The sequence below is a fragment of the Janthinobacterium glycogeni genome (genome assembly GCF_051380725.1).
Classification (GTDB): Bacteria; Pseudomonadota; Gammaproteobacteria; order Burkholderiales; family Burkholderiaceae_D; genus Janthinobacterium.
In genome coordinates this window covers 1-112,519 of sequence record NZ_JBNYXP010000007.1, presented here as the reverse complement: position 1 = coordinate 112,519, position 112,519 = coordinate 1, and the positions used below count along the sequence as shown (strand labels likewise).

Here is a 112,519-nt window from a genome sequence, read left to right as displayed (position 1 = left end):
TCCAGCGGCACGCGCAAGCCGGGCGCCGTCAGTTCAATGGCGATGTTGCCGGAATCGCGCGTAAAGCGCAGCCACACGTCGCGGGCGCCTGACGCCAGGTGCTGCTTGTCGCCGATGAACACCACGGGCGCCGCATAGCGCGTCACGCCGTCATGGAACAGCTCGGCCCAGGCTACGCTGTAGTCGAGCCAGACAAACGGCAAGCCGCCCTGATCGAGCAGGCGCGCCAAGGTCCACGGGGTGCCCGTCTGTTGCGCCAGCCAGGCGCAGGCTTCGGTTGCGGTGGCACGGTACGGCAGGGATAGGGAAGTCATGGCAATTCCGTCGGTCAAAGTGGAGCGCAGTGTAGCAGACGCCGCCATCCGCCCTTCGGCAGGCGCATCCGGCGCGCCATTCTTGCGCGATGTGCTAGGCTGGAAACAGCAGCACGCGCCACGGCCATTCCGGCCGCCTGGCGCACCACCGCGAGGGGATCATCATGCATTCCAGCACCAACGCCGCCACCACGCCCGCCCCGCCACCGGAGCGCGATTCGCCCACGCCGGCCAACGAAGGCCATGCCGAGGAAGCGCTCGATGAAGCGCTGAAGGAGAGCTTTCCGGCCAGCGACCCGATCGCCATTGCCGTGCCGAAAGCCCCGAACAAGACGCCAGCCTGACGGCCCCGCCCCGTTGCGGCGGCGGGCGCTGTCCGCAACCCGCATGAAAAAAGCCCGCCGGGCGCGCAAGCGCCGGACGGGCCCAGTCAAGCCGACACGCGTCTATTTAGTTTGGCGTGTCGCGGTACTGCTCGGGCGTCGTGTCGCCATCGGCGACTTCATACCACATCGCATTGAGCACGGCGAACGTCGCCGCCAGCGGAAGACCCAGTATCCAGGCGAAATACCACATAGTTAATTCCTTTCGTAAAGTCTTAGTAGGCGTGACCGCTGTCGTCCTTGATGGCATTTGCATCAACCTTGCCCCACAGCACTTTATACACCCACGTCGTGTACGCCACGATGAGGGGGATGAAGACGGCCGTGACGACCAGCATGATGAACAGCGTCATGTGGCTGGACGAGGAATCCCACACCGTCAGGCTGGCGCGCGGATCGATCGACGAGGGCAAAATGAACGGGAACATGGCCGCGCCCACGCTGAGGATGATGCCGGCGATGCTGGCAGCGCTGGCCAGCAAGGCGGGCACTTCGCGGCGCGCGCGCAGCAAGGCGAACGCCAGCAAGGGGCCCAGCAAGCCGGCCGCAGGGGCGATCCAGGTCCACGGGTGGGCGGCGAAGTTGAGGAACCAGGCGCCCACATGCACTTGCGCCGTTTTCAGCAGCGGGTTCGACGGGCCATCGACGACGACGGCGCTGGTGACGCGGTAGCCATCGACCCATAGCCACAGGGCAACACCGGCTGCCGCATACAGCACGACGGTCGCAATCGCGGCCACGCTGCCGTAGCGGCGCGAACGTTCCGCCACGGCCCCATCCGTTTTCACTTGCAGCCAGGTGGCGCCGTGCATCACCAGCATGGCCACCGAGACGAGGCCGCACAGCAAGGCGAACGGGTTGAGCAGCGCAAAGAAGCTGCCGTCATAGAAGATGTGCATGTCCGGCGAGAAACGGAACGGCACGCCTTGCAACACGTTGCCGATCGCCACACCGCAGATCAGGGCCGGCACGAAGCCGCCCACGAACAGGGCAGCATCCCAGCGCGCGCGCCAGCGCGGGTCTTCGCGCTTGCTGCGGAACTTGAAGGCCACGGGACGCACGATCAGCGCCACGAGGATGACGAACATGGCCAGGTAAAAGCCCGAGAACGAGACGGCGTACAGCTGCGGCCAGGCGGCGAAAATGGCGCCGCCGCCCAGGATCAGCCACACCTGGTTGCCTTCCCACACGGGACCGATGCTGTTGATGACGACACGGCGCTCGAGGTCCGTCTTGCCGGCGAAGGGCAGCAGCATGCCCGTGCCCAGGTCGAAGCCGTCCGTGATGGCAAAGCCCACCAGCAGGATGCCGATCAGCAGCCACCAGATCAGGCGCAGCGTTTCATACGAAATCATTTCATGCAAAATCATGGTCTGGCCCTCCTCAGGCGCGTTGAGTATGAATGGCTGCGGCCGCTGGCACGGGGGCCGGCGTCGTCTCTTCCGGCCCCTTGCGGATGGCCTTGAGCATGAGCTTCATTTCAATGATCAACAGCACGGTGTAGATGGCGGCAAAGCCGGCGATGGTAATCAGGAGAGTCGAAGCCCCCAGGTTGGAGACGGCCACGGCCGTTGGCAGCACGCCTTCGATGACCCACGGCTGGCGGCCCACTTCGGCCACGATCCAGCCCGCCTCGATGGCCACCCACGGCAGCGGGATGGCGAACACGGCCAGCTTCAGCAGCCAGCGGTGCTTGTCCAGGGTGCGGCGCGTCGACAGGATGAAGAACGTGCCAGTGAGCAAGATGAAGAACATGCCCAGGCCCACCATCACGCGGAAGGACCAGAACAGGGGCCCCACGGGCGGCACGGTATCGAGAGCGGCCTTGCGGATCTGCTCGGGCGTGGCCTGGCGCGGATCGTCGACATAGCGTTTCAGCAGCAGGGCATAGCCCATGGACTGGCCTTTCGATTCGAACACGTCCTTCGCCTCTTGCGGCACGGGGCTGCCCGGCGCCACGCTGCGGATGGTTTGCAGCGCGTCATACGCCTTGATGCCATCCTGGATCAGCAGCTCGCCGCGGTCGACCAGCTGCTCGATGCCGGGGATTTCCGTCGTCAGCGAACGCGTGCCGATCAGGCCCATCACCATCGGGATATGCACGGCGTAATGCGTCTCGCGTGCTGCCGCGTCGGGAAAGCCGATGGCCGTGAAGGCGGCCGGGGCCGGCTCCGTGGTCCACATGGCTTCGATCGCGGCCAGCTTCATCTTCTGGTGTTCGGACGACAGGTAGCCGCTTTCGTCACCGAGCACCACCACCGACAAGGTGGCGGCCAGACCGAACGAGGCGGCCACCGTCATCGAGCGCTTTGCCAGCTGCACGTGGCGGCCCTTCAGCAGATACCAGGCGGAAATCCCCAGCACGAAGACCGCCGCCGCCGTATAACCGGCCGACACCGTGTGCACGAATTTCGCCTGTGCCACGGGGTTCGTCAGCACGGCGCCGAAATCCGTCACTTCCATGCGCATGGTTTGCGGATTGAAGGCGGCGCCGACGGGATTTTGCATCCAGCCGTTGGCAATCAAAATCCACAGGGCCGAGAAGTTCGAGCCGATGGCCACCAGCCAGGTGGTGACCAGATGGCCCCGCTTCGACAGCTTGTCCCAGCCGAAGAAGAACAGGCCGACGAAGGTCGCTTCCAGGAAGAAGGCCATCAAGCCTTCGATGGCCAGCGGCGCGCCGAAAATGTCGCCCACATAATGGCTGTAGTAGCTCCAGTTCATGCCGAACTGAAATTCCATGACGACGCCCGTGGCCACGCCCATGGCGAAGTTGATGCCAAACAAGACACCCCAGAACTTGGTCATGTCGCGCCAGATGGGGCGGTTCGTCATCACATACACCGTCTCCATGATGGCGAGGAGCACTGACAGGCCTATCGTCAGCGGAACAAATATAAAGTGGTACAGAGCTGTCAGCGCGAACTGCAGTCTGGATAAAGCGACAATATCGAAGTCCATATGATTTCCTTGGTATTTCCCTACTGTGTGTAAACTTGCTGTCTATCTGATGTTGTTCGATTGGTTCCGCCGCCCTCGGGCTGGCGTGCGGCACCGCCTGTCTCCGTTCTTGTTAATCCCCGCGCAAGCCCGCGAGGGCCGCCTCGAAGGCGGGCGTGCCACGGCGCGCGTCGCCGACGATGCGGCCATCGCGCAGGCTGACCAGCCGGTCCGCCAGCGCCGCTTCGCGCCGCAAGTGGGTTGCGATCAGCAAGCTGCGCCCTGCGCTGCGCATCCCCAGGCGCCGCAGGACGTCGAGCGCGGTCTGCGGATTGAGCGCTTCCGTCGCCTCGTCCAGCAGCCACAAAGTCGATTCGTGCAGGAACAGCCGCGCCAGCGCCAATCTGCGCGCCTGCCCCCCGGACAAGCCCAGGCCGCCCTCGCCGAGCATGGTGTCGAGGCCGTCCGCGAAGGCACGCACCTCGTCGTCCAGGCCGGCTGCCTGCAGCGCCGCCCACAGCTGCGCATCGCTGGCGGACGGAGCGGCCAGGCGCAGGTTGTCGCGCAAGCTGTCCTGGAACAGTTCCGTCTTCTGCGTGAACAAACAGGCGCGGCCCGCGTGCACCGTGCCCGACAACGGCGCCAGCTCACGCGCGGCGATGGCCAGCAAGGTCGATTTGCCCGCGCCGCTGGGGCCGATCAAGGCCACGCGTTCGCCCTCGCCGACGTGCAGGGAAATGTCGTGCAGGATGGCGACATGGCTGCCCGCATGCGCGGCGCTGACGTGCTCCAGGCGCAAGCCCGGTGCGCTGTCAGCCGGCGGCACTGCGATCTCCTGAGCATCGAGGCGCGGCGCCAGACGGCGCATGGCCAGCAGCATGCGGCCCGCTTCCAGCGCGCCGCGGCGCAATCCCGCAAACGGTTCCACGGCCGTCAGGGCGATCAGCAGGGCCAGGGCCGCCAGCGGCACACTCATCGTTTGCTGTTCGACCAATGCGGCCACGGCCAGCAGTACCGCTGCCAGGGTCGCACTGCCCGCCACGCCATACGCGGCGCCGGCCGCCGTTTCCAGGCGCAGCAAGGCGACATCGGCTTGCGCCAGCGCGCGGTCGATCTGTCCCAGCGCGGCGCACTGGGCGTCGATGCGGCCCGCCATCACCAGGTCCGTCTGGCCCGCCACCAGGTCGATGGTGGCGGAGCGCAGTCTTTCGATGGCGCGCGAGCGCACGATGGCGGGACGGCGCGCGCGGCGCGCCAGAAGCCAGCCGATGCCGCCGCCGGCGGCCAGCAGCCATGCGGCCAGGCCCAGGCCCAGCTGCCACTGCATCACGCCCAGCGCCACGCCGGCCAGCATGGCCACGCACAGTGCCGTGAAGGCGGGCACCAGCAGGCGCAAGTACAGCGCTTCGAGCGCGTCGATATCGGCCGTCAGGCGGAACAGCAGCTTGGCGGGCTGGCGCAGCAGCCGGCTGGCCGCTTCCGGGCGCGACCAGCCGCGAAACAGTTGCACGCGGATGCCGGCCAGCGCGGCGAACGTGGCGTCGTGCGTGACGAGCCGCTCCGCGTAGCGCGAGCCCGTGCGGCCGATGGCCAGCAGGCGGATGCCGGCCGACGGGCCGAAGACGTCGAACACGATGGCGGTGGACGCGTGCAGGCCGGCGATCGACGTGGCCGTGATGAACCAGCCGGACAAGCCCAATAACGCCATGCCGGCCACCGCCGTCAGGGCCGCCAGCATGGCGCCCCCGATCAGCTTGCCGGGCTGGACCAGCAGCAATTGCCGCAGGACGGGGTTCGCTATGCGTGAAGTTTTCATGCGCGCAACTCCTGTTCCAGGGCGCCGGCATCGACCTGCACCGTGCGCTGCAGGCGGCCGGCCAGCACGGGGTCGTGCGTGGCGACAAGCATCGTCTTGCCCTTGGCCAACTCCAGCAAGGCGTCCGTGACGCGCGCCGCCGTTTCGCTGTCCAGGTGTGCCGTCGGTTCATCGACCAGCAGCAAATCCGCATGCGGATGCAGGGCCACGCGGGCCAGCGCCAGGCGCACGGCTTCGCCGCCGGACAAGCCGTGGCCGCCGTCGCTGAGCATGACGGCCGGCTGCGCCTGCGCCACGCCAGCCAGGTCGGCCAGGTGCAGCGCCTGCGTCACGTGCGCGGCGTTCGCGTCCACGCGGCCCAGGGTCACGTTCTGGCTGACGGACGCGGCAAACACGTGGGGGCGCTGCCCCATCCACGCCATGCGCTGGCGCACGGTATTGACGGTGCTGTCATTCAGGCGCACGCCGCCGATGCGGATATCGCCGCCGCTGGCGGGCAGCAAGCCGGCCAGCAGGGACAGCAAGGTGGTCTTGCCGGCGCCGCTGGCGCCCAGCAGGGCCACGTGTTCGCCGGCCCTCACCTTCAGGTCGAAGCGGTCGAACACGGCCGCTTCGCCGGGATGGGCAAAGCGCAGTTGATGGATGTCAATGGCGGGCGGCGCTGCCACCGCCATGGCGGCGGCGGACACGGCGGCCACTTCCACACCGGCGCCCGGCAAAGGCACGCCCTCGCCCGCCAGGTCGTGCAAGCCGGCCAGGCCCGCTTCGCCGGCCGCCTTGTCGTGCCAGACGGCGGCCAGCTCGCGCAGCGGCTCGAAGAACGCGGGCGCCAGCAGCAGGATGAACAAGCCCTGCCCCAGCGTCAGTTCCCGGCCCCAGGTGCCGAAATGGAGGCTGCCCAGCAAGGAAAAGCCGATGAAGGCGGCCACCATGGCCACGCCCAACGCGGAAAACAGCTCCAGCACGGCGGACGACAGGAAGGCGATGCGCAGCACCGCCATCGTGCGCCGGCGCACGGATTGCGACGAGGCGTCCAGCCGCGCGGCCGTGGCGTCGACGGCGTCGAGCGCGCGCAAGGTGGCCAGGCCGCGCAGGCGGTCCAGCAGGAAGGCGTTCATGCTGCCCATTTCCACCATCTGCGCGCGGCTGGCCGCCTGCGCGCCCATGCCCACGAGCGCCATAAAGACGGGAATCAGGGGCGCGGCGATGAGCAGGATCAGCGCGGCGATCCACGACAGCGGCGTCACGACGGCGAGAATCACGAGCGGCACGAGCATGACTTTCCAGCGCGCCGGCTTGTAGCGCACCAGGTAGGGCACGATGGCTTCGGCCTGCTCGGCGATGACGCTGGCCGCCTGGCCCGACTGCGCGCGCTGGCGGTCCAGCGGCGAACGGCGCGCCAGCGCCTGCGCCACTTGCGCGCGCAAGGTGGACAGGTGCGCACGCGCGGCCGCATACATGCGCCGCGCGCCCCACGCTTCGCAGCCGGCGCGCAGCACGCCCAGCAGCAGCACGCCAGCGGCCGGTAACAGAGCCGCGCGCCACGGTGCGCCATCGAGCATGGCTTGCACGGCCCAGGCCAGCAAGGCCGCTTGCGGCAGCCACAGCAAGGCGGCGCCGCCTGGCGCCAGACTGGCGGCACGGGGAAGAATAAAGCGGGGCAAGGACAGTGGCGAGGTCGTCATCTTATACTTTTTTAGTTTTCAGAATTTTCTGTAAATTCGATTTTTTGCATAATACTGCGAAACATGACATATATCAATTGACCCTGGCGGTTTGGCGTGAAAAAATTCAGATAATTATGAAAATTCAAAATATCCAAATGACGCCGCTGATCCTGACCTTCGTCAGCCATTTCGGCGAGATGGGCAGCCGCTGGGGCTTTAACCGCACGGTGGGGCAAGTGTACGCCTTGTTGTTTGTCGCGGAGCATCCCTTGCACGCGGACGAAATCGCGGAGCACCTGAGTTTTTCACGCTCGAACGTGAGCATCGGCCTGAAGGAATTGCAGGGCTGGGGCCTGATCCGCCAGTCGCGGATTCCCGGCGACCGGCGCGAGTATTTTTCCTCGCTGGGCGACGTGTGGCAAATCTTCCGCGTGGTGGCCGCCGAGCGCCGCCGCCGCGAAGTGGCCCCGACCCTGACGGTGCTGCGCGAAGCGCTGCTGGCGCCGGCCACGGAACCGGTGGACCAGTATGCGCAGGAGCGCATGCGCGAAATGTATGAACTGGTCGACCTGGCCAATACCTGGTTCGACGACTTGCAGCGCCTGTCGCCCGAATCGATGGCGCAGCTGATGAAAATGGGCGCCAAGGTGCAAAAGCTGCTCAATGCCAAGGATCGCCTGTTTGGCGTCAGCAATAACAGCGACTGAAGTCCCGCCTCCCCTCTCCTCCAAAGCCGAGAAGCCGCCAGCACCTGCTGGCGCGCCTTGTCAAGCCCTCCCCCGACATCCTGTTCACTATCGCTAGCACAGCCATACATAGCCGTATGCGATGTTGTCAAGCAAACCAATAGAATTATTAAAATTGTATTAGTTTAGATCAAGAGTAAGCTTTCATCTGCGTATCCGCTACGCGCAGGAAATAGCTAAAAAATGGGCAATGGGATGACTTCCCCGGCATGCAGGGACGCGTCCCAACACGATGAAGCGACTGTCTCAAGCACAAGGGGATTTTCATGAAAAGCGTAAAGATTATTGCCATCAAGGCATCCATGCTGGCCGCAGTGACCGTGCTGGCAAGTGCGGCGCAAGCCGCCACCTGGGTCGATGTAGGCCCGGCCAGCGGCTTCGTCATCGCCGGCAGCACCGTCACCTATTCGCCATCGCCGGCACTGCAGGTGAAATATTATGATGACAATCTGGTGCCGCAGAGCCCTTCGGACATTCAGGGCTATATCAATGGCGTCTTCGGCAGCAGCCTGGGCGCCGCCGTTTCGTATTGCGACAATGCCACCTCGGGCTGCACTGCCGGCACCACGGCAGGCCTGAGTGGCGGCATCAATTCCTATACGAGCGCGGCCGCCTATGACTACCTGGCCATCCACTTCGGCCAGGGCGAACTGGTATTCCACTGGGCCGCTCCGGTGGCTGCCGGCACCACCTTCACGGTGGCGGGCCTGCCCAAGGATCTGAGCAACTACAGGGCCTTCATTTCCGCCGTGCCGGAACCTGAAACCTATGCCATGCTGCTCGCCGGCCTGGGCCTGCTGGGCCTCCTGGCACGCCGCCGCCAGGGAAAGTAAGTGCCATCAGCGGCCGCGGTGCACCTGTGGCCGCTGCCGCCTTTGCCAACCGCATCTTTACGCCGCGCTTGCGGCGCCAGGCCTGCTTTTTACACCATCTTTAGACTTCCCTCGCTATGCTCGACGGCATCAACTGCTGATCGACGAGGGAAAACTCATGAATGAACAACCGTTTCAGCCACGCACGCGCAGCGTGATCCGCCGCCACCTGCCCGTACGGGAGCGGCTGCGCCTGGCCCGGCTGGCCAGCAAGAAAATGGTGTCGGTATTATCCGCTCTGCTGTGCGCGGCGCCGCTGCTGTATTTGCTGAGCGTGGTGCTGTTTGCGCAGCCGTGACACGGCAGACAGGCGAACGATGGAAGATGAAGAGTGATGGCATGCGACAGGCTGTCGCTTGCATGGCCAGCATGAGCTGGTCCGCCCAGAGGGAATCGAACCCCCATTCACGGTTTAGAAGACCGTTGTCCTATCCGTTGAACGATGGGCGGAAAGGTGCACCATTTTAGTCTATGCGCGCCAGCAATGCCAAGGCGTCGCACAATAGAAAACGGGCTGTCATTTCTGACAGCCCGCTTATGACTTTGGTCGGAGTACAAGGATTCGAACCTTGGACCCCCTGGTCCCAAACCAGGTGCGCTACCGGGCTGCGCCACACTCCGAAGACAAGATAATAACGCCCCCACCCAATTTCGTCAATTGCCATAGACGAATTAGATGGAAATAACTATCGCCGCTTGCCTTTACACCGCCACTTTATCCGCGATGCGGCGCGCCATTGACTCGGCCTTTTCTTTATCTTTCGCCTCCACCATCACGCGGATCAGCGGTTCGGTGCCCGAAGCGCGGATCAGCACGCGGCCCGTGTCGCCCAGTTCGGCCTCGACCAGTTCCTTCTCGGCCACCATGGCGGCATTTTTCTGCCAGTCGAAACCGGGCGCCACGCGCAGATTGATCAGGGTTTGCGGGAACAGCACCAGTTCGGCCAGGCATTGCTGCAGGCTCTGGCCGCTGCGCTTGAGCGCGGACAACACTTGCAGCGCGGAGACGATGCCGTCGCCCGTCGTGTGGCGGTCAAGGCACAGCAAATGGCCCGAGCCCTCGCCGCCCAGTATCCAGCCCTTTTCCTTCATCACTTCCAGCACGTAGCGGTCGCCCACCTTGGCGCGCGCAAAGCCGATGCCCTGCTGCTTGAACAGCACTTCCAGCGCCATATTCGTCATCAATGTGCCGACGGCGCCGGCCACGGGCCCCGTCGCCAGGCGGTCCTTGACCATGACGTACAACAACTCGTCGCCGTTGTACAAACGGCCCGTGGCGTCGCACATGATCAGGCGGTCGGCGTCGCCGTCGAGGGCGATGCCGAGATCGGCGCCGTGCTCGATGACGGCCTCGGCCATGGCCTTGGTTGCCGTGGCGCCGAAGCCCGCATTGATGTTGAAGCCGTCGGGCTTGTTGCCGATGGCGATGACTTCCGCGCCCAGCTCGTGGAAGACGTGCGGCGCGATATGGTAGGCGGCGCCATGCGCGCAATCGACGATGATCTTCAGGCCGCGCAAGTCCAGCTCGTTCGGGAAGGTGCTCTTGCAAAATTCGATGTAGCGGCCCTGGGCATCGTCCAGGCGCTTGGCGCGGCCCAGCTTGTCCGAGGGCACGCACGCCATGGGCTCGTCGATCGCCGCTTCGATTTCCAGTTCCACGCTGTCGGGCAGCTTGGTGCCCTGGCTGGAAAAGAACTTGATGCCATTGTCGTGATAGGGATTGTGCGAAGCGGAAATGACCACGCCGGCCGACAGGCGCAGGGCCCGCGTCAGGTAGGCGATCGCCGGCGTCGGCATGGGGCCGGCCAGCATCACGTCCACGCCGGCGGCCGACAGGCCCGCTTCCAGCGCCGCTTCCAGCATGTAGCCGGAAATGCGCGTGTCCTTGCCGATCAGCACGGTCGGGCGCGCCTTGCCGCCTTGCGACTTGGCCAGCACCTTGCCGGCCGCATAGCCGAGCCGCATGACGAAGTCGGGGGTGATCGGAGCCGTGCCCACCAGACCGCGGATGCCATCGGTGCCAAAATATTTACGCGTCATAGTATTTCTCTTTTTGTTGTTTATAATGAATCTTACAGGTTCAGTGCGCCATGCGCCAGACCTTCAGTGCATCGACGGTTTCAGCGACATCATGCACACGGATAATTTCCGCGCCTTGTGCTACCGCCGCAAGCGCACCGGCCACACTGCCGGCCAGGCGCTGCTCGACGGGGCGTCCCGTCACGGCGCCGATCATCGACTTGCGCGACAGGCCCGCCAGCACGGGCAGGCCCAGCTCGCTGCGCAGCTGGCGCGTGGCGCGCAGCAAGGCATAGTTCTGCTCCACCGTCTTGCCGAAGCCAAAGCCGGGATCGACGCACAGGCGCTCGCGGGCGATGCCGGCGGCCGTCATGATATCGATGCGCTCGCGCAGAAAGTCGATGACTTCGCGCACCACGTCCCCGTACTGCGGCTGGGCTTGCATGGTTTCTGGCACGTTTTGCATGTGCATGATGCACAGCGCGCAATCGCTGTCCCGCACGGCGTCGATGGCGCCTGGCGCGCGGAAACCGTTGATGTCGTTGATCATGTCGGCGCCCGCCAGGATAGCTTCGCGCATCACTTCAGGCTTGTACGTATCGACGGACAAGGGCTTGCCGCAGTCGCGCAAGGCGTACAGCACGGGCATGACGCGCTGCAACTCATCGAGCAGCGGCAGCGGCGGCGCGCCGGGGCGGCTTGATTCGCCGCCGATATCGATGATGTCGGCGCCGTCGGCAATCATCTGCTCGGCGCGCGACAGGGCAAATTCCAGGTGTTGATACTGACCCGCATCGGAAAACGAGTCGGGTGTGATGTTCAGGATGCCCATCACCAGCGCCTGCGCACCGGACAGGTTGAAGCCGAAACGGCCGAATTGCAAATAGTGTCGCATGTGAATCTTTGTAGTCGTCAGGGAAATCTGGCGCGGCAACGAAAAAGGGCAAGGATCGCTCCTTACCCTCGTTCTTGCCATACCCTTGCGTGCCGCCCGTCAGGGCGGCCCTTGTCAGGCTGGTGCCGTCACGTTTGGCGAAATGCCGCCCGTGCCGCTATCACCGCCCGCATTGCGGCGTGGCGGAATGACTTTCGGTGGACGCGGCTCCAGGCCGGCCATGATGTCATTGATTTGCTCTGCATCAATGGTTTCCCATTCCAGCAAGGCTTTGGTCATCATTTCGACCTTGTCGCGGTTGCCTTCCAGCAAGGTGCGCGCCAAAGCATACTGCTTGTCGAGAATGTTGCGGATTTCTGCATCGACCTTTTGCTGGGTCGCTTCCGAGATCGTCTTGGTGGCGCCACCGAAGAAACCTTCGTTTTCGCTGTCTTCGTAGACCATCACGCCCATGCTGTCGGACATGCCGAAGCGGGTCACCATGGAGCGGGCCAGCTTGGTGGCGCGCGAGAAGTCGTTCGATGCGCCCGTGGACATTTGTCCCACGAAGATCTCTTCGGCGATACGGCCGCCGAACAGGATGGAAATTTCTTCCAGCATCTTGTCCTTGTAGGCGGACAAGTTGTCGTGTTCCGGCAACTGCCAGGTCAGGCCCAGAGCCCAGCCGCGCGGCATGATCGTTACTTTATGCACGGGATCGGCCTTCGGCAGCAACTTGGCGACGACGGCGTGACCGGACTCATGGTAAGCCGTATTGCGGCGCTCTTCCTCGCGGATGATCATCGATTTACGCTCTGGACCCATGTAGATCTTGTCTTTCGCATCTTCGAAGTCAGCCATTTCCACCAGGCGCTTGCTGCGGCGTGCCGCGAACAGGGCTGCCTCGTTGACCAGATTGGCCAGGTCCGCGCCCGAGAAACCAGGGGTGCCGCGGGCCAGGATATCGGCTTTCACATCGGTACCGATAGGCACTTTGCGCATGTGCACGTTCAAGATCTGTTCGCGGCCGCGGATATCGGGCAAGCCGACGGACACCTGGCGGTCGAAACGGCCCGGACGCAGCAAGGCCTTGTCGAGCACGTCGGCGCGGTTGGTGGCGGCCACAACGATGACGCCGGAGTTCGCTTCAAAACCGTCCATCTCGACCAGCAACTGGTTCAGGGTCTGTTCGCGCTCGTCATTGCCGCCGCCCATGCCGGCGCCGCGGTGACGGCCGACAGCGTCGATCTCATCGATGAAGATGATGCAAGGCGAATGCTTTTTCGCGTTCTCGAACATGTCGCGCACGCGGGAGGCACCCACGCCGACGAACATTTCCACGAAGTCGGAACCGGAGATCGAGAAGAACGGCACCTTGGCTTCGCCGGCGATGGCGCGCGCCAGCAGGGTTTTACCCGTGCCCGGAGGGCCAACCATCAGCACGCCGCGGGGAATGCGGCCGCCCAGTTTCTGGAATTTGCTCGGATCCTTGAGGAAGTCGACCACTTCGTTGACTTCTTCTTTCGCTTCGTCGCAACCGGCGACATCGGCGAAGGTGACGGTGTTGCTGGCTTCATCCATCATGCGCGCCTTCGACTTGCCGAACGAGAATGCCCCGCCCTTGCCGCCGCCTTGCATCTGACGCATGAAAAAGACCCAGACGCCGATCAACAGCAGCATGGGGAACCAGGAAACAAAAATAGTTTGCAGGAAAGACGCTTCCTCAGGCGGACGCACATCGAAATGCACGCCATTGTCGCGCAAGTCGCCGATCAGGCCCTTGTCGAGGCTGGTGGCGGTGGTACGCACCTTGGTGTCGTCCATCAGCTTGGCGGTGATCGACGAACCTTCGATCACGACATCCTTGACGCGCTTGGCTTTGACTTCATCCAGCAAATCGGAATAAGCGATGGCCTTGCTGCCGCCTGTGGCGCCATGACTGTCGAATTGCTTGAACAGCATGAACAACAGCAGCAATACGACTACCCAGATGGCAGATTTGGAAAACATGTTATTCACGAAGACTCCTTGGATGCAGTGCGCATCTCTTTACCTATAGCTAGAAACACGATTTTACTCGCAATAAGCGGGCCGTGCCAAAGCCCGCCGATCCGTGCGCGCGAAAAAACCGCGTTCACGCAAAAAAATGCAGTATAAACAATTTAGGCTTTTATGCCATCAGACGCTACTGCACTTCTCGTTCCCATGTGCGGATTCCCTCTTAAATATCAAGGGCGGGATCATCTTCTTCTACGGCATTTTTCAGCGGATTCTTGATTCCACGGCCCATCAGGAAGATTTCCGACGATTTATCGCGGCTGGCCTTCGGCTTTTTCTGCACCACGACCTTGAATTCAGCGCGGAATTTCTCCACGATCTGGCTGAAACCCATGTCTTTAAAACATTTGACCAGCAATACGCCAGACGGCTTCAGGTGCAATTGCGAAAATTCGATGGCCAGGTCGATCAGATGCTCCATGCGCGCGGCGTCCGCCGTGGCAATGCCCGACAGGTTGGGCGCCATGTCCGACAGCACCAGATCGACCTTGCGGCCTTGCAACACCACTTCCAGTTGGCGCAGCACGCGCGCTTCGCGGAAGTCGCCCTGGATGAAGTGAAAATCGGCGATCGGCTCCATTTCCAGCATGTCCAGGCCAATCAGGGTACCATTGACCCCGCCGCCGTCCTTGCCGGCCAGCTTGCGCCGCGTGTACTGGGCCCAGCTGCCGGGAGTGCAACCAAGGTCGACAATCACCTGGCCAGGTTTGATCAGTTTCTCGTCTTCATCGATTTCTTTGAGCTTGTATGCTGCCCGGGCGCGGTAGCCCTCTTTTTGCGCCAACTTCACATAAGGATCATTTATGTGGTCGTGCAACCAGTTTTTGTTTAATTTCTTCTTTGCCATTCGCGTAGAATACTGCTTTTAAGGGAATTACTAAATATTATTATGCTAAAACTTACACCCGTAGAGCGCAGCGCACTGCGCGCCGAAGCACACGCGCTGAAGCCTATCGTCATCATTGGCGAAGCGGGCTTGACACCTGCTGTCCTCAAAGAGATCGACCTTGGCCTGGATTCGCACGGTCTGATTAAAGTCCGCGTGTTCGGCGACGACCGCGAAGCCCGCGTCGGAATGTACGATACGATTTGCGGCAATCTCGGCGCCGCCCCGGTACAACATATTGGCAAACTGCTGGTAATCTACCGTCCGAAAAAAGAAGTGGTTAAGGAGAAGGTCAGCGCCGGCAAAGGCATGCGCGAAGTGACCATCGTCAAGGCCAGCGCCAGCGGCACCAAGCGCCCGAGCGTGACGAAAGTCATGATCAAGGGCAATGAGCGCGTTACCGAAGGCGGTTCCATCAAGCGTGCCAAGCCACGTCAGAAAAGCGCCAAGAAAAGCGCACTGGGCAGCAAGTAAGCCTGCTCACCCGGCCACCGCAAGGCGGCCGGGCTTGAAACAAGAAGCGGAGCACGGGATCTTCCCTGCTCCGCTTTTTTATTGCCATTAAGGCATTGTCGGATTACGCGCTGCGCGCTAATCCGACCTACCAGCAGCACCGTAGGTCGGATTAGCGGGGCCGCAGGCCACGCGTAATCCGACAACGCGGCCAACGCTTACTGCTGTTTCCAGATCAGCACGCCTGCCAGCACACTCTGCACGGCAAAGATCAGGGTCGAGACGCCATGCAGCAGGCCGAAGCGGCTGCGCATGGCCTCGTCCATGATGCCCGACGGCGCTTGCGCCTTGAGTTCGGCCATCAGCGGCGAGATGCCGAAATGGCTGAGCAGCGCGCACACCAGCATGGACAGCACCAGCGCGCCCAGCAGGCGGCGGCGCTTGAGTTCCAGCGCACCGGGACTCCATTGCAGCAAGGCCAGCAGCACCAAGGCACAGGCGATGGACAGCCAGGCCTCGGCGCGGAACATGCTGCCGGCGATATTGCCTGCCAGCACGCGGTCGCTCAAGGTGCCGAACAGGGTGGGCGCCACGATGAAGCCGATGGTCCACAGGCTGCCCGCCCACAGGGTGGCAACGAGGAGGCGCACGCGGCTGAGCATCAGATGTACAGCACTTCCAGGATTTCGTATTCGCGCGGGCCGGACGGCGCCTGCACTTCCACCACGTCGCCGGCGTACTTGCCGATCAGCGCGCGGGCGATCGGGGACGTCACGGAAACCTTGTTCATTTTCAGGTCGGCTTCATCGAGGCCCACGATCTGGTACGTGACTTTCTGGCCCGATTCCAGGTCTTCCAGGTTCACGGTCGACGCAAACACCACGCGGCCTTCCGCATCGAGCGCGGTCGGGTCGATGATTTGCGCCGCGCCCAGCTTGCCTTCGAGTTCGGCGATGCGGCCTTCGACGAAGGCCTGGCGTTCCTTGGCGGCATCGTACTCGGCGTTTTCCGACAAATCTCCGTGCGAACGCGCTTCGGCGATCGCATCGATGACGATGCGGCGTTCCTTGGTCTTCAAATGATGCAGCTCTTCTTTCAGAAGTTCTGCGCCGTATTTGGTCAATGGGACTGAGGTCATGTTATCTCTACTATCTGCTAGTTATCGGCGCCGTTGTCCGTGTTTCATCACGGTTAACGGTCTTACCAAGTGAAAACCACAGAGGCCGCGCGCTGCTCTGCACGGAACTCTGTGGTTGATAAGCATGCAGTGTACCGCCTAACGGCGGCCACTGCAAATGACACGCGGACTATTCAGCTTGCTGCAGGGTCTTGTGCAGGCCTTGCAAATCGTACACACGCAACTCATCCAGATGGCGGATGCCTTCGACGGCCGCTTCCGCGCCGGCGATGGTGGTGTAGGTCGTCACGCGCGAGGCCAGGGCCGACGTGCGGATGGCCCGCGAATCGACGATGGCGCTGCGCTTTTCTTCCACGGTGTTAATCACCAGCACGATTTCATGGTTCTTGATCATGTCGACCACGTGCGGACGGCCTTCGATCACCTTGTTCACTGGCGTGACGGCGATGCCGGCGGCAGCGATCACGGCGGCGGTGCCCTTGGTGGCGACCACGGTGAAACCGGACTCGACCAGGTCGCGCGCGACTTGCACGGCGCGCGGCTTGTCCGACGCTTTCACGCTGATGAAGACCTTGCCCGATTTTGGCAGGTTCACGCCGGCGCCCAGTTGCGATTTCACAAACGCTTCGCCGAACGTCAGGCCCACGCCCATGACTTCGCCCGTCGATTTCATTTCAGGGCCCAGGATGGTGTCCACGCCAGGGAACTTGACGAACGGGAACACGGCTTCCTTGACGCTGAAGTATGGCGGCACGACTTCCTGCGTGATGCCTTGCGACGCCAGCGACTGGCCGACCATGCAGCGCGCGGCGATCTTCGCCAGTTGCAGGCCGGTGGCTTTCGAGACGAAAGGCACGGTGCGCGAGGCGCGTGGATTGACTTCCAGCACGAAGACGACGTCTTTCATCTGGCCATCGATCTCTTGCTTCTGGATCGCAAACTGCACGTTCATCAGGCCGACCACGTTCAAGCCCTTGGCCATCAACGCCGTCTGGCGTTTCAGTTCTTCAATGGTTTCCGGCGCCAACGAGTATGGTGGCAAGGAGCAAGCCGAGTCGCCCGAGTGCACGCCAGCCTGTTCGATGTGTTCCATCACGCCGCCGATGAAGGTCGTTTCGCCGTCGGAGATGCAATCGACGTCGCACTCGATGGCGTCGTTCAGGAAGCGGTCCAGCAGCACCGGCGAATCGTGCGACACCTTGACGGCTTCGCGCATGTAGCGCTCGAGGTCGCGTTGCTCGTGGACGATTTCCATGGCGCGCCCGCCCAGCACGTACGATGGACGCACGACCAGCGGGTAGCCGATTTCCTGCGCCAGCGCCAGGGCGTCGGCTTCCGTGCGCGCGGTGCGGTTAGGCGGCTGGCGCAGTTCCAGCTTGTGCAGCATCTGCTGGAAACGCTCGCGGTCTTCGGCCGCGTCGATCATGTCGGGCGAGGTGCCGATGATCGGTACGCCGTTCGCTTCCAGATCCAGCGCCAGCTTCAAAGGCGTCTGGCCGCCGTACTGCACGATCACGCCTACCGGTTTTTCGATGGCGACGATTTCCAGCACGTCTTCCAGGGTCAACGATTCGAAGTACAGGCGGTCCGAGGTATCGTAATCGGTCGAAACGGTTTCTGGGTTGCAATTGACCATGATGGTTTCGTAGCCGTCTTCGCGCATGGCGAGGGCCGCGTGGACGCAGCAATAGTCAAACTCGATACCCTGGCCGATACGGTTCGGGCCACCGCCCAGCACCATGATCTTTTTCTTGTCGGTCGGATTCGATTCGCACTCTTCGTCGTACGTGGAATACATGTACGCCGTGTCGGTCGAAAATTCCGCTGCGCAGGTGTCGACGCGCTTGTAGACGGGACGGATGTTCAGCGCATGGCGCTGCTGGCGCACGGCCGTGTCGGTCGTCTGCAGCAAAAAGCCCAGGCGGCGGTCCGAGAAGCCCTTCTGTTTCAACTTGTACAGGGTGTTCTTGTCCAGGTTTTCCAGCTTCTGCGTGTCCAGCCACAGTTCCAGGTCGACGATTTCCTTGATCTGGATCAAAAACCATGGGTCGATCTTGGTCAGGTTGTGCACTTCTTCCAAAGTGAAACCTTGCGCAAACGCATCGCCCACGTACCAGATGCGCTCAGGACCAGGCTCGCCCAGTTCTTCTTCGATTTTTTCGCGGTCCTTGGTCTTTTCGTTCATGCCGTCCACGCCCACTTCCAGGCCGCGCAAGGCTTTCTGGAACGATTCCTGGAAGGTACGGCCGATCGCCATCACTTCGCCGACGGATTTCATCTGCGTCGTCAGGTGGTGATCGGCGGTCGGGAATTTCTCGAACGTGAAACGGGGAATCTTCGTAACGACGTAATCGATCGACGGCTCGAACGAGGCAGGCGTGGCGCCGCCCGTGATTTCATTGCGCAGCTCGTCCAGGGTGAAACCGACGGCCAGCTTGGCGGCGATCTTGGCGATCGGGAAACCCGTCGCTTTCGAAGCCAGCGCCGACGAACGCGATACGCGCGGGTTCATCTCGATGACGATCATGCGGCCATCGACAGGGTTGATCGAGAATTGCACGTTCGAGCCACCGGTGTCGACGCCGATCTCGCGCAGCACTGCCAGGCTGGCATTGCGCATGATCTGGTATTCCTTGTCCGTCAAGGTTTGCGCCGGCGCGACCGTGATCGAGTCGCCCGTGTGCACGCCCATCGGATCGAGGTTTTCGATCGAGCAGATGATGATGCAGTTGTCCGCCTTGTCGCGCACCACTTCCATCTCGTACTCTTTCCAGCCCAGCAACGATTCTTCGATCAGCAGCTCTTTCGTCGGCGACGCTTCCAGGCCGCGCTTGCAGATGGTTTCGAATTCTTCTTCGTTGTAGGCGATGCCGCCGCCGGAACCGCCCATGGTGAACGATGGACGGATGATGGTCGGGAAGCCCAGCGTGCGCTGCACGGCCCACGATTCTTCCATCGAGTGCGCCACGCCGGAACGGGCCGAACCGAGGCCGATCTTGGTCATCGCGTCCTTGAACTTGGAACGGTCTTCGGCCTTGTCGATGGCTTCCGGCGACGCGCCGATCAGCTCGACGTTGTATTTCGCCAGCACGCCATTGTTGAACAGGTCCAGCGCGCAGTTCAGCGCCGTCTGGCCGCCCATCGTCGGCAGGATGGCGTCAGGACGCTCCTTGGCGATGATGCGTTCAACGACCGACCAGGTGATCGGTTCGATGTAGGTCACGTCGGCCATTTCCGGGTCGGTCATGATGGTCGCAGGATTGCTGTTGACCAGGATGACTTTGTAGCCCTCTTCGCGCAGGGCCTTGCACGCTTGCGCGCCGGAATAATCGAATTCGCAGGCCTGGCCGATCACGATCGGGCCAGCGCCAATAATCAGAATACTTTTGATATCTAAACGTTTAGGCATTTTTCTTTTTCTCCTCCGCAGCCATCAAGTTGATGAAGCGGTCAAACAGGTAAGCAACATCCATCGGGCCCGGCGACGCTTCAGGGTGGCCCTGGAAGCAGAAGGCCGGCTTGTCCGTGCGGGCAAAGCCCTGCAGGGAGCCGTCGAACAGCGATTCATGGGTCACGCGGCAATTCGCGGGCAAGGTTGCCGCGTCGACGGCGAAACCGTGGTTTTGCGAAGTGATCAAGACCTGTTTCGTTTCCAGGTCTTGCACCGGGTGGTTGGCGCCGTGGTGGCCGAACTTCATCTTCAGCGTCTTCGCGCCGGAAGCGATCGCCATGATCTGGTGACCGAGGCAGATGCCGAAGGTCGGGATGCCCTTCTCGATCAACTCTTTCGTCGCCGCGATGGCGTAGTCGCACGGTTCCGGGTCGCCGGGACCGTTCGACAGGAAGATGCCGTCCGGATTCAGTGCCAGGGCGTCGGCGGCCGTCGCTTGCGCGGGCAGCACGGTGACTTTGCAGCCGCGCGCCGTCAGCATGCGCAGGATGTTGCGCTTGACGCCGTAGTCGAAGGCGACCACGTGGTACTTCGCGTCCGCGTCCGCCAGCTGGCCGTAGCCTTCGCCCAGGGTCCATTCCGTTTCGCGGTACTCGTAGGCAGCCTTGCTCGAGACTACTTTGGCCAGGTCCATGCCGGCCAGGCCGGGGAAGGAGCGGGCCAGTTCCAGCGCTTGCGCGGCGGATGGTTCGTTGCCTTGCGTGCCGACGAGGATGGCGCCGCCCTGCGCACCTTTTTCACGCAGGATGCGCGTGAGCTTGCGTGTATCGATGCCGGCGATGGCGACGATATTTTCAGCTTTCAGGTAATCGGACAGGGAGAGCGTGGAACGGAAATTGGATGCCAGCAATGGCAGATCGCGGATGATGAGGCCGGCGGCGTGGACTTTGGAAGACTCGACGTCTTCGGGATTGACGCCCGTATTGCCGATATGCGGATAGGTCAGGGTGACCATCTGGCGGCAATAGCTTGGGTCGGTAAGGATTTCCTGATACCCGGTCATCGAGGTGTTGAAAACAACCTCGCCCGTGGTATGACCGGCGGCGCCGATCGAAAAACCTTTAAAGATCGTTCCATCAGCAAGCGCTAATATGGCTGGAACGGCAGGGCCAGAAAAAAATGGCGGCAAGGGCAACTCCTGATAAAGTTACCGTAGCTGCGCCACGTCAGACCGACCGCCTAGATACCCGAGCCAGATGCACTCAGGGTGTTTCAACGGTCATTTTGAATGAGGGGATGGGTAGTCGCTACGGTATATGTGTGATTGGCTAAACCTTTGAATTATAACCAAAAGGAAGCTTTTCCACAAGGAAGAAAATACAGAAGGCCAGGCATTTTTTTGCGCAGCAGCATAAATCCTGCGCCCCATGAAAAAAGCCGCCCGGCTTGCGCGGGGCGGCTGCTTCTGCAACTGCGGATAGTATTTAGGCCGTCAAAGCGGCAATACCCGCCTTCGCAATTTGCGCGTCCTCGGCGGACTTGACGCCCGAGACGCCGACGGCGCCCACATAGTGACCTTCGAACACGATGGGCACGCCGCCTTCGAGCAAGCCGTCGATTTCCGGCGCGCTCAGGAACGACACGCGGCCGCCATTGATCATCTCTTCATAGATGCGCGATTCGCGGCGGCCCAGTGCGGCCGTCTTGGCTTTCGATGGGGCGATGTGCGACGAGATCGGCGCCACGCCATCCATGCGCTGCAGCCACAGCAGGTGGCCGCCGTCGTCGACGATGGCGATGGTAACCGCCCAGTTATGCTTGACCGCTTCCGCTTCGGCGGCGGCAGCGATTTTCTTTACGTCGTCCAGGGTCAAAATCGGTTTCGATTGCATGGTGCATCCTTGTTATGTTGAAACAAAATTGTATACGAAATGAAATGCGCAGCATCGCCATCGCTTACTGCTCGCGCTTGGCTTTCAGCTTTTGCTTGAGCTGCGCCATGACGGCAAAGGTCGCCTGCTCGCCCGCCAGGATGGCCTGGTTGCGGCTGTTGAAATCGTTGCCCTTCATGGTGCCCAGGCTGGGCTGGATCACCACGTCCGCATCTTTCAATTCGAACTGGTTGATGCGCTGGCCCATGATGGCGAACGTCTGCATCAGCACCTCCATCGAACTGATGGCCTTTTGCGTATCCGTTTGCGACGAAATATTCACGGCGATGATGAAGTCGGCGCCCATGTCGCGCGCAAAGCGCACGGGCACAGGAGCGACGAGGCCGCCATCGACATAGGTATGGCCGGCGATCGTCACGGGCTGGAACACGCCGGGCACGGCCGACGAGGCGCGCACAGCCATGCCGGTATTGCCGCGCTGGAACAGGATCGGCTGCCCATTTTTGAGGTCGGTCGCCACCACGCCGAATGGAATCTTGAGTTTTTCCAGCGGCAAGCCGCCGACGGCCTTGTTGACATAGCTTTGCAGCGCCTCGCCTTTCAGCACACCGGACGACTTGCCGAACAGGGGCAAGGCCCAGTCGGAAATGGCCGCCTCGTCCATGTCGAACGCCATCTTTTGCAAGGTGAAGCCGGAGTTGCCCGCCGCATACATCGCGCCCACCACGCTGCCGGCGCTGGTGCCCGTGACGAGGTCGGCATGGATGCCCTGCGATTCGAGCGCCTTGATCACGCCGATATGCGCGAAACCGCGCGCCGCGCCGCCGCCCAGCGCCAGGCCGATCTTGATCTTGCGGGGCGTGACGACGATGGGCTCGGGTGGCGTCAATACCTGGATCGGTTTCGGGGAGGGAGTGTCGCAGCCGGCCAGCGCAAAGGCGGCCAGGGCAAGCAAGGTCAGGCGTTTAGGGAACATGGTGACAGAAGAGAACCGCACGCGGCAGTGGCAATAAAGGAGAGCCGATTGTAGCGCAAGCGGAGCCGCCCGCACTGAAGGCAGCCTTAAATGTTTATAAATGACAAGATTCTGAATCGTGTGCGCCACTGCGGCTGCTAGACTGGCACTTGGCTTACCGCATCATTAATGTTACTTTTAATGTAATCAATTGCACGCGCCAGCCTGGCGTCGCAAGCCAACCTATATTGATCGGCTTATGAAAACAGACCTGTTACGCCTCATCGCCCATCCATGCTTGTTCCTTACCGCCCTGCTGGGTGCGGCCGGCGCCAACGCCGTCGCGGCGACGCAGGGCCCAAATAACATCGCGGCGAAAATGGCGGGCTTTACCTGTACCGGGAACTTGCAGATGCCCATGGATCCGGGGGAGCACACGATAGCGCTCAGCTTTGACGCCCCCGACCAGCACGGGGCGCAAGGCACCATCATGGTTGACGAGCGCGGCAAGGCGAGCAACTTCTACGACTGCCGGCAAAGCGGCGACAACCTGGCGTGCACGTATGATGCGGGACCGGCCAGCGGCCCGCTGACCATGCGCTTTACCGGCAAATTGAAGGAGGTAAAGGGCGAGATCAATTCCCCGTTTGAAAACAGCGCCACCATGCACTTTTCCGCACGCTGCCAAAAATCGGCGCGGTAGCCGCCAACCCTCCGGCGTCGCAGCATCCGGTGTATTGCTCGCCCCTGCTCCTGGTCTGGCAAGCAGTCAACCTATCAACTCTTCTCACTCGCCGAATCACAGAACATGTCCGACGAATATCAATTTTCCGACAGTCGCGCCTTGAGCGACCCGTTTGCCCAACAGCTATCGCAGCAGCCGCCCGACGGCGCCCTCACCTGGCTGACTGCCGTGCTGACCACGCAGGCGCCCGCGCTGCGCTCGTCGAACGCCACCTTGCTGGCTTACACGGGCAATCCGGCCGCCCTCGCCTGGATCGACGCCAACGTCGGCTCGCCCGTGGCGGGAGCATGGGGCGTGGCCGCGGCGCTGCTGGACACGCCGTGGCCACGCATCGTGGACTGGCTGCAGCGCGGCGGCCCGCACCGGCTGATGGCGCTCGATGCCCTGTACGCCTATCGCAAGCCGGCCGTCAACATGTCGCCGCTGGAACAGATCGCCGCGCCCGTGCTGCCGCAAGCGCCTGCGCGCGCCGAACTCGACGCCGCGCTGGCCGCTTGCCTGGCGGCATCTTCCACGCCGCGCATCCAGGCTGCCGTCAACTCGATCCAGCAGCATGCGGACGACATCCTGCGCGGCGGCCCGCGCGGCGTGGCCGTGGCCGACTTGCCGCGCCTGTACCTGGACCCGGCACCGTTCAAGGATGCTTCCGCCATCCTGGAACGGCACGAAACCGTGGTCGCCGGCATGCGGCAAAACCTGCAGAACTTGCTCAAGGGAATAGTGTGAAGAGACTGGCCATCGTGACGATCGACTTGAGCGCAATCAATTCGCCACGCCAGTTGCACGCGGCCCTGGCCGCCGCGCTGGGTTTTCCTTCCTTCTACGGCATGAACTGGGATGCTTTCCACGATGCCATCACGGGCCTGGTGGACATGCCGCAACAACTGGAGCTGCGCGGCAGGCCCGCCTTCGCCGCGCGCCTGCCCGACGAAGCGGCCATGCTGCAGCGCAGCCTGGCGCGCCTGGCGCAGGATGCGTTGGATGCGCCGGACCAGGCGGCGCAGGTGCGTTACGTTTGACACAAGGTGTCGCCAGGAAACGCTTGACAGCCAACCACCACTTCCCTTACATTGCTTGCATGTCCTCCTTCAAACATTCCTCCCCTTCCCTGCTGTCGCTATCGCGACTACACCTAGCACGCGCATAAGTTTGCCGCATTGCTTCGCCTGGCCACACGCCGGCGTGTTTCAAAAACCCTGGAAGGTTTGATGATGTTTGCACCATCCCCATTCGTACACGTAATCCCCGCTGCGACCGCCCCTGCCGGCATCGTCGCTGCACTGCATCTGCTATCGCTACCGATCGCTTGCCTGGCCTAGTGTTGCGTGGCCGCCCGGCAAGCTTGCGCCACAACCATTGATTTCCCCCCTATCTTCAGGAGTACCCGATCATGATGTTGCAAAACCCAGCTTCCAAATACCGCGCCTTTCCTCCAGTTAAATTGACCGACCGTCAATGGCCGAACCAGATCATCAGCAAACCGCCTATCTGGATGAGCACCGATTTGCGCGACGGCAACCAGTCCTTGATCGAGCCGATGAGCGCGGAAAAGAAGCTGCGGTTCTTCGAGATGCTGATCGCCATCGGCCTGAAGGAAATCGAAGTGGGTTTCCCATCGGCATCGCAGACGGATTTCGATTTCGTGCGCAAGCTCGTCGATGAAGGCCGCATCCCGGACGACGTCACCATCATCGTGCTGACCCAGTCGCGCGAAGAATTGATACGCCGCACGGTGGAATCGGTCGTCGGCGCCAAGCGCGCCATCGTCCACCTGTACAACTCCGTGGCGCCCGTGTTCCGCAAGGTCGTATTCGGCATGTCGCGCGAAGAAATCACGAATATCGCCACCACCGGCACCACCCTCGTGAAGCAATTGGTGGCCCAGCATCCGCAAACGGAATGGGGTTTCGAATACACGCCGGAATCGTTTTCCACCACGGAACTCGATTTCTCCAAGCATATCTGCGACGCCGTCAGCGCCATCTGGAAGCCGACGCCGGCCAACAAGATGATCATCAACCTGCCATCGACCGTCGAATGCAGCACGCCCAACGTGTATGCGGACCAGATCGAATGGATGTCGCGCAAGCTGGCGCGCCGCGATTCCATCATCATCAGCGTGCACCCGCATAACGACCGCGGCACGGCCGTCGCCTCGGCCGAGCTGGCCGTGATGGCAGGCGCCGACCGCGTCGAAGGCTGCTTGTTCGGCAATGGCGAGCGCACGGGCAACGTCGACCTGGTGACTTTGGCGATGAATCTGTACACGCAGGGCGTGCACCCTGGTCTGGATTTCTCCGACATCGACAGCGTGCGCAAGTGCGTGGAAGAGTGCAACCAGCTGCCCGTCCACCCGCGCCACCCGTATGCGGGCGACCTGGTCTTCACGGCATTCTCCGGCTCGCACCAGGATGCGATCAAAAAAGGTTTCGCCAAGCAAGAAGCTGGCGCCATCTGGGAAGTGCCCTACCTGCCGATCGACCCGGCCGACCTGGGCCGCAGCTACGACGCCGTGATCCGCGTCAACAGCCAGTCGGGCAAGGGCGGCATGGCGTACTTGCTGGAACAGGAATACGGCCTGGTCTTGCCACGCCGCCTGCAGATCGAATTCTCGCGCGCCGTGCAAGCCGTGGCCGATGCCACGGGCCGCGAAATCGCCGCCCAGGATATCCATGAAATCTTCCAGCAGGAATACCTGGAGCAGACGGTGCCGTACGCCTACGCTTCGCACCGCATGGTGGAAGACACGAGCAGCGACGAATCCGTGCAGATCGACATCAGCCTGTCACACCGCCAGACGCCGCTGGCCCTGCAAGGCGGCGGCAACGGCCCCATCGACGCCTTCGTCAATGCGCTCGGTCTCGACATCAAGCTGATGGATTACCACGAGCACTCGATCGGCTCCGGCGCCAACGCGCAAGCGGCGTGCTACGTGGAATTGCGCCTCGATAACGGTCCTACCCTGTTCGGCGCCGCCATCGACAGCAACATCGTCACCGCCTCGTTCAAGGCCGTGCTGTCGGCCGTGAACCGCCGCATCGGCCAGACGGAAGCCGAAAAAACAACAGCGGCCGACGTCGCTGCCAGCGCTGCCTGAACACGGCTCAGGCATCCCTTATAGGGAGAAAAAGCGGTACGGCTTGATCGCCGTGCCGCTTTTTCATTTCCGTAGGGCAATTGTTGCTGCAAAAGAAGTATCACACGCCGTATAATCGTTTCATAATAAGACCACCGGGGACAGATCATTAGCTACCGAGGGAATCAGTATGAAATTGACGGATATGAAGATAGGCGCACGCCTGGGTGCCGGCTTTGGCGTGGTGCTGCTGCTGATGGCAGTGCTGGTGGGAACGGGCCTGTTCCGGCTGGACAAGATCGGCGCGCTCAGCGAGTCCATCATCGAGAAAGACTGGGCCAAGGCCGACGCCATCGCCACCATCCGCAGCACGACGCGTTCGAACGCGGCACTGGTGCTGGAGCTGTTCATCCATGAAGATCCGGCCCGCGCCAACGCCATCCATGGCGAAATCGATGCCAACAAGGCCACCATCACCGACGCGCTGGCCATCCTCGACCGCCTGATCGTGCTGCCTGAAGGCAAGGAACTGCTGGCCACCCTGAAGCAGCAGCGCAAGGCCTATGTCGTCTCGTTCAGCCAGGCCGACAAGCTGCTGGTGGCGGGACAGCGCACGGAAGCGGCCAAGCACGTGCGCGACGATACCCTGCCCGCCCTGAACCAGCTGCAAAAGACGGTGAACCGCCTGAATGAACTCCAGCGCGAGGTGGTCGTGCATGGCGGCCAGCAAATCCAGCAGAATATTTCTGCGGCGAATGTGCTGATGGCCAGCCTGGGCACGGCCGCCCTGCTGCTGGGCGTACTCTTTGCCTGGCGGGTCACGCGCTCGATCACCACGCCGATCGCGTATGCGCTGCGCGTGGCGCAAGCCGTGGCTGGAGGCGACTTGAGCAGCAAGATCGTGGCCGACGGCAAGGATGAAGCGGGCCAGCTGCTGCAGGCCTTGCGCGACATGAACACCAACCTGGCCACCCTGGTGGGGCAAGTGCGCGGCGGCACGGGCACGATTGCCGTGGCGTCGAGCCAGATCGCCAGCGGCAATGCCGACTTGTCGGCCCGCACGGAAGCGCAGGCCAGCGCGCTGGAAGAAACCGCCTCGTCGATGATCGAACTGACGGGCACCGTGCGCAGCAACAGCGACAATGCGCGCCAGGCCGACAGCCTGGCCCGCTCGGCGTCGGCCATCGCGCAGCGCGGCGGCTCGGCCATGGCGGAAGTGATCGGCACCATGGACGCCATCAATGCCTCGTCGCGCAAGATCGTCGACATCATCGCCGTCATCGACGGCATCGCCTTCCAGACGAATATCCTGGCCCTGAACGCGGCAGTGGAAGCGGCGCGCGCCGGCGAGCAAGGCCGCGGCTTTGCCGTCGTGGCATCCGAAGTGCGCAACCTGGCGCAACGCTCGGCGGCGGCGGCCAAGGAAATCAAGGAACTGATCGCCGACTCCGTCACGCGCGTCGGCCAGGGTGCGCAGCTGGTCAGCCAGGCGGGCGCCACGATGGATGAAGTGGTGGCCAGCGTGGGCCGGGTCAGCGCCATCGTCGGTGAAATCAGCGTCGCCAACCACGAGCAGAGCGAAGGCATCGAGCAGATCAATGCAGCCATCATGCAGATGGACCAGACGACGCAGCAGAATGCGGCCCTGGTCGAGGAAGCGGCCGCGGCTGCGGCTGCCATGCATGAGCAGGCGGGCGAACTGGAAACCCTCGTCAGCCAGTTCAAGCTGGACTCCATCGCCGGCGCCAAGGCACCGCCCCGCCCTGCGCCAACCTCCGCTCCGCGCTTGAACTAGTTCAGCTATTCCACCTGGCGCGCCAGGCGGATGCCGGAAAACTGCCAGCGCGCGCCGGCCGGAAAGAAATTGCGGTAGCTGGCGCGCGCATGGCCGGCCGGCGTGGCGCACGACGAGCCGCGCAGCACATACTGGTTCAGCATGAACTTGCCGTTGTATTCACCGAGCGCTCCCGGCGCCGTGCGGTAGCCCGGATACGGCGCGTAGCTGGTGCTGGTCCACTGCCAGCAGTGGCCAAACATCTGCCGCAATCCCGCTCCCGGCGCGCCGGCCTGTGGGTGCAGCCGGCCCACCTGCATGTCGACGCCCTGCGCCGCCACTTCCCACTCCGCTTCCGTCGGCAGGCGCGCGCCGGCCCAGTGCGCATACGCATCCGCTTCGAACAGCGACAAGTGCGTGGCTGGCGCCTGCGGGTCCAGCGTGCGCAAGCCGAATAAAGTGAATTCCTGCCAGTGGCCCGCCTCGTCGCACTGCCAATACAGCGGGCATGCCAGCTGTTGCGTGCGGACCCAGTCCCAGCCTTCGGCCAGCCACAGGTGGGCCGTGCGGTAACCGCCCGCCTCGATAAAGGCGAGAAATTCGCCATTCGTCACCAGCGCGCTGGCCAGTTCGAACGGCGCCACGTATTGCGGATGGCGCGGCAATTCATTGTCGAAACAAAAGCCGTCGCCCGCATGACCGATCTGCGCCAGGCCGCCCTCGAAGGCGAGCCAGGCCGTGGGCTGCGCGTGTTCCTGCGCTGGCGCAATCGCGCTGTCCGGCGCACTGTCCGGCGCACTGTCCAGTGCATTGTTCAGGTACGCGGGAAACAGGGCGCTCTGCGCCAGCAAGTGCTTGACGTCCGTCAACAGCAATTCCTGGTGCTGCTGCTCGTGTTCGAGCCCCAGTGCCAGCAGCATGGTCAGCCGCTCGCGCGCGTCGCGCGCCAGTTCTCCCGCCAGCAGGCGCGCGATGCGCGCATCGACGTTGGCCCTGTAAGCGCGCACCTGCGCCATGCCAGGCCGCGTCAGCAAGCCGCGCTGGGCGCGCGGATGCTTCTCGCCCACGCCGTTGTAATACGAGTTGAACAGCACGCGGAAGGCCGGATGAAAGGGCGCGAACGCCGCCTCCATGCTTTCCAGGATAAACGTTTCGAAAAACCAGGTGGTATGCGCGAGGTGCCATTTCACGGGACTGGCGTCCGGCATCGATTGCGCGCCGCAGTCCTCGTCGGACAGGGGTTCGGCCAGCAGCAGAGAATGCTGGCGCACTTGATGGTAATGATCGATCAGCATGGTAGTTTTTTGTTTTGTGTTGGCATCTTGAACGCCTGACAAAACCGTAGCGAGCGGCAGTGATTTGTGGCCAAGAAGCGCAACCGTACTTTAGTACGGTGAGCATCGCAGGCCGCAAAGCGCGACGCGTAGTAGGTTTGGTCAGACGTTGTTAGTCCCGGATGACTCTGGCGTAAATCACGGCAAACCACTGCTGCGGGTCCGTCCAGACTTGCACGGTGGAAAAACCCGCCTGCTCCAGCAAGCCGACGAAGGCCGGGCGCGTATATTTATAGCTGTCTTCCGTATGAATGCGTTCGCCTTTCGCGAAACGGCGCTGGCCACCTTTCCAATGGACAACTTGTTCGCTGCGCGCTTCCAGGTGCATTTCGACGCGGTGCTCGTCGGCGTTGAAAAAGCCGTGGTGCTGCCACGCGCGCACGTCGAAGTCGGCGCCGATCAGGCCGTTCACATGGCGCAGCATGTTCAGGTTGAAGGCGGCCGTCACGCCCAGCGCATCGTCATAGGCCGCATCGAGGATGGCGTCCTCCTTGATCAGGTCGACGCCGATCAGCAGGCCGCCATCGCCGTCCGCATTCGCGCGCAGGCGGCGCAGAAAGGCGGTCGCTTGTTCAGGCGCGAAATTGCCGATCGATGAGCCGGGATAGAAGAACAGGCGCCGCGCCTCGCGCACGCTGTCGGGCAAGTCGAGGCGGCTGGAGAAATCCAGGCCCAGCCCCGTCATCTCGATATGCGGAAAGCGCTGCTGCAGCCGGTTCAACGATTCGCTGAGGAAATCGTAGGAAATATCCACGGCCACATATTGCGCCGGATGCAGCAGCGGAAACAGGCTGGCGGCCTTGGCGCAATTGCCCGCGCCCAGGTCGATCAGGGTGCTGCCCGGCCCTACGGCGTGCGCGATCTCGGCGCCGTGGCGCGCGAAGATGGCCGCTTCCGTGCGCGTCGGATAGTACTCGGGCAAGGCGCAGATGGCTTCGAACAGTTTCGAGCCCAGCGCGTCGTACAGGTACTTGGGCGAGGTCCAGGCGTCGCGCGCCAACAGGCCTGCGCTGATCTCGGCTATCGTGACAGGAGTGGCGCTGGCCGCGCAGGCGTTGCTGGCGGGATACAAATCGGACTGCTGTTGCGCGAGTGGCATGGTCATGGGCTGGCGTCGTCAATATCGGGTTCACGAAGGGCTTGCACGGTCAGCCACCGGCCGCGCCGCCCCTGCCGCAGCGGTTTGCGGGCGCCTTGCCGATGACTTTTTTCCATCATAGCGGAATCCGCGCAAGCCAGCCGTGCGGCAGGTAACTTAAGGTCGACGCGCGCCGCCTGCCGCAGACGCCACACAAAAGTGGTATTACCAAGCAAAAAGCATAAGCCTGTCGTATACTACACATTGCCGGCCAAACAATCCGCGCCCCTTTGCAGTTCCCAGGCCCCCCTCTCCCCCGCGTGCCTCCCTTTACGATAGCCGTTATTAATCAAGATCACCATGCTCGAATTGCGCCATCTGTCGAAGTCCTATGCCAACGCCCGTCCCGTGCTGGCCAATATTTCCTGCCGTTTCAGGGCGGGGGAATTCATCGCCATCATGGGCGATTCGGGCGTGGGCAAGTCGACCTTGCTGAACCTGATCGCCGGCCTCGATACGCCCGATGCGGGTGCCGAAGCGCACCCTATCCTGGTGGACGGCATTGCCATGTCCAGCCTCGATGACGCCGCCGCCACCCGGCTGCGTCGCGCCCGCATGGGCTTTATTTTCCAGGCTTTCCACGTCTTGCCGCACCTGACCCTGCTGCAAAACGTGGCCCTGCCGCTGCTGCTCAACGGACTGCCCCAGGAGCGTGCCGCCAGCATGCTCGAGGCCGTCGGCCTGGGCGGACGCGGCGGCGACTTTCCGCAGCAATTGTCCGGCGGCGAAATGCAGCGCGTGGCCATCGCCCGCGCGCTCGTGCACAAGCCGGCGCTGGTGCTGGCCGATGAACCCACCGGCAACCTCGACCCGGACACGGCGCACAGCATCCTGCAATTGTTGCGCGCCGAAGTCAAGGCCAACGGCAGTTGCGCGATCATGGTCACGCACTCGCTGGCCGCCGCCGAAATGGCGGACCGGACCATGATTCTGACGAAAAGCGGCTTACAAAATACAACAACCGTCAACCAAATTGATCAAACAATCAGTTAATTTAACTGACCATCTGTCACAAGTTTTGTTATCGTAGTATTATTGAAAACACTTGCCTGGTTATCAATGTTGTAGCACGAATGTTGTCACGTCACCCAGACAGCCGTACTGCGATGACGAACTATAGCCGGGACCATATAAAGTGGTCCCGTCCCTTGCATAACCTGAAGGAGGAGTAAATGAACGTTCGACAAAAGAAGCTGGAAATGATTGAAGCGATGAACCGGGCGCGTGCGCTCGAACCATCGAGTTTTGTGCCCAACAAGCTGCTCGATACCTTGATCGAGAAGTTGAACTTGAAAAATGATGCGGAACTGTGCCGCGTCCTGGAAGTTCAGCCTCCCATCATCAGCAAGATTCGGCACGGCAAACTGTCGGTCGGTGCAACGATTTTATTGCGCATGCATGAAAAATCGGACATCACCATCCGCGAACTGAAGGAACTGTCCGCCACGCCAGTCCATTGAACCACCCGCTGTTGTAATGCCATGCCAGGCACCCAGGTCCCCGGCGCCATGAACTTTTGCCATACAATTCGCGTAGTTCGCTCACCGCACCACATCCGAGCACGATAGCGAAGAGACCCAGCCCAAACCATGCTGACCGTTTCTCTGCCCTGCCGCTCCAGCCCTCCCAGCTTCTCCCCCCTGCATTTCCACACATACTTGATCTGACACAACACGCATAGTCCGCGCAGGCATCAAGGTCAGCTTTTAACCAACGATCCCAACCGCATGTCCAGCGATCCCCTTGCGCCGCCCGTGCTGCGCCTGACGCTCACGCGCGATCCCCTTGCCAGCGCCGGCGACTGTCCCGCCGCGCCCGGCTGGCATGGCGAAACCCATGTGCTGTCGAGCGCGCGCGGCATCGGCAGCTGCCGCACCGTACTCGATATCGGCCCGGCCGACGTGGTGCAGCTGCTGCTGTGCGACGGCAGTTCGCTGCTGGCAGGCAGCCTGGACCTGCCACGCTACCTGGGGCCGGCCACGCTGGCGCGCGACGGCGCGCCCGCCAGCATCGAAGTGGGGCTGGCCCTGCGCCCGCAGGCGGCGCGCCAGCCGCCCGGCGCCAGCCGCGACGGCCTGGGCGCCTGGATGCTGCGGGCCGTGCGCGTGTACCGCTGCGGCGCCGCCGCCATGACGGCGCTGGCGGCGGCGGGCGCCTTCCAGGACCGCCAGCTGGAACAGCGCCTGGGCCTGTACCGCTGCGGCATCGAGGCCGGCAGCATGACGGCCGTCGCCAGCCTGCCCTCCGGGCCGGAACCGGTGCTGCTGCTGTTGCACGGCACGGCCTCATCGACCCTGCGCAGCTTTGGCGGCCTGTGGCGCAACGGCCTGGCGCCGCAACTGGCGGCGCAATACGGCAACCGCATCTACGGCTATGAGCACCGCAGCCTCAGCGACAGCCCCATAGAGAACGCCCTGGCGCTCGTGCGCCTGTTGCCGCACGGCGCCGTGCTGCACCTGCTGACCCATTCGCGCGGCGGCCTGGTGGGCGAATTGCTGGCGCGCGCGCAGCGCATCGACAGCCGCGGCGCCGTCGACCTGGCCGGCGACGGCCTGCAGCGATTGAGCGAAAACACGGTGGGCGGCGAAGCGTTCAACAGCCACGATATCGAACACTTCACGGCGCAGGCGCGGCTGGGGGGACGCGGCGGCTACGACGCCGATGCGGCGCGCCTGCGCGAATTGAGCGTGGAACTGAAGACGCGCGCCATCCGCATCGCCCGTTTCGTGCGCGTGGCTTGCCCGTCGCGCGGCACCACCCTGATGTCGGGCCGTCTGGACCGCTGGGCCAGCGTGATGCTCAACCTGCTGCTGCACGACGGCGTTCCCGACGGCGCCATGGCCTTCCTGCTGGCCGTGGTGCAGCAGCGCTGCGACGCGCGCATCCTGCCGGGCCTGGAAGCGATGATGCCCGACTCGCCCCTGGTGGCGCTGCTCAATGCGCCCGACGTGCGCGTGGCCAGCCCGCTGCACGTGCTGGCCGGCGCGTGCAGCGGCGATGGCCTGCTGGGGTGGCTGGGCGACTGCCTCGGCGACCAGCTGCACGGCGGGCAGAACGACCTGGTGGTCAATTGCGCCTCGATGGCCGGCGGCGCCACGCGCAGCACGCCCGTGCGGCAACTGCTGCTGCAAGGACCGCACACGCACCACCTGAACTACTTCGAGCGCGCGCCATCGAGCCAGGCCGCCGTGCAGGCGCTCGCGGGCGACGAGACCGCCTACCAGCCCCTGCCCGGCATCGAGCACGGCCCGCTGGCGCGCGGCGGCGAAGTGCCGAAACGGCGCGCGCACGCGCCCATCGTGCTGCTGCTGCCCGACATCATGGGCAGCCACCTGCAAGTGGGCAGCAACCGCATCTGGTTCGACCCCGTGAACCTGGTCGAAGGGCGCATCGAACGCCTGGCCGTGGGCCAGCCGCACATCGTCAGCGCCGGCTGGATCGAGTCCTGCTATGAGCCGTTTGCCAGTTTTCTCGCGCAAAGCCAGGAGGTGCGGCCCTTTACCTATGACTGGCGCTTGTCGCTGCAGGAGTCGTGCAGCACCTTCCTGCCCGTGCTCGACATCGCCATGCGCGACGCGGAACAGCGCGGACAACCGCTGCGCATCGTTGCCCACGGCATGGGCGGACTGGTGGCGCGCCTGGCCCTGAAGGACCGCTGGCAGCGCTTCGGCGCCCTGCCCGGCAGCCGCCTGCTGCAGGTGGGCACGGCCAACCGCGGCACGCAGGCGATGGTGCAAGTGCTGCTGGGGCGCGACCGGCTGGTGCAGATGCTGGCGTGCTGGATCAGCTGGAAGCACACGCGGCGCCAGTTTCTCGGCTTCGTGCGCTCCTTTCCCGGCGTGCTCGACATGCTGCCGTGGCCGCAGGCGGGCGGCATCGATTATTTCGACGCAGAGACCTGGGCGCAGCTGGCCGCCGGCGACGCGCAAGCGGGCCTGCCCGGCGGCTGGCAGGCGCCCGAGGCCCAGGCGCTGGCCGCGGCCCGCGCCACCGTGGCCCTGCTGGAAGCGGCCCCGCTCGACGCCCGCCATTGCAGCTACCTGGCCGGCTGCGCCGACACGCCGGTGGCGCTACGCCTGCGCGACGGCGCCATCGAAACGGCCTGGTCGCCGGACGGCGATGGCCGCACGGCCTGGCAAGGCGCGGTGCCGGACGGCGTGACTGCCTGCTACCTGCCGGTGGCGCATGGCGACCTGCTGCTGCAAAAAGAAACCTACCCGGCCATCGCGCAGCTGCTCGACAGCGGCCAGGGCGCCGCCCTGCCCCGCCACCCGCCGCACGCGCCTGGCGGCGCTCCGCCCCGCTTCCATCCCTGCGTTCCCGACGCCACGCCGCTGTACCCGCAGCCGCAGGAACTGCTCGACGCCGCCATCGGCGCCGCCGGCCCCGCCAGCGCGCCGGAGAGCCGCGCGCCGCAGCTGAGCCTATCCGTCATCCACGGCAGCATGGCCTCGGCCGACGCGCCCGTCATGAGCGGCTGCTACGCGTCCGAATCGCTGCGCGGCAGCATGAGCTTTCTGGACCGCCTGCTGGCGGGCAAGCTCTAGGAAATCCATGCGCTCGGGCGCTTTCCGCAACGCCCCGACTCCGCCCTCGTGGTGCTGCAGCCCGATGCGGCGCGACGGCCCGGCGGCGCCATCGTCATCGGCCTGGGCGCGCTGGGCGAGCTGACGCCGGGCGAACTGGCGCGCGCCTTTGCCGGCGGCCTGCTCGAATACGCGTGCGTCTGCCTGCAGGTGCGCGCCGCCGGCCATGCGGCCGCGCCGCCGATGGGCGAGCACGGCTTGCGGGTGGCCAGCCTGCTGTCCGGTTCCGGCTATGGCGGCTTGAGCATCGCCCTGTGCACGCGGGCCCTGATCGATGGCGCGCGCAGCGCCAACCGGCGCCTCGAAGACGCGGGCATGGCGTGCCGCATCGGCCATATCGCCATCTACGAACAGTCGGAAGCGCGCGCCATCGCCGCCGCCGTGGCCATCGAACAGTTCATGGCCGAGGCGCGCTACCAGGGCAGCTTCACGTTCGAGCGGCGCATCCGCCACAGCCCCGGCGGCTACAGGCGCATCCTGCCCAGCCTGAGCGGCGACAACGGCTGGCGCCGCGTGCAGATCGTCGCCGCGGATCTCTCCGGCGCCCTGCGCTTCACGGTGCTGACGGACCGCGCCCACAACAGCGTCGACGAGGAGCCGAACCAGCGGCAAGCCGTCGATGGCCTGATCATGGACGCCACCGACAACACCACCGACCAGCCGGGCCTGTCGCGCGCGCTGTACGAACTGATGCTGCCCAATGGCCTGAAGGCGGCCATCCCCGAGATGCGCGGCCTGATCCTGGCCGTCGACCAGAGCGCCGCCATCTACCCGTGGGAACTCATGCGCGACGAGGCGGGCAGCGAGGAAAGCCCGCTGTCGACGCGCATCGGCATGGTGCGCCAGCTGGCCAGCCTGCGCGAGCAGCCGTCCGCCGTCAGCCCGCCCAGCAACAGCGTGCTGGTGATCGGCGACACCGATTCCGGCCTGCCCGAGCTGCCAGCCGCGCAGGCCGAGGCGCAGGACGTGGCGCGCATGTTCGGCGCGTACGGCTACCAGGTGCGCGAGCTGCTGCGCCCGCAGGCGCAGCGCGTGCTGGTACACCTGTTCGACGAGCGCTATTTCGCCATCCACCTGGCCGGCCATGGCGAAGTGGCCGGCCCCGGCATCGCCCATACGGGGCTGGTGCTGGGACCGAAGACGCGGCTGACGGCGGCGCAGGTGGGTAAATTGAAGCGCGTGCCGCAATTCGTCTTCATCAATTGCTGCCACTTGGGCGACATGCGCCCGGACGCCATCGCACCATGGTCGAAACTGGCCGCCAGCCTGGCCACGGCCTTCATTGAAATGGGCTCGCAAGCGGTGATCGCGGCAGGCTGGCGCATCGACGACCAGGCGGCCAGCATCTTCGCGCACAGCTTTTATCACGCCATGCTGAGCGGCGAATACTTCGGCGACGCCGTGCGCCTGGCGCGCGAGGCGGCGTACCTGCAGTTCCCGGCGTCGAACACCTGGGGCGCCTACCAGGCGTATGGCGACGACCGCTACCGCTTTCCGAACACCCAGAGCCGGCCCTGGCAAGCGCCCGATTACCACTACCACGGCCATTTGCTGGCCGACCTGGAAACCCTGCACGCGCGACTGGCGGGCGCCGATCCCGCGCGCCGCGCGGCCATCGAGGAAAAGCTGGGCAGCATCGAGGAAGCCGCGCGCGCGCGCTTCTTCGGCTGCGCCGACATCCGCGAAAACATGGCCGCCACACGGGCCGGCCTCGGCGGCCTGGAGAACACCCTGCGCGCCATCGAACACTACCGGGCGGCGCACAGCGCGGCCGACGGCAAGGTGGGCTTGCGCGCGCTCGCACACTGGGCTGAACTGGAGATACGCCAGGGCGCGGCCCTGTGCGGCCTCGATGCGGGCGCCGGCATCGAGGTGCCCGCCGTGCCCGATATGGCGCAGGGACGCCAGTTGCTACAGGATGGAAAACAGCATATCGACCTGCTGGTGGCGCTGGCGCCCACGGCACAGCGCCTGGCCCTGCTGGGACGCTACTGGGCCTTGCAGGCGCGCCTGGCCTGCCGCGCAGGAAACTCCGGCGCGCCGGCCCTGCGCGCCATGACGGATGCCTGCCTGGCCGCGCTGGAAGAAGCGCGGCGGCGCAGCGGCGCGGCCGACTGCGACCTGATTTTCCAGGTGCTGGGGGGCGCCCTGCTGCTGAAAGCCCATGGCGACGGCGGCGCCTGGGGCACGCTCGATGCGCAACTGGGCGACTTGCTGCACGACGCCATCGCCTATGCGCGCCAGCGCCACGCGGATGAACACCGCGCCATCGATGCCGGCGCCCCCGTGCGCGCCGCCCTGCTGGCGGCCCTGTGGCAGGCGCCGGCAGGCCAACCGTTCGACGCGCCCGCGCGCGCCGCCTTCCTGGCCCTGTACCACGACGCCGTGCGGCGCCACGGCAGCATCGGCGAACCCGAAACGATCACGGCGCCGCTGCGCTTCCTGCTCGAACTGCTGCCGTCCGACAGCCCGGAGACCGGCTTGCGCAGCGCCGTGCAGGCGCTGGCCAGCCAGCTGCAAGCCTCGCTGCCCGGCAGCAGCCCCGGCAATCCTAGCCTGGCACCACGCCATAATGGCGCGCATAGCGCTCGTCCAGATTCGCCAGCGGCATCATCATGAACATGTCGGCGCTTTCGAAATCAGGGTCCCACGCCGGTTCGCCGCAAATCCAGGCGCCCGAACGCAGATAGCCCTTGATCAGCGGCGGCACTTGCGGCTTGTGCGCCGCTTCCACCTGGTGGATGGGGAAAGGCAGGTGCGGCGTGACGCGGTACTCGCTTGGGGCCATGTGCTTTTCGGCCAGCGCCTGGTACACGGCGACGGCGTTATGGCCGCCATCGGCCAGGCTGATGCTGGCGCAGCCGACCAGGTAGTCGCAGCGCTCGCGGCGCATGTACTCGGCCAGGCCCGACCACAGCAGCATGATCACGCTGCCGCCCCGGTATTTCGGGTGGATGCAGGCGCGGCCCGCTTCGACCATGCGTCCGCGCAGGTTCTTCAGGCGGCTCAGGTCGAACTCGTTTTCCGAATACAGGCGGCCGATCTTCGCCGCCTTGGCCGCGCTCAGCACGCGGTAAGTGCCCACCACTTTCAGGGTGTCGGCGTCGCGCACGATCAGGTGATCGCAGTGCGCGTCGAATTCATCGCTGTCGAGGCCATCGGCGTTGGCCAGCGACGTCAATCCCATCGTCTCGATAAACACCTTGTAACGCAAACGCTGGACTTCACGCAATTCCGCCGCCGTGGTGGCCTGGCTCAGCACCAGTTGGACCGGACGGACCTTGGCTTCGTTTGATGCGATTATGTTTTGCATGGTTTCATCCCCTGTGATCAAGACGACTCCAGCGTACTTGCCTAATATGTCAGGAAAATGACAGCCGAATGTCATTTCCATGACTCAAGTCAATGTCATTCGGGGATCGTGCATAATTACCACACTCGCCCAGCCGAAAGAGCCCATGACAGACACCGACGCCGTCCATATCACGCCCTACACCAAGCCTGCCGCCGGCTGGGGCGCCTTGAAACACGTGGCCATCAGCCTGCGCCAGGAGCGGGTCGCGCCCGCGAATCTGAAGGCGCTGCTGGCGCAAAACCAGCCGGACGGTTTCGATTGCCCCGGCTGCGCCTGGCCCGACCGCAACCACGCATCCACGTTCGCCTTTTGCGAAAACGGCGCCAAGGCCGTCGCCGCCGAAGCGACCAGCCGCCGCGCCGGCCCGGAACTGTTTGCCAGCCACACCGTCACGCAGCTGCTGGAACAGTCGGACTACGCGCTCGAGCAGCACGGCCGTCTGACCGAACCGATGGTCTATGACGCCGCCAGCGACCGCTACGTGCCCATCGCCTGGGAAGACGCCTACGCCCTCGTGGGCCGCCACCTGCGCGCCCTGCCCGATGCTAACCAGGCCGCGTTTTATACGTCGGGACGCGCCAGCAACGAAGCGGCTTTTTTGTACCAGCTGATGGCGCGCCTGTACGGCACCAATAACTTCCCCGACTGCTCCAACATGTGCCACGAGGCGACCAGCCGCGGACTGCCTGCCACCGTGGGCATCGGCAAGGGCACGGTGACCCTGGACGACTTCGAACTGGCCGACACCATCCTCATCTTCGGCCAGAATCCCGCCACCAACCACCCGCGCATGCTGGGCGAGCTGCGCGAGTGCGCGCGCTGCGGCGGCAGCATCGTCTCCATCAATCCCCTGCGCGAACGGGGCTTGCAGCGCTTCATGGACCCGCAAAGCGCGCGGGAAATGGCGACCCTGGGCAGCACGCGCCTGGCCGGCCTGTTCGTCCAGCCCACCCTGGGCGGCGACTTCGCCCTGATCAAGGCCGTCGCCAAGCGCGTCGTCGAGCACGACGATGCGGCGCAGGCGGCAGGCAGGCCCGCCGTCATCGACCACGCTTTCATTCTTGAGCACTGCAACGGTTTCGACGCTTTCCGCGACGACTTGCGCGCAGAGGATTGGCAACTGCTCGTGGCGGAATCGGGCGTGGCGCGCGTGCAGATCGAGGCATTGACGGACATATTCATCAAAGGTCAGCGCATCATCGCCACCTGGGGCATGGGCCTGACGCAGCACAAGCACAGCGTGGCGGCCATCCGCATGCTGTCGAACCTGATGATGCTGCGCGGGCAGATCGGCAAGCCGGGCACGGGCTTGTGCCCCGTGCGCGGTCACTCCAACGTGCAGGGCGACCGCACGGTGGGCATCGAAGAAAAACCGACGAGCGCCTTCCTCGACCGCCTGGGCCAGGTGTATGGTTTTACTCCGCCGCGCGCACACGGCCACGACGTGGTGGCCACCATCGACGCCATGCGGCGCGGCGACGTCAAGGTGTTCGTCGCGCTGGGCGGCAATTTCGCGGCCGCCGCGCCCGATACGCCCGTCAGCTGCGCCGCGCTGCGCCAGTGCGCGCTGACGGTGCAGGTAGCCACCAAGCTCAATCGCAGCCACCTGGTCATCGGCAAGGAAGCCTTGCTGCTGCCCACGCTGGGGCGCACGGAGATCGACCTGCAGCACGGCGTGGCGCAGGGCGTAACGGTGGAAGACTCTATGAGCATGGTGCATATCTCGTACGGGCGCAATGCGCCCGCTTCGCCGCAGCTGCGCTCGGAAGTGGCCATCGTGGCCGGCATGGCCGAAGCGACGGTGGGCAACGCCCTGGTGGACTGGCGCGCGTACGCGGCCGACTATGCGCGCATCCGCGACGACATCGCGAAGGTATTTGACGACTTTTACGACTACAACGCCAGGGTGGCGCAGCCAGGCGGCTTTCACCTGACGGTGGCCTCGCGCGAACGCGTGTGGAAGACGGCCAGCGGCAAGGCCAGCTTCCTCGTCGCCCCGCTGGACCTGGACACGCCGCTGCACCGCGCCCGCGCGCGCCACGGCAAGCGCCTGATGGTATTGATGAGCACCCGCTCGCACGACCAGTACAACACCACCATCTACGGCATGGATGACCGCTATCGGGGCGTGTATGGCACGCGCAAGGTCGTCTTCGCCAATGCGGCCGATATCGCCATGCTGGGTTTTAAGGATGGCGACATGATCGATTTGATCCGCGCCTGGGACGATGGCGTCGCGCGCCGCGCCGACGGTTTCCGGCTGGTCGCCTACGACATCCCGCGCGGCTGCCTGGGCGCGTATTACCCGGAGACGAATGCGCTGGTGCCGCTGGCCAGCACGGCCGACGGTGCCGGCACGCCCACGTCGAAGTCAGTGCCCGTGCTGCTGGAACGCAGCGCAAGCTACACGGTGATGCCGGGCGTGTAGTCGACGTACGCATCCTGGCGGCAGAAACCCACCAGCTTCATGCCGGCCTGCGTGGCGATGGAAATGGCCAGCGAACTGGGTGCGGAAATCGTCGCCAGCAAGGGTATCTGCATGCGCGCCGCCTTGCGCGCCAGCTCGTAGCTGCCGCGGCTGGACAGGAAGACGAAGCCGCGCCGCATGTCGATAGCGTGCAGCGCCAGGTAGCCGATCAGCTTGTCGAGACCATTGTGCCGGCCGACATCCTCGAACACGTGGACGATATCGCCGTCGGGCGTGCACCATGCGGCCGCGTGCACGCCGCCCGTTTCACGCATCAGCGCCTGGTGCTCGCGCAAGCCGCTTGATGCGCGCGCCAGCGCGGCTGGCAGGTCGACGCGGATCAGGGATGGCGGCAGCGCCGCGGGCCGCAAATCGAGCATGTCGATGCTGTCGATGCCGCACACGCCGCAGCCCGTGCGGCCCGTCAGCTGGCGGCGCCGGTCCTTCAGGCGCACGAAATCCTCCTGCGCGATGCTCAAGGCCACTTCGGCGGAATCCGGTCGCAGCAACACTTCGCAGTCGAAGATGGCGGCAGCCGATGCCACCACGCCTTCCGTCAGCGCAAAGCCGTACGCGAACGCTTCCAGGTCGCGCGGGGTGGCCATCATGACGACGTGGGAAATGCCATTAAAGACCAGCGCGACGGGGATTTCCTCGGCGACGTGGTCGATGGCATCGGTGGACTGGCCCGCGCGATGGCGGACGATGGCGCGCTCGACGAAGCCGGCGCGTTCGATCTTTGTATCTTCTGACATGGCAACCATGGGGGAACTATCACAGGCCCCATGGTAAACCAGAACGGCCAGGCAGGGTGCGGCCCCTGCCCGCGCCATCAATCCTTCTTCGGACGGCCCGTTTTCAGCTGCGGCAAGCCGGCCAACACGTTTTGCAGCGTGGCCAGGTCGATCTGGCTGATCAGCGCCACGCCGATGCGCAGCAATTCGCTTTTCTTGATCTCGAAACCGGCCTTCAGGCAGGCTTTTTTCACCTGGCCCAGGACTTCGTATTCCGCTTCCGGCATGGTGAAGCTGTCGCGCACCAGTTTCGGCTTGCGGGCTTTTTCCTTGACGGCGGCGACCTTGGCGACCAGCGCTTTTTTCGCCGGCACAGGCTTAACGGCGGCCTTGGCCACCGGCTTGACGACCGCTTTCGCTGCCGGCTTGGCAACGGCCTTGGCGGCCGGCTTCGCGGCAGCCTTGGCCGCTGGCTTGGCAACGGCTTTTACCGCCGCCTTGGCGACCGGCTTGGCCACAACGGCCTTGGCCGCCGGCTTGGCGGCGGGCGCCTTGGCAGCGGCAGGCTTGACGGCGACAGGTTTCGCCGCTGCCGGCTTCGCAGCGGCCGGTTTGGCGGCCACTGGCTTGACGGCGGCTTTTGCCACCGGCTTGGCCGCAGCCTTCACTGCAGGCTTGGCCGCTGCCGCGTTGATCGAGGCGCTGGTCGGGAACATCGATACGGGGGCGCTGTCGGCCTTTTTCGCTGGGACGGTTTTGGTCATGGATTCTCCAATCTAGTAAATAATATAAACAATATATACTGTTTTTTGAAATCTTGCTTGCTGCACATCAAGTCATGCGCACGACATGACCTTCTAGGCGCTGGCGCGGATGGTGAAATCGACCCCGACCTCATCCCAGAATTCCTGCTCCTTCTCGATCCAGAACGACACGGTGGGATGGTGCGCCACCCAGCCGCGCTTGATGTCGAGTTCGATGCGGCTTTTCATGCGCAGGCGCAGTTCGCTGAAATCGGCCTCGATGCGCGCATGCATGAGCAGGATCGACAGGCGCAGCGCCAGCACGGCCTTGGCGAAATCGGGGTCGGACAGCACCTCGCCGATCTTGCGCAAGTTGCCCTTCTGCGCCAGGATCAGCCGGCTCATGGTCTTCTGTTCGCGCGTCGTAAAACCGGGCAAGTCCGCATTTTCCACGATATAGGATGCATGCTTGTGGTAGCCCGTCTGCGACACGGCCAGGCCCACCTCGTGCAGCAGGCTGCTCCAGCGCAGGCATTTCACCAGGGCGTCGGACGTGGGCTTGAGCTGCGCGTACATGGCCAGCGCCTGCTCGGCCACCCGGCCCGCGCGCTGCTGGTCGATATGGAATTTCTCCATGCAGCCCTGCACCGACTGTTCGCGCCGGTCGCGCTTGGTCGAACGCAGGTACAGGTCCCACATCACGCCCATGCGCAAGCCCGCCTCGATCGGCGTCATGGCGGGAATGGCCAGTTCACGGAACAGGCCGATCAAGATGGCCAGGCCGCCGACGATGGTGCTGGCGCGGTCGGGGCGCAAGCCGGGCATGTCGATGCGGCTGGTGTGACCGAGTTCGATGAAGCGGCGCGCCAGCGCATCGAGGCTGGCGCTCGTGAGCAAGCCGTCGCCGAGCTTGTTGCGGGCGATGATGTCGGCGATGGTGCGGATGGTACCGGAAGAGCCGTAGGCCGTCTTCCAGTGCTGCGGATGGTACGGCGGCGCGGCATCCTCGAAATGGCTGCGCGCCGACAGGATGGCCGCCTCGAACGACGGCGCGTCGATGCGCCCGCCGATGAAGAACGACAGGCTTTGCTTGACCGTGCCCAGGCTGAAGGATTCGACGCGTTCGATATCATTGCCGCGCCCCAGTATCAGTTCGGTCGAACCGCCGCCGATATCCATCACCAGCCGGCGTTCGCCGGGAATGGCCAGCGCATTGGCCACGCCCATGTAAATCAGGCGTCCCTCTTCCTCGCCCGAGATGATTTCGATCGGGTAGCCGATGGCTTGCTCGGCCAGCGGCAGGAAGACGGCGCCGTTGCGCGCCACGCGCATGGCCGACGTGGCCACCACGCGCACGGCTTCAAGCTCGAAACCGGAGAGGATGACGCGAAAGCGCTGCAGGCAGGCCAGCGCGCCCTGCATGGCCGCTTCGGTCAGGTCGCCATTGGCGTCCAGGCCGGCGGCCAGGCGTATCGGATCGCGCACGCTCTTGACCACGCGGATCGTGTCGCCATCATGCTTGCCGACGTGTAAACGAAAACTGTTGGACCCCAGGTCCACCGCTGCATACATACTGGCCTCTTGTCTTGTCATTGCTGTGCCAACTGAAAAAGTTGGCAAATTCAGTTGCTAAACTATATAAATCATTTAAACGATTTAAAAATCCTACCACACTACCCTCATCGTATGACAGCGGCGTGACAGGATTGTGACAAAACGGCAGCCGTGCGGCAACTTATGGGACGATGGTCGTGAAGAGATACACGGCGAAAATCACCAGGTGCACCGTGCCCTGCATGACCGTGGTGCGGCCGGTGCCCAGCGACAGGGTAGCGACCATCAGCGACAGCAACAACAGCACCGTCGACTTGATATCGAGTCCCAGCGTAATGGTCAGGCCCGTGGCCAGCGACACCACCACCACGGCGGGTATCGTCAGGCCGATGCTGGCCAGCGCGGAGCCGAGCGCCAGGTTCAAGCTCGTTTGCAGGCGATTCGCGCGCGCCGCGCGCACGGCGGCCAGGCCTTCGGGCAGCAGCACGATGGCGGCGATGACGATGCCGACCAGTGTTTTCGGCGCGCCCATCGCGGCAATGGCCGTCTCCAGCGCCGGCGCCAGCGACTTGGCCAGCAGCACCACGGCGCCCAGGCACACCAGCAGCGCACCGGCGCTGACCCAGGCGACGGTGGGCGTGGGCGGCGCCGCATGCACCTCTTCATCGCCGACGGCTTCCTTGGGCAGGAAGTAATCGCGGTGGCGCACCGTCTGCACCAGCACGAAGGTGCCGTACAGGACCAACGAGATGACGGCGATGAAAATGAGCTGGCTGGAATTGTAGTACGGGCCGGCGGCGCTCGACGTGTAGTTCGGCAGCACCAGCGTCAAAATCGCGATGGCCGCCAGGGTGGCCAGCGACGCGCTCACGCCCAGCAACCCGAAGGTCTGCTCGCGGTGGCGCCCGGCGCCCAGCAGCAGGCAGATGCCGACGATGCCGTTCAAAATGATCATGATGGCGGCAAACACGGTGTCGCGCGCCAGGCCCGTCGTTTCCGGTCCGCCGGCCAGCATCAGCGAGACGATCAGCGCCACCTCGATCAGGGTCACGGCCAGCGCCAGCACGAGGGTGCCATACGGTTCGCCGATGCGGTGCGCCACCACTTCCGCGTGGTACACGGCGGCCAGCACGCTGCCGATCAGGCCGGCGACCAGCAATATCTGGTAGGCGCCGCCGACATTGAAGGTGGAGCCGAAGAGGAAGAGCCAGCCGGCAAGCGGGGCGGCAAGCGGCCATACAGGCAGGGATTTGAGCATTTTCATTATGAGCCTGGCAAGAGTAAAAAAAAGAGGGGCGCGGTGCGGACGGCAAAGGACAGCCTGGCGTGCATGCCATAGCATAACTTGCCTAGCTTAAATGCAAGTTAGGGAATACACATGGTCGAATGACGGCGACCCCGCCTGACCGGCCGGACAATTCCCTTGGCGCAGTGCACCTGCTTGCTACCAGTAACTATAGTCCCTTTGGTAACATGCCGTTGCAATTTTCATGTCTTTTTGCTTGCTGCCGCCGTCATAATGCAGGGTCCGCCTTCCCGGCATCGACCAAGGACAAACCATGATTTCCATAAACAACACAGCCATGCGTGCGTTCATCCTCGCGGGCAGCCTGCTGAGCGCCGCCGCACACGCGGACACACCGCCAGCGCACACAGCGCAGGTCGACGCAAACTGGGCCACCGCGCCCGCGCCCGCCGCGCAGGCACGGTGGCAAGACAGCCTGCCGCCCGCGCCGCCCGTGGAACCACGCGAAGAAAAGATACTGCCCAAGAGCGAATGGCTGACCGTCGAGCCGATGAAGGCGCCTGACCATCGCTGCGATCCGGGCCTCGATGCCTTGTTCTTGCCCAAGGAATGCGGCAAGGAACCGAGCTGGCTGGGCTCGCGCAAGAAGTAAGCGGGCTTACACGTCCAGCGTACTGGCGCCTTGCGCCTCGACGACTCTGTTGCGGCCCGCCTGCTTGGCCGCCTGCAGCGCTTCGTCGGCGCGCTTGAACAGGCTGACGGTGCTGTCTTCGGCGCGGATGGTGGTCACGCCCAGGCTGGCCGTCAGCTGCAGCACGGCGCGCTCCGTCTTGACGGGCAGCGCTTCGACGGCGGCGCGGATGCGCTCGGCCACCATCAGCGCATCGGCCAGGGTCGTGCGCGGCAACTGGATGGCGAACTCGGCGCCGCCCAGGCGGCCCATCAGGTCGCTGTCGCGCAGCTGCTGGCGGCAGGTGTCGACGATGGTTTTGAGCACCGCATCGCCCACCGGATGGCCATAGCTGTCGTTGACTCTTTTGAAATGGTCGATATTGAGCACCACCAGCGCCGTCGGCAAGCCGGGCCGGCGCGCCAGCGCCATCCATGGCGCCAGCGCCTGGTAAAAGCCGCGCCGGTTCGGCACGCCCGTGGCCGCGTCGAGCACTTCCAGGCGCGCCAGCTCGCCGCCCAGTTTTTCGCGCGACAGCAGCAGATAGCCGAAGGCGTTCGTCAGCATCATCAGGTACAGGGCGCCGAAGCCGGCCAGCTGCATCAGCTCCGCATCGAAACCGGGAACGGCGGCGGCAAGCACGCCGCGCGCGGCGATCAGCAAGGACAGCACGCCCATGCTGACGACGAGGAAGCGGCGCAGCATACTCGCCTCGCGCCATTTCAGGCACAGGGCGGCCACGCCGGCGAGGAAAAAGCCGGCCACGATCAGCGAGCCGCCGGCGCTGCGCAGCAGCGGCGCCACGTCGAACAGGTAGCAGGCGGTAAACAGGGCCACCGACAGGCCCAGCGCCGGCAATACATAACGTCGCCAGCCGCCGCGCCCGGCCGCCTGCCACAGCGCGCCCGCATCGAGCGCCATGCCGGCAAACAGCAGGCTATTGCCGAGCAGGATGGAGAGGAAATCGGGCAGCACGCCGCGGAAATACAGCAGGCACCAGGCGATAGCCTGGCATTGTTTGGCCACCGCCCAGGTAGACATGCTGAGCGACTTCTTGCGCTCGTATTCGAAGAAGAACAGGGCTGCGCACAGGCTCAGGTTGCCGAGCGCCAGGGCCAGTACCAGGGTCTTGATATCCATGGGCTACGCCATCGCCGCGAAGCCGCGGCACGCTGTTTCAGATTTCGTGTTCGACATTGGTGCTGCCGTCGCCGATCTTGCTGGCCCAGGCCTGCACGAAATACTGCTTTTCCACGTCGCTGGGCGCCTCGTGCCAGAATACGATGAGGGTGCCCTTGTGATCGTGGATCTGCGCCACTTTTTCAATGAAGCCGACATTGGCGGCCTGGTCCGCAAGCGCCGCAGCGTAGCCGTACACGCGCGTCAGCCGCTCGATGCGGTCAGGCTCCGTAAAACTGTTCGTCGCCGTAATGATGGGGTGATCCAAAAACATGCTTGTCTCCATGGTGCCCGACTGCGCGGCCGTGCCGCCGCGCGCCGTATATCTGCATATACGCATGCTCGGCGCGGATTAATCGGGTATGCTCACGGGAGCTTATCAGATTTCTCTGAATGCAACAAAGCATCTTCCCCAGCCCACTCAGCGAAGTCGTCCCATGCCGCAACACAGAAGCACCACCCCACTTGCCCCGCAGGTGCATACCTGTGGCGACCGGCGCCGCCTGGAATTCCAGCCTGGCATGATCCAGAGCGAAATGCTGCTGTCGCGCCCCGACCATCTGCTGCTGCGCTATGCGCGCGCCATGATGTGCTTTACCCTGTTCGTGCCGCACCCGCGGCATATCCTGATGGTGGGACTCGGTGGCGGTTCGCTGCTGAAATTCTGCCACCGCCACCTGCCCGACACCCGCATCACTGTGCTGGAACTGCGCGCCGACGTGATCGCCCTGCGCGAGCAGTTCATGCTGCCGCCCGACGACGCGCGCCTGCGCATCATCGAGACGGATGCCGTCAGCTATATCCGCCAGCATCCGGGCTGCGCCGACGTGCTGCTGCTCGACGGTTACGACGAAACGGGCTTGCCGCCCGCCCTCGGCAGCGCGCGCTTCTATGCGGACTGCCTGCGCGCCCTGCTGCCCGGCGGCGTGCTGGCGGCCAACCTGTTCAGTTATGACGAGCACTACCCCGCCATGCTGGCGCGCCTGATGCTCACCTTCCGCGGCGCCGTCTGCCACTTCGACGGCATCGCCGGCAACAACCGCATCGTCTTCGCCGCCAAGCCTGAACACGGCCAAGGCGCCGACGGCCGCGCCGTGCGCGTCGTGCGCCTGGTGCGCTGGCGCCGGGTATGCGGCCTGGCTTTCCTGAACCGGCTGCTGCCGGCATGGCAACTGTGGCGTTTGCGCCGGCAATCAGGCGCGCGCTACAACTGATAGTCGTCCGCCACGACCGTAAATATTGTTGCTTATTAGCAGCGATCCGGTACAAAATTCGCATGATGGATGTGGTTTATGACAAACTACGGCCTGCGCGGGCCGGCAGGTGCTGCCGAGCAATTGTGTCCATGAAGTGAGATAGGAAAAACCATGCTGCGTGGCCGCCTGCCATTGTCGATTTCCGCCGCGGCCGCCCTGACCCTTGCCTGCGGCGTCAGCGTGACGGCCGTGCTGTTCGCCGCCATCAGCCAGCTCGAATACGACAAGATGAGCCTGAGCCTGCAGCAACGCGCCGGCGCCAGGGTGGCCGCCATCGAGCAGGGACTCGACGACGCGGTCGAGGTGCTGACCACGACGAACCAGCTGTTTGCCGCCGTCGTGCCCGTCACGCGCGAACAGTTCCACGACTTCACCACGCCGCTGCTGCAGCGCCACCCGTTCATCCAGGCCTTCAATTTCCACCGCATCGTGCCGCATGCCCAGCGCGCGGCATTCGAAGCCGAGCTGCGGCGCATCGTGCCCGACTACGCCATGACGGAAATGCGCGACGGCGTCATCGTGCCCGCGACGACGCGGGCCAGCTACATGGTGGTCGACTATCTCGAACCCCTGCAGGGCAACGGCCCCGCTTTCGGCCTGAACGTCAGCCCGAGCGGCATGCTGGCGCGCGCGCTGGAACAGGCGATCATCAGCGGCGAGACCACCGCCACGGGCCTGCTGACCCTGGCGCAGGGACCGCAGCAGGGCTTCGTCATCGTGCGCCCCGTGTACCGCCACGGCATGCCCCTGCAAACGGTGCAGCAGCGGCGCGCGGCGCTGATCGGCGATACGGCGGCCATCGTGCGCGCCGGCGAACTGGTGCAGAAAATCCTCGCCGGCGCCGACCTGCTCGGCGATTCCCAGCTTGAACTGAGCGTCTATGCCGACGCCGGCGCCGAGCCGCGCCAGTTGATCTTCCGGCATGGCCGGGCGCCTGCCGGCGAAGCGGGCGTCACCTGGGAGGTGCTGCCGCGCTGGCTGCACTTTGCCTACCACAGCCATTATGACCGTGCCTTTTTTTCCGCCGGCCGGCCATGGCATGTGCGCGTGGTGGCCCATCCGCGGCCCTTCCTGGCCGACCACCTGGGCTCGCTTTTCACCGTGATCATGGGTTTGCTGTTCAGCTTGCTGACGGCCGCCTTCGTGCAATCGCTGACGCAACGCTCGCGCCGCGTGCAGCTGCTGGTGGAGCAGCGCACGGCCGACCTCAAGCGCAGCAACGAGCTGCTCAGCGCCGACGTGCGCGCGCGCCAGCGCACGGAGCGCGCCCTGCAGGAAAGCGAAAAGCGCTTCCGCCGCCTGCTGGCCCTGTCCTCGGACTGGTACTGGGAGCAGGACGCCAACTTCTGCTTCACCCACATCACCAGCGGCTTCACGGACAAGTCGAACATGCCGCTGGAACGTTTCATCGGCATGACGCGCTGGGACAACAACCCGGAGATGCGCAATTCGCGCTGGGGCAAGCAGCATATCGCCAACCTGGAAGCCCACCTGCCCTTCTCCAACCTCGAATATGCGATGCACGACCGCAATGGCCAGCTGCGCTGGTTCAGCGTCAATGGCGAACCGCTGTTCAACGAGCTGGGCGAATTTCGCGGCTACCGGGGCACGGGTTCCGAAATCACGGAACGCAAGCTGGCCGAGCAGCAAATCCAGCACATCGCCCACCACGACGTGCTGACGGGCTTGCCCAACCGCGCCCTGCTGCGCGACCGTCTGGCGCAAGCGATGGCCCTGTCGCGCCGCAAGAACCGCGCGCTGTGGGTGCTGTTGATCGACCTCGACCGCTTCAAGTTCGTCAACGACAGCCTCGGCCACAAGGCCGGCGATCTGCTGCTGAAAACCATCGCCACGCGCCTGCAGGCCAGCCTGCGCGAAACCGATACGGTGGCGCGCCTGTCGGGCGATGAATTCGTCGCCATCCTGTGCGAACAGGCCGACGAAGTGCTCAGCGCCGCCATCGTGCAGCGCGTGATGGATGCCGTGGCCCAGCCGGTACTGCTGGACGGCAAGGAGTTTTTCGTCACCTGCAGCATCGGCGTGGCCGTCTACGACACGTCGCGCTACGACGCGCCCGGCGACGTGACCCTGAATGGCGAGACGCAAAACCTGATCGAGCAGGCCGACATCGCCATGTACTGCGCCAAGAAACAGGGTCGCAACAACATCAAGTTCTACACGTCGGCCATGAACCAGGCGACGCTGGAGCGCCTGCGCATCGAGACGGCGTTGCGCAACGCGCTCGAACGCGAACAGTTCGTGCTGCATTACCAGCCGCAGGTGGACCTGGCCAGCGGGCGCATCGTCGGCGTGGAAGCGCTGCTGCGCTGGCAGCACCCGGAGCTGGGCATGGTGGCGCCGCAGCGTTTCATCGCGCTGGCGGAAGATACGGGCCTGATCGTGCCGATCGGCGCCTGGGTCATGCGCGAGGCCTGCGCGCAGGTGAAACGCTGGCATGCGGCGGGAATGCACACCTTGCGCCTGGCGGTGAACCTGTCGGCGCGCCAGTTCAACGAGCCGAACCTGGTGGCCTCGATCGCCGAAGTGCTGCTGGAAACGGGCTTGCCGCCCGCCTGCCTGGAACTGGAACTGACGGAAAGCCTGTTCATGCACGATGTGGCGCTGGCCGTCAGCCAGCTGCACGACATGAAGGCGCTGGGAGTGCAGCTGTCGATCGACGACTTCGGCACCGGCTATTCCAGCTTCGCCTACCTGCGCACCTTCCCCATCGACGTGCTGAAGATCGACCGCAGTTTCGTCGGCGACGTGGCGCGCGACGCGGACGACGCGGCCATCGTCGTGTCCATCATCGCGCTGGCGCACAATCTGAAACTGCGCGTGGTGGCCGAAGGCGTGGAAACGGCCGAGCAGCTCGATTACCTGCGCCAGCACGGCTGCGACGAGGCGCAAGGCTATTATTTCAGCCGGCCGCTGCCCGCGCACGAGGTCGAGACGCTGCTGCGCGGCAAGTCCCTGGCGCTGGCCTAGCCAGGCAGGCGCCGTTGAACGGGCAACAATAATCCCCGTCCAGCGGGGATTATTTGCACTGCGTTCTACGGCAACGGCTTATTTCCTGGTGAGACTGTCCGGCAAGGCGTAGGCGATGATGTAGTCGCCCACGTCAGGCGAATGGCTCGTGCCGCCCGCGGAAATGACCACGTACTGCTTGCCGCTGGCAGGCGACTTGTAGATCAGCGGGGCCGCCACGGCGCCCACTGGCAGGCGCGCCTTCCACACTTCCTTGCCGGTAGCCGAATCGAGCGCCCGCAAGTAGTAATCCTGCGTGCCGGCGAAGAACACGAGGCCGGACGCCGTCGAGGTCGGACCGCCGAGGGTAGGCATGCCCAGCGGGATCGGCAAGCGCGTCTTGATGCCCAGCGGCCCCGTATCCTTGACCGTGCCCAGCGGCACCTGCCACACCAGCTTCTGCGTATTCAGGTCGATGGCGCTCATGCTGCCAAACGGCGGATTGTTGCACGGCACGCCCAGCGGCGACTGCATGATGTCGATCTTCACGCCGCCATAAATGCCGGCCACTTGCGGGCGGATGGTGCCCATGAAGCCGGGCACTTCATCGGTCGAGACCTTGAATTTTTTCGTATCCTCCCGCGTCACCAGCGACATGCGCAGCGGCATGCGCATGTCGTTGACAAACATCATGCCCGTGTTTTCATCGATGGAGATGCCACCCCAGTTCATGCCGCCCAGCAGGCTAGGCCATTCGATATACGGCTTTTCGGTCGGCGGCGTAAACGGCCCCACGTAGACGGAATCCTTGAAGAGGATGCGGCAATACAGTTGGTCGAAGGTGGTCATGCCCCACATGGATTTTTCCGTCAGGGGATCGGCGCCGATGACGGGCATGCCGACCGAGTACGGCTGCGTCGGCGACAGATGTTCGCCATGCGCGGCCGGCGCGGTCGGCACGGCGCGCTCCTGCACTTCCGTGAACGGCTTGCCGGTACGGCGGTCCAGCACGAAGATATGGCCGGTCTTGGTGGTCTGGATCAGCACCGGCGTTTTCTCGCCCTGGGCATTTTTCATGTCGTACAGCACGGGCTGCGAAGGCAGGTCGAAGTCCCACACGTCGTGGTGCACCATCTGGTAGACCCATTTGGCCTTGCCGGTCGAGGCATCGACGGCGACGATGGCCGAGCCGTACTTTTCCTTGACGGCGTTGCGGTCGCCGCCCCAGTAGTCGGGCGGGCCATTGCCGGTCGGCAGATACAGCAGGTTCAAGGCCTTGTCGTAGGTCGGCACGGTCCACACGTTTGGCGTATCCAGCGCAAACTGGTGCGCCGGCGCCGTGGTATCGGCGCCTTCCGGCGCGCCCACGTCCCAGGCCCAGGCCAGCTTGCCGCTCAGCACGTCGAAGGCACGCACGGCGCCAGACGGCTCGCCAGCGATGATGTCGCGTACCCAGCCGCCGACCACCGTCAGGTGGCCCATGACGACGGGCAGCGAGGTGGGGTGATAGCGCTTGCTGTTTTCCGTCGGCCCCATGCCCTTCTTCAGGTCGACATAGCCCTGCTCGCCAAAGTCCCGGCACAGGGCGCCCGTATGCGCATCGAGCGCAAACAAACGGGCATCGACGGACGACACCAGAATGCGCTGGCGGCATTGCTGCTGCGCGCCATACGACGCCTTGACGGCCACGCTCAGGCTGCTGTCCTTGTCGATGTCGTGATAGCCGACGCCGCGGCACGTCACGTGTTCCGCGCTCTTCGCATGCGGGTCGAATTTCCACAGCGGCTTGCCCGTGTCGCCATCGAGGGCCGTCACCAGGTTTTCCGGCGTGCACGAATACAGCACGTTGCCGATTTGCAAAGGGGTGTTTTCATCGACGCCGGCGCCCGCTCCCGTGGTGCGGCGGCCCGTTCTATATGTCCAGGCCACTTGCAAGTCCCTGACATTGCCCGGCGTGATTTGCGTATAGGGGGCGAAACGGGTGCCGGAGGCATCGCGGCCAAAGAACTCCCAGTTGTCAGGCGCGCCATCGGTCGCCTGCGCAATCGCTGTCGTGGCGGCGCTGGCGCCAGGCGCCGAGATCACGCCGTGCGGGAAAAACGCGGCCGCCAGGGTGGCGAGCAGGGCCGCGAACATGCCGAGTCCGCACCAGTTGGCGGCGCGCTGCTGGCGCGGAGAGTTGCCTCGCAAGGCCGCGCCCACCCACAGGCTGCACATCAGGATCACGGCGGGCACCACCACCCTTGGCAGCAGTTCCCAGTAACTGAACTGGCCGACTTCATACAGGGCCCAGACGCAGGTGGCCAGGAAGATGGCGACAGACAACGGCGTGCCGCTGCGTTTTTTCAGGAAGAAGAGGATGGCCGAAACCAGATAGGCAAGACCGGCGACCAGGTAGTAGCCCGACCCGCCCAATCCGACCAGCTTGCCGCCGCCATAGATCAGCGCCAGCGCCACGAGCAGCACGACAAGGGAAAAGAGGATTCTGCCCAGATCGGCCAGACAAAATTTCCCTGGTGTTGAATGTGCGTCATTCATCATTTTATTTTGTACTCCGTTAGTCGATACACAGCCATCCGAACCGTGTGCAGCAGGTTCAAGGTGGCAAGTCAGATAACGGCAGTGCCGGCATGATCGAATGTTTTTGTGGGATCAGCGGATCGAGGTGGGGCTTGGAGTCCAGCGCCAGGGTCCAGGAGAAGGAGCACAAAAAAACGGCTCAGGGTCGGGGAGTCGCTCATCATTTGATCAGCACCACCGTCATGCGCTCCATCGCCGCCGCCACGGCGCCGGCGCAGCAGCGCGTCGACACCATCGGCACGGCATGCAGCACGCCGTCCGGCACCATCGCGACCCTGTCGGCGCCTGCGCTTTGCGTGAGATGCCAGGCAACGGGGACATGCCCCTCGCGGCCTGGCGCAAATGCGTGCTTCGATTTCAGGGTCCGATAAATACTGTACGAATAAACACTATACTCCTGAACTATTCATTTGTATTTACGTAGTACTACGGGAAATGCGGCACGGCCCGCTGCCGCGCTATGGCGCCGCCAGCCTTGCCCCGCGTTCGAGCTCGTCCCAGTCATCGTCCAGGCCGGCTTGCGCCAGCAGGGAAGCCACATCCGTGGCATGCGCCGGATCGATGTCCCGCTCCGGATGCGGCCACACGAAATCGCATTCCGTGCAGACGATCAGTTGCTGGACCGTCTTGCGGACCGTGGCGCGCAGCAGGTCGCCATACTCGCCGCACGTTGGACACTCCATGCTGATCTCCGTCATGGCCGGGCCTTACAGCTTCTGCTGCAGGAATTCGAGGAAGCAGCTGATGCGCTGCGCCAGCTGCGTGTTGCGGTAGTAGACGGCGTGGATCTGCTGGCGGTAGCCTGTATAGAACGGCTGCAGCACTTTCACCAGGCGGCCGGCGGCGATGTCGTCCTTCGTCATGAAATCGGACAGGCAGACGATGCCCTGGTCATGCAGGGCCAGCTGGCGCAGGGTTTCGCCGCTGGAGGCGGCCAGCGCGGGCACGATCTGCAGGCTGTTGCCCGCTTCGTGGCGCAGCGGCCACTGATTGCCCAGTTCATATTGCGCAAAGCCCAGCAGCGCATGGCCGGACAGCGCTTCCGGCGTGGCGGGTTCGCCGTGGCGCGCCAGGTAGGCGGGCGTGGCCAGCACGTGCAGCGGACTGGCAGTCAGGGCGCGCGCATGCAGGGTCGAGTCGACCAGGGCGCCGATGCGGATGGCGATATCGGTGCGGTGCTCAAGCAGGTCGGCGATCTGGTCGTTGCTGGTCAGCTCCAGGCGGATGTCCGGGTACATGGCGCGAAACTCGGCCACGTGCGGCACCACGCAATGGAGCATGAAAGGCGAGGCGGCATCGACGGACAGCCGCCCGGCCGGCTTCTGGCGGCGGATGCGGATCGACTCTTCCACGTCTTCCATCGAGGCGAGGATGGCGCGCGCCTTGTCCAGGAATAGCTGCCCCTCCTCCGTCAGCTCCATGCGGCGCGTGGTGCGCGTCAGCAGCGACGTGGCCAGCTTGTCTTCCAGCCGCGACAGGGCGCGGCTGACGCCCGAGGTGGTTTGTCCCAGGTGCACGGCGGCAGCGCTCAGGGTGCCGCTGTCGACGACGGTGACGAAGATTTTCAGGTCGTCCGAGTTGATGTCCATTCTTGCCCTTGTTTCACAGATCAGGGCATTATAATGGATTGCAGGCAATAGTCAGGGAACGTGACCCGGCTGCGCGCTACGTCAGGCAACGTAGAACAAAATGGCGATAAAGTGGCAGCTGCTGCCGGCCAGCACGAACAGGTGCCAGATGCCGTGGCCATGGCGCAGCTTGTGGTCGGTGGCATAGAAGGCGATGCCGCCCGTGTAGCACAGACCGCCCGCCACCAGCCACAAAAAACCGTTCCATTCGAGCGCCGCCAGCAGCGGCTTGATGCCGATGACGATCAGCCAGCCCATGGCCACGTAAATCACCAGCGACAGGATGCGCGCGCCTTTCGCGTACACATATTCCTGCACGATGCCTAACAGGGCCAGGCCCCAGACGACGCCGAACAGCGACCAGCCCCACGGCCCGCGCAGGGTCACCAGCATGAAGGGCGTGTAGGTGCCCGCGATGAGCAGGTAGATGGCGCAATGGTCGAGCCGCTGCAGCACGGCCTTGGCCTTGCCGCGCACGCTGTGGTACAGGGTGGAAGTCAGGTACAAGGTCAGCAGCATGGCCGCATACACGCTGCAGCTGACGATTTTCCAGGGGTCGCCCGTGCGGGCCGCCGCGACGATCAGGATGACGCCGCCGATGGCCGCCAGCGCGGCGCCCACCGTATGGGAAATGCTGTTGAACCGTTCACCGTGGTACATGCTTGACCGCCCGCCGCGTTAAAAACAGGCTCATCGTACACGTTTGGGGGAATGGTGGTGGTGCGCATACACCGAACGTATTGATACGCAGCAAAGCTCCGGGGTCAGACCCGACGGGACTCGGCGTCCCCGTCTGACCCCAGTTCTTGCTTTGGGCTTTCAATCAATCAACTTCGGCCTTCTTGCGCGCGGGACGGCGCGCCGGCGTCTTGCGTGGCGCCTTGGCTGGCTTGTCTTCGGCCACGACGGCCACTTCCACCGGTGCAGCCTCAATAACTTCGGCCACGGCGTCGGCCGCCTTCTTGGCCGGCTTCTTCGCCGCTGCCGTCTTGCGCGCCGGCGTGCGCGGCTTGGCCTTGGTCTTCGCTTCGGCGGCGGCTTCGACGATCACTTCGGCTACCGGCTCGGGCACCGGTTCAGGCGCTGGCGCAGGCATGATTTCCACCGCTGCCTCGACCACCTCGGCGCGCGCTTCACGGCCGCCATCGCCATTCTTCCGGCCGCCACGGCCGTTGCGGCGCGAACCGCGCTTGGCGTTGCCCTCGTCGGCCACCGCTTCCACTGCTTCGGCCACTTCATGCCGCACTTCCGGCTGCGGCGCCGGCGCATACTGCTCGACGGCCGTTTCCGCGTCGGCCACCGGCACGAAAGCCTGTGGCGCGGACTCGCCGCGGCGCTGCTCGTTCTGCTTGCGGCCGCCCCGGCCATTGCGGCGCGAATCGCGGCGGCTGCCGCCTTCGCGGCTGTTGCCCTCTTCCGCCGTCGCGCCGGTCTCGCCGGCGACGATCGCTTCGCTGGCGGCTTCCCCGTTCACGGGCGCAGCCACGGGAACCAGGCCGCTGCTGCGGTAGACATAGGCGCCCGATTTTTCATCGCGGCCAAATTCCAGCAGGCCGCGCGTCTGCGCTTCTTCCAGCAGGTTGCCGAAGGTGCGGAAGCCGTAATACGACTCGCTGAAGTCGGGCTTGCGGCGCTTGATCGCTTCTTTCAGCATCGAGGCCCAGATCTTGCCGCTGTCGCCCCGCTCGGACACCAGCGCGTCGAAGGTGGCGACGGCCATTTCGATCGCTTCCGTCTTGCGCGACTCGTATTTTTCCTTGCGGCGCACTTCTTCGTCGGGCGAACGCTTCGGCGCTGGCGTGTCGCGCGCGTCGCGCTTGGCGGCCGTGCGGCGGCTCTCGCGCACCAGGTCATCGTAAAAAATGAATTCGTCGCAGTTGGCCACCAGCAGGTCGGAGGTCGACTGCTTGACGCCCACGCCGATCACCTGCTTGGCGTTTTCGCGCAGTTTCGACACGAGCGGCGAAAAGTCGGAATCGCCGCTGATGATGACGAAGGTGTTCACGTGGGCCTTGGTGTAGCACAGGTCCAGTGCATCGACGACCAGGCGGATGTCGGCCGAATTCTTGCCGGACTGGCGCACGTGGGGAATTTCGATCAATTCGAAGTTCGCCTCATGCATGGTGCCCTTGAAACTTTTATAACGGTCCCAGTCGCAATATGCCTTCTTGACAACGATGCTGCCCTTGAGCAGCAAGCGTTCCAGGATGGGCTTGATATCGAATTTTTCGTAATTTGCATCTCGCACGCCGAGCGCGACGTTCTCGAAGTCGCAAAACACGGCCATGCTGAGGTTTTCTGGGGATGACGCCATAAGGGTGAATTCTCGCTGATGATAAGGGCGGACGGGAAGCGCAACGCCTCCCTTTTCGCCTAGTATATTCGCCCATCCCCCGTTTCGGCGACAACTATCGTGCGCGGCGGCCTATTGCGCCCCGCCGGCGGCGCTCGCGCTGGCGCCGCCGACCGGCCAAACAACGCTTTCATCGACCGAATACAGCTGGCACGGCAGGCTGCTGCGGCGCTGGCACGAAGCGAGCGCGCGCACGTCGGGGCTTTCGCCCTCCTCTGCCCAGCCCCAGGCGCCGCTGGCCGACAGGGCAAAGGCGCGCGGCGCGGTTTTCTCGAGGAAGACGCGGTAGGCGGCGCGCCCCTGCTCCTCCAGGTAGGGCACGGCGGCGATATCGTCCTGCGGCGCGAAATGCGTGGCGGGCGGCGGCGGCGCCTCTGCCACGCGGTAGACCTGGCGCACCGGCATGCCGATTTTCTGCAGGAAGCGCTCGGTGGCGGGCAGCCATACGGCCACCCCGTCGCGGCTGCCCAGTGTCAGGTGGGCGTCGCGCTTGAACGGACCATAGGCGAGCAGTTCCGCCCTGCCGCCGGAACCGGTAAAGGAATTGTACAGCCGCCGCGCCAGGGCCGGCGAAAAGAACGAGTCATTCGCGCCATACAGCCACAGGCTGGGGATGTGGTTGTAGGCGCCCAGGGTGGCGAAGGTCTTGGCCAGCGCCCCTTGCCAGTCGCAGCCCGGCATGTCGACGCGCAGGCCGCCGGAAAAATTGAGCACGCCGCGTACGCCGGGCACCATCCGGGTGGCCAGCGCCAGCGCCGCCATGCCGCCATACGACTGCCCCGCGACGACGATGCGCTGCGGATCGACCCAGCTCTGGCGGCGCGCATATGCGAGCGCGGCAAGCATGTCGCGCGCCTGGCCCTGGGCGTTGCCCAGCATGTCGCAGCCGGCATCGCGGTAGGCGCCCGTCGAGCGGGCAAAGCCGGCGCGCATCGGCAGCATCACGGCATAGCCGCGGCGCACGAACTCGGTGGCCATATAGATGAAGCGCTCGCGCGGCTGCAGCCGGGCCGGGCCGACCTGCTTGCCGTGATTCATCAGCAGCAGAGGAAACGGGCCGGGGCCGGCAGGGCGAAACACCGTCGTTTCCAGCGTTTCGCGCAAGCCGTCGCCAGCCGGCACCATGATCACCTGCTCGTTCAGGCGCGCATCGAGCGGCAAGGACGAGGGAACAAGCTGGGCTTTCAGGGGCAGGCAGGGCAGGCTGAGCAGCAAACCCGGCACAATAGGGCGAAGCAGGTGGAAAATGGCGGACTCCGTGGATGACTTCCCCGCCAGTCTAGACAGTGAAATGCCACAGAACAATATAAAAAAATTACGTGACGCACCTATTTTTTGCGGCAACCACCTGTTGAAAAAATTGTTGCCTTGCACCAACCACTTTTCTGTCTGGCGGGAGTAAACTGGAGGCCTTCTGAAGGAGTCGCCATGTCCATCTCCGCCCTCACCACCGGCACCTCGGGGCTGACCGCCAACCAGCGCGCGCTGGATGTGGCCGCCAACAATGTCGCCAATGCGAATACGCCGGGCTTCCAGCCGCAGAAAGCCGAATTCCAGGAAGCCAGCCCTGCCGGCACGGGCGTCACGCTCTCCGTCGAAGGGCGCAAGCTGGCCGCCAGCGAAAGCGTCAGCGGCGCCAATGCGACCGCGGCCAAGGCGGCGGAAAGCCGGCCGAACGGCGTGGGCCTCGCTTCCGAACTGACGGATAACCTCGTCTACAAGGCCGGTTTTAATTTATCGGCGAATGTCGTCAAGGCGGCCGACCAGGCCCTGGGCAGCCTGATCGACGTCAAGACCTGAGCCCGGCGACTATCAACAAGCTAGCCTGTTTTTTTCATTTCCAGCGCCAGCGGCGCCATGGCCGGCGCGATCAGCGCCAGCAGCCGCTCGGCCGGAATGCCGTCGCGCGCCTGCACCGACAAACCGTGCAGCAAGGCCGCATAGTAGTCGCCCAGCGCCTGCACGTCCGCCTCCCCTTTTAATTCTCCCGCCAGCTGCGCCGCGCGCAGGCGCTCGATGACGCTCTGCGTGCGCGCGCGCCGGTGCTGCGCCAGCCAGTCGGCGATGCCGGCGTTTTCCGCGCTCGTATTCGTGGCGGCCGTCACCACCATGCAGCCTTGCGGCTGGCCGCTGCGCGTATACAGCAGCACGGCTTCTTCCAGCATGCGCGCCACGGCGTCGCGCACGTTCAGACCGGCGGCCAGCGCATGCACGGCAAACGCGCCCTCGCCCGTTTCATACAGTTCCACGGCTTCGTGGAACAATTGCTCCTTCGAGCCGAACGCCGCATAGATGCGTGCCGAGGCGATGCCCAGCGCCGCCACCAGATCGGCCATCGATACGCCCTCATAGCCGCGCGTCCAGAACGCATCGCGCGCTTTTGCCAGCGCCAGCGCGCGGTCGAATTCCCTCGGTCTTCCTGCCATCTTGATCCTCTGCTTACGAAGTGGCGGCCAGTATAACGCCTGACGCCTGCGGCGCGTTCCCGATTTATTTTGCATCACGGGCTTGACCGAAGGGAAAATTTCGCCTATTCTTTGTCGATCGACAAACAATAGGAGCCGATATGAAAACCATCCAAGGACCAAGCCTGCACCTGGCACAATTCGCCGCCGATACGGCGCCCTTCAACACCCTGCCCGCCATCGCCGAGTGGGCGGCCGGCATGGGCTTCAAGGCCCTGCAGATCCCCGCCTGGGATGCGCGCCTGTTCGACGTGGCGCAGGCTGCCCACAGCCAGCAATACTGCGACGACCTGGTCGCCATGCTGGCCAGCCATGGCCTCGTCATCAGCGAACTGACGACGCACATCCTCGGCCAGCTGGTGGCCGTGCACCCGGCCTACGACGCGCTGTGCGACAGCTTTGCGCCGGCACACCTGCACGGCCAGCCGGCGGCGCGCACCGAGTGGGCCATCGAACAAGTGAAACTGGCGGCCATGGCCTCGAAGCGCCTGGGCCTGACGGACATGGGCACGTTCTCCGGCTCGTTCGCCTGGCCGTATCTGTTCCCGTTCCCGCAGCGCCCGCCCGGCCTGATCGAGGCGGCCTTCGACGAACTGGCGCGCCGCTGGCTGCCCATCCTCGACGTGTGCGAGGAACAGGGCATCAACCTGTGCTACGAAATCCACCCGAGCGAAGACCTGCATGACGGCATCAGCTTCGAGATGTTCTACGAACGCGTGGGCCGCCACCCGCGCTGCAAGATGCTGTTCGACCCCAGCCACTTCGTGCTGCAGCAGCTGAACTACCTGGAATTCATCGACATCTACAAGGACCATATCCGCATGTTCCATGTGAAGGATGCGGAATTCAATCCGACGGGCCGGCAAGGCATCTACGGCGGCTACCAGTCGTGGGAAAACCGCGCCGGACGTTTCCGCTCGCTGGGCGACGGCCAGGTCGACTTCAAGGCGATCTTCTCGAAGATGGCGCAGAACGATTACGCGGGCTGGGCCACCTTGGAATGGGAATGCTGCCTGAAGGACCAGGAGGTGGGTGCGCGTGAAGGCGTGGCGTTCATCAACGCCCACATCATTCCCGTGACCGACAAGATCTTCGACGATTTCGCCGGCGCCCCCGTCAGCGCACAGCAGATCAATACCCTGCTCGGCATCACGCACAACTAATCAAGTAATTAACTGAATCAATACAAGGATTTACCATGCATCAGAACGAAGACAGCTACACCCACGACTATGTGCGCATCGACGGCCAGCGCCTGCATTGCGTCATCGCTGGTCCCGGCACCGGCAAACCCGTGCTGCTGATCCCCGGCTGGCCGCAAACCTGGTACGCCTGGCGCCACGTGATGGCGGCCCTGGCCGCCCAGGGCTACCAGGCGATCGCCATTGATCCACCCGGCAGCGGCCACTCGGAACGTCCGGCCGGCGGCTACGACACGGGCGCCGTTGCCGCCACCCTGCACCGCGCCATGCTGGCCCTGGGCCATGCGCAGTACGATGTCGTCGGCCACGACATCGGCATGTGGGTCGGCTATGCGCTGGCCAGCGATTTCCCGCAGGCCGTGACGAAACTGGCGCTGACGGAAGCCGTGATCCCGGGCCTGGCGCCCGCGCCGCCGATCTTCGTCGCGCCGTCCGACAACATCTTCCTGTGGCACTTCATGTTCAACCAGGTGCTGGACTTGCCGGAGATGCTCACGGCCGGCAAGGAACGCGAATACATCCGCTTCATCCTGGACCGCTGGTCCTACCGCCGCGACAAGGTGGCCGTCGATGTGTATGCAGACGCCTATGCCACGCCGGGCGCCCTGCGCGCCGGTTTCGCCTACTACCGGGCGATTCCGGAAACCATCCGGCAAAACCTCGAGCGGGCGAAAACGCGCCTGGCCATGCCCGTGCTGGCCATCGGCGCCGACCATGCGACAAATGACGCGCCCCTGCTGACCATGCAGGGCAAGGCGGACATCCTGCAAGGCGCCATCGTCGCCGAATGCGGCCACTTCATCATGGAAGAACAGCCGGAAGCGTTCATCGCCCACCTGCTGCCGTTCCTGGCCGGAGAAGCCGCATGAGCCTCGATCCGCAAGTAGCAGCCTTCCTGGAGCTGGCAAACGATGCGCCGCCGCCCGCCTCGCTGGCGGACCTGCGCGCCGCCACGGAAACTGGCCTGCGCCAGTTGCACGGGCCGCTGGAAGACGTCGCCTCGGTCAGGGACTACGTGCTGCCTGGCGAGCATGCGCTGACCGTGCGCGCCTACGTGCCCGCCGGCGCGGACACAAGCAAGCCCCTGCCGGCCATCGTCTTTGCGCATGGCGGAGGTTGGTGCCTGTGCTCGCTGGACCTGTACGACAATCCGTGCCGCGCGCTGGCCAACGCCACCGGTTGCGTGATCTTTTCCGTCGACTACCGGCTGGCGCCCGAGCACAAGTTCCCCGTGCCGCTGAACGACTTTTACTCGGCGCTGTGCTGGGTCGCCCAGCATGGGGCGGCGCTGGGCATCGACGTGAACCGGCTGGCCGTGGGCGGCGACAGTGCGGGCGGCAATCTGGCGGCGGCGGCCGCCCTGATGGCGCGCGACCAGGCCGGTCCTGCGCTGGCGCACCAGCTGCTGCTGTACCCGGCGCTCGATTTCGCCTTCGACACGGACTCGTACCAGCGCTATGCGGAGGGCCATTCGCTGACGCGGGAAGCCATGCGTTTTTGCTGGTCGGCGTATCTGAACGAACCGGATGAAGGCGCGCAGCCTTATGCGGCGCCGCTGCGGTCAACGTCGCTCAAGGACTTGCCGCCGGCGACGGTGCTGGTGTGCGAATACGACCCGCTGCACGACGAAGGCGCGGCGTATGCGCGGCGGCTGCGCGACGACGGCGTGGCGGCCGACTGCGTGCAACTCAACGGCATGATCCATGCGTCGATCCACATGCTGGGCTTGACGCCAGCGGCGCGGGGATTGTTCGACGTGGCTGGCAAAGCAATGAGACAGGCACTAGGCGCTTAATGGAAAGGGGGCTGTCCTTGCAGGATCGGTACGCGCCCTACTAGGGCGCATACCCCCGGCGGGTCAGACCCCAGCATGCCTCTATTCCACCAATTTTCGCACCTCGATGCCGTTCAGCCACTTCACGTGGCGCGGCCCCGTGCGGATGTCCTTGGCCGAGATCAGGGCGATTTCGCCATCGCTGTCGTCGAGCGCCTTGCCGTTTTTTTCGTAATAGACGATGACGCCTTCGCCAGCCGGCGAGTTATACAGCTCGCCCCAGGAAAACACCACCGCATAGCCATCCGTGGCCGTGGCGATGATGGCGATCTTCTTGGCGTCGTTGTGGCCGGGCGCGTCGAGCACCGCCTTGTCGAGGATGTCGCGCAGGCGCACGCCACGATAGCTGGTGATGGTCTCGGCCTTGTCGCCATTGTGGCGCGTGACGGCGAGTTCCCCGCCATTCGCGGGCGGCAGCTGGCGCAGGCCGGCCACCGTCAGGGTCAATGGCGTCGTCACCATGCCCTTGACGGCGAGCGCGTGGCTCATATTCTCGCGTGCCGGCGCCGGGTCGGCCCACGCGGGGGCCGGCGCCAGCAGTGCGGCCGAAACGAGGCCGGTCAGTATGGTCTTCAACATGCTGTGTCCTTTCATGGAACATTCAAAAAAAATCAAAACTGGTATTGCGCATTGGCCAGCCAGGTACGGCCCGCGCTGGGGAAACCGTCGGCCAGCGCGTAGTTGCGGTCGCCCAGGTTCGCCACGCCCGCTTCCAGGCTCAAGGCCGGCAAGGGGCGGTACACGGCCTTCAGGTTCACCGTCGTAAAACCACCGAGTTCCAGGGTGTTCGACACCCAGCGTCCGCTGTTCGCTTCCGCGATGGCCACCACGTCGACCTGGCGCGCCGCGTGCAGCACGGCGTGCGCCGACAGCTTGTGGCGCGGCACGTCCGTCAGGCGCGTGGCGCGGTCGCTGACGTTCCGCATGTCCGTGTAGGTGTAATTGCCGCCGACCTCCAGCCAGGCGCCGACACTGCCGCGCAAGCCCAGTTCCACGCCGCTGATGTGCGCCCGGCCCGCGTTGCGCATCTGCGCACGCACGCCCGAGACGTTCGCCACGCTCTGGATCTTGTCCTTCACGTCGCTGTAGAACAGCGCCGCTTCCACCTTGGCGCCCAGCGCGTTTCCTTGATACCCGAGCTCGTAATTGAGCGCCTGCTCGGCGCGCAAGGCCGGGTTTTCGATATACGTGCCCAGGCGCTGCGAGTAGCGGTCCTTCAGGGTCGGCAGGCGCGACTTGCGCGCAACGGTGGCGTACACGCGCGCATCAGGACCGATCTTGCGGAACAGGCCCGCCTGCAGGTCGGTGGCCGATTGATTCGCTGGCAAGGTGTAGGCATTGCCGGCGCTGTAGACGGTGTCCGGGCGCAGCGCGTTGCGCGATACACCCAGCGACAGTTCCGTCGCCGCATCGAGGGCGATGCTGTCTTCCGCGCCCAGGGTCCACAGGGCGTCCTTGTACCAGGTGGTGCGCACGCCTTTGGCATCGATTTCCTGGTGTTCGTCGGCCTTGTAGCTGGCGACGAAACGCAGGCTGTGCGCGGCCAGGCGGAACGATTCGAGTTCCACCGCGCCGCCGTTCGTGCGGTCGTTGTAGATGCTGCGCCCGCCGCTGACGCTGCCCTGGCCGCTCGTCTTCAGGGTCGCGTAGCTGCCGTTCGTGTAAGACGTGATTTCATTGTCGTAGCTGTCGTGGTAGAGCCGCAGTTTCAGGCGTTCGGCATCGCCCAGGCGCGTCTGCGAGACGAAATACACGCTTTCCTTGTTCCAGTACGGCCATTGCCAGTAGCGCGCGCCGACGGAATTGGTCGATGGCGGCTGGCCTTTTTCGCCATGCTGCTTGTAGTAGCTGAGCGCATACTCGTCGCCTGCCTGCGCGCCACCGGGCGTGTAGCCCACCTTGAACGACAGTTTATGATCCTTGCGATAGGCGTTGTTGCGCATGCCGCCGTCTTCCGTGGCCGTGGGGCGGAAATCGGACGACAGGGGAAAGCCGTCGCTGTCGATATACGACACGCCCGCCTGCAGATACCACAGGCCCTGGTTCGTGCCCACGTTGGCCGACACCTGGCGCTCGCTGCCCGAGCCGAATCCCACCGACGCATCGCCTTCCATCAAAGCCGTCGGTTTGCGCGACACCAGGTTGATGGCGCCGCCCAGGGTATTGGCGCCGTAGGCCACGGAACTGTAGCCCTTGGCCACCTGGATGGCGGCCAGGTCGCTGGTCGTGAAGCGGTTGAAATCGACATAGCCGTCATACGGCACGTAGACGGGAATGCCGTCGATGTACAGCGGCACCTGGCGGGCATCGAAGCCGCGGATGGCGACGGTTTTCTCATTGCGCACATTGGTCGACAGCGACACGCCCGACAGCAAATTGAGGGCGTCGCCCACGTTGTCGCGGTTAAAGCGGCGCATCTCGGCGCGGCTCACCTGGGTGCCCACCTGCTGTTCCACCTGGCCGGCCTGCTCGCGCTGCCCCACCACCGTCACCGTGCCCAGCACGAACGGCGTCGCTTCATCCTTGCCTGCTGCCTGCTGCGCCTGCACCATCTGCGCCAGCGCCAGCATCACGGCGCCTGCCATTACCTGTTTCACCATCGTCATCTTGTTCTCTTCCGTTATATATCGTCTTATATAGCGATACTCAAAAAAATACAAAAAAAGCGGCCACGCCTGCGGCGGCCGTCATCCAACGGCGCAATATACAGAGGTATATAGCGATGCTCAAGCGACAAGGCCGAAAGCGCGCGCGCAGGTCAATTTTCCACGCATTTTTCCCGCAGCGCAGCATTCCGCTGTGCGAACGAATGTTTCACAAAACGGTTGACACGTCCACTTTGGCTAGGCAAACTGATTTCCAGGGAGCCTGAAAAATGACCGCAAACATGAGCAATATTCAAGCAGCAACGGATCCGGAACTCATCGTCTTCAGCGATGACGAGGAAGGCAAGGACCGCCAGTTCGTCAACGCGCTGGCGCGCGGCCTGGAAGTGCTGCGCTGCTTTCGTCCCGGCGAAGTCTATCTGTCGAACGCGGACATGGCCAAGCGCACCGGCATCCCCAAGCCCACCATTTCGCGCCTCACCTACACCCTCACCAAACTCGGCTACCTCAATTATTCGGACAGCCTGGGCAAGTACCAGCTGGGCGCCGGCGTGCTGGCCCTCGGTTACCGCATGCTGTCGAACCTCGACGTGCGCAAGATGGCGCGCCCGCTGATGGAGGAACTGGCCGAACATGCGCAGGCCTCCGTGTCGCTGGGCACGCGCGACCGCCTCAGCATGGTCTACGTGGAGACCTGCCGCAGCAGCGCCAACGTCACCCTGCGCCTCGACGTCGGCTCGCGCATTCCCCTGATGACGACAGCCATGGGCAAGGCCCTGCTGTGCATCCTGCCGCAGGCCGAGCGCGACTACCTGATGGACCATGCGCGCGCGCACGAGACGGAGCGCTGGCCGCGCATCAAGGCCGGCATCGAGCAAGGCTTCAAGGATTACCAGGACCGGGGCTTTTGCATCTCGGCCGGCGAGTGGCAGAACGACGTGCATGCCGTGGGCGTGCCCATGCTGGGCGCCGACGGCGAACAGGTGATGGCCTTCAATTGCGGCGGCCCCGCCTTTTTGCTGTCGCGCGACAAACTCGAGTCCGACCTGGGACCGCGCCTGGTGGCCCTGGTCAAGACAGTGGAAAAAAACCTGGGCCGCGGTTAGACTGCGCGCCCCCTCTCAATATCGCCTCCGAGGACCCCGATGATACGCGACGAAGAAACCCTGAACATCCTGCTCGACAGCATCGCCCGTTTCGTGCGCGAAGTGCTGGTGCCGAACGAGGCCCTGGTGGCTGAAACGGACACGATCCCGCCAGCCATCGTGGCGCAGATGCGCGAACTGGGCCTGTTCGGCCTGTCCATTCCGGAAGCCTACGGCGGCCTGGAACTGAGCATGGAAGAGGAAGTACGCGTGGCCTTTGAAATCGCCCGCACCTCGCCCGCCTTCCGCTCGCTGATCGGCACGAACAACGGCATCGGCTCGCAAGGCATCGTCATCGACGGCACGGAAGCGCAGAAACAATACTATCTGCCCAAGCTGGCCGCCGGCGAGATCATCGGCTCGTTCGCCCTGACGGAAGCGGGATCGGGGTCGGATGCGGCCTCGCTGCGCACCTCGGCCGTGCGCGACGGCGACTTTTATATCCTCAACGGCAGCAAGCGCTACATCACCAACGCGCCCGAAGCGAGCATCTTTACGGTCATGGCCCGCACGGACCCCGTCAAGCGCGGCGCCTCGGCCATCTCCGCCTTCATCGTGGAAAAGGATACGCCGGGCCTTTCACTCGGCAAGATCGACAGGAAGATGGGCCAGCAAGGCGCGCATACCTGCGACGTCATCTTCGAAAATTGCCGCGTGCCGGCCGCGAACGTCATCGGCGGCAAGGAAGGCGTGGGTTTTAAAACTGCCATGAAGGTGCTCGACAAGGGCCGGCTGCACATCGCCGCCGTCTGCGTGGGCGCGGCCGAACGCATGCTGGCCGACGCCCTCGCCTACGCGATGGAACGCCAGCAGTTCGGCCAGCCCATCGCGGAATTCCAGCTGATCCAGGCCATGCTGGCCGACAGCAAGGCGGAAATCTACGCGGCGCGCAGCATGGTGCTCGACGCCGCGCGGCGGCGCGACAACAAGGAAGACATCTCGACGGAAGCGTCGTGCTGCAAGCTGTTCGCATCCGAAATGTGCGGCCGCGTGGCCGACCGCTCCGTGCAGATCCACGGCGGCGCCGGCTACATCAGCGAATACGCGGCCGAGCGCTTCTACCGCGACGTGCGCCTGTTCCGCATCTACGAAGGCACGACGCAGATCCAGCAGATCGTCATCGCCCGCAACATGATCAAGGCAGCGCAAAAGTGAAGGAGGCCGCGATGGACATTCCCGCCCTGCTGGCGCACTTGCCGGCGCGCCTGTCGGCCATCCCCATCTATTGGGCGATGCGCGCGCCCGACGCCCCCGCGCTGCATGAAGGTGGCCGCAGCTGGACCTACGCCCAGCTGCAGCACAGCGTGAAAAGCGCCACGCAGCTGCTGCGCCAGCTGGACGTGCGCGCCGGCGACCGCCTGATGGTGGTGGGCGAGAACTGCGCGCTGCAGGTGGCGCTGATCTTTGCAGCGGCCAGCATCGACGCGTGGATCGTCAACGTCAACGCCCGCCTGTCGGCGCGCGAGATCGATACCATCGCTGCGCACAGTTCGGCGCGGCGCGTGCTGTTCCTGGCCGGCGCCTCGCCGGAAGCGGCCGCCCATGCGGCGCGTCTGGGCGCGGCCAGCGCTGCGGTCGACGGCATGGGCGAGCTGCTGGCGGGTGACTTGAACGAGGCGGCCATCGAGGAAGACACGGTGCCAGGCAACGAACAGGTGGCCGCGCTGATCTACACGACGGGCACGACGGGCCAATCGAAAGGCGTGATGCTCACGCACCGCAACCTGCTGTTCATCGCCGCCGTCTCCAGCACCCTGCGTGGCCTCACCAGCAGCGACCGCGCCTACGGCGTGCTGCCGATTTCGCACGTGTACGGCCTGGCCTCGGTGGCCCTGGGCACCCTGTATGCGGGCGCCGCGCTGTACCTGGTGCCGCGCTTTTCCGTCGACGGCCTGCTCTCGGCCTTGAAGGACGACGAGCTGACCATCGTGCAGGGCGTGCCCGCCATGTACGCCAAGCTGCTGCAAACCCTGGGCGGCGCCGGTACGCCGCTGCCCACGCGGCTGCGCTTTGCGTATGCGGGCGGCTCGCCGCTGGCGCCGTCGCTCAAGCACGAGGTGGAAAAGCTGCTCGGCACCGCGCTGCACAATGGCTACGGCATGACGGAAAGCTCCCCCACCATCAGCCAGACGCGCCTGGAAACGCCGCGCCGCGACGATTCCGTGGGCATGCCGATCCCCGGCGTGGAAGTGCGCGTGGTCGACGTGGCAGGCAAGGACGTGACGCCGGGCGAGCCGGGGGAATTATGGATACGCGGGCCGAACATCATGGCCGGCTACTACCGCGAACCCGCCATGACGGCGGTCGCCATGCGCGACGGCGGCTGGCTCAATACGGGCGACATGGCGCGCCAGGACCCGGACGGCGCGCTGTTCATCGTCGGCCGCACCAAGGAACTGATCATCCGCTCGGGCTTCAATGTGTATCCGCTGGAAGTGGAAACGGCCCTGAACGCCCACGCTTCCGTGGTGCAGTCGGCCGTGGTGGGACGCACGCTGGCCGATGGCAACGAGGATGTCATCGCCTACGTGGAGCTGGACCCGCGCCAGCCCGCCAGCGTGGCACAATTGCAGGCCTGGCTGGCGCAGACCCTGTCGCCGTACAAATGCCCGTCCGCCATCATCGTCATGGAGGCGCTGCCGGCCGCCGCCACGGGCAAGATTTTAAAGGGGCAGCTGCGGCAGATGGCGCAGAATGCACGTTAAGTTGATCATGTAGTACCAGACCCGACAATAAAACCAAGCCACATCACCGGAGGAGACACGATGAAACGCAACTACACACGCATCGCCATGGCAGCGCTGGTTGCCAGCGCCTGGATGGCGCACGCCAGCGCCGACGAATTCCTGGTCGGCGCGGAAATCCCGCTGACGGGCAACCTGGCGCGCGTCGGCGCCGGCATGCAGGAAGGGATCATGGTCGCGGCCGAGGTCTTCAACAAGACCAACGGCAAGCACACCATCAAGATCATCACCGTCGACGACGAATCGGCGCCCGCCAAGGCGATCGCCGCCGTGGAAAAGCTGGCCAGCCAGGGCGTGGTGGCCATCACGGGCGGCTATGGCTCGAACAATATCTCGCCCGCCTCGGACACCGCGAATAAACTGGGCCTCGTCTACATCACCTCGGGCGGTGTGGACGACAGCCTGGTGGCCAGCGGCCGCAAGAATTTTTTCCGCATCAATAACACGGCGGGCTACGAAAAAGCCATGCTGGGACTGCTAGCCGACGTGGGCGCCAAATCCGTCTCCATCGTGTATTCGACCAAGGACGCCACCACGGGCCTGGCCAAGGACGTGGAAAAGGCGCTGGCGGCCAAGGGCGTGAAGGTGACGACGCACTCGTTCGACCCGGCGATCACGGACTTCAAGCCCATCATCAACAAGATCAAGCTGCAGGATAAATCGGAAGTCGTCGCCATGGTGGGCTACGAAAACGATTACGTGGGCATCATCCGCGCCGCCCGCGTGCTGAAACCGAAGATCAAGGCCATGGTGGGCGTGTGGTCGCTGGCCACGCCGAAAATGGCGGCCGACTTCCCCGACCTGATGCCGAACGTCTTCGGCACGGCCCTGCTGCCCTTCCCGACGGAATTCAAGACGGCCGACGGCAAGGCCTTCAGCGACGCCTACAAGCAGCTGTACAAGAAGGAGCCGGACTACCTGGGCCAGTTCGGCTACGTGCAATCGATGCTGCTGTTCGAAGCGATCGCGCGCGCGGCCGACAAGGGCACCATCAAGAAGGGCGGCGTGGCCGACGAGATGCGCAAGACGGACCGTGAAACCCTGATCGGCCGGGTGCAGTTCGCCGCCAACGGCGACAACCAGAACTTCGTGCACCGCATGGCGCAGCACCAGGACAAGAAGGTGGTGATCGTCTGGCCGAAGGAACACGCGACGGGCAAGCTGAACTATCCTGCCCTGCCCTGGTAAGCAGCCTCCCGCTGCACACGCGCGCGCCCGCCGGGCGTGCACCGATGAACGGCGGTCCTGGAGCCTCTTCGCGATGCGCCTGGGCCGCCTGACGGGATGACGACATGACAGAATTAATCTTGCAAGCCCTGTATTCGGGCTTGCTGCAGGGCGGCTCCTACGCCCTGATCGCACTGGGACTGGCGCTGGTCTTCGGCACCATGAAAGTGATCAACCTGGCGCACGGCGAACTGGTGCTGCTGGCCGCCTACATCGCCTACAGCGTGGAGTCGGGACTGGGCCTGGGGCCGATGTTCGCCATTCCCATCGCGCTGGTGATCGTCAGCCTGACGTCCGTGGGCGTCTACCTGATCGTCAGCCGCATCAAGAAAGACCGTGAAATCAATTCGCTGATCCTCACCTACGGCATCGGCGTCATCCTCACCAATTTCATCCTGCTCGTGTGGAAGGCCGACATCCGCTCGACGTCGTCGAGCTGGCTGCAGGAAGGGTTTGAAATCGGCCCGTTCTTCAGCATGCGCAGCGAAGTCATTTTCTTTGGCGTCAGCCTGGTGCTGATGGCGGCCCTGTGGCGCTGGCTGTCCACCAGCTGGTATGGCCGCGCCGTGCGCGCCGTGTCCAGCAACCGCGACGCGGCCAAGCTGATGGGCATCGATCCGGGCCGCACGGAACTGGTCTCCTTTTTAGTCGCCGGCATCCTGGCCGCCTTCGCCGGCGTCGCCCTGTTCAGCTATGGCGTGATCCAGCCCGCCTACGGCGGCGCGCTGACGGTGAAAGCCTTCATCATCACGGTCTTGGCCGGAATCGGCTCGATTCCCGGCGTGCTGCTGGCCGCCGTGCTGCTGGGCGTGGCCGAAGCCTTGACCGTCACCCTGGCCAGCTCCGCGCTGCAGGAATTGTCCGGCATGGTGCTGTTCCTGCTGGTGCTGTTCATCATGCCGAACGGCCTGTTCGGCGCACAACGGAGGCGCGGATGAAGCGCGCGACCTTGATTTCCACGGCAATCCTGCTGCTGGCCGCGTATGTCGCCGTGCCGCTGGCGCTGGGCGGCAACCAGTATGTGATGAGCATGGTGGTGGCGGCCCTGATCATCGGCGGCGTGGCCATGTCCTGGGCCCTGCTGGGCAACCTGGGCGGCATGGTCAGCTTCGGCCATGCGGCGTTCTTCGGCGTGGGCGCGTATGTGTCCGCGCTGGCCACCGTGAAACTGGGCCTGCCCGTGTTTGCCGCCATGCTCCTGGGCGGCGCGGGCGCGGCCATCGCCGCCGTCATCATGCTGCCCGTGCTGCGCCTGCGCGGTCCGTATTTTGCGCTGGCCATCCTCGCCTACGCGCACATCTTCCGCATCCTGGCCACGGAATGGAGTACCGTGACGGGCGGCGCCGGCGGCATCAACAACATCCCCGCCCTGCCCACCGTCTTCGGCTTCGACCTGGCCAGCAAGACGGGCGCCTACCTGGTGGTGCTGACCCTGGTGGTGTGCTGCGCGTTTGCCTACGGCCGCATCCGCGCCAGCCACTACGGCATCGCCCTGCGCGCCATGCACGACAGCGAAGACGCCACGCGCGTCGTCGGCGTCAACAGCACCCTGCTGAAAGGCGCGATGCTGCTCGTGTCGGCCTTCATGGCGGGCCTGTTCGGCGCCTTCAACGCCCATTACATCAACTTCCTCGAGCCCGATTACGCCTTCAACAGCCTGTGGGTGACCTTGCCGATCGTGGCGGCCATCTTCGGCGGCTACCGCACGATACTCGGCCCCGTGCTGGGCGCCGTGGTGGTCTACCTGGTCGACCAGCTGATCTTCAAGTCGCTGATTCCCACCGGCCATCAGCTGGTGCTGGGCGTGCTGCTGGTGGCGATGATCGTCTTCAGTCCGAACGGCTTGCTGCCGCTGCTGCAAAAATGGCTGAAAAACATGTTCAAAGCGAAGGAGAAAGCACATGCTTGAACTCGATAATGTGTCCGTGCGTTTCGGCGGCCTGACGGCGGTCGATTCCGTCACATTAAAAGTGGGCAGCCACGACGTGATCGGCCTGGTGGGCGCGAACGGCGCCGGCAAGACCACGCTGTTCAACGCGATCTCCGGCCTGGTGCGCCCCACCAGCGGCGGCATCCGCTTCGAGGGACGCGACATCATGGCCACGCCCATGTATCAGCGCGCCCGCCTGGGGCTGGGCCGCACCTTCCAGATCCCGCAACCGATGCATGAACTGACGGTGCGCGAAAACCTCGTCGTGGCGCAGCGCTTCGGCACGGGCAAGGTGGACATGCGCAAGATCGATGAAATCCTCGATTTTACGAGCCTGCTTGACAAGGCCGGGCGCGATGCGGCCAGCGAACTGGCGCTGACGGAACTCAAGGCGCTGGAAGTGGCCAAGGCGCTGGCCACCAATCCGAAACTGCTGCTGCTCGACGAAGTGCTGGCCGGCCTGGAAACGAACGGCAAGCGCCGCTTCATGGGCATGCTGAAAGACTTGCATGCGGCCTTCGGCGTGGGCATCGTCATGATCGAGCACGATATCGAAACCATCAGCAATCTGTGCCAGCGCGTGGCCGTGCTCAATTTCGGCCAGCTGATCGCGGACGGCACGCCGGATTGCGTGTTCCGCGATCCGGCCGTCATCGAAAGCTATACGGGAGCAGTCCATGCCTGAAACGATGCTTGAAATTAGCAATCTGCGCGCCGGCTATGGCGCCATCAATGTGCTGTGGGATGTGTCGCTATCGATCCAGAAGGGCAAGCTGACCACCATCATCGGCCCGAACGGCGCCGGCAAGACGACCCTGCTGCGCGCCATCATGGGTTTGCTGCCCGTGGGCGCGGGCAGCATCGCGCTCGACGGCACGCCCATCAACGGCACGCCCACGTGGAAGATGAGCGACGCGAGGGTCACGATGATCCCGGAAGGCCGCATGACGTTTCGCGACATGAGCGTGGAAGAAAACCTGATCATGGGCGCGTTTCCGAAGGAGCACCGCAGCCACATGCCGGCGCGCCTGGCCGAGGCCTACGCCATGTTCCCGCGCCTGCACGAACGGCGCAAGCAGCTGGCCGGCTCGCTCTCGGGCGGCGAGGCGCAGATGCTGGCCATGGCGCGGGGCTTGATGTCGGATCCGTCGTTATTGATCATCGACGAGCCGTCGCTGGGCCTGGCCCCGCTGGTGGTCAACGAGCTGTTCGAGATTCTCGCGCGCCTGAACGACGGCAAGCGCACCATCATCCTCGTCGAGCAGAACACGGCGCGCGCCGTGGGCGTGGCCGATCACGTCTACCTGATGCAAAGCGGCAAAGTAGCGCTGTCGCAGGCGGCCGTCGATGTCGACCTCGAGCACCTGCATGCGCTGTATTTTGCACGCTGAGCGGCATGGCCGGCGCCGAGGTTGAGCGGCCTGCGGCCATCACTCCTCGTCGTCGTCCTCGTCGTCGGCCAGCTTGTCAAACACCTGCAGCTCGGCCTTGCTCAGCCCCGTCATCACGAAGGGATCATCGGCAGGAAAGCGGCCGGTATCGACCAGCATGCGCAACTTGCTCAAGCGGTCGCCCAGCGCCAGCGCCTGCGCCTGGGGATCGGCGTCGGCCTGGCCGATCGCGCGGGTCACGGACTCGGGAAACTCCCATAATTCGGCGATCCGTACCGACAGGATGCGCGCCTGCGCAAACACCTGGGCAATGAAGGCGTCCGATTGCGGAAAGGCATCGGGCGCATGCATCTGGTCGATCAGGCGGAAGGCCACCACCAGGCCGACATTGGCCATCAGCCCCGCGAGATAGGCGTCGAAGGCGCTGGCCTGCATGGCCGGCGCCACCAGGTTGGCCGCCAGCGCGCATTTCTCGGACTGGCGCCAGATCAGCGGCGCCGTGCGTATGGTCAGCCCGCCGCTTTGCATGCTGACGATGGGACGGAAGGCGACGCGGGCGAGCAGCATGCGCATGCCGTTTTGCCCGAGCAGCATGATGGCGCCTTCCATGTTGTTGATCGACGGGCTGGCGTTGTAGCGCGAATGGTAGCGGGGCCGGTTCGCTTCGCGGTAGACCTCGGCGACCAGCAGCACATCCTGGGCCAGCTGGGCCGACAGCTTGGCCGCGCTCATGTTTTCATCTTGCAAGGTACGCATCAACTGGGGAATGATGGCCGGAATGCGCGGCACCAGCGCGGCGCCGGCGATCGGTTCACGGACCAGGCGCGCCAATTCGTCCAGAATCTGCTGTTCCGCCTCCGCCGGCGCCTGCGCCGAACCGGCCGCCGCCAGCCAGCGGTAGTAGACGGCATCGATTTCGGCGATGGTCGCCGGCTGCCGCGCCACCTCCGGCGCCGCCGCTGCCGTGAGGGGCGCAGCCTTGTCGCCGCCGCCGCTCAGTAATTTTCCTATCCAACCCATTTTGCTGTCCAAACCTTTATGCATCACTATCGCGACATCCGCTGCGCGATTTTACTTGATGAAGGCCATACTGGTGCGGCTGGCGTCTACGCTTTGTCCACCAGCCGCAACATGCTAAAGTGGTACGACATACACCCTGCCCTGCCCAACAAGCGACCCTTCATGAACAATCCACTTGCGCACTACCTCACCAGCCAGGCATATAACAACGCCTGGGCCAACCACCGTTTGCTGAAAGCTTGCGGGCAGCTGACCGAGGCCGAGCTCCAGGCTACGCGCGTGAGTTTTTTTCCCACCATCCAGTTCACCTTGAACCATATTTTGACGTGCGACTGGTTTTATCTCGACGCGCTCGAGCGCGAGCTGCGCGGCGAAGCGCCCCATGCCGACTGCTACGTCTTCTTTGAACAGGATGAACCGTTCACCAATTGCGCGGCCCTGCACGCGGCGCAGCGCGCATCGGACCTGCGCCTGATCGCCCATTGCCGCAGCCTGTGCGACGCGGACCTGACGCGGCCCGTGACGATATTGCGCGACACGCCGCAAGTCGACACGCGCCAGCGCATGCTCGCGCACCTGTTCCAGCACCAGATCCATCACCGGGGGCAAGTGCACGCCATGCTGGCCGGCACGCGCATCGCGCCGCCCCAGCTCGACGAATTCTATTGCGCCGGAGAAGCGGACGAGCGGGCGCAGGATTTTCTGGAACTGGGCTGGACGGAAGACGAGGTGTGGGGAGAACGCTGAGTTTATTGCTCGCCGTGGCAGCAGACGCACAGCTTGTTGCCGTCGAGGTCGCGGAAGTAGGCGCCATAGTACTGGGCGTGGTAATGGGGGCGCAAGCCGGGCGGCCCTTCGCACACGGCGCCCAGCGCCAGCACGGCCTGGTGGCAGCGGTCCACCTGCGCGCGGCTGGCCGCCAGCAAGGCCGTCATCTGGCCATTGCCGGGCGTAGCCGGCAAGCCGTCATGCGGCGCCGTCAGCACGAACAGGGGACGCGGCGCCTGCCGCGCCATCCAGCCGGCCCAAGGCTTGGCCGGATCATGAAATTTTTCGATCAGGTCGAGTTCTCCCAGCAAGGCCGTATAAAAGGCGTAGGCGCGGGGAAAATCGTTGGTGCCGAGGCAGAGATGGGACAGCATGCTGCTCCTTCATGGATAGAAACGGGTATGCGGCGAAATGCGCCTGCTGATTATAATGGCGCATCTCTTTCGGACCAGATCCCATGCCAGACATCGACCGCCTCCAATTGTCCCCTCCGACCAGCGCCGACCTCTCCGCCTTGCTGGCCTTCGAGCTGGAAAACCGCGCCTATTTTGAATCCTGGGTCACGGCCCGGGCGCCGTCCTACTATAGCCTGGACGCCGTCGCCGCCAGCATCGAGCAGGCGCAGCGCGAGCGCGAGCAAGACCGCGCCTACCAGTATCTGGCCAGGCTGGACGGACAGATCATCGGCAGGGTCAACCTGACGGCCGTCACGCGCCCGTATTTCAACAAAGCTGCGCTCGGTTACCGCATCGGCGAACAATTCGGCGGACGCGGCTACGCCACGCGCGTCGTGGCCCTGCTGCTGGAAGAAGCGTTCGGTCCACTGGAACTGTGGCGCCTGGAAGCGACGGCGCGACCGCAAAACCTGGGCTCGGTCGCGGTCATGCAGCGCAACGGCTTTCACCAGTATGGGCGCTCGGAAAAAGCCATGCATTTCCAGGGCGCCTGGTCGGACTTGCTGTATTTTGAACGGCGCAACGAGCACGCCTGCATGGCATAAAACCGAGCAGTTGCTCTATTGCGAGACCGTTTCCCCCCTGATGTTATAAAATAGGCAAATATCACATTCAGGGAACAATATGCACAATACAGATAAAAAAGCCTACCTCGTCGGCGGCGGCATCGGCTCGCTGGCCGCGGCCGCCTTCATGATACGCGACGGCGGCATGCAAGGCAGCAACATCACCATCTTCGAAGCGGCGCCCGTGACGGGCGGCAGCCTCGATGGCGGCGGCAATGCCGAAGACGGCTACACCTTGCGCGGCGGACGCATGCTGACCACCGACAATTACGAATGCACCTGGGACTTGTTCAAGAGTATCCCCTCGCTCGAGCATGCGGGCCAGAGCGTCTACGACGAAACCATCGCCTTCAACGAGCGGCATATTCCCCACTCGCGCGCGCGCCTGGTCGACCGCAACCGTTTCAAGGTCGACGTCAGCAGCATGGGCTTTTCCATGCAGGACAGGCTGGAACTGCTGAAGCTGACGGAAGCCGATGAAGACACCCTGGGCAGCAGCGCCATCACGGACTGGCTCTCGCCCGCATTTTTCGACACCAAGTTCTGGGCCATGTGGGCCACCACGTTCGCCTTCCAGCCCTGGCACAGCGCCGTCGAGTTCAAGCGCTATCTGCACCGTTTCATGATGGAGTTTTCGCGCATCGAGACGCTGGCCGGCGTCAAGCGCACCGTCTACAACCAGTACGATTCGCTGGTGCGCCCGCTGCTCGCGTGGCTGCAGGAGCAAGGCGTGAACGTCATCATGGATTGCACGGTAAGCGATATCGAAGTGCAGGAATCCGAAGGCCGCCTGAGCGCCACCGCCATTGCCTGCCAGCGCCGCGGCATGGCCGACGTGATTCCTGTCGCAGCCGGCGACCTGGTCTTTTTCCAGAATGCCTCGATGACGGATGCATCGAGCTATGGCAGCATGCACAGCGCGCCGGCCAAGCGCACGAAGAACGACAGCCATGGCTGGCGCCTGTGGGAAAAGCTGGCCGAGGGCCGCCCGCAGCTGGGTCGCCCCGCCGCCTTCAACAGCAGCATTCCCGAATCGTACTGGGCCTCGTACACGGTCACCCTGAAAGACAGCACCTTCTTCGACAGGATGGAACAATTCACGGGCAACAGCGCGGGCACGGGCGGCCTCGTCACCTTCAAGGACAGCAACTGGTTCATGTCCATCGTGCTGGCGCACCAGCCCCATTTCGCGGGCCAGCCCGAGGGCGTGCAAGTGTTCTGGGGCTATGCGCTGCACCCCGACCGCATCGGCAACTTCGTCGCCAAACCCATGTCCGACTGCAGCGGCGAGGAAATCCTGCGCGAGCTGTGCGGCCATCTGAATTTCGACCTCGACATGATGACCACGGCCAACTGCATTCCCTGCCGCATGCCCTACATCACCAGCATGTTCATGCCCCGCGCAAAAAGCGACCGCCCGCTGCCCGTGCCGGCCGGTTCCGTCAACCTGGCCTTCGTCAGCCAGTTCGTGGAGCTTGCCGACGACGTCGTGTTTACCGTGGAATACTCGGTACGCGCGGCGCAGACGGCCGTCTACCAGCTGCTCGGCGTGCAGCGCGACGTGCCCGCCATCCACGCGCACGACAAGTCGCTGAAGGTCAAGCTGGATGCCGTCATCAAGGCCTTTACATAAGCACATTTTCCGCCGTCAACGCCGTTTTCCTCCTATCGGGCGCGCCTTTGTGACAGCGCAAAGCACGGCGATATCGGACTGATAACGTCAAGGTCCGGGAATCTTCCCTACCTTGCCAAGTCCAACATGAAACTGCGGCTACGCCTGTTTGAACATGTGCTGCTGGTGCTGGCCTTGGCCCTCGTCATCTTTGCCGCCGCCATCGTGCTGGCACGCATGACGCAATGGGCGGAGGCACAGGAATTGCCCGCCTACCTGATACAGGGCATGCATCTGGTGGGCAAGGTGCTGTTTTTTCTGGACGGCTGCATCGTCATCGCCGTCAGCAGCATCCTGGCCGCCCGGCTGTTCCGCCTGCTCACCAAGGAGGATGTATGAAGCACCTTCATTACCTGTTCACGCTCCGGCATCCGCGCCGTTTCTGGTGCAGCGCCCTCGTCATCGCCGTGGCTTCGGCCATCCTGCTGGGTCCCTGGCTCGACAGCATTCCGTGGCTGGTGGCGGTCCCCCTCGTGGCCGGCGGCCTGCTGGTGGCGCTGGGCGAACTGTGGGATGAAATGCACGGCAAGCGCCTGCCGAACGGCAACGACGATACGCAAGCGCCGTGCCGCCATCCCTGATGACGGGCAGGGTGATGCGTACACGCAACAGCGGTCACGCCATCGGCCCCGCATGCGCCGGATTTAAGACTGGCTTCAGCCTCGCCGTGCATCGTGCATAGGACGCCGGCAACAATGGCGCCTCCCTTCACCATCACGGGCACAGCCCAGCGAAAGAGCCGACATGAGCACATGGATGCGCGCCAACAAAGGTTTTTTGATGTTTCTCCTGCTGTTCGGCGTGTTCCGCACGGCCGTGGCGGACTGGAATCCCATCCCGTCGGCGTCGATGCGCCCCAACCTGCTCGAGGGCGACGTGGTCTTCGTCAACCGCCTCGCCTTCAACCTGAAAGTGCCGCTCACCGATATCGTGCTGCAGCGCCTCGGTGAACCGCAACGGGGCGACATTGTCACCTTTTCCTCGCCGAAAGACGGCACGCGCTTGATCAAGCGCATCATCGCCCTGCCCGGCGACACGGTGGAAATGCGCAATGAACAGCTGGTCATCAATGGCCAGCCCGCCCAGTACACGGCGCTCGACACGGCGCCCGAAACCATCGCCCACGTGGGCCAGCTGACGGCGCAGCGCATCAGCGAGCGCAACCAGACCGAGCAGCACCGCATCCAGGTCTTGCCGCAAATCGCGGGCGCGGCGCGCAGCTTTTCCCCCGTGACGGTGCCGGCCGACCATTTCCTCATGCTGGGCGATAACCGCGACAATAGCGCGGACTCGCGCTACTTCGGTTTCGTACCCCGCGCATTGCTGATCGGCAAAGCCGAACGCATCCTCGTCTCGGCCAATATCCAGGAGCATTGGCAGCCGCGGCTGCAACGTTTCGGCATGAAACTGGAGTAAACCGCGCCCTTGCAACGGCGCCGCGCTTTTCGGTTAGCATGGCGCATCATGCAAACCTTTTCTTCAGCCAGCCAGCAGTCCGCCAGCGCGCCCCACGCCATCGCGCAGCTGGCGCAGTTCCTGCAACGCCATCCCGACGTGCTGCTGCTGACGGGCGCCGGCATCAGCACGGCGTCCGGCATACCCGCCTACCGCGACACGGAAGGCGTGCGGCGCGGCAACGCCCCCGTGCAAGGTCCCGATTTTCGCCGCCAGGAAGCCGTGCGCCGCCGCTACTGGGCGCGCAGCATGGTGGGCTGGCCTGCCCTGGCGCGCGCCACGCCCAATCCCGGCCACCTGGCCATCGCGCAACTGGCCCGGCGCCAGCACATCGGCGGCCTGGTCACGCAAAACGTGGATGGCCTGCATCAGCAGGCAGGCAGCGCCGCCGTCACGGAATTGCACGGCAGCATACATGGCGTGATCTGCCTCGATTGCCGTACCCGCCACACGCGCCGCCTGATCCAGGATCAGCTCGAACGCGACAATCCCCAGATGCTGGGCGCCACGGCCACGCCGGCGCCCGACGGCGACGCCTTGCTGGAGCCGTCCCAGCTGGCCACCTTCCACGTGCCGGTGTGCCCCCGCTGCGGTGGTACCCTGCAGCCCGACGTGGTGTTTTTCGGCGATGGCGTGCCCGCCGCCTGCGCGGCCGAGGCCGACAGCAAGATGCACGCGGCCAGCGCCCTGCTGGTGGTGGGCTCGTCCGTCATGGTGTATTCGAGTTTTCGCCTGTGCCGCATGGCGGCCGAGACGGGCAAGCCCGTGGCCGCCATCAATATGGGCAAGACGCGCGCCGACCATTTGCTGGCCTTCAAGACCGATGCCCCGGCACAAGACATCTTGCCTGCATTAGCGGCCATGCTGGGCTGAACGCGTGCCGGCGGCGCGCCGCTCTGGCTATACTGTGCAATTAACGAGGAGAATTCATGCTAGAACTGTTGAGTGAACACGCCTGTTTTGGCGGCGTACAACGCTTTTATCGCCACGACGCGCAAGCCATCGGCTTGCCCATGCGTTTCTCGGCCTTCATTCCCGACACGGCGCCAGGCAGCGCCGTCACCACCAAACGCCCCGCCCTGTTTTACCTGGCCGGTCTGACTTGCACGGAAGAAACATTCATGATCAAGGGCGGCGCGCAGCGCGTGGCGGCCGAGGAGGGCCTGATCCTGATCGCGCCCGACACCAGCCCCCGTGGCGCCAACATCGCGGGCGAGAGCGAATCCTGGGATTTCGGCGTGGGCGCGGGCTTTTACGTGGACGCCACCGAGGCGCCCTGGAGCCGCCACTACCGCATGTACAGCTATATCCTGGAATTGCGCGCGCTGCTGGAACAGGAACTGGCGATCGATGCGCAACGCACGGGCATTTTCGGCCACTCGATGGGCGGCCACGGCGCGCTGGTGCTGGCCTTGCGCAATCCAGACCTGTTCCGTTCCGTCTCCGCCTTCGCGCCCATCGCCGCGCCAAGCCAATGTCCGTGGGGCAAAAAAGCGTTCACAGGCTACCTGGGCAGCGACGCGGCCAGCTGGCAGCCATACGACGCCAGCGCACTGATGCGCGGCCTGCAAGGCCAGCCGGCACCATTTCCCGAGGGCATCTTGATCGACCAGGGTCTGGCCGACAAGTTCCTGCCCGAGCAACTGTACCCCGAGGTGTTCGAAGCGGCATGCCGCGACGCCGGCCAGCCATTACGGCTGCGCCGCCATGCCGGCTACGACCACGGCTATTACTTCATCGCCAGTTTCATGGAAGAGCACGTGCGCTTCCATGCGCGGAATCTGCGCGCCCTTGCCTGACGCACTTGCCTGATTGAATTACTGCGCCGTGCTGGTATGCCCGTTGAAATGGCGCGTGTACCAGTCCGTGGCCAGCAGGGCCGCCTGATGGCGCGTGTCGGGGCCGCCGGGTGCGGCGATCTGTTCCAGCTGTTTGTCGCAGCGCAAGGTGGCAAACGCCATGCGGTTCAGGCCGGCCACGTCGGGGTCGCGCCCGCCCACGATCAGCAACGATGGCACGCGCACGTTTTCCAGCGCCGCCTTGCCCGCCATTTCCACCTGACCATCGCATACAGCCAGCGCGGCGATCTCCGCGCTGCGCCAGGCCGCCAGCTGCATCACGACGGCGGCGCTGGTGCCATAGCCATACAGGCCGCAGGGCAAGCGCCGCGTGGACGGGTCCACCTGCAGCCAGCCCAGGGCTTTTTCCAGCTGGCGCGCCAGCAGCACGATATCGCTGCGCACGAAATAGGCATGGCCATTGCTGCCGCCGCCAGGCTCGACACCGCCCTGATCGAAGCGCAGGGTGGCAATGCCCGCTCGCAGAAAATCCTGGGAGGTGGCGTGGCTGGAGGCGCCCAGATAGTCGCTATCGGCGCCCGCGCCGTGGGCAAACAGGACGATGCCCACGGGCCGCTCGGGCATTTCAAGCACGCCGTCCATTTGAAGTTCATCGGCCGTGATGCTGACAAATTGTTCTTGCATGGCTGCCTCCGCTATGGAGCTGAAATCAAGCTGAAGTCAAAATGTGCTGTGGCACAGATTTTGCGCTGATCTTGCCGGAACAGGCACCGCCTGCGCGCCCTGAGCGGCAAGCCTCAGTGTACCAGCCTGCGTCCGTTCGCGCGCGGCGCACGTCAAATTCGCCACGCACCTGCATCAAACGGCGCCGTACCGGTCCAGTCCCTTCAGCACGGCTTCCGGACGGATCGGCAAATGCCGCACGCGCGAGGCCACGGCGGCAAAGATGGCGTTGCCGATGGCCGGCGCCACGGCCGTCGTGGGCGGCTCGCCCATGCCCGTCGACGTTGCCGTGCTGGCCACGAATTCGATGTCGAGTTCGGGCACGTCGGCTATGCGCAGGGGCGTGTAGGTATTCAGGTTGGTATCCTTCACTTCGCCATTCAGGAAGGCCGTGCCTTCGTGCAAGGCCATGCTCACGCCCCACAGCGCGCCCCCTTCCGCCTGCGCCAGCGCGCCATCGGGGTCGACGATGCTGCCCGCATCGATCACCATGAACAGTTTTTCGACTTTCACCATGCAAGTGCTGCGGTCCACTTTCACCCGGGCAACGCAGGCCGTCCAGGTGGGCATGTCGCGTTCCTGGCCAAACGTGGCGGCGATGCCCAGTCCCGTGTCGGGCGGCATGGCCGTGCCCCAGCCCGCCTTGTCCGCCACCCGCCGCAGCACGTGGGCCAGGCGCGCGGCGCCGCCGACGGCATTCGGCGCGCTGCCCGCATTGCGCCCGGTGGCCTGCAGCAAGGACAGGCGGAAGGCCAGCGGATCGACCTTGGCCGCCTGCGCCGCCTCGTCCATGAAACTTTCCACCGCCCAATTCGTCCAGCCCGGCCCCACGGAGCGCAGCCAGCCGGGGCGGAAACTGCTGTTGGCCAGGTCGTTCGACACGGCCCGCACGCGCTGCGCGCCCACCGCATACCAGTGGTCGGCGCCGGCGATGGCGAACGGGTCATACGGATAGCCCTGCTTATCCTTGGCCAGGAAGGCGGGGATCATCGCTTGCGTGGGCCAGCCCGCGCTGGCCTCGTGCACCATCGCCGAGACCTTGCCGGCCTCGTCGAACGCCATGCGCAGATGCTGCACGGAGGGCGAACGGGGTGAATCGAAACGCGCATCGTCGGACCGCGTGCAGATCATCTTGACGGGCCGACCCACGGCTTGCGCGGTCAGCGCGGCCGGCACGCAATAGTCGCCGTTCAGGCGCCGGCCGAAGCCGCCGCCGAGCAAATAGGTATGCAGCATCACATTGCCCTCCGGCACCTTCAACGCCTGCGCCAGCACGGGCAGGATCAACGATTGCCACTGGTTACCCGCATGGATATGCCAGACGCCGTCGATTTCCTGCGCCAGCGCATTCACCGGTTCCAGCTGGAAATGCAGCACGGTGCTGGTCGTATAATGGCGTTCCAGTTGCAGGCTGGCATCCTTGAACGCTTGCTCCACGCCCTCATCGTCGACCACGCGGGCGCCCAGGCTGGCATCGGCAAGCTGCTTGCCCGCATAGCTGAGGATATCCTGCTCCGACACGTGGGCGGCCGCGCCGGCCCGCCATTTCACCTGCACCAGGTCGGCCGCGCGCATGGCGGCCGCATACGTTTCGGCCACCACCATGACCCAGCCGGGCACCGTGCCGCTGGGGTCCTGCAGCGCCACGCTGCGCAGATAGCCGTTCACTTTCTTTGCCGCCGAGTCGTCGATGGCGACCACCCTGGCGCCGTAGCGCGTGGGCGGGATCTTCGGGCGCGCATACAGCATGCCCTCGACTTGCGCATCGATGCCGTACACGGCCGTGCCATTGATTTTCGCGGGGATATCGAGCGCCTGCACCTGCTGGCCGATCAGCCTGCGCTGCCGCGGCGTTTTCAGCACGATGGCTTTCAGTTGCTCTGGCGTGTAGTGGCGCGCCAGCTTGCCACGGCGCACGATGTCGCCATAGCTGATCGAACGTCCCCTGCCATGCACAACGCCCAGCCGGGCGTGGCAGGCGGACACGGGCACGCGCAGCAGGCGCGCGCCCTCCTCGACCAGCGCGAGGCGCCCGGCCGCGCCGGCGCGGCTGAGCGGATCGAAGTTCTGCCAGACGGACCAGCTGCCGCCCGTCACCATCAAGCCCCATTTCGGGTCCGTGTCCACGTAATGCAGGCGCACCTTGCTCCAGTCCGCTTCCAGTTCCTCGGCCACGATGCGCGCCAGGGCCGTGCCGATATGCTGGCCCATTTCCGCCTTGGCGATATTGACGGTGACGATGCCGTCGCGGCCGATCTGGAACCAGATGCTGGGATCGAACTCAGGCGCGGTGGACTTTGTCGGCGGCACGGGCGCCGGCTTGCCGGCGGCCAAGGTGCTGTCGGCGCGCAGGAAGGCCAGGGTAAACCCCGTGCCGGCGGCAGCGATCAGGAAACCGCGCCGGCCCAGCGAGCTGGGGCGGGTCCCTGAATTTTCTTTCGGCAACTTAAACACCGGGCGCCTCCTGCATGCCGGCCGCCAGCTTGATCGCCTTGCGGATGCGCACATACGCCATGCAGCGGCACAGGTTGCCGCTCATGACGGCATCGATATTCGCATCCGTCGGCTGCGGATAGTCTTTCAACAAGGTGGCCGCCTGCATGATCTGGCCCGACTGGCAATAGCCGCACTGGGGCGCCTGCGTGGCCAGCCACGCCCGCTGCAAAGGATGCGTGCCATCGGGCGAGAGGCCTTCGATGGTGGTGATGGCGCAGCCGGCCACGGCGGCAATCGGCGTGATGCACGAGCGCATGGCGCGCCCATCGACGTGCACGGTGCAAGCGCCGCACATGCCGATGCCGCAGCCAAACTTCGTGCCTGTCAAATGGGCTTCGTCGCGCAGCACCCACAGCAGGGGCGTCTCGGCATCGGCCTCGGAGCCGAAGGGCTGGCCATTCACGGTCAGGTTATACATAAGTGTTATAGATAAGTGTCATACATAAGAAATATTCATATTTACTTGCCGATGCGCGCGCCTGCCACGGCCGCTTCCAGGTTCGTCCAGGCCGGCTGGTGGCTGCGGCTGCGGCGCAGATAGGCGGCCAGCTGGGCCACGTCATTGTCCGTCAGCGAGGCGGCAAAGCCCGGCATCAGCACGCCGGACATGGCTTCGTCCTTGCCGATACCATGCAATATCACCTGGATCAGGTTGGCGGGATCGGGCGCGCTGACGGCGCTGTTCAAGCTCAGTTCCGGACGCAGGGCCGCGGGTGTTCCATCGCTGTTCGAGTGGCACGACGCGCAGGCGGCCACGTACAGGCTGGCGCCACGGTCATTGTCGACCAGGCTGACGCGCTGCGCGCGTTCGATGCCGGCTTTCACCAGGGCATCCGCATCCACCTTGCGCTGCTCGGCCCCGGCCACGCCGGCAAAATACACGGACAAGGCGCGGATATCGCTGTCGGGCGACGCGCCCATGCCTTCGTGCACGACCGCCGACATCGGGCCGGCCGCTACGCCGTGCAAGGCCGTCGCCCCCGTGCGCAGGAAGGCGTACAGCTCGTCCTGCGTCCACGGCAAGGGCGCCGTATTGGCGCTGGTCAAGGCCGGCGCATACCAGTGGTCGATGGACGCGCCCAGATAGGATGAACCGGCCAGCTCGGCGCCCAGCGCATTGCGCGGCGTGTGACAGGCGGCGCAATGGGCCAGGCCCTCGGCCAGGTAGCGGCCCCGGTTCCAGTCCAGACCTTGCGCGGGGTCCGGTTGATAGCTTGTCGGCTTGAAAAACAGCAGCTTCCAGCCCGCCTGTAGCGGCCGCAAGTTCAGGGGGAACGGCACGCTGTTGGCGGGCGCGGCCGCATACACGGGCGGGCGCGTCATGAAATACGCGTACAGGGCCGTCAGGTCGGCATCCGAAACGAGGTTGAAATGGGTGTATGGAAAGACAGGATACAAATGGGCGCCGTCGCGGCCCACGCCTTCGCGCATGGCCCGCTGGAAGGCGGCCAGCGACCAGCGGCCGATCCCCGTCTGCCTGTCGGGCGTGATATTCGTCGCATAGATCGTGCCGAACGGCGTAGCCAGGCCGTGGCCGCCCGCATACTCGGCGCCGCCCTTGGCCGTATGGCAGGCGGCGCAATTGCCCATGCCGGCCAGGATGCGGCCCTTCTCCACCGCTTGCGGGGAAAATGCCGTGGCGGCAGGCGGATCGATGGGCGCCAGCGCGGGGCGCCAGTAATACAGATACGCGGCCAGCGCCGCGACGATGAGCAGTGCCAGCGACAGCAGCAGGCCGGTGAGGATTTTCTTGAGCAAAACAGGAACCAATGAAAAGTAAAGGCCAGGGTAAAAGCAAGGCGCACGGACCGCCAGCCAATGGCGGCCGCAACAAGGCCACAATGACAATCTTACCGCGATTGTGACTTGTTGTATGTACGCAATGACACGCAGTCGGTGCCTGCAGGCGGGCTGCGCCTTATAATCAGCGTTTCAGCACGCCGCCGCTCCTTCATGCATACCGTCGCCATCATCCTCATCCTCGTCCTGACCGTCGTCCTGTGCGGCTTTCTCGCCCGCTCGCGCTGGGTCAAGCTGCCGCTGCCCCTGATCCAGATCGCCGGCGGCACGGGATTGGCCCTGTTTGGCGTGCAAGTGCCGCTCGATCCCGACATTTTCTTTTTGCTCTTCATCCCGCCGCTGCTGTTTCTCGATGGCTGGCGCATCCCCAAGGGCGCCTTCTTTTCCGACGCGCGCTCGATCCTGATGCTGGCCATCGGCCTGGTGCTGTTTACCGTGCTGGGTATGGGTTTCTTCATCGACTGGCTGATCCCCAGCGTGCCGCTGGCCGTCGCCTTCGCGCTGGGCGCCATCCTGTCGCCGACCGATCCCGTGGCCGTCTCGGCGATCGCCGCCGGCAATCCCATCCCGCCGCGCCTGATGCACATCCTCGAAGGCGAATCCTTGCTCAACGACGCCTCGGGCCTGGTCTGCTTCACCTTTGCCGTGGGCGCCATGATGACGGGCGGCTTTTCCATCGGCGCCGCCTCGCTGAGTTTCCTGCAGGAAGCGGGCGGCGGCATCATCATCGGCCTGGCCATCTCGTGGGGCGTGGGCCTGGCGAATAAATGGCTGGTGAGCAAGGTTGGCGAAGAGCCGGGCCTGCAAATCCTGATCAGCATCCTGATCCCGTTCGCCGCCTACCTGGGCGCCGAGCAAATCCACGGCTCCGGCATCCTGGCCGCCGCCACGGCGGGCGTGTCCATGCATTATGCCGACCTGATCGGCCGTCCGCTGGCCGCCACGCGCACCCAGCGCAAGGCCGTGTGGGATACCGTGCAACTGGTCTTGAATGGCGTGATCTTCGTCATGCTGGGCGCGCAACTGCCCGCCACCGTGGCCGGCTTGCCCGCCGCCTCCATGGAGGTGGGCGCCGGCAGCGCCTGGAAACTGCCGCTGTTCGTCATCGCCATCACGGTGGGACTGACCTTCATGCGCTTCCTCTGGGTCTTCATTTCCATGAAACTGACCCTGTTCAAGCACCACAAGAAGGTGGAGGGAGAACCGAAGGACGCGGCGCTGCTGGCGCGCCCCAGCCTGCGATTGCTGCTGGTGGCGTCGTTCGCGGGCGTGCGCGGCGCGCTGACCCTGGCCGGCATACTGACCCTGCCCCTGTTCTTGCCCGACGGCACGCGCTTTCCCGCGCGCGACCTCGTCATCTTCCTGGCCATGGGAGTAATTTTGCTGTCGTTGCTGCTGGCCAGCGTCACTCTGCCCCTGCTGACCAAGGGCCTCGTATTCGCGCCGCCCGCGCGCCGTTCGACGGAAGAGCGCAATGCCCGCGCCGCCGCCGCTGAAGCGGCCATCGCGCGGCTGGAAAAAGTGTGCGAAGGCATCGACAAGAATGAAAAGCAGCAAGTCGTCACGGAGGCGGCCAACCGCCTGATCGAAGCCTACCGGCGCCGCCTCGCCTATGGCGAAAGCAGCAACGACGAGGCGATGCGCTTGCAGGAACTGGCCAAGGCCGAACGGGCGCTGCGCCTGGAAGCGCTGAACGCGGAACGCGATGAACTGTTCCGCCGCCGCATTTCGGGCGAACTGGACGACACCATCCATTTGCGCCTGCTGCGCGAAATCGACTTGCTGGAAGCGACACTGGAAGAATAGCAACACTTTGGCGCGCCACGGCAGTGTTGACAAGTAATTCTCATGGTAAAGAATGCAAGTTTTCACATTCGTGTTTATAATGCAAGGTTTATGGCGTAGCGCCGTGATTTACTTTCGGCAGGGACTTCCGTACAGTCTGTGTTGTTGAGTAACTATTTGAATAGCCACCCGACCTGCATAAAGACACCGACGCCGTGCCCTCCTTCCACCGCCACAGGCAGCGCTTTGCGCCGCCCGTCCTGCTCGCCGTCATCCTGCTGGCCTCGCTGCTCGCCTGCGCTGCCCTGGCGCCGTGCGCGGCGTGGGCGCAAACGGGCGCGGCGGCCGACGCCAGGCGTCCGGCCGAAGTGGCCCAGGTTCTGTTTGGCATCATCAGCTATGTGCGCTGGCCCGTGGCGCGCCCGGAAGTGCGCGTCTGCATGCTCGGTGCGCCCCGCTACGGCGCGGCCATCGTCGACACGCCCGCCTCCAGCCTGGGCCAGCGCATCCGCGTGAAAATCCCCGCGGCGTCCAGCGCGGCCGGCGAATGCGACGTCGTCTACCTGGGCAGCCTGCCCGAGGGCGAACGCGAGCATCTGCTGGCGCAGATCATCGGCAAGCCGATCTTATCGGTCGCCGAACCGGGCACGGCCTGCAGCGTGGGCACCATGTTCTGCCTGCGCCTGGCCGAGGGGCAGATCGGCTTTGACGTCAACCTCGACGCCATCGCCCGCAGCGGCCTGCGCGTGCATCCGAACGCCTTGCAAATCGCACGTCGCAAGGGACCGCCGCCATGAGCGTCCGCATGAGCAACAAGCCTGCCCGCAAGCCCCGCCCCACGCTCGACAGCGTGCTGCGGCGCGCCCACCTGAGCGTGTCGCTGATCGCCGTGCTGGCGGCCGGCCTGACCCTGACGGCCGTGGCGCTGCTGGCCCTGCGCGTGTATTCCGACCAGAACCTGCGCCTGGTGGCCCGTTCGATGAGCTACACGGTGGAAGGCGCCGTCGTCTTTGGCGACTCCCTGGCCGCCAGGGAAGCGCTGGCCCTGATCGGCGTCAATGAAGACATCGACCAGGCACAGGTGAGCGACCAGGCCGGCAAGGTGCTGGCCCGCTGGGAACGGGGCCAGCACGGCACGCGCTACGTCATCGAACGCGCGCTGACGGGCTGGATGCTGCCCGATTCGCTGACTTTCCCCATCATGCGCAATGACCAGACCATCGGCAACATCACCCTGGTGCCGCACAGCCGCAGCCTGCTGCCTTTCCTGCTGAGCGGCCTGTCCTGCCTGCTCGCTTGCCTGGTGCTGAGCCTGGTCGTCGCCGTGCGCCTGTCGCGCCGCATGGAAACGGACATCACGTCGCCGCTGCGCCACCTGGCGGAAACGGCGCACCGCGTGCGGCGCGACCGCTCGTTCGAACTGCGCGTGCCACCTGCCAATATTGCCGAGCTGAACCAGATCAATGACGACTTCAACGCCCTGCTCGACGAACTCGAAGCGTGGCAAAGCCACCTGCAGAAGGAACACGCCTCGCTGTCGCACCGCGCCAACCACGACAGCCTGACGGGCCTGTCGAACCGCGCCTTCATGGAAGCGGAACTGGAACGCGCCATCCTCGAAGCGCGGGTCGGCAATGGCAAGGTGGCCGTGCTGTTCCTCGACAGCGACCGCTTCAAGTACATCAACGACACCTTCGGCCACGCCTCCGGCGACCGCGTGCTGGTGACGATCGCCGCGCGCATCAAGCAGCAATTGCGCGAGGGCGACCTGGTGGCGCGCCTGGGCGGCGACGAATTCGCCATCGTGCTCAAGCCGCTGCGCAACAGCAGCGACGCCATGCACATCGCCGACAACATCATCGCCGCCATGGCGCAAGCCATTGAACTGCCCACCGGCAACAGCATCGTCAGCTCGCTGACCATCGGCGTGGCCGTCTTCCCCGATCACGCCATCGACGCCATCTCGCTGGTCGGCGCGGCGGACGAAGCCATGTACCGCGCGAAACAGGCGCAGCGCGGCACGCGCCAGGTGGCGCGCCTGCCGCAACCCCATACTCACCCCTGAACCAAGGAGCAACACCATGCAATTCATCTACAAGCAATTACGCCGCGGCTTTCTCGGCTTGTTCATGCTGGGCCTGCTGGCCGCCTGCCAGAGCACGCCAGAGAGCAAACCGCTGTTCAGCGCGGAGCAAGTCGCCACCCTGAAGGAGCAAGGCTTCAACCAGACCGACGAAGGCTGGGAACTGAGCTTTACCGACAAGCTGCTGTTCGAATTCGACGCCGCCAAGCTGACGCCGCCGAGCCGCATGGCCATCCAGAAAATCAGCGCCGCCCTGCTGAAAGTGGGCATTACCCACATGCGCGTGGAAGGCCACACCGATAACGAAGGCACGGAAACGTACAACAACAAGCTGTCGCTGGCGCGCGCCAACGTGGTGGCCGACGCCATGAGCGCATCGGGCATTCCACGCGATAACATCAGCGTCAAGGGCCTGGGCATGAGCAAACCGGTGGCCTCGAATGCCAGCAAGACGGGCAAGGCGGAAAACCGCCGCGTCACCGTCATCGTCTCGGCGCCTTGACCATGGGCGTGCCCGCCGTGCGCTGGGTCGTGATGGGCGTGTCCGGCTGCGGCAAGAGCGCCGTCGGCAGCCTGCTGGCCGACGCCTTGCACGTGCCCTACGTGGAGGGCGACGACGTGCACTCCCCGCAAAACGTGGCCAAGATGGCCGCCGGCATCGCGCTCGACGATGCCGACCGGGCCGGCTGGCTGGCCGCCCTGCGCGAACGCATCGCCACGGCTCGCGCGCAAGGCGGCGGCCTGGTCGTCTCCTGCTCGGCCCTGAAACGCGCCTACCGCGACATGCTGCGCGAAGGCGACCCGGCCCTGCGCTTCATCCACCTGGACGGCCCGCGCGCCGTGCTGGAAGGCCGCTTGCAGCGCCCCGGCCATTTTATGCCGGCCAGCCTGCTCGACAGTCAGCTGGCCACCCTGCAGCCCCTGCAAGCGGACGAAGCAGGCATGGTGCTCGACATCCGCCAGCCGCTGGCCGTGCTGGTCGCACAGATCCTGCAAGCGCCCTGACAGGCGCGCGGCTGGACAGCCCGCAGCCCCCTGTGTAGACTGGCGCGCACTTTCACGAAGGATTTTTATGACCACACCAACGACAAAACCGGCACCGGGCCCGGAATTCTGGGAACGCGCCGACCAGGTCATCGCCCTGGCCAATGAACAATGCATGCACAGCGGCGGCAATGAAGTGGCCACCTCGCTGCTGTACGCGGCCGCCCGCTTCAACGCCTTCCTCGTCGCCAGCAAGACCAACGACGTGGCCAAGATGCAGGCAGAAAAGGAAGGCGCCGTGGCGTTCTTCACGGAACAGTACAAGCGCATGCTGACCGACAACTTCAACGACTACATCACCAACTTCGACAAGTACACGCAACCGTCGTCGGCCCCCAAGGGTTGATGCCCGCAGCCAGCCTGGAGCGCCACCGCGCCCGCGCCACGCACGCGGACAGCGTGCTGGACGGCACGGTGCGCTATGCGCCGCTGCCATCGCTGTGGCTGACGGCCATGCTGGCCGGCGCCGTGACCGGCGCCCTGCTCTTCTTCAGCTGGACCGGCCTGCTGCTGTTTGCGGCCGGCACGGCCATCGTCCTGCTGTTCGGCCATTCGCTGGGCAGCCACCGCAAACTGATCCACGACAGCTTTGATTGCCCGCGATGGCTGGAATACCTGCTCGTCTACCTGGGCGTGCTGGTGGGCCTCAGCGGCCCGCTGGGCCTGCTGCGCCAGCACGAGCTGCGCGACTGCCACCCCTATCTGCGCCACGGCGCCGGCGTCTGGCGCGATGCCTGGTGGCAACTCCACTGCCGCCTGGACCTCGACCATCCGCCGCACATCGCCATCGAGCAGCGCATCGCGCACGACCGCTTCTACCGTTTTCTGGAAAAAACCTGGATGCTGCAGCAACTGCCGTGGGCCGTGCTGTTTTACGTCTGGGGCGGCTGGGGGCTCGTGTGCTGGGGCGTCTGCGCGCGGGTCAGCGCCGGCGTGCTCGGCCATTGGCTGATCGGCTACTTCGCCCACAACCATGGGCAGATGCACTTCGAGGTCCATGGCGCCGCCGTGCAAGGCAGGAATATCCGCCTGACCTCGCTGCTGACCATGGGCGAATGCTGGCACAACAACCATCACGCCTATCCGGGCTCGGCCAGGCTGGGCCTGCTACCGGGCGAATGGGACCCGGGCTGGTGGATGCTGCTGCTCTTGCGGCGCCTGGGCCTCGTGTCCGGCCTGCGCCTGCCGCACGACCTGGCGCCGCGGCCGGAACTGCGCCGCCTCGATCACGCTGGCGTTCAGGCGTCGTCGCCGCCGGCCAGGTAATTGTTCTTGACGCGCACGTAGTGCTCGGCCGAATAGCGCAGGTAGGCGATCTCCGCCTCGGTCAGTGCGCGCACCTTGGCGGCGGGACGGCCCACGTACAGATGGCCGCTTTCCAGCACCTTGCCCGGCGACACCAGACTGCCCGCGCCCAGCATCACGTGCTTTTCCACCACCACGTCGTCCATGACGATGCTGCCCATGCCGATCAGGCATTCATCGCCAATCGTGCAACCGTGCAAGATCACGGAGTGGCCGATGGTCACGTACTTGCCGATGGTCAAAGGTGAACCGTCGGGCTTGGCCGCATTCCTGTGCGACACATGGCCCATGGAGAAATCCTGGATATTGCTGCCCTCGCCGATGACGATGCGGTTGACGTCGCCGCGCAGCACGCTGTTGCACCAGATGGAGCAGTCGTCGCCGATCTGCACATCGCCAATCACTTGCGCCGTGTCATGCAGGTAGACGCGCTCGCCCACGACGGGACGGGTATTCAGGTAGGAACTGACTGGCATCGTTTTCTCGCTTTTGATTAATAATAAACATTCACACCCAGCCGGCGGCCAGCGCGAAAATCGCCAGGCCATGCGCCAGGGACGCGCCCAGCAAGCCGGCACGGCAATATACCAGTCCCGCCACCACGCCTTCCATCACGGTAAACACGAGGATGGGCGCGCCCACCTGCGTGACGGTGGTGGCGAGAAAGGCGTGGCACAGGCCAAACAGCAGGCCCGACACCAGCGCCGCGCGCCAGGCCGGCAGCCAGGCGCGCAATTGCTGCTGCAGCAAGCCGCGGAACAGCAATTCCTCATAACAGTTGGCCGCCAGCGCAAAGCCCAGCAGCAAGGGCAACGTGGATGGCGCGACGGGCGCCAGTGACGGCAAGCCGAACGCGGCTTTCAAGCCCGTCGCCAGCGCAACGATCAGGCACGCGCCCGCCACGCCGAGCAGCACGGACAGGGCCGGGCGCGTGCCGAGCCAGCGGATCTGGCGGCGCGCCTCGCTTTCCAGCCAGCAAGTACTCGCCACCAGCCCCAGCGACATGGCGCCCAGCGCCAGCAAGACCGGCGGCGGCGCCGTGAAGCGCAAGCCGCCCGCCGCCACTTGCCAGTAGCCGTGCGCCGTCATCGCATCGCGCGCCAGCACGAAGAACAGCATATGCACGAGCACGCGCAGCAGCGGCACGGTACGCGGCGCAGTACGTGGCAACGCCAGCAGCAAGGCCGCGCAGACGAGGAAGGCGGGCGTGATGGCCAGCAGGTACGGCGCGAGGGAAGTGATCTCGGGCATCGTTCAATCGTTCAGTAGTGCCAACGGGCACAGGCGCAGCAATTGTATGCGGCGGCCGGCAACATGGGCAAGCTGTCCGGCGATGCCGCCGTCAGGCCGCCTTGCGCCAGCCATGCATCAGCCCATGCGCCGCCAGTCCGGCCGCCAGCCCCCACAGGGCGCCGCCCACGCCCAGCAGGGTCACGTTCGCGGCCGTGGCGAGAAACGTGATCAGCGCCGTTTCGCGCATGCGCACGTCCGCCATCGCCTGCGCCAGGCTGTTGCCGATGGCGCCCAGCAAGGCCAGCCCCGCCAGCGCCGTGATGAAACTGCGCGGCAAGACCATGAACAGGCTGGCCAGGGTGACGCCGAAGACGCCCACCAGGATGTACAGCACGCCGCAAGCCAGGCCCGCGACATAGCGCTTCGACGGGTCCGCATGGGCATCCTTGCCCGTGCAGATGGCGGCCGTGATGGCGGCCACATTGAAGGCGTGCGCGCCGAACGGCGCCATGAGCAGCGAACCGAGTCCCGTCGCCGTCAAAATCGGATTGGCGCTGACCTGATAGCCGTCATTGCGCAGCACCAGCATGCCGGGCATGTATTGCCCCGTCAGCGTGATCAGGAACAGGGGCAGCGCCACGCCCAGCAGGGACGCCACGGAAAAGCGCGGCATCTCGAACACGGGCGCGGCCAGGGCCAGTTCGATGCCTTGCGCATCGATGCGCCCCTGCGCCAGCAGCAGGGCCAGGCCGATCAGCATGATGCCCACCACGGCAAAGCGGGCCGTGAAACGGCGCAGCACGGCGTACGACAGCAGCAATACGACGACCAGCACGGGATCGGCGCTGGCGCCGCCGAACGCATTGACGCCGAATTGCAGCAGGATACCGGCCAGCAAGCCGGCGGCGATGCCGCCAGGAATCAGGCGCACCAGGCGCTCGAAGGCGCCGGACATGCCCAGCAAAATGAAAGCGATGGCGGAAAGGATATACGCACCGATCACCTCGGCATACGGCGTGTGCGGCATGACGGTGGCCAGGAAAGCCACGCCGGGCGTGGACCAGGCCGTGATGATGGGTGCGCGGTAGCGGTAGCTGAGCCAGATGCCCGTCACGCCCACGCCGATGCTCAGCGACCAGACCCAGGACGCCGTCTGCGCGGCGCTCAGCTGCGCCAGCTGGGCCGCCTGGAAGACCAGCACGAAGGTGCCGCCATAGTTGACGAGGACGGAAATGAAGGCCGCCATGACGGGGGACGCCAGGTCGCGCCAGCGCGCCTGGCGCCTGTTATCGATTGACGCCGAGGATGTGGAAATTGTCTGCATGCGGTTGCCCTTGCCTGAGGTTCAAAAAGGCATCTTAACGGCCGCATGGACTGCTCAGGCAGGCCAATTTCCATATCCGCAACAGACCACTTGAGCGGTCAGCCCAGCGCGCGGGCCAGGCGCACGATGCCGCTGTCGATCTCGTGCGGCGTGAGCGCGGCAAAGCCCAGCAGCCAGCCACCGCGCTCCGGCCGCGTCGCGTACAAGCGGCTCAGGCCCGGCAGCACGATGCCCGCCTGCGCCGCCAGGCGCAGCGTATCGAGCTCGTCCCGGCCCTCGTGCAGCAGACAGGGCATCTGCAAGCCGCCCGGCGGCAGCTGCGCCGTGACGACGTGCGGCAAATGCCGCCGCACGGCCTGCGCCATCGCGTCGCGGCGCACGGCGTAGACCTTGCGCATGGCCCGCACATGGGCTGCGAAATGGCCGTCCGCGATGAAACGGGCCAGTGTCAGCTGGTCCAGCTGCGGCGTATGGCCATCGAGGATGCTGCGCGCATGCGTCATCGCTTGCACCAGCGCGGGCGGCAGCACCATGTAGCCGATGCGCAGCCCCGGGTACAGCGACTTGGCGAAGGTGCCCAGGTAGATCGTGCGCTGCCGCGTGTCGAGTCCCTGCACGCAAGCCGTCGGCAAGCCCGCATAGTGGAACTGGCTGTCGTAGTCGTCTTCGATGATCCAGCCCTGGCGCTCCGCGGCCCAGGCAGTCAGGGCCAGGCGGCGCTCGAGCGCCAGGGTGACGCCCGTCGGGTACTGATGCGACGGCGTGACGTAAATCGTATTGGCCCCGCTGCGGTCAGCGCGCAGGTGGTCGATGGACAAGCCATGCGCATCGACGGGTACTGGAATCACCTGCAATTGCGCCATCTCGAACGCCTTGCGCGCGCCGAAATAGCCGGGGTCTTCCATCAGGATGGGGCCATGCGCGTCGGCCAGCACCTGCGCGCACAGGTACAGGGCCTGGCGCGTGCTGCTCAACACCAGCACCTGGCCGGCCGTGGCCCGCGCGCCCCGCTCCAGGTTCACATAGTCGGCAATGGCCTGGCGCAGCGGCGCGGCCCCTTGCGGGTCGCCGTGCAGCAGCACATGGTGGTCGCTGCTGGCCGCCTGGCGCCGCAGGCGCTCCCACACGTCGAGCGGAAAGGCCCGCGTTTCCGGCAAACCCGTGGCGAACGCCTTCACGCTTTGCTGGTCGGCCACGCCGCCGCTGGCGAGTATCTGCGCGCCGCGCGCGCTGAGGGCCACCGGCTGCGCGGACAAGGGCGGCAGCGCCCTCCCAGGCTTGCCCAGCAAGCTCGCGCCTATCGTCGGTGACACGAAACTGCCCGATCCCGCCTGGCGCCGCAGATAGCCATCGAGACGCAGCTGCGCATACGCCATTTCCACCGTGTCGCGCGACACGCCCAGCGATTGCGCCAGCGCCCGCGTGGCCGGCAGGCGCACGCCGGGCGCCAGCACGCCGTCGAGTATCAGCTGGCGCAGCGCCCGCTGCACGCGCACACGCAAGTCGAGCGCCGCCAGTGCGGGAGCGGCGATGCGGATTTTCAGGGTGTCGAGTTCGAACTGCGGCGTCATAGGGCCTTGGCCCGGGCGGCATCCACGGCCGCCATGCTGCTGGCCAGCGAAAAGCCGTGCTGCTGCAGCACCGCTACCAGTTGTTCGCCGGCACAGCCCAGGCGCAGGTTTTCCGCCACCCAGTCCCGCCAGGCGGCGCCGATCTCCGGCATCGGTTCATCGTCCAAGGTGAGCCCGAGTATGCAGCTGGCCAGCAAGCCATTGATGCGCTTCGTGTCGATCAGGTGCTGCACCACGGCGTGGCCCGAGTGGGGAAACGGATGCAGGGTGCAGCGGCCGAAGGCGGCCAGGCGCTGCGCGTGCATGGCGTCGAGGTTGACCGATTCGCTGGCGCCGGCGCCGGCGTTGGCCGCATCCGGCCGCGTGCCGAACACCAGGTGCATCTGCGTATGCCCGGTCGCCCTGGCGCGGCACAGGGCCGCCAGGTCGTAATAGCCGGAAAGCGGCGGGTCCTGCGCCAGCGACTCCATCACGGGCAGCCAGCGCAGCTCATGGTACAAGCGCGCCTGTTCCACGTCCAAAAAGGACAGCGGCCCGAAGGCCACGATCTGCTGCGCATCGAGCAGCAAACCATACATGACGGCAGCGTAACCGCCCATGGACTGGCCGAGGGTGGTGATGGTACTTGGTGCGATGCGGCGCACCAGCTCGCGCAAGGCTTGCGCCGTTTCATCCACGTGGCTGCCCAGGCCCGCGATGCGGCGGTGGTACCAGGCATTGCCCGAATCGCGCACGAGGATCTTGTTCAGGTGCTGCCCGCTGGCCTGCTCGAGCTTGCGCAGGCGGCCGTAAAAATCGAAGGCGGGACGCGTCGTCCACGAGACGAAGCCGAAGGCGATGACCAGCGGCGCGCCGGGCACGATGCGGTCGACCAGCACGTCGTCGCCAGTGGTGGCGACCAGTCGATTATCCAGCGCTTGCGCTTGCAGCATCGGTCCGGCTCCCCGATCAAGGTTAAAACAATAGAAAGCATGAGTTTAATGCCAGGACTGGCAAAATGGAAACATTCGCCGCTGCGGTACGCGGGCAGGCGCGAAAAATCTGCTAGGCTGCAGGCATTCCACCCCTCACAGGAGCATCCCATGCTGCATCGCCTGACGCATCGTCTCACATACCTGTGCCTCGCCGCCGCCATCGCCATGGCCGGAGGCTGCGCCGCCACAGCCGACAGTGCCAAGCAGGACACCGGCCTCACGCCCAGCTACAGCCTGACGAATACCTACTGGAAGCTGACGGAACTCGCTGGCGCCCCGGTGACGATGGCGCCCGGGCAGGAGCGCGAAGTGCGCATCACCCTCACCGACGATGGCAAGGTCCATGGTTTTACGGGCTGCAACCGCGTCATGGGCGGCTATACGCTGGCCGGCAATACCCTGCGCTTCACGCAGCTGGCCGGCACGCGCATGGCCTGTCCACCGCCGCTGATGCAGCTGGAAAGCGCCGTGCTGGCCAACTTGAACAGCGTGACGGGCTACCGTTTCGAAGGCGAGTACCTGATCCTGCTCAAGGATGGCGCGCCTGTGGCCCGCTTTGAATCGGTCTACCTGTAGGCCGTCATCCGGCAGCAGGTCAAATGACCTTGAAGATTTCCAGCCCGCCCTGATTACGCAGGCAGTACACATCCTCGTACTGAAATGAGACGACAAATTTGCAGGGGCTGGATTCGACCAGGCAGGCAACGACTTCCCGCAAGGTACTGGGGCAGGCATCGTACTCGCCGCTGTTGTAGCGAAAATTGATCCTGTATTCCACCAGCCAGTCCTGCGGCGAAGGCAGAAATTCGGCAAGCACCGCTTCCGGGCCAGAGCTCCCCGTACCATGCTCGACGCTCCTGATGCGGACATAAAAATTCAGGCCCGACTCGGGAAACCAGCCATTGAAGCCCCTGTCGGTGCGCTGGAATTCCTGCGCGCCGCAGCGCGTCAAAACGTCGGTCAACACTCCCTGCCCCAGCTGCGCATCCGCTTCCAACGAAAATTCGATTGCCACTATCCGACCTTGTCCTTGTCGCTGCCGTGCCGGCCAGGATGGCCGATGCGTTGAATGCAGCACCGCACGCATATTACACTTTCATTCTACAATGGGCGCTTGCAAAAAAAGCCCCCCCCCCCCACCCGCCTGGAAGGAAGCCATGTCCGCACTGCCCTCGCCGTCGTCTCCATCATTGCCATCGGCCGCCGGCCGCTACCGGGCTTTTCTTTTTGACATGGACGGCACCGTCATCAATTCCATCGCCGCCGCCGAACGCATCTGGGGCACCTGGGCGCAGCGCCAGGGCCTCGACGTGGCGGCCTTTCTGCCCACCATCCATGGCGCGCGCTCGGTCGACACCATCGCCAAGCTGCGCTTGCCCGGCGTCGATGCGCAGCGCGAGTCGCAGGGCATCACGGATGCGGAAATCATCGATGTGGAAGGGATTATTGAAATCGCGGGCGCGCTGCGTTTCTTGACGTCGCTGCCGCCCGCGCAATGGGCCATCGTCACCTCGGCGCCGCGCGCATTGGCCACGGCCCGCCTGAAGGCGGCCGGCATGCCCATTCCCGCCATCATGGTGACGGCGGAAGACGTCAAGGCGGGCAAACCAAAGCCCGATTGCTATTTGCTGGCGGCGGAAAAACTGGGCGTGGCGCCCGCCGACTGCCTGGTGTTCGAGGATGCCTCCGTCGGCATCGAGGCGGGCGAGGCGGCTGGCGCGAAGGTGATCGTCGTCACCGCCACGCATGCGCACCCGCTGGCCACGCGCCACCCGGCCATCGACAATTATGAAGCCATCGTGGCGACGCTCGATGCGGACGGCTTCATCGTGCTGGCGGAGTCGGTTGCAGCACCCGCGACAAGATAGCCTGCTCCAGCGCGGCGAAGGCCGCATGGCCGCGCTGGCGCGGGCGCGGCAAGTCCACCTGCACGTCCATGGTGATCCGCCCCTCCTCGATCAGCAGCACGCGGTCGGCCAGGGCCACGGCTTCGGCCACGTCGTGCGTCACCAGCACGGCCGTGAAACCGCGCGCCAGCCATAGCGACTCGATCAGCTGCTGCATCTCGATGCGCGTGAGGGCGTCGAGCGCGCCGAGCGGCTCGTCGAGCAAGAGCAGCTGAGGCTCGTGCACGAGGGCGCGCGCCAGCGCCACGCGCTGCTTCTGCCCGCCGGACAGGGCCGACGGCCAGTCGTCCGCCCGCTCGGCCAGGCCCACCGTCCACAGCGAGGCGGCCGCCGCGCCCACGGAACGGGGCAGGCCCAGGGCCACGTTGTCGAGCACCGTCTTCCACGGCAACAGACGCGACTCCTGGAACATGATGCGGATGTCGGGCGCGCCCACGCCGCTGCCGATGGCGATGCTGCCGTCGTCGACGCTTTCCAGGCCCGCGATCGAGCGCAGCAAGGTGCTCTTGCCGCAGCCGCTGCGTCCCACGATGGCGACAAATTCTCCCGCTTCCAGCTGCAGGTCGACGTTTTTCAGCACGGGGCGGCTGGTGTAGGATTTGCTCAGCTTCGTCAGTTCCAGGGGAACGCCACGCCGTTGCAAAGGAGCGGACGGTGCCGCCTTCGCCTGCGGCGGCGCGCTGGCCGGGTCGTACTGCGCGAAGTGCGACAAAAAATCCGTTTCGATCTGGATGGGGGCAAGCAGCATGGTGTCCTCTTCAATCATTAGCGGTAAGCGGGATTCCAGCGCAGGCAATGGCGTTCCAGCCGGCGCGAGAACAAATCGGCCAGCTTGCCCAGCAAGGCGTACAGCAGTATCCCCACCAGCACCACGTCCGTCTGCAAGAATTCGCGCGCATTCATGGTCATGTAGCCGATGCCGGCCTGCGCCGATATCGTTTCGGCGACGATCAGCAGCACCCACACGAGTCCCAGCGAAAAGCGCACGCCGACCAGGATGGAGGGCATGGCGGCCGGCAGGATCACGTCGCGGTACAAAGGCCAGCCGGACAAGCCATAGCTTTTCGCCATTTCGATCAAGCCCTGGTCGGCCGAGCGGATGCCGTGGAAGGTATTCAGGTAGACGGGAAAGAACACGCCGACGGCCAGCAGGAACAGCTTCGCCGTCTCGTCGATGCCGAACCACAGGATCACCAGCGGGATCAGGGCCAGGGCCGGGATATTGCGCACCATTTGCAATGTCGTGTCGAGCAGGGTTTCCGCGTGGCGGAAGCTGCCCGTCAAAAGCCCCAGCAGCAAGCCCAGTCCCGCGCCGACGGCGAAACCGACGGAGGCGCGCCACAAGCTCGTTTTCAGGTGCAGCCACAGTTCGCCCGACGCGGCCAGGTGCCAGAAGGCCTTCGCCACGGCCCACGGCTCGGGCAGGATGCGGCTCGACAGCCAGCCCCACTGCGCCGCCAGCTGCCAGGCCAGCAACAGCGCCACGGGCAAGGCCCATGGCGCCAAGGCATTGCGCCACGGCGCGGCGCCGGCCCATTTTACGGAGCTGGCCGCCATCTCAGGCCGCCTTTTTCTGCGGCGCGGCCGGCACGATATTGCTGGCCATGACTTCGCCAAAGGGGCCGCTCAAGGATTGCTCCCCCACGGCCTTGCCCTTGCCCAGCAGCGGAAACACCAGTTCGGCGAAGCGGTAAGACTCTTCCAGGTGCGGATAGCCCGAGAAAATGAAGGTGTCGATGCCCAGGTCCGCGTATTCCTGCATGCGCGCCACCACGGTCGGACCGTCGCCGACCAAGGCCGTGCCCGCACCGCCGCGCACCAGGCCCACACCGGCCCACAGATTCGGCGACACTTCGAGCTTGTCGCGCCGCCCGCCATGCAGGGCCGCCATGCGTTGCTGGCCCACGGAATCCATCTTGCCGAATGCCGCCTGCGCCTTGGCGATGACATCATCGTCCAGGTGACTGATCAGTTCATCGGCCGCGCGCCAGGCCGCCTCATTCGTCTCGCGCACGATCACGTGCAATCGGATGCCAAACCGGACTGTGCGACCGTGTTTTGCCGCGCGCGCGCGGATGTCGGCGATCTTCTCGGCGACTGCGGCGGGCGGCTCGCCCCACGTCAGGTACACGTCCATCTGCTCGGCCGCCAGTTCATGCGCGGGCTCGGACGAGCCGCCGAAATACAGGGGCGGATACGGTTTCTGCACGGGCGGATACAGGGTTTTCGCACCCTTCACCTGGATATGCTTGCCCTCGAAATCGTAGCCGGCCGCGCCGCCCTCGCCCGCCAGCGTGGCGCGCCATACCTTGATGAACTCATCGGAGATTTCATAGCGCTTGGCGTGGTCCGCAAACAGGCCGTCCGCTTCCAGCTCGCCCTGGTCGCCGCCCGTGACGACGTTGATCAAGAGGCGCCCGTTCGACAGGCGGTCGAAGGTGGACGCCATGCGCACGGCCAGGCCGGGCGTGGACAGGCCGGGCCGCACGGCCACCAGGAATTTGAGCTTGTGCGTCACGCTGATCAAGGACGACGCCACCACCCACGCGTCTTCGCAGGAGCGGCCCGTCGGCAGCAGCACGCCATCGTAGCCGAGCGTGTCGGCGGCCACGGCCACCTGGCGCAGATAATCGGCATCGACGGGACGCGCGCCCTGCGACGTACCCAGGTAGCGGCTGTCGCCGTGGGTGGGGATAAACCAGAAGACATTCAATGACATGATATTTGTTCCTTATTTTGCGCTGGTGGCCAGCTGGCGCGCCGGCAGCAGCGCATCCTTGACGACAATCGGTTTCGGTATCAGCTTCAGGCTGGAGAACGCATCGGCCACCCTTTGCTGCGAGGCGATCACGTCGACCGACACGGGTTTGACGCCATACGCATAGCGCGAGGCGGCCAGCGCCACGACATCCTTGCCCAGCCCCGTCTGCGCGGCGAGAATCGTCGCCACTTCGTCCGGGTTGTTGCGGCCCCAGTCATCGACCTTGGCCACTTCGTCGAGCACGATGCGCAGAATTTCCGGGTTTTTCTCGGCATACGTGCGCGAGGCCAGGTAGAACTGGTAGTTCGCCACCAGGCCCTTGCCGTCGGCCAGGACGCGGGCGCCCAGCTGCTTTTCGGCGGCCGCCAGGAACGGATCCCATATGGCCCAGGCATCCACGCTGCCCCGCTCGAAGGCGGCGCGCGCATCGGCCGGCGGCAGGAACACGGGCTGGATGTCGGCGTAGGCGACGCCCGCCTTTTCCAGCGCCTTCAATAACAGGTAATGCACGTTCGAGCCCTTGTTCAGGGCGACCTTCTTGCCCTTCAGGTCGGCCAGGGTGCGCAGGCCGGAACCCTTGGGCACGACGATGGCTTCGCTGGCGGGCGACGCCGGCTCATTGCCGACATACACCAGGTTGGCGCCGGCTGCCTGGGCAAAGATCGGCGGCGCCTCGCCCACGGTGCCGAAATCGATGCTGCCCACGTTCAGGCCTTCCAGCAGCACGGGGCCGGCCGGAAACTCCGTCCACTTCACGCCCACGCCCTGCTCGGCCAGGCGTTTTTCCAAGGTGCCGCGCCCCTTCAACAACGTCAGGGTGCCGTATTTCTGGTAGCCGATACGCACCTGCACCTGCACCTGCACCTCGCCCTTGGCCTGCGCGAGCGCTGTCGCCGGCATGCCGGCCGCCATCACGCCGGCAGCGGTGGCAAACAGCAAGCCCAGAGTGGTACGGCGCGAAAGTCGTTGTGCGTGGCGGTGTGTCATGGCGGTTCCTTGGTCGGTGAATAATCAGGCGGCTTGATACTGGGGCGCGTAAGGCTGGTCTTGCAGCGAACGCACGGGAGGCGGGACCTCCACTGGCGCGGGCGGGCGCCGGCCCTGCAGCACGAACAGGCCGGTGGAGAGTTCCTCGATGCCGGCCTGCACGCGCGCGGCAATCGGCGCGTCCAGGCTCAGGCCCCCCTCCTCCTGCCACGCCAGCTGCTGCGCATTGGCGTAGATGCTGGTGAAGACTTGCTTGGCACCCAGCGCATGCAGCACGGGACGCAGCGCATAGTCGAGCGCCAGGGTGTGGGCATGGCCGCCGCCCGTGGCCAGCGGCAGCACCAGCTTGCCGGCCAGGCCATCTTGCGGCAGCAGGTCGAGGAAGGCTTTCAGCAACCCTGTATACGACGCCTTGTAGATGGGCGTGGCGATCACGATGGCGTCGGCGTCGGCCACGGCGCGCACGGCGCGGGCAATCGCCGCGTCGTCGTAGTCGGCCAGCAGCAAGGCATGCGCCGGCAAGTCGCGCACATGCAGCTGGGCGTAGCTGTGTCCCTGCAGCGCCAGCTGTTCGCCGATATGCAGCAGCAGACGGCTGGAACTGGAGGGGAGTTGCGGGCTGCCGCCCAATAACAAGATGCTCATGTGATGCCCGTCCCTGTAGGTTGTCGGATTGGAGTTGCTCGGATGCTTGCAGCCTATCGCCATCAGCGGCCCGGTAAAACGAATGCTTTCGCGCTTCGATATGCGTTTTTTGACTATCCGGGCCTGACGCCCCGCAAGCGAAGGCGCCGCTGCCTGCATGGCTTTTTTCGCATATCCATGCGCGGTTTTCTTCGTGTACGGCGCGTGCCTGGCGGTGCAATATCGGCGTCATCGTCTTTCTGGAATGTCACTCATGTCTAGCGTTTTTCTCCATGCCGCCCGTCCCCAGCCGCCTGTGCCGGACCCCCTGCAGGACGCCATCCGCATCGCAACAAAGCTGGCCGCGCGCCTGGCCGAAACGGCGAATGCCCGCGACCAGGCCGGCGGCCATGCGGCGCAGGAGCGTGAATGGCTGCGCGAGTCGGGCTTGCTGACCTTGTCGATTCCCGTGGAATTCGGCGGCCAGGGCGCGTCCTGGCCCCTCGTGTACCAGGTGATCCGCATCCTGGCGCGGGCCGACAGCGCGCTGGCGCATGTCTTCGGCTTCCACCATCTGCAGCTGGCCGGCTTGCAGCTGTATGGCAGCGCGCAGCAGCAGCGCCGCCTGCTCACCTTGACCGTCGACGAGCGCCTGTTCTGGGGCAATGCCCTGAATCCCCTCGACAAACGGGTCACGGCCAGCGACAGCGGCGACGGCTATATCCTCGACGGCATCAAGAGCTTTTCTTCCGGTTCCGTGGGGTCCGACTGGCTGACCGTCTCCGCCTGGCACGCGCCCACGCAAACGGCGCTGATCGCCGCCCTGCCCACGCGCCAGGATGGCGTGAGCGTGCAGGCGGACTGGGACGCCTTCGGCCAGCGCCAGACGGACAGCGGCAATGTGCATTTCGAGCAGGTACGCCTGCCATCGGAGCTGGTCTTGCAGGCGCCGGGCCAGGCAGCCACACCGCAAGCGACCGTGCGTTCGCAGCTCGCGCAACTGATCATGAGCAATCTCTATCTGGGCATCGCCGAAGGCGCGTTCGAGGCGGCGCGCCGCTACACGGACGAGCAGGCGAAAGCCTGGTTTGCCTCGGGCGTGGCCAAGGCAACGGACGACCCTTTGGTGCAGCACCGCTACGGCCAGCTGTGGCTCTTGCTGCGTCCCGCGCAAGTGCTGGCCGACGTGGCGGCGCAGGAACTGGAAAAGGTCTTCCGCAAGGGCGCGCTGGTGACGGCGCGCGAACGGGGCTTGCTGGCCGTCGCCGTGGCCGAAGCCAAGTGCCTGGCGCACAAGGCGGGACTGGAGATCAGCAGCCAGATGTTCGAACTGACGGGCGCCCGTTCCACCTCGGCCCAGTATGGCTTCGACCGCTACTGGCGCAACGTGCGCGTGCATACCCTGCACGACCCCGTCGACTACAAGCTGCGCGACCTGGGACGCTTTGCCTTGACCGGCACGGTGCCCGAACCAACCGCGTATTCATAATTCACCCACCAAGGAGTCAGCATGACCATCGCCCGCCGCAGCATCCTCCTCACCGCCCTGACCCTGGCCTTGACGGCCAGCTTCGCCCACGCCAAGGACCCGAAGGACATCACCATCGGCACCAGCGCCGGGCCGTATGCGGACCAGATCAAGCTGGGCATCAAGCCTATCCTGGAAAAGCAGGGCTACAAGGTCAAGCTGGTGGAATTCAACGACTACATCCAGCCCAACTTCGCGCTGGCCGAGGGGTCGCTCGACGCCAATGTGTTCCAGCACATCGTCTACCTGAAGAAATTCGCGCTGGAGCACAAGCTGGCCCTGACAGACCTGATCACGATACCCACGGCGCCGATCGCCATCTACAGCAAGAAGCACAAGACCCTGGACGACGTGAAGGAAGGCACGACGGTGGGCTTGCCGAACGATCCGACCAACCAGGCGCGCGCGCTGGTGCTGCTCGACCAGCTGGGATGGATCAAGCTGCGCGCCAGCTTCGATCCCGTGCGCGCGTCGGAAAAGGATATCGCCGTCAACACGAAGAAAATCAAGCTGCTGCCGCTGGAAGCGGCGCAGCTGCCACGCTCGCTGGGCGACACCGATTACTCCTTCATCAACGGCAATTACGCGCTGGCGTCGGGCTTGAAACTGACGGAGGCGCTGGTGGCCGAAAAAATCTCGCCCAACTACATCAACCTGGTGGCCGTGCGCACAGCGGACAAGGACAAGCAGTTCGCCAAGGACCTGGCGGCCGCCTACCGCTCGCGCGAATTCCTCGACATCACGAACAAACACTTTGCCGGCTACTCGAAACCCGACTACCAGCAAGCCTTGCAGACGGCAGCCAAATAAGCCATGGCCAAGACGATACGCTTCAACGCCTTCCAGATGAACACGGTCGGCCACCAGTCGCCGGGACTGTGGACGCATGCGCGCGACCGCAGCCACCGCTATACCGATCCCGCCCACTGGACGGAACTGGCGCGGCTGCTGGAAGTGGGCCTGTTCGACGCGGTGTTCCTGGCCGACGTGCTGGGTGTGTATGACGTGTACCGGGGCAGCCTTGATGCGGCCCTGGAACACGGCGTGCAGGTGCCGCTGAACGACCCGCTGGCGCTCGTGCCCATCATGGCGCAGGCCACCACGCACCTGGGCTTTGGCGTCACCTGCGCCCTCACCTACGAGCACCCGTACACGTTTGCGCGGCGCATGTCCACGCTCGACCACCTGACCGGAGGGCGCATCGGCTGGAATATCGTCACGGGCTACCTCGACAGCGCGGCGCGCAACCTGGGCTTGAACCAGCAACTGGGCCACGACGAGCGCTACGACCTGGCCGACGAATATCTGGAAGTCGTCTACAAGCTGTGGGAAAAGAGCTGGGACGACGACGCCGTCGTCAACGACAAGGTGCGCGGCATTTACGCCGATCCGGCCAGAGTCCATCCGATCAACCATGCCGGGCGCCACTACCAGGTGCCCGGCATCCATTTGTGCGAGCCCTCGCCGCAGCGCACGCCGCTGCTGTACCAGGCGGGCACCTCGCCGCGCGGCACGCGCTTCGCGGCGCGCCATGCGGAGGCGACCTTCGTCAGTGGCCCCAGCAAGACGGTGGTGAAGCGCTACGCCGACGACTTGCGCGCCGCCGTGCGGCAAAGCGGGCGCGATGGCGACGCGCTGCTGATCTACGCGCAGGCGCTGGTCATCACGGGCGCCACGGAAGAAGAAGCGCGCGCCAAGCATGCCGGCTACCTGCGCCACGTGAATATCGAGGCGGCCCTCGTGCTGCTGTCCGGCTGGACGGGCGTCGATTTCAGCCGCTACCCGCTCGACGCCACGATCGAATACATCGATTCCCCGGCCGGCCGCTCGGCGCTGGCCTCGTTCAGCCAGGCCGACCCGGACCGCACGTGGACGGTACGCGAGGCAGCCGCATACATCGGCCTGGGCGGACGCGGCCCCGTCATCGTCGGCGACGCGCGCCAGGTGGCCGACCAACTGGAAAGCTGGCTCGATGAAACGGGCATCGACGGTTTCAATCTGGCCTTCGCCGTGGCGCACGACAGCATGGCCGACGTGGTGACCCACATCGTGCCGGAACTGCAGCGGCGCGGCCGCTACCGCACCGCCTATGAGGAAGGCACCCTGCGCCACAAGGTGTTTGGCCAGGGCCCGCGCCTGCCCGCCGATCACGCGGGGCGCCAGGTCAGCATCGCGCCTTCGGCCACACCCGGCGCCACGCTGGCCGCCGCCTGAGCGCACGCTACCCTGGCCAGCATCCTTGCCAGCGTTTGCGTCGCGCCCCGTTCCGTGTCAGCATATGTCACACTGGCAACACGGATAAGGATCACAATGCCCCTCACACCACCACGCGCGCTGGTCCTGGCAATGCTGCTGGCCAGCCCGGCCATCCAGGCGCAGGCGCCTGTCACGCCGCCGACGCCGGACTGCGAAGTCTGCGCCGCCTGGAACGCGGACCAGACGCCGTTCCGCATTTTCGGCAATACCTATTATGTGGGCGTGAAGGGCCTCAGTTCCGTGCTCATCACGTCGCCGCAGGGCCATGTGCTGATCGATGGCGGCTTGCCGGAATCGGCGCCAAAGATCATCGCCAGTATCGGCGCGCTGGGTTTTCGCATCGAAGACGTCAAGCTGATCCTCAATTCGCACGGCCATATCGACCATGCGGGCGGCCTGGCCGAACTGCAGCGGCGCAGCAATGCGCTGGTGGCCGCCAGCCCGTCAGCAGCGCTGGACCTGGCGTCGGGCGAAGTGGGACCGGACGACCCGCAATACCACGCGCTGCCCAAGTACCCGCCCGTGAAGGACATGCGTCTGGCGCGCGACGGCGGCCAGTTCAATGTCGGCCCGATCAAATTGACGGCGCACGCCACGCCGGGCCACACGCCCGGAGGCCTGAGCTGGACGTGGCAATCGTGCGACGGCCCCCGCTGCCTGCACATGGTCTACGCGGACAGCCTCAACGCCGTCTCGCGCCCCGGCTTCAAGTTCAGCGCCAGCAGCGAATATCCGAACGCGGTGGCGGACTTGCGCCACAGCTTCGAGACCCTGGAAAAGCTGCCCTGCGACGTGCTGATCTCCGCCCACCCGGAAGCGTCGCAGCTGTGGGAACGGCTGGAAGCGAGCGTCACGGCCGGCAGCGAAGCGTTTGTCGATCCGCAGGCCTGCCGCGCCTACGTGGCGGCGGCGCGCACCCTGCTCGATGCACGCCTGGAACAGGAAAAGCAGGACTAGGCTTGTCAACCGTGCACGCTGGCGCGGCGCCGATCTGCTACGCTGGCGCCATTCATTTGAAGAAGGAAAAAACATGTTCACACTCGCCAGACTGATTCCCCTCGCCGCCATCGTCGCCATCACCGCAGGCTGCGCGCAAACGCCCGTGCGCAGCGACGCTGCGGCCGCAGCCCCCGGCGCCACCTCGCCCGCCCAGCCGGCGCCTAAGCTGACGGGCACGCAGTGGAAGCTGAAGGAATTGAAGGGCAAGCAAGTCGCGCGCAAGGCGCCCGAGCAGCGCGACGTGACACTGCTGCTGGCCGAAGGCCGCGCCAGCGGCCACAGCGGCTGCAACCAGATGATGGGCGGCTACACCAGCGACGGCGTCAGCACCCTGGCCTTCTCGCAGCTGGCCGGCACCATGATGATGTGCCAGCCGCAGGACATGGAACTCGAGCGCCTGCTCCTGACCACCCTGGGCGAAGTCAATGGCTACCGCTACGCCGACCAGGAATTGCTGCTGCTGAAGGATGGCGTGCCCGTGGCGCGCTATGAAGCGTTGACGGTGAAGTAAACCCCGCACTCCCGCATGTGAAGCGTGCCCGAAAAACGTTCAGGGCAAGGCGCGGCGCCGCAGGCAGTACGCTAGTACGGCCAGGCGCTGCAACGCCGCCATGGACGTTTTCTCGGCCACGCTTCAGTCGTTGCGCATCTGCGCCTGCGATACATTGCTCTCAGGCGGCACGCTCTGCGTCAGCCACACATTCCCCCCGATGGTCGATCCCGCGCCGATGGTGATGCGCCCCAGCACGGTCGCGCCCGCATAAATCACCACGTCATCCTCGACGATGGGGTGGCGCGGCGTGCCCTTGATCAGCGCGCCGGAAGCATCGGCCGGAAAACGCTTGGCGCCCAGGGTGACGGCCTGGTACAGGCGCACGCGCTGGCCGATGATGGCCGTCTCGCCGATCACCACGCCCGTGCCATGGTCGATGAAGAAGGATGCGCCGATGTGCGCGCCCGGGTGGATGTCGATGCCCGTCAAGGTATGCGCGATGTCGGCGATCAGGCGCGCCAGGAACGGCGCGCCGAGCGCATGCAGGCGGTGCGCCAGGCGGTGGTACAAGATGGCGATGGTGCCCGGGTAGCACAGCATGATCTCGGCCACCGAGGTGGCGGCCGGGTCGCCCGCGTACGCGGCCTGCACGTCCGACACCAGCAGGGCGCGGATATCGGGCAGGCTGGCGGCAAAGGCGCGCGTGATGTCGCGCGCCTGCTGCGCCAGGGCCGCGTCGTCGCTGGCGCCCTCGCCCTCGTCGCCCGCCGGTACGGAGAACAGCAGTCCGCGCCGCACCTGCTCGCTGAGGCGGTTCAGGGTGGTGTTGAGCGTGTCGCCGACAAAATAATCGATGCTTTCGTCGGTCAGATTCGGCCGTCCGTAATGCGTGGGAAACAGGGCCGCCGACAGCCCATTGACGATGGTGGTGAGCGCCTCGCGCGACGGCAGTTCGCGCACCCTGCCGTTATGGCGGATCTTGTGCTTGTCTTCGCGCGAGCTGCGCAAGGCCTGGATCACGGGCCCCAGGTTCCACTGAGCCGTGTCGTCGGCGGGCGCTGCGGGATAAATACTATGCATGGCGTATCACTTCCAGAAAACGGCAAACAGGCCGGGTCGCCTCAGCTTAACGGCGACGGCAAGCGGTGCAAACGAAGAAATCCAAGGTTTCATATGCGAAAAACGCATATGGATGGCAAACCGCCGCGGCACCGGACCCGATTCCCGCCGCTAGCGTAAAATGACGGACTAACAAAAACACTCTTCAACATGACTAAATTATTAACCTGGATTTTGGCGGGCCTGGCGATGGTCGGACCGCTTGCAATTGACACCTATCTGCCGTCCTTCCCCGCCATCGTGCAAGATTTCAATGCCAGCCCCCTGCTGGTGCAGCAGACCCTGAGCTTTTTCCTGTTCACGTTCGCCTTCATGATGCTGTTTTACGGCACCCTGTCCGATTCGTTCGGCCGCCGTCCCGTGATTCTCGTCTCGCTGGTGCTGTATGTGATCGCCTCCGTGGGCGCCGCGCTGGCGCCGTCGCTGGGCTGGCTGCTGGCCTGGCGCGTGCTGCAGGGCCTCTCGGCCGGCGCCGGTTCCGTGATCGGCCGCGCCATCGTGCAAGACCGCTATTCGGGCGCCGCCGCGCAGAAAATCCTCTCGCACATCATGATGGTGTTCGCGCTGGCGCCGGCCATCGCGCCCGTGCTGGGCGGCTGGCTGCAGGTGGGCCTGGGCTGGCGGGCGATCTTCTGGTTCCTCACGGCCTTCGGCGTGCTGATGTTCGTCGTCGTCTGGCGCGCCTTGCCGGAAAGCCTGCCGAAGGAGCAGCGCCACGCCTTCCACCTGGGCGACATCGCCGTCAATTACTGGAAGGTGCTGTGCCACCGCCAGTTCCTGCTGCTGTCGACGGCCATCGGCGCCGCCTTTGGCGGCTTCGCCCTGTACATCGGTTCGGCCGCCTACTTCATCATCAATATCCTGCACCTGCCGGAGACGGCATTCGCCTGGCTGTTCATTCCCCTGATCAGCGGCATGGTGTTCGGCTCGGCCCTGTCGGCGAAGATCGCCCACCGCTACAGCCAGCGCCAGATGATCTGGGCCGGCTTCATATTGATGCTGGTAGCCGCGCTGGCCAACATCGGCTACAACTACGTGTTTGCCGCCGAAGTGCCGTGGGCCGTGCTGCCGCTGTTCTTCTACTCGTTTGCCCTGTCGATCGCCATGCCGCCGATGACCCTGATGGCGCTGAACCACTTCCCCAACAACAGCGGCCTGGCGTCGTCGATGCAATCGTTCATCCAGATGCTGCTGTTCGCGCTGGTGTCGGGCCTGGTGGCGCCGCTGCTGTTCGACAGCGCCCTGAACCTGGCGTATGGCGTGATGGCGGGACTGCTGGTGAGTTTGGTTTGCTGGGTGTTTGCGCAGGGTAAGGCTGAAGCGTAGATACTGTTATCCCCGTCAAGCGGCGTGCAAGGCCGGATCAAATATTTTTCCCGACCTGAGCACGCCGAATGCCACGTGCACCAGCTTGCGCATCATGGCGCCGATGATCAGCT

General features: G+C 64.8%; 105 protein-coding genes and 2 tRNA genes (1 of these 107 cut by a window edge). 53 read left to right on the top strand and 54 right to left on the bottom strand.

Annotated features, from left to right (window positions below):
• Positions 1-314 carry the 5' portion of a hypothetical protein gene (locus ACQ4W4_RS17690; RefSeq protein WP_436543098.1) on the bottom strand. Its footprint begins 406 nt before the window's first position, so the window shows 314 of its 720 coding nt (coding positions 1-314); it begins with the start codon at positions 312-314; its stop codon lies off the left edge, out of view.
• 164 nt (positions 315-478) lie between these two features.
• On the opposite strand from ACQ4W4_RS17690, the gene ACQ4W4_RS17685 reads away from it, so the two are divergent.
• Positions 479-658 carry a hypothetical protein gene (locus ACQ4W4_RS17685; RefSeq protein ID WP_436543097.1) on the top strand — a complete coding sequence of 60 codons (180 nt, stop codon included), beginning with the start codon at positions 479-481 and terminating at the stop codon, positions 656-658.
• A 106-nt stretch (positions 659-764) separates the two neighbouring features.
• Here ACQ4W4_RS17685 and cydX read toward each other — a convergent pair whose 3' ends face one another.
• From cydX to cydD, 5 genes are all read right to left on the bottom strand, one after another.
• Positions 765-890 (bottom strand): cytochrome bd-I oxidase subunit CydX, encoded by a 126-nt coding sequence (gene cydX / locus ACQ4W4_RS17680; protein ID WP_070222085.1) that lies wholly within the window; start codon positions 888-890, stop codon positions 765-767.
• A 22-nt stretch (positions 891-912) separates the two neighbouring features.
• Positions 913-2,067, bottom strand: a complete 1,155-nt coding sequence (gene cydB / locus ACQ4W4_RS17675; RefSeq protein ID WP_436543096.1) for a cytochrome d ubiquinol oxidase subunit II — start codon at positions 2,065-2,067, stop codon at positions 913-915.
• Positions 2,068-2,080: 13 nt separating this feature from the next.
• Positions 2,081-3,658 carry a cytochrome ubiquinol oxidase subunit I gene (locus ACQ4W4_RS17670; protein WP_436543095.1) on the bottom strand — a complete coding sequence of 526 codons (1,578 nt, stop codon included), beginning with the start codon at positions 3,656-3,658 and terminating at the stop codon, positions 2,081-2,083.
• A gap of 112 nt (positions 3,659-3,770) precedes the next feature.
• Positions 3,771-5,453, bottom strand: coding sequence for an amino acid ABC transporter ATP-binding/permease protein (locus tag ACQ4W4_RS17665; protein ID WP_436543094.1), 1,683 nt, complete (start codon positions 5,451-5,453; stop codon positions 3,771-3,773).
• Complete coding sequence (cydD, locus tag ACQ4W4_RS17660; RefSeq protein ID WP_436543093.1) at positions 5,450-7,138, bottom strand: thiol reductant ABC exporter subunit CydD; 1,689 nt, start codon at positions 7,136-7,138, stop codon at positions 5,450-5,452. Before cydD ends, ACQ4W4_RS17665 begins: the two co-directional genes overlap by 4 nt.
• Positions 7,139-7,275: 137 nt before the next feature.
• Between cydD and ACQ4W4_RS17655 the strand changes: the two genes are divergently transcribed.
• The 3 genes from ACQ4W4_RS17655 (at position 7,276) to ACQ4W4_RS17645 (ending at position 9,036) form a co-directional block, all read left to right on the top strand.
• Positions 7,276-7,827 carry a GbsR/MarR family transcriptional regulator gene (locus tag ACQ4W4_RS17655; protein ID WP_175444744.1) on the top strand — a complete coding sequence of 184 codons (552 nt, stop codon included), beginning with the start codon at positions 7,276-7,278 and terminating at the stop codon, positions 7,825-7,827.
• Between the two features lie 305 nt (positions 7,828-8,132).
• The gene (locus ACQ4W4_RS17650; RefSeq protein WP_436543092.1) at positions 8,133-8,699 is read left to right on the top strand and encodes a PEP-CTERM sorting domain-containing protein; all 567 of its coding nucleotides are present in this window, start codon (positions 8,133-8,135) and stop codon (positions 8,697-8,699) included.
• Positions 8,700-8,856: 157 nt separating this feature from the next.
• Positions 8,857-9,036 (top strand): hypothetical protein, encoded by a 180-nt coding sequence (locus ACQ4W4_RS17645; RefSeq protein ID WP_436543091.1) that lies wholly within the window; start codon positions 8,857-8,859, stop codon positions 9,034-9,036.
• 77 nt (positions 9,037-9,113) lie between these two features.
• On the opposite strand, the gene ACQ4W4_RS17640 is transcribed toward ACQ4W4_RS17645, so the two are convergent.
• From ACQ4W4_RS17640 to ACQ4W4_RS17615, 6 genes are all read right to left on the bottom strand, one after another.
• Positions 9,114-9,188 (bottom strand) — tRNA-Arg (locus ACQ4W4_RS17640).
• Between the two features lie 94 nt (positions 9,189-9,282).
• A tRNA-Pro gene (locus tag ACQ4W4_RS17635) sits at positions 9,283-9,359 on the bottom strand.
• A gap of 81 nt (positions 9,360-9,440) precedes the next feature.
• Positions 9,441-10,778 (bottom strand): phosphoglucosamine mutase, encoded by a 1,338-nt coding sequence (gene glmM, locus ACQ4W4_RS17630; RefSeq protein ID WP_436543090.1) that lies wholly within the window; start codon positions 10,776-10,778, stop codon positions 9,441-9,443.
• A 40-nt stretch (positions 10,779-10,818) separates the two neighbouring features.
• Positions 10,819-11,652, bottom strand: a complete 834-nt coding sequence (gene folP / locus ACQ4W4_RS17625) for a dihydropteroate synthase (protein ID WP_436543089.1) — start codon at positions 11,650-11,652, stop codon at positions 10,819-10,821.
• A 114-nt stretch (positions 11,653-11,766) separates the two neighbouring features.
• Entirely contained in the window at positions 11,767-13,650 is a 1,884-nt protein-coding gene (gene ftsH / locus ACQ4W4_RS17620) for an ATP-dependent zinc metalloprotease FtsH (RefSeq protein ID WP_099379575.1), read from the bottom strand.
• Between the two features lie 202 nt (positions 13,651-13,852).
• Positions 13,853-14,536, bottom strand: a complete 684-nt coding sequence (locus ACQ4W4_RS17615) for an RlmE family RNA methyltransferase (protein ID WP_070219517.1) — start codon at positions 14,534-14,536, stop codon at positions 13,853-13,855.
• 42 nt (positions 14,537-14,578) lie between these two features.
• Between ACQ4W4_RS17615 and ACQ4W4_RS17610 the strand changes: the two genes are divergently transcribed.
• Entirely contained in the window at positions 14,579-15,049 is a 471-nt protein-coding gene (locus ACQ4W4_RS17610) for a YhbY family RNA-binding protein (protein ID WP_010397237.1), read from the top strand.
• A gap of 197 nt (positions 15,050-15,246) precedes the next feature.
• Here the strand turns inward: ACQ4W4_RS17610 and ACQ4W4_RS17605 are convergent, their stop codons facing one another.
• The 6 genes from ACQ4W4_RS17605 to ACQ4W4_RS17580 form a co-directional block, all read right to left on the bottom strand.
• Entirely contained in the window at positions 15,247-15,690 is a 444-nt protein-coding gene (locus tag ACQ4W4_RS17605; protein ID WP_436543088.1) for a DUF4149 domain-containing protein, read from the bottom strand.
• Complete coding sequence (greA, locus tag ACQ4W4_RS17600) at positions 15,690-16,166, bottom strand: transcription elongation factor GreA (RefSeq protein WP_034757428.1); 477 nt, start codon at positions 16,164-16,166, stop codon at positions 15,690-15,692. The genes ACQ4W4_RS17605 and greA overlap by 1 nt, the downstream gene beginning before the upstream one ends.
• A 169-nt stretch (positions 16,167-16,335) precedes the next feature.
• Complete coding sequence (gene carB, locus ACQ4W4_RS17595; protein WP_436543087.1) at positions 16,336-19,575, bottom strand: carbamoyl-phosphate synthase large subunit; 3,240 nt, start codon at positions 19,573-19,575, stop codon at positions 16,336-16,338.
• Positions 19,568-20,746, bottom strand: coding sequence for a glutamine-hydrolyzing carbamoyl-phosphate synthase small subunit (gene carA, locus ACQ4W4_RS17590; protein WP_071077946.1), 1,179 nt, complete (start codon positions 20,744-20,746; stop codon positions 19,568-19,570). The genes carB and carA overlap by 8 nt, the downstream gene beginning before the upstream one ends.
• Positions 20,747-21,041: 295 nt before the next feature.
• Positions 21,042-21,449, bottom strand: a complete 408-nt coding sequence (locus tag ACQ4W4_RS17585) for a GlcG/HbpS family heme-binding protein (protein WP_436543086.1) — start codon at positions 21,447-21,449, stop codon at positions 21,042-21,044.
• 64 nt (positions 21,450-21,513) lie between these two features.
• Complete coding sequence (locus ACQ4W4_RS17580) at positions 21,514-22,425, bottom strand: patatin-like phospholipase family protein (RefSeq protein WP_436543085.1); 912 nt, start codon at positions 22,423-22,425, stop codon at positions 21,514-21,516.
• Between the two features lie 238 nt (positions 22,426-22,663).
• Between ACQ4W4_RS17580 and ACQ4W4_RS17575 the strand changes: the two genes are divergently transcribed.
• The 5 genes from ACQ4W4_RS17575 to ACQ4W4_RS17555 all read left to right on the top strand — a co-directional run bounded on the left by ACQ4W4_RS17575 (position 22,664) and on the right by ACQ4W4_RS17555 (position 28,020).
• Complete coding sequence (locus ACQ4W4_RS17575) at positions 22,664-23,107, top strand: hypothetical protein (RefSeq protein ID WP_436543084.1); 444 nt, start codon at positions 22,664-22,666, stop codon at positions 23,105-23,107.
• Between the two features lie 105 nt (positions 23,108-23,212).
• Complete coding sequence (locus tag ACQ4W4_RS17570; protein WP_436543083.1) at positions 23,213-23,875, top strand: hypothetical protein; 663 nt, start codon at positions 23,213-23,215, stop codon at positions 23,873-23,875.
• Positions 23,872-24,168 carry a barstar family protein gene (locus ACQ4W4_RS17565; protein WP_436543082.1) on the top strand — a complete coding sequence of 99 codons (297 nt, stop codon included), beginning with the start codon at positions 23,872-23,874 and terminating at the stop codon, positions 24,166-24,168. The genes ACQ4W4_RS17570 and ACQ4W4_RS17565 overlap by 4 nt, the downstream gene beginning before the upstream one ends.
• Before the next feature lie 371 nt (positions 24,169-24,539).
• A complete protein-coding gene (leuA, locus tag ACQ4W4_RS17560) occupies positions 24,540-26,246 on the top strand; it encodes a 2-isopropylmalate synthase (RefSeq protein ID WP_436543081.1) in 1,707 nt (568 codons plus the stop codon).
• 169 nt (positions 26,247-26,415) lie between these two features.
• Positions 26,416-28,020: a methyl-accepting chemotaxis protein gene (locus tag ACQ4W4_RS17555; RefSeq protein ID WP_436543080.1), complete on the top strand. Its 1,605-nt coding sequence runs from the start codon at positions 26,416-26,418 to the stop codon at positions 28,018-28,020.
• A gap of 5 nt (positions 28,021-28,025) precedes the next feature.
• Here the strand turns inward: ACQ4W4_RS17555 and egtB are convergent, their stop codons facing one another.
• The gene (gene egtB / locus ACQ4W4_RS17550) at positions 28,026-29,294 is read right to left on the bottom strand and encodes an ergothioneine biosynthesis protein EgtB (RefSeq protein ID WP_436543079.1); all 1,269 of its coding nucleotides are present in this window, start codon (positions 29,292-29,294) and stop codon (positions 28,026-28,028) included.
• A gap of 151 nt (positions 29,295-29,445) precedes the next feature.
• Positions 29,446-30,438, bottom strand: coding sequence for an L-histidine N(alpha)-methyltransferase (gene egtD / locus ACQ4W4_RS17545; protein WP_436543078.1), 993 nt, complete (start codon positions 30,436-30,438; stop codon positions 29,446-29,448).
• A 333-nt stretch (positions 30,439-30,771) separates the two neighbouring features.
• Here egtD and ACQ4W4_RS17540 point away from each other — a divergent pair, with 333 nt between their 5' ends.
• The 4 genes from ACQ4W4_RS17540 to ACQ4W4_RS17525 all read left to right on the top strand — a co-directional run bounded on the left by ACQ4W4_RS17540 (position 30,772) and on the right by ACQ4W4_RS17525 (position 37,676).
• On the top strand, positions 30,772-31,464 hold the full coding sequence (locus ACQ4W4_RS17540) for an ABC transporter ATP-binding protein (protein ID WP_436543077.1): 693 nt from the start codon (positions 30,772-30,774) through the stop codon (positions 31,462-31,464).
• Between the two features lie 179 nt (positions 31,465-31,643).
• A complete protein-coding gene (locus ACQ4W4_RS17535) occupies positions 31,644-31,931 on the top strand; it encodes a hypothetical protein (RefSeq protein ID WP_034757399.1) in 288 nt (95 codons plus the stop codon).
• A gap of 267 nt (positions 31,932-32,198) precedes the next feature.
• Positions 32,199-35,018 (top strand): DUF7379 domain-containing protein, encoded by a 2,820-nt coding sequence (locus ACQ4W4_RS17530; protein WP_436543076.1) that lies wholly within the window; start codon positions 32,199-32,201, stop codon positions 35,016-35,018.
• 51 nt (positions 35,019-35,069) lie between these two features.
• A complete protein-coding gene (locus tag ACQ4W4_RS17525) occupies positions 35,070-37,676 on the top strand; it encodes a CHAT domain-containing protein (protein ID WP_436543075.1) in 2,607 nt (868 codons plus the stop codon).
• Here ACQ4W4_RS17525 and ACQ4W4_RS17520 read toward each other — a convergent pair.
• Positions 37,609-38,370 (bottom strand): GNAT family N-acetyltransferase, encoded by a 762-nt coding sequence (locus ACQ4W4_RS17520; protein WP_436543074.1) that lies wholly within the window; start codon positions 38,368-38,370, stop codon positions 37,609-37,611. The two genes, ACQ4W4_RS17525 and ACQ4W4_RS17520, sit on opposite strands and share 68 nt — an antisense overlap.
• A gap of 145 nt (positions 38,371-38,515) precedes the next feature.
• Here ACQ4W4_RS17520 and ACQ4W4_RS17515 point away from each other — a divergent pair, with 145 nt between their 5' ends.
• Positions 38,516-40,840 (top strand): FdhF/YdeP family oxidoreductase, encoded by a 2,325-nt coding sequence (locus tag ACQ4W4_RS17515; protein WP_436543073.1) that lies wholly within the window; start codon positions 38,516-38,518, stop codon positions 40,838-40,840.
• Here ACQ4W4_RS17515 and fdhD read toward each other — a convergent pair.
• The 4 genes from fdhD to ACQ4W4_RS17495 form a co-directional block, all read right to left on the bottom strand.
• Positions 40,816-41,634 carry a formate dehydrogenase accessory sulfurtransferase FdhD gene (gene fdhD, locus ACQ4W4_RS17510; RefSeq protein WP_436543072.1) on the bottom strand — a complete coding sequence of 273 codons (819 nt, stop codon included), beginning with the start codon at positions 41,632-41,634 and terminating at the stop codon, positions 40,816-40,818. The genes ACQ4W4_RS17515 and fdhD overlap by 25 nt on opposite strands.
• Positions 41,635-41,711: 77 nt before the next feature.
• On the bottom strand, positions 41,712-42,377 hold the full coding sequence (locus ACQ4W4_RS17505) for a hypothetical protein (RefSeq protein WP_436543071.1): 666 nt from the start codon (positions 42,375-42,377) through the stop codon (positions 41,712-41,714).
• 93 nt (positions 42,378-42,470) lie between these two features.
• Positions 42,471-43,928 carry a Ppx/GppA phosphatase family protein gene (locus tag ACQ4W4_RS17500; RefSeq protein ID WP_436543070.1) on the bottom strand — a complete coding sequence of 486 codons (1,458 nt, stop codon included), beginning with the start codon at positions 43,926-43,928 and terminating at the stop codon, positions 42,471-42,473.
• Between the two features lie 163 nt (positions 43,929-44,091).
• Complete coding sequence (locus tag ACQ4W4_RS17495) at positions 44,092-45,174, bottom strand: calcium:cation antiporter (protein WP_071077959.1); 1,083 nt, start codon at positions 45,172-45,174, stop codon at positions 44,092-44,094.
• A 295-nt stretch (positions 45,175-45,469) separates the two neighbouring features.
• Here ACQ4W4_RS17495 and ACQ4W4_RS17490 point away from each other — a divergent pair, with 295 nt between their 5' ends.
• Positions 45,470-45,808, top strand: a complete 339-nt coding sequence (locus tag ACQ4W4_RS17490) for a hypothetical protein (RefSeq protein ID WP_326457567.1) — start codon at positions 45,470-45,472, stop codon at positions 45,806-45,808.
• A gap of 6 nt (positions 45,809-45,814) precedes the next feature.
• Here the strand turns inward: ACQ4W4_RS17490 and ACQ4W4_RS17485 are convergent, their stop codons facing one another.
• A complete protein-coding gene (locus ACQ4W4_RS17485) occupies positions 45,815-46,966 on the bottom strand; it encodes a GGDEF domain-containing protein (RefSeq protein WP_436543069.1) in 1,152 nt (383 codons plus the stop codon).
• A gap of 37 nt (positions 46,967-47,003) precedes the next feature.
• Entirely contained in the window at positions 47,004-47,279 is a 276-nt protein-coding gene (locus tag ACQ4W4_RS17480) for a hypothetical protein (protein ID WP_099408658.1), read from the bottom strand.
• A gap of 163 nt (positions 47,280-47,442) precedes the next feature.
• Here ACQ4W4_RS17480 and ACQ4W4_RS17475 point away from each other — a divergent pair, with 163 nt between their 5' ends.
• Entirely contained in the window at positions 47,443-48,219 is a 777-nt protein-coding gene (locus ACQ4W4_RS17475) for a spermine/spermidine synthase domain-containing protein (protein ID WP_436543068.1), read from the top strand.
• A gap of 153 nt (positions 48,220-48,372) precedes the next feature.
• Positions 48,373-51,249, top strand: a complete 2,877-nt coding sequence (locus ACQ4W4_RS17470) for a bifunctional diguanylate cyclase/phosphodiesterase (RefSeq protein ID WP_436543067.1) — start codon at positions 48,373-48,375, stop codon at positions 51,247-51,249.
• Positions 51,250-51,327: 78 nt separating this feature from the next.
• On the opposite strand, the gene ACQ4W4_RS17465 is transcribed toward ACQ4W4_RS17470, so the two are convergent.
• The 6 genes from ACQ4W4_RS17465 to ACQ4W4_RS17440 form a co-directional block, all read right to left on the bottom strand.
• A complete protein-coding gene (locus ACQ4W4_RS17465) occupies positions 51,328-53,769 on the bottom strand; it encodes a membrane-bound PQQ-dependent dehydrogenase, glucose/quinate/shikimate family (protein ID WP_436543066.1) in 2,442 nt (813 codons plus the stop codon).
• A gap of 497 nt (positions 53,770-54,266) precedes the next feature.
• Complete coding sequence (locus tag ACQ4W4_RS17460; protein ID WP_436543065.1) at positions 54,267-54,491, bottom strand: hypothetical protein; 225 nt, start codon at positions 54,489-54,491, stop codon at positions 54,267-54,269.
• A gap of 24 nt (positions 54,492-54,515) precedes the next feature.
• The gene (locus tag ACQ4W4_RS17455; protein ID WP_436543064.1) at positions 54,516-55,397 is read right to left on the bottom strand and encodes a LysR substrate-binding domain-containing protein; all 882 of its coding nucleotides are present in this window, start codon (positions 55,395-55,397) and stop codon (positions 54,516-54,518) included.
• Positions 55,398-55,478: 81 nt separating this feature from the next.
• Positions 55,479-56,096: a PAQR family membrane homeostasis protein TrhA gene (gene trhA / locus ACQ4W4_RS17450; protein ID WP_152282767.1), complete on the bottom strand. Its 618-nt coding sequence runs from the start codon at positions 56,094-56,096 to the stop codon at positions 55,479-55,481.
• A 163-nt stretch (positions 56,097-56,259) separates the two neighbouring features.
• Complete coding sequence (locus ACQ4W4_RS17445; RefSeq protein WP_436543063.1) at positions 56,260-57,750, bottom strand: NYN domain-containing protein; 1,491 nt, start codon at positions 57,748-57,750, stop codon at positions 56,260-56,262.
• Between the two features lie 111 nt (positions 57,751-57,861).
• The gene (locus ACQ4W4_RS17440; RefSeq protein ID WP_436543062.1) at positions 57,862-59,004 is read right to left on the bottom strand and encodes a dienelactone hydrolase family protein; all 1,143 of its coding nucleotides are present in this window, start codon (positions 59,002-59,004) and stop codon (positions 57,862-57,864) included.
• A gap of 213 nt (positions 59,005-59,217) precedes the next feature.
• Between ACQ4W4_RS17440 and ACQ4W4_RS17435 the strand changes: the two genes are divergently transcribed.
• Positions 59,218-59,589 (top strand): flagellar basal body protein, encoded by a 372-nt coding sequence (locus ACQ4W4_RS17435; protein ID WP_436543061.1) that lies wholly within the window; start codon positions 59,218-59,220, stop codon positions 59,587-59,589.
• 20 nt (positions 59,590-59,609) lie between these two features.
• Here ACQ4W4_RS17435 and ACQ4W4_RS17430 read toward each other — a convergent pair whose 3' ends face one another.
• Positions 59,610-60,215: a TetR/AcrR family transcriptional regulator gene (locus ACQ4W4_RS17430; protein WP_436543060.1), complete on the bottom strand. Its 606-nt coding sequence runs from the start codon at positions 60,213-60,215 to the stop codon at positions 59,610-59,612.
• A gap of 140 nt (positions 60,216-60,355) precedes the next feature.
• Between ACQ4W4_RS17430 and ACQ4W4_RS17425 the strand changes: the two genes are divergently transcribed.
• Genes ACQ4W4_RS17425 through ACQ4W4_RS17415 form a run of 3 tightly spaced genes read left to right on the top strand, consistent with a single transcriptional unit; the run spans position 60,356 to position 63,251 of the window.
• Entirely contained in the window at positions 60,356-61,417 is a 1,062-nt protein-coding gene (locus ACQ4W4_RS17425) for a sugar phosphate isomerase/epimerase family protein (RefSeq protein WP_099664526.1), read from the top strand.
• 35 nt (positions 61,418-61,452) lie between these two features.
• Positions 61,453-62,325, top strand: coding sequence for an alpha/beta fold hydrolase (locus tag ACQ4W4_RS17420; RefSeq protein WP_436543059.1), 873 nt, complete (start codon positions 61,453-61,455; stop codon positions 62,323-62,325).
• A complete protein-coding gene (locus ACQ4W4_RS17415; RefSeq protein ID WP_436543058.1) occupies positions 62,322-63,251 on the top strand; it encodes an alpha/beta hydrolase in 930 nt (309 codons plus the stop codon). The genes ACQ4W4_RS17420 and ACQ4W4_RS17415 overlap by 4 nt, the downstream gene beginning before the upstream one ends.
• Positions 63,252-63,332: 81 nt before the next feature.
• Here the strand turns inward: ACQ4W4_RS17415 and ACQ4W4_RS17410 are convergent, their stop codons facing one another.
• A complete protein-coding gene (locus ACQ4W4_RS17410; RefSeq protein WP_436543057.1) occupies positions 63,333-63,869 on the bottom strand; it encodes a molybdopterin-dependent oxidoreductase in 537 nt (178 codons plus the stop codon).
• 32 nt (positions 63,870-63,901) lie between these two features.
• Positions 63,902-65,896: a TonB-dependent receptor plug domain-containing protein gene (locus tag ACQ4W4_RS17405; RefSeq protein WP_436543056.1), complete on the bottom strand. Its 1,995-nt coding sequence runs from the start codon at positions 65,894-65,896 to the stop codon at positions 63,902-63,904.
• Positions 65,897-66,177: 281 nt separating this feature from the next.
• On the opposite strand from ACQ4W4_RS17405, the gene ACQ4W4_RS17400 reads away from it, so the two are divergent.
• The 8 genes from ACQ4W4_RS17400 to ACQ4W4_RS17365 all read left to right on the top strand — a co-directional run bounded on the left by ACQ4W4_RS17400 (position 66,178) and on the right by ACQ4W4_RS17365 (position 74,333).
• The gene (locus tag ACQ4W4_RS17400; RefSeq protein WP_436543055.1) at positions 66,178-67,002 is read left to right on the top strand and encodes an IclR family transcriptional regulator; all 825 of its coding nucleotides are present in this window, start codon (positions 66,178-66,180) and stop codon (positions 67,000-67,002) included.
• A 39-nt stretch (positions 67,003-67,041) separates the two neighbouring features.
• Positions 67,042-68,196, top strand: a complete 1,155-nt coding sequence (locus ACQ4W4_RS17395) for an acyl-CoA dehydrogenase family protein (protein ID WP_219136312.1) — start codon at positions 67,042-67,044, stop codon at positions 68,194-68,196.
• An 11-nt stretch (positions 68,197-68,207) separates the two neighbouring features.
• Positions 68,208-69,746 (top strand): class I adenylate-forming enzyme family protein, encoded by a 1,539-nt coding sequence (locus tag ACQ4W4_RS17390; RefSeq protein WP_436543054.1) that lies wholly within the window; start codon positions 68,208-68,210, stop codon positions 69,744-69,746.
• A 60-nt stretch (positions 69,747-69,806) separates the two neighbouring features.
• Positions 69,807-70,973 (top strand): ABC transporter substrate-binding protein, encoded by a 1,167-nt coding sequence (locus ACQ4W4_RS17385; protein WP_436543053.1) that lies wholly within the window; start codon positions 69,807-69,809, stop codon positions 70,971-70,973.
• A 104-nt stretch (positions 70,974-71,077) separates the two neighbouring features.
• A complete protein-coding gene (locus ACQ4W4_RS17380; protein WP_035817692.1) occupies positions 71,078-71,950 on the top strand; it encodes a branched-chain amino acid ABC transporter permease in 873 nt (290 codons plus the stop codon).
• Entirely contained in the window at positions 71,947-72,921 is a 975-nt protein-coding gene (locus tag ACQ4W4_RS17375; RefSeq protein WP_436543052.1) for a branched-chain amino acid ABC transporter permease, read from the top strand. Before ACQ4W4_RS17380 ends, ACQ4W4_RS17375 begins: the two co-directional genes overlap by 4 nt.
• A complete protein-coding gene (locus ACQ4W4_RS17370) occupies positions 72,914-73,627 on the top strand; it encodes an ABC transporter ATP-binding protein (protein WP_436543051.1) in 714 nt (237 codons plus the stop codon). Before ACQ4W4_RS17375 ends, ACQ4W4_RS17370 begins: the two co-directional genes overlap by 8 nt.
• Before the next feature lie 4 nt (positions 73,628-73,631).
• The gene (locus ACQ4W4_RS17365) at positions 73,632-74,333 is read left to right on the top strand and encodes an ABC transporter ATP-binding protein (RefSeq protein ID WP_436543266.1); all 702 of its coding nucleotides are present in this window, start codon (positions 73,632-73,634) and stop codon (positions 74,331-74,333) included.
• Between the two features lie 39 nt (positions 74,334-74,372).
• Here ACQ4W4_RS17365 and ACQ4W4_RS17360 read toward each other — a convergent pair whose 3' ends face one another.
• Positions 74,373-75,353, bottom strand: a complete 981-nt coding sequence (locus ACQ4W4_RS17360) for an HDOD domain-containing protein (RefSeq protein ID WP_436543050.1) — start codon at positions 75,351-75,353, stop codon at positions 74,373-74,375.
• Positions 75,354-75,515: 162 nt separating this feature from the next.
• On the opposite strand from ACQ4W4_RS17360, the gene ACQ4W4_RS17355 reads away from it, so the two are divergent.
• The gene (locus tag ACQ4W4_RS17355; RefSeq protein ID WP_436543049.1) at positions 75,516-76,100 is read left to right on the top strand and encodes a DinB family protein; all 585 of its coding nucleotides are present in this window, start codon (positions 75,516-75,518) and stop codon (positions 76,098-76,100) included.
• 2 nt (positions 76,101-76,102) lie between these two features.
• On the opposite strand, the gene ACQ4W4_RS17350 is transcribed toward ACQ4W4_RS17355, so the two are convergent.
• Positions 76,103-76,495, bottom strand: coding sequence for a VOC family protein (locus ACQ4W4_RS17350; RefSeq protein WP_436543048.1), 393 nt, complete (start codon positions 76,493-76,495; stop codon positions 76,103-76,105).
• Between the two features lie 83 nt (positions 76,496-76,578).
• Between ACQ4W4_RS17350 and ACQ4W4_RS17345 the strand changes: the two genes are divergently transcribed.
• The 7 genes from ACQ4W4_RS17345 (at position 76,579) to fghA (ending at position 82,068) form a co-directional block, all read left to right on the top strand.
• Positions 76,579-77,121, top strand: a complete 543-nt coding sequence (locus ACQ4W4_RS17345; protein ID WP_436543047.1) for a GNAT family N-acetyltransferase — start codon at positions 76,579-76,581, stop codon at positions 77,119-77,121.
• Positions 77,122-77,200: 79 nt separating this feature from the next.
• On the top strand, positions 77,201-78,775 hold the full coding sequence (locus ACQ4W4_RS17340) for an oleate hydratase (protein ID WP_436543046.1): 1,575 nt from the start codon (positions 77,201-77,203) through the stop codon (positions 78,773-78,775).
• A 126-nt stretch (positions 78,776-78,901) separates the two neighbouring features.
• Positions 78,902-79,153 (top strand): hypothetical protein, encoded by a 252-nt coding sequence (locus ACQ4W4_RS17335; RefSeq protein WP_436543045.1) that lies wholly within the window; start codon positions 78,902-78,904, stop codon positions 79,151-79,153.
• A complete protein-coding gene (locus ACQ4W4_RS17330; protein WP_436543044.1) occupies positions 79,150-79,395 on the top strand; it encodes a hypothetical protein in 246 nt (81 codons plus the stop codon). The genes ACQ4W4_RS17335 and ACQ4W4_RS17330 overlap by 4 nt, the downstream gene beginning before the upstream one ends.
• Positions 79,396-79,558: 163 nt before the next feature.
• Positions 79,559-80,230, top strand: coding sequence for a signal peptidase I (gene lepB, locus ACQ4W4_RS17325; RefSeq protein ID WP_436543043.1), 672 nt, complete (start codon positions 79,559-79,561; stop codon positions 80,228-80,230).
• A 48-nt stretch (positions 80,231-80,278) separates the two neighbouring features.
• Positions 80,279-81,142: an NAD-dependent protein deacetylase gene (locus tag ACQ4W4_RS17320; RefSeq protein WP_436543042.1), complete on the top strand. Its 864-nt coding sequence runs from the start codon at positions 80,279-80,281 to the stop codon at positions 81,140-81,142.
• A 56-nt stretch (positions 81,143-81,198) separates the two neighbouring features.
• Positions 81,199-82,068, top strand: coding sequence for an S-formylglutathione hydrolase (gene fghA, locus ACQ4W4_RS17315; protein WP_436543041.1), 870 nt, complete (start codon positions 81,199-81,201; stop codon positions 82,066-82,068).
• Positions 82,069-82,086: 18 nt separating this feature from the next.
• Here fghA and ACQ4W4_RS17310 read toward each other — a convergent pair whose 3' ends face one another.
• The 4 genes from ACQ4W4_RS17310 to ACQ4W4_RS17295 all read right to left on the bottom strand — a co-directional run bounded on the left by ACQ4W4_RS17310 (position 82,087) and on the right by ACQ4W4_RS17295 (position 87,045).
• Positions 82,087-82,752, bottom strand: coding sequence for a dienelactone hydrolase family protein (locus ACQ4W4_RS17310; RefSeq protein WP_086139552.1), 666 nt, complete (start codon positions 82,750-82,752; stop codon positions 82,087-82,089).
• Positions 82,753-82,926: 174 nt separating this feature from the next.
• Positions 82,927-85,245, bottom strand: coding sequence for a xanthine dehydrogenase family protein molybdopterin-binding subunit (locus ACQ4W4_RS17305; protein ID WP_436543040.1), 2,319 nt, complete (start codon positions 85,243-85,245; stop codon positions 82,927-82,929).
• Positions 85,238-85,705, bottom strand: a complete 468-nt coding sequence (locus ACQ4W4_RS17300) for a (2Fe-2S)-binding protein (RefSeq protein WP_436543039.1) — start codon at positions 85,703-85,705, stop codon at positions 85,238-85,240. Before ACQ4W4_RS17300 ends, ACQ4W4_RS17305 begins: the two co-directional genes overlap by 8 nt.
• 41 nt (positions 85,706-85,746) lie before the next feature.
• The gene (locus tag ACQ4W4_RS17295; protein WP_436543038.1) at positions 85,747-87,045 is read right to left on the bottom strand and encodes a cytochrome c; all 1,299 of its coding nucleotides are present in this window, start codon (positions 87,043-87,045) and stop codon (positions 85,747-85,749) included.
• A gap of 195 nt (positions 87,046-87,240) precedes the next feature.
• Here ACQ4W4_RS17295 and ACQ4W4_RS17290 point away from each other — a divergent pair, with 195 nt between their 5' ends.
• The 7 genes from ACQ4W4_RS17290 (at position 87,241) to ACQ4W4_RS17260 (ending at position 93,265) form a co-directional block, all read left to right on the top strand.
• A complete protein-coding gene (locus ACQ4W4_RS17290; protein ID WP_436543037.1) occupies positions 87,241-88,893 on the top strand; it encodes a Na+/H+ antiporter in 1,653 nt (550 codons plus the stop codon).
• A 194-nt stretch (positions 88,894-89,087) separates the two neighbouring features.
• Positions 89,088-89,669 (top strand): regulatory sequestration protein YfiR, encoded by a 582-nt coding sequence (gene yfiR / locus ACQ4W4_RS17285; RefSeq protein ID WP_436543036.1) that lies wholly within the window; start codon positions 89,088-89,090, stop codon positions 89,667-89,669.
• An 8-nt stretch (positions 89,670-89,677) separates the two neighbouring features.
• A complete protein-coding gene (gene dgcN, locus ACQ4W4_RS17280; protein ID WP_436543035.1) occupies positions 89,678-90,937 on the top strand; it encodes a diguanylate cyclase DgcN/YfiN in 1,260 nt (419 codons plus the stop codon).
• Positions 90,938-90,953: 16 nt separating this feature from the next.
• Positions 90,954-91,457: an outer membrane lipoprotein YfiB gene (gene yfiB, locus ACQ4W4_RS17275; protein WP_436543034.1), complete on the top strand. Its 504-nt coding sequence runs from the start codon at positions 90,954-90,956 to the stop codon at positions 91,455-91,457.
• A gap of 2 nt (positions 91,458-91,459) precedes the next feature.
• Entirely contained in the window at positions 91,460-91,960 is a 501-nt protein-coding gene (locus ACQ4W4_RS17270; protein ID WP_436543033.1) for a gluconokinase, read from the top strand.
• A gap of 67 nt (positions 91,961-92,027) precedes the next feature.
• Positions 92,028-92,345 (top strand): DUF3144 domain-containing protein, encoded by a 318-nt coding sequence (locus ACQ4W4_RS17265; RefSeq protein WP_436543032.1) that lies wholly within the window; start codon positions 92,028-92,030, stop codon positions 92,343-92,345.
• Positions 92,345-93,265 (top strand): acyl-CoA desaturase, encoded by a 921-nt coding sequence (locus ACQ4W4_RS17260; RefSeq protein ID WP_436543031.1) that lies wholly within the window; start codon positions 92,345-92,347, stop codon positions 93,263-93,265. Before ACQ4W4_RS17265 ends, ACQ4W4_RS17260 begins: the two co-directional genes overlap by 1 nt.
• Here the strand turns inward: ACQ4W4_RS17260 and ACQ4W4_RS17255 are convergent.
• The 5 genes from ACQ4W4_RS17255 to ACQ4W4_RS17235 form a co-directional block, all read right to left on the bottom strand.
• The gene (locus ACQ4W4_RS17255; protein ID WP_436543030.1) at positions 93,238-93,780 is read right to left on the bottom strand and encodes a gamma carbonic anhydrase family protein; all 543 of its coding nucleotides are present in this window, start codon (positions 93,778-93,780) and stop codon (positions 93,238-93,240) included. The genes ACQ4W4_RS17260 and ACQ4W4_RS17255 overlap by 28 nt on opposite strands.
• A gap of 31 nt (positions 93,781-93,811) precedes the next feature.
• Positions 93,812-94,555 (bottom strand): CPBP family intramembrane glutamic endopeptidase, encoded by a 744-nt coding sequence (locus ACQ4W4_RS17250; RefSeq protein ID WP_436543029.1) that lies wholly within the window; start codon positions 94,553-94,555, stop codon positions 93,812-93,814.
• A 91-nt stretch (positions 94,556-94,646) separates the two neighbouring features.
• Positions 94,647-95,783 carry a benzoate/H(+) symporter BenE family transporter gene (locus ACQ4W4_RS17245; protein ID WP_436543265.1) on the bottom strand — a complete coding sequence of 379 codons (1,137 nt, stop codon included), beginning with the start codon at positions 95,781-95,783 and terminating at the stop codon, positions 94,647-94,649.
• A gap of 176 nt (positions 95,784-95,959) precedes the next feature.
• The gene (pdxR, locus tag ACQ4W4_RS17240; RefSeq protein WP_436543028.1) at positions 95,960-97,432 is read right to left on the bottom strand and encodes a MocR-like pyridoxine biosynthesis transcription factor PdxR; all 1,473 of its coding nucleotides are present in this window, start codon (positions 97,430-97,432) and stop codon (positions 95,960-95,962) included.
• Positions 97,429-98,364: a hypothetical protein gene (locus ACQ4W4_RS17235; protein ID WP_436543027.1), complete on the bottom strand. Its 936-nt coding sequence runs from the start codon at positions 98,362-98,364 to the stop codon at positions 97,429-97,431. The genes pdxR and ACQ4W4_RS17235 overlap by 4 nt, the downstream gene beginning before the upstream one ends.
• A 150-nt stretch (positions 98,365-98,514) precedes the next feature.
• On the opposite strand from ACQ4W4_RS17235, the gene ACQ4W4_RS17230 reads away from it, so the two are divergent.
• A complete protein-coding gene (locus ACQ4W4_RS17230; protein WP_436543026.1) occupies positions 98,515-98,982 on the top strand; it encodes an META domain-containing protein in 468 nt (155 codons plus the stop codon).
• A 19-nt stretch (positions 98,983-99,001) separates the two neighbouring features.
• Here ACQ4W4_RS17230 and ACQ4W4_RS17225 read toward each other — a convergent pair whose 3' ends face one another.
• Positions 99,002-99,421, bottom strand: coding sequence for a hypothetical protein (locus tag ACQ4W4_RS17225; RefSeq protein ID WP_436543025.1), 420 nt, complete (start codon positions 99,419-99,421; stop codon positions 99,002-99,004).
• A gap of 142 nt (positions 99,422-99,563) precedes the next feature.
• Here ACQ4W4_RS17225 and ACQ4W4_RS17220 point away from each other — a divergent pair, with 142 nt between their 5' ends.
• Positions 99,564-100,274: an HAD-IA family hydrolase gene (locus tag ACQ4W4_RS17220; RefSeq protein ID WP_436543024.1), complete on the top strand. Its 711-nt coding sequence runs from the start codon at positions 99,564-99,566 to the stop codon at positions 100,272-100,274.
• Here the strand turns inward: ACQ4W4_RS17220 and ACQ4W4_RS17215 are convergent.
• From ACQ4W4_RS17215 to ssuE, 5 genes are read right to left on the bottom strand one after another with little or no spacing between them, the layout of a single operon-like run.
• Positions 100,231-101,061, bottom strand: coding sequence for an ATP-binding cassette domain-containing protein (locus tag ACQ4W4_RS17215; protein ID WP_436543023.1), 831 nt, complete (start codon positions 101,059-101,061; stop codon positions 100,231-100,233). The genes ACQ4W4_RS17220 and ACQ4W4_RS17215 overlap by 44 nt on opposite strands.
• Before the next feature lie 17 nt (positions 101,062-101,078).
• Positions 101,079-101,870: an aliphatic sulfonate ABC transporter permease SsuC gene (gene ssuC, locus ACQ4W4_RS17210; protein ID WP_436543022.1), complete on the bottom strand. Its 792-nt coding sequence runs from the start codon at positions 101,868-101,870 to the stop codon at positions 101,079-101,081.
• A gap of 1 nt (position 101,871) precedes the next feature.
• A complete protein-coding gene (gene ssuD, locus ACQ4W4_RS17205; RefSeq protein WP_436543021.1) occupies positions 101,872-103,032 on the bottom strand; it encodes an FMNH2-dependent alkanesulfonate monooxygenase in 1,161 nt (386 codons plus the stop codon).
• A gap of 12 nt (positions 103,033-103,044) precedes the next feature.
• Entirely contained in the window at positions 103,045-104,061 is a 1,017-nt protein-coding gene (locus tag ACQ4W4_RS17200; RefSeq protein ID WP_436543020.1) for a sulfonate ABC transporter substrate-binding protein, read from the bottom strand.
• Positions 104,062-104,085: 24 nt separating this feature from the next.
• Positions 104,086-104,706, bottom strand: coding sequence for an NADPH-dependent FMN reductase (gene ssuE / locus ACQ4W4_RS17195; protein WP_436543019.1), 621 nt, complete (start codon positions 104,704-104,706; stop codon positions 104,086-104,088).
• A 253-nt stretch (positions 104,707-104,959) separates the two neighbouring features.
• On the opposite strand from ssuE, the gene ACQ4W4_RS17190 reads away from it, so the two are divergent.
• The 5 genes from ACQ4W4_RS17190 (at position 104,960) to ACQ4W4_RS17170 (ending at position 109,979) form a co-directional block, all read left to right on the top strand.
• Entirely contained in the window at positions 104,960-106,174 is a 1,215-nt protein-coding gene (locus ACQ4W4_RS17190) for an acyl-CoA dehydrogenase family protein (protein WP_436543018.1), read from the top strand.
• A gap of 21 nt (positions 106,175-106,195) precedes the next feature.
• Positions 106,196-107,023 (top strand): MetQ/NlpA family ABC transporter substrate-binding protein, encoded by an 828-nt coding sequence (locus ACQ4W4_RS17185; RefSeq protein ID WP_436543017.1) that lies wholly within the window; start codon positions 106,196-106,198, stop codon positions 107,021-107,023.
• A 3-nt stretch (positions 107,024-107,026) separates the two neighbouring features.
• Complete coding sequence (locus tag ACQ4W4_RS17180; protein ID WP_436543016.1) at positions 107,027-108,427, top strand: LLM class flavin-dependent oxidoreductase; 1,401 nt, start codon at positions 107,027-107,029, stop codon at positions 108,425-108,427.
• Between the two features lie 96 nt (positions 108,428-108,523).
• Positions 108,524-109,426 carry a subclass B3 metallo-beta-lactamase gene (gene bla, locus ACQ4W4_RS17175; protein WP_436543015.1) on the top strand — a complete coding sequence of 301 codons (903 nt, stop codon included), beginning with the start codon at positions 108,524-108,526 and terminating at the stop codon, positions 109,424-109,426.
• Between the two features lie 73 nt (positions 109,427-109,499).
• Positions 109,500-109,979: an META domain-containing protein gene (locus ACQ4W4_RS17170; protein ID WP_436543014.1), complete on the top strand. Its 480-nt coding sequence runs from the start codon at positions 109,500-109,502 to the stop codon at positions 109,977-109,979.
• A gap of 123 nt (positions 109,980-110,102) precedes the next feature.
• On the opposite strand, the gene epsC is transcribed toward ACQ4W4_RS17170, so the two are convergent.
• Positions 110,103-111,041, bottom strand: coding sequence for a serine O-acetyltransferase EpsC (epsC, locus tag ACQ4W4_RS17165; protein WP_211547363.1), 939 nt, complete (start codon positions 111,039-111,041; stop codon positions 110,103-110,105).
• Positions 111,042-111,230: 189 nt separating this feature from the next.
• Here epsC and ACQ4W4_RS17160 point away from each other — a divergent pair, with 189 nt between their 5' ends.
• Positions 111,231-112,406, top strand: a complete 1,176-nt coding sequence (locus ACQ4W4_RS17160; RefSeq protein ID WP_436543013.1) for a multidrug effflux MFS transporter — start codon at positions 111,231-111,233, stop codon at positions 112,404-112,406.
• Positions 112,407-112,519 lie beyond the last annotated feature (113 nt).

Coding starts and splice junctions, on each gene's coding strand:
- ACQ4W4_RS17300 (WP_436543039.1), bottom strand. CDS start 85,705: ATGTATAACCTGACCGTGAATGGCCAGCCCTTCGGCTCCGAGGCCGAT.
- ACQ4W4_RS17320 (WP_436543042.1), top strand. CDS start 80,279: ATGCAAACCTTTTCTTCAGCCAGCCAGCAGTCCGCCAGCGCGCCCCAC.
- ACQ4W4_RS17410 (WP_436543057.1), bottom strand. CDS start 63,869: ATGTTGAAGACCATACTGACCGGCCTCGTTTCGGCCGCACTGCTGGCG.
- ACQ4W4_RS17445 (WP_436543063.1), bottom strand. CDS start 57,750: ATGGCGTCATCCCCAGAAAACCTCAGCATGGCCGTGTTTTGCGACTTC.
- glmM (WP_436543090.1), bottom strand. CDS start 10,778: ATGACGCGTAAATATTTTGGCACCGATGGCATCCGCGGTCTGGTGGGC.
- ACQ4W4_RS17220 (WP_436543024.1), top strand. CDS start 99,564: ATGTCCGCACTGCCCTCGCCGTCGTCTCCATCATTGCCATCGGCCGCC.
- cydB (WP_436543096.1), bottom strand. CDS start 2,067: ATGATTTTGCATGAAATGATTTCGTATGAAACGCTGCGCCTGATCTGG.
- ACQ4W4_RS17395 (WP_219136312.1), top strand. CDS start 67,042: ATGATACGCGACGAAGAAACCCTGAACATCCTGCTCGACAGCATCGCC.
- ACQ4W4_RS17535 (WP_034757399.1), top strand. CDS start 31,644: ATGAACGTTCGACAAAAGAAGCTGGAAATGATTGAAGCGATGAACCGG.
- ACQ4W4_RS17540 (WP_436543077.1), top strand. CDS start 30,772: ATGCTCGAATTGCGCCATCTGTCGAAGTCCTATGCCAACGCCCGTCCC.
- epsC (WP_211547363.1), bottom strand. CDS start 111,041: ATGCATAGTATTTATCCCGCAGCGCCCGCCGACGACACGGCTCAGTGG.
- ACQ4W4_RS17645 (WP_436543091.1), top strand. CDS start 8,857: ATGAATGAACAACCGTTTCAGCCACGCACGCGCAGCGTGATCCGCCGC.
- ACQ4W4_RS17170 (WP_436543014.1), top strand. CDS start 109,500: ATGTTCACACTCGCCAGACTGATTCCCCTCGCCGCCATCGTCGCCATC.
- carB (WP_436543087.1), bottom strand. CDS start 19,575: ATGCCTAAACGTTTAGATATCAAAAGTATTCTGATTATTGGCGCTGGC.
- ACQ4W4_RS17490 (WP_326457567.1), top strand. CDS start 45,470: ATGATTTCCATAAACAACACAGCCATGCGTGCGTTCATCCTCGCGGGC.
- ACQ4W4_RS17520 (WP_436543074.1), bottom strand. CDS start 38,370: ATGCAAAACATAATCGCATCAAACGAAGCCAAGGTCCGTCCGGTCCAA.
- ACQ4W4_RS17230 (WP_436543026.1), top strand. CDS start 98,515: ATGCTGCATCGCCTGACGCATCGTCTCACATACCTGTGCCTCGCCGCC.
- ACQ4W4_RS17335 (WP_436543045.1), top strand. CDS start 78,902: ATGAAACTGCGGCTACGCCTGTTTGAACATGTGCTGCTGGTGCTGGCC.
- ACQ4W4_RS17290 (WP_436543037.1), top strand. CDS start 87,241: ATGCATACCGTCGCCATCATCCTCATCCTCGTCCTGACCGTCGTCCTG.
- ACQ4W4_RS17615 (WP_070219517.1), bottom strand. CDS start 14,536: ATGGCAAAGAAGAAATTAAACAAAAACTGGTTGCACGACCACATAAAT.
- ssuD (WP_436543021.1), bottom strand. CDS start 103,032: ATGTCATTGAATGTCTTCTGGTTTATCCCCACCCACGGCGACAGCCGC.
- lepB (WP_436543043.1), top strand. CDS start 79,559: ATGAGCACATGGATGCGCGCCAACAAAGGTTTTTTGATGTTTCTCCTG.
- ACQ4W4_RS17370 (WP_436543051.1), top strand. CDS start 72,914: ATGCTTGAACTCGATAATGTGTCCGTGCGTTTCGGCGGCCTGACGGCG.
- ACQ4W4_RS17380 (WP_035817692.1), top strand. CDS start 71,078: ATGACAGAATTAATCTTGCAAGCCCTGTATTCGGGCTTGCTGCAGGGC.
- ssuE (WP_436543019.1), bottom strand. CDS start 104,706: ATGAGCATCTTGTTATTGGGCGGCAGCCCGCAACTCCCCTCCAGTTCC.
- ACQ4W4_RS17400 (WP_436543055.1), top strand. CDS start 66,178: ATGAGCAATATTCAAGCAGCAACGGATCCGGAACTCATCGTCTTCAGC.
- ACQ4W4_RS17575 (WP_436543084.1), top strand. CDS start 22,664: ATGAAAACAGACCTGTTACGCCTCATCGCCCATCCATGCTTGTTCCTT.
- ACQ4W4_RS17185 (WP_436543017.1), top strand. CDS start 106,196: ATGACCATCGCCCGCCGCAGCATCCTCCTCACCGCCCTGACCCTGGCC.
- ACQ4W4_RS17415 (WP_436543058.1), top strand. CDS start 62,322: ATGAGCCTCGATCCGCAAGTAGCAGCCTTCCTGGAGCTGGCAAACGAT.
- ACQ4W4_RS17685 (WP_436543097.1), top strand. CDS start 479: ATGCATTCCAGCACCAACGCCGCCACCACGCCCGCCCCGCCACCGGAG.
- ACQ4W4_RS17515 (WP_436543073.1), top strand. CDS start 38,516: ATGACAGACACCGACGCCGTCCATATCACGCCCTACACCAAGCCTGCC.
- ACQ4W4_RS17580 (WP_436543085.1), bottom strand. CDS start 22,425: ATGTTCCCTAAACGCCTGACCTTGCTTGCCCTGGCCGCCTTTGCGCTG.
- ACQ4W4_RS17505 (WP_436543071.1), bottom strand. CDS start 42,377: ATGACCAAAACCGTCCCAGCGAAAAAGGCCGACAGCGCCCCCGTATCG.
- ACQ4W4_RS17375 (WP_436543052.1), top strand. CDS start 71,947: ATGAAGCGCGCGACCTTGATTTCCACGGCAATCCTGCTGCTGGCCGCG.
- fghA (WP_436543041.1), top strand. CDS start 81,199: ATGCTAGAACTGTTGAGTGAACACGCCTGTTTTGGCGGCGTACAACGC.
- egtB (WP_436543079.1), bottom strand. CDS start 29,294: ATGCTGATCGATCATTACCATCAAGTGCGCCAGCATTCTCTGCTGCTG.
- ACQ4W4_RS17390 (WP_436543054.1), top strand. CDS start 68,208: ATGGACATTCCCGCCCTGCTGGCGCACTTGCCGGCGCGCCTGTCGGCC.
- ACQ4W4_RS17430 (WP_436543060.1), bottom strand. CDS start 60,215: ATGGCAGGAAGACCGAGGGAATTCGACCGCGCGCTGGCGCTGGCAAAA.
- ACQ4W4_RS17235 (WP_436543027.1), bottom strand. CDS start 98,364: ATGCTGCAAGCGCAAGCGCTGGATAATCGACTGGTCGCCACCACTGGC.
- ACQ4W4_RS17455 (WP_436543064.1), bottom strand. CDS start 55,397: ATGGACATCAACTCGGACGACCTGAAAATCTTCGTCACCGTCGTCGAC.
- ACQ4W4_RS17345 (WP_436543047.1), top strand. CDS start 76,579: ATGCCAGACATCGACCGCCTCCAATTGTCCCCTCCGACCAGCGCCGAC.
- cydD (WP_436543093.1), bottom strand. CDS start 7,138: ATGACGACCTCGCCACTGTCCTTGCCCCGCTTTATTCTTCCCCGTGCC.
- ssuC (WP_436543022.1), bottom strand. CDS start 101,870: ATGGCGGCCAGCTCCGTAAAATGGGCCGGCGCCGCGCCGTGGCGCAAT.
- ACQ4W4_RS17405 (WP_436543056.1), bottom strand. CDS start 65,896: ATGACGATGGTGAAACAGGTAATGGCAGGCGCCGTGATGCTGGCGCTG.
- ACQ4W4_RS17255 (WP_436543030.1), bottom strand. CDS start 93,780: ATGCCAGTCAGTTCCTACCTGAATACCCGTCCCGTCGTGGGCGAGCGC.
- ACQ4W4_RS17265 (WP_436543032.1), top strand. CDS start 92,028: ATGACCACACCAACGACAAAACCGGCACCGGGCCCGGAATTCTGGGAA.
- ACQ4W4_RS17425 (WP_099664526.1), top strand. CDS start 60,356: ATGAAAACCATCCAAGGACCAAGCCTGCACCTGGCACAATTCGCCGCC.
- ACQ4W4_RS17555 (WP_436543080.1), top strand. CDS start 26,416: ATGAAATTGACGGATATGAAGATAGGCGCACGCCTGGGTGCCGGCTTT.
- ACQ4W4_RS17530 (WP_436543076.1), top strand. CDS start 32,199: ATGTCCAGCGATCCCCTTGCGCCGCCCGTGCTGCGCCTGACGCTCACG.
- ACQ4W4_RS17435 (WP_436543061.1), top strand. CDS start 59,218: ATGTCCATCTCCGCCCTCACCACCGGCACCTCGGGGCTGACCGCCAAC.
- ACQ4W4_RS17385 (WP_436543053.1), top strand. CDS start 69,807: ATGAAACGCAACTACACACGCATCGCCATGGCAGCGCTGGTTGCCAGC.
- ACQ4W4_RS17470 (WP_436543067.1), top strand. CDS start 48,373: ATGCTGCGTGGCCGCCTGCCATTGTCGATTTCCGCCGCGGCCGCCCTG.
- ACQ4W4_RS17460 (WP_436543065.1), bottom strand. CDS start 54,491: ATGGAGTGTCCAACGTGCGGCGAGTATGGCGACCTGCTGCGCGCCACG.
- fdhD (WP_436543072.1), bottom strand. CDS start 41,634: ATGTCAGAAGATACAAAGATCGAACGCGCCGGCTTCGTCGAGCGCGCC.
- ACQ4W4_RS17215 (WP_436543023.1), bottom strand. CDS start 101,061: ATGCTGCTTGCCCCCATCCAGATCGAAACGGATTTTTTGTCGCACTTC.
- trhA (WP_152282767.1), bottom strand. CDS start 56,096: ATGTACCACGGTGAACGGTTCAACAGCATTTCCCATACGGTGGGCGCC.
- ACQ4W4_RS17340 (WP_436543046.1), top strand. CDS start 77,201: ATGCACAATACAGATAAAAAAGCCTACCTCGTCGGCGGCGGCATCGGC.
- ACQ4W4_RS17485 (WP_436543069.1), bottom strand. CDS start 46,966: ATGGATATCAAGACCCTGGTACTGGCCCTGGCGCTCGGCAACCTGAGC.
- yfiB (WP_436543034.1), top strand. CDS start 90,954: ATGCAATTCATCTACAAGCAATTACGCCGCGGCTTTCTCGGCTTGTTC.
- ACQ4W4_RS17250 (WP_436543029.1), bottom strand. CDS start 94,555: ATGCCCGAGATCACTTCCCTCGCGCCGTACCTGCTGGCCATCACGCCC.
- ACQ4W4_RS17160 (WP_436543013.1), top strand. CDS start 111,231: ATGACTAAATTATTAACCTGGATTTTGGCGGGCCTGGCGATGGTCGGA.
- ACQ4W4_RS17605 (WP_436543088.1), bottom strand. CDS start 15,690: ATGCTCAGCCGCGTGCGCCTCCTCGTTGCCACCCTGTGGGCGGGCAGC.
- pdxR (WP_436543028.1), bottom strand. CDS start 97,432: ATGACGCCGCAGTTCGAACTCGACACCCTGAAAATCCGCATCGCCGCT.
- ACQ4W4_RS17665 (WP_436543094.1), bottom strand. CDS start 5,453: ATGAAAACTTCACGCATAGCGAACCCCGTCCTGCGGCAATTGCTGCTG.
- ACQ4W4_RS17330 (WP_436543044.1), top strand. CDS start 79,150: ATGAAGCACCTTCATTACCTGTTCACGCTCCGGCATCCGCGCCGTTTC.
- ACQ4W4_RS17310 (WP_086139552.1), bottom strand. CDS start 82,752: ATGCAAGAACAATTTGTCAGCATCACGGCCGATGAACTTCAAATGGAC.
- ACQ4W4_RS17360 (WP_436543050.1), bottom strand. CDS start 75,353: ATGGGTTGGATAGGAAAATTACTGAGCGGCGGCGGCGACAAGGCTGCG.
- ACQ4W4_RS17475 (WP_436543068.1), top strand. CDS start 47,443: ATGCCGCAACACAGAAGCACCACCCCACTTGCCCCGCAGGTGCATACC.
- ACQ4W4_RS17420 (WP_436543059.1), top strand. CDS start 61,453: ATGCATCAGAACGAAGACAGCTACACCCACGACTATGTGCGCATCGAC.
- leuA (WP_436543081.1), top strand. CDS start 24,540: ATGATGTTGCAAAACCCAGCTTCCAAATACCGCGCCTTTCCTCCAGTT.
- ACQ4W4_RS17495 (WP_071077959.1), bottom strand. CDS start 45,174: ATGAAAATGCTCAAATCCCTGCCTGTATGGCCGCTTGCCGCCCCGCTT.
- ACQ4W4_RS17190 (WP_436543018.1), top strand. CDS start 104,960: ATGTCTAGCGTTTTTCTCCATGCCGCCCGTCCCCAGCCGCCTGTGCCG.
- ACQ4W4_RS17355 (WP_436543049.1), top strand. CDS start 75,516: ATGAACAATCCACTTGCGCACTACCTCACCAGCCAGGCATATAACAAC.
- ACQ4W4_RS17260 (WP_436543031.1), top strand. CDS start 92,345: ATGCCCGCAGCCAGCCTGGAGCGCCACCGCGCCCGCGCCACGCACGCG.
- ACQ4W4_RS17650 (WP_436543092.1), top strand. CDS start 8,133: ATGAAAAGCGTAAAGATTATTGCCATCAAGGCATCCATGCTGGCCGCA.
- ACQ4W4_RS17500 (WP_436543070.1), bottom strand. CDS start 43,928: ATGTATGCAGCGGTGGACCTGGGGTCCAACAGTTTTCGTTTACACGTC.
- ACQ4W4_RS17585 (WP_436543086.1), bottom strand. CDS start 21,449: ATGCAATCGAAACCGATTTTGACCCTGGACGACGTAAAGAAAATCGCT.
- greA (WP_034757428.1), bottom strand. CDS start 16,166: ATGACCTCAGTCCCATTGACCAAATACGGCGCAGAACTTCTGAAAGAA.
- dgcN (WP_436543035.1), top strand. CDS start 89,678: ATGAGCAACAAGCCTGCCCGCAAGCCCCGCCCCACGCTCGACAGCGTG.
- ACQ4W4_RS17570 (WP_436543083.1), top strand. CDS start 23,213: ATGTCCGACGAATATCAATTTTCCGACAGTCGCGCCTTGAGCGACCCG.
- folP (WP_436543089.1), bottom strand. CDS start 11,652: ATGCGACACTATTTGCAATTCGGCCGTTTCGGCTTCAACCTGTCCGGT.
- ACQ4W4_RS17610 (WP_010397237.1), top strand. CDS start 14,579: ATGCTAAAACTTACACCCGTAGAGCGCAGCGCACTGCGCGCCGAAGCA.
- bla (WP_436543015.1), top strand. CDS start 108,524: ATGCCCCTCACACCACCACGCGCGCTGGTCCTGGCAATGCTGCTGGCC.
- ACQ4W4_RS17200 (WP_436543020.1), bottom strand. CDS start 104,061: ATGACACACCGCCACGCACAACGACTTTCGCGCCGTACCACTCTGGGC.
- ACQ4W4_RS17655 (WP_175444744.1), top strand. CDS start 7,276: ATGACGCCGCTGATCCTGACCTTCGTCAGCCATTTCGGCGAGATGGGC.
- ACQ4W4_RS17480 (WP_099408658.1), bottom strand. CDS start 47,279: ATGTTTTTGGATCACCCCATCATTACGGCGACGAACAGTTTTACGGAG.
- ACQ4W4_RS17365 (WP_436543266.1), top strand. CDS start 73,632: ATGCTTGAAATTAGCAATCTGCGCGCCGGCTATGGCGCCATCAATGTG.
- ACQ4W4_RS17465 (WP_436543066.1), bottom strand. CDS start 53,769: ATGATGAATGACGCACATTCAACACCAGGGAAATTTTGTCTGGCCGAT.
- ACQ4W4_RS17670 (WP_436543095.1), bottom strand. CDS start 3,658: ATGGACTTCGATATTGTCGCTTTATCCAGACTGCAGTTCGCGCTGACA.
- egtD (WP_436543078.1), bottom strand. CDS start 30,438: ATGACCATGCCACTCGCGCAACAGCAGTCCGATTTGTATCCCGCCAGC.
- ACQ4W4_RS17350 (WP_436543048.1), bottom strand. CDS start 76,495: ATGCTGTCCCATCTCTGCCTCGGCACCAACGATTTTCCCCGCGCCTAC.
- cydX (WP_070222085.1), bottom strand. CDS start 890: ATGTGGTATTTCGCCTGGATACTGGGTCTTCCGCTGGCGGCGACGTTC.
- ACQ4W4_RS17245 (WP_436543265.1), bottom strand. CDS start 95,783: ATGGCGGCCTTCATTTCCGTCCTCGTCAACTATGGCGGCACCTTCGTG.
- ACQ4W4_RS17180 (WP_436543016.1), top strand. CDS start 107,027: ATGGCCAAGACGATACGCTTCAACGCCTTCCAGATGAACACGGTCGGC.
- ACQ4W4_RS17270 (WP_436543033.1), top strand. CDS start 91,460: ATGGGCGTGCCCGCCGTGCGCTGGGTCGTGATGGGCGTGTCCGGCTGC.